General features: G+C 67.1%; 121 protein-coding genes (1 of these 121 running past the window's edge). 68 read left to right on the top strand and 53 right to left on the bottom strand.

The genetic code is table 11. From position 1 onward, the window contains the following. On the bottom strand, positions 1-385 hold the beginning of the coding sequence (locus tag Q9Q95_RS02285) for a class I SAM-dependent methyltransferase (protein WP_306093636.1). It extends 605 nt beyond the left edge of the window; 385 of the gene's 990 nt are visible here — the first part of the coding sequence; it begins with the start codon at positions 383-385; the stop codon falls past the left edge of the window. Positions 386-573: 188 nt separating this feature from the next. On the opposite strand from Q9Q95_RS02285, the gene Q9Q95_RS02280 reads away from it, so the two are divergent. Further along, complete coding sequence (locus Q9Q95_RS02280) at positions 574-798, top strand: hypothetical protein (RefSeq protein ID WP_306093439.1); 225 nt, start codon at positions 574-576, stop codon at positions 796-798. Positions 799-805: 7 nt separating this feature from the next. On the opposite strand, the gene lgt is transcribed toward Q9Q95_RS02280, so the two are convergent. Beyond that, positions 806-1,690: a prolipoprotein diacylglyceryl transferase gene (lgt, locus tag Q9Q95_RS02275; protein ID WP_306093438.1), complete on the bottom strand. Its 885-nt coding sequence runs from the start codon at positions 1,688-1,690 to the stop codon at positions 806-808. 110 nt (positions 1,691-1,800) lie between these two features. Here lgt and Q9Q95_RS02270 point away from each other — a divergent pair, with 110 nt between their 5' ends. The 4 genes from Q9Q95_RS02270 to Q9Q95_RS02255 all read left to right on the top strand — a co-directional run bounded on the left by Q9Q95_RS02270 (position 1,801) and on the right by Q9Q95_RS02255 (position 7,011). Continuing rightward, positions 1,801-4,041 (top strand): xanthine dehydrogenase family protein molybdopterin-binding subunit, encoded by a 2,241-nt coding sequence (locus Q9Q95_RS02270; protein WP_306093437.1) that lies wholly within the window; start codon positions 1,801-1,803, stop codon positions 4,039-4,041. Further along, entirely contained in the window at positions 4,038-5,045 is a 1,008-nt protein-coding gene (gene hemH / locus Q9Q95_RS02265) for a ferrochelatase (RefSeq protein ID WP_306093436.1), read from the top strand. The genes Q9Q95_RS02270 and hemH overlap by 4 nt, the downstream gene beginning before the upstream one ends. Before the next feature lie 34 nt (positions 5,046-5,079). Beyond that, on the top strand, positions 5,080-5,802 hold the full coding sequence (gene phbB, locus Q9Q95_RS02260; RefSeq protein WP_306093435.1) for an acetoacetyl-CoA reductase: 723 nt from the start codon (positions 5,080-5,082) through the stop codon (positions 5,800-5,802). A 186-nt stretch (positions 5,803-5,988) separates the two neighbouring features. Beyond that, positions 5,989-7,011 carry an esterase-like activity of phytase family protein gene (locus Q9Q95_RS02255; protein ID WP_306093434.1) on the top strand — a complete coding sequence of 341 codons (1,023 nt, stop codon included), beginning with the start codon at positions 5,989-5,991 and terminating at the stop codon, positions 7,009-7,011. A 19-nt stretch (positions 7,012-7,030) separates the two neighbouring features. On the opposite strand, the gene rpmB is transcribed toward Q9Q95_RS02255, so the two are convergent. Continuing rightward, positions 7,031-7,330, bottom strand: coding sequence for a 50S ribosomal protein L28 (rpmB, locus tag Q9Q95_RS02250; RefSeq protein ID WP_306093433.1), 300 nt, complete (start codon positions 7,328-7,330; stop codon positions 7,031-7,033). A gap of 54 nt (positions 7,331-7,384) precedes the next feature. Here rpmB and Q9Q95_RS02245 point away from each other — a divergent pair, with 54 nt between their 5' ends. The 3 genes from Q9Q95_RS02245 (at position 7,385) to Q9Q95_RS02235 (ending at position 8,567) form a co-directional block, all read left to right on the top strand. Then, on the top strand, positions 7,385-7,780 hold the full coding sequence (locus Q9Q95_RS02245; protein WP_306093432.1) for a hypothetical protein: 396 nt from the start codon (positions 7,385-7,387) through the stop codon (positions 7,778-7,780). Next, complete coding sequence (locus tag Q9Q95_RS02240) at positions 7,780-7,971, top strand: YqaE/Pmp3 family membrane protein (RefSeq protein WP_306093431.1); 192 nt, start codon at positions 7,780-7,782, stop codon at positions 7,969-7,971. Before Q9Q95_RS02245 ends, Q9Q95_RS02240 begins: the two co-directional genes overlap by 1 nt. Before the next feature lie 143 nt (positions 7,972-8,114). Continuing rightward, on the top strand, positions 8,115-8,567 hold the full coding sequence (locus Q9Q95_RS02235) for a nucleoside deaminase (RefSeq protein ID WP_306093430.1): 453 nt from the start codon (positions 8,115-8,117) through the stop codon (positions 8,565-8,567). A gap of 94 nt (positions 8,568-8,661) precedes the next feature. On the opposite strand, the gene Q9Q95_RS02230 is transcribed toward Q9Q95_RS02235, so the two are convergent. Further along, on the bottom strand, positions 8,662-9,339 hold the full coding sequence (locus Q9Q95_RS02230; protein ID WP_306093429.1) for an OmpA family protein: 678 nt from the start codon (positions 9,337-9,339) through the stop codon (positions 8,662-8,664). Positions 9,340-9,467: 128 nt separating this feature from the next. Here Q9Q95_RS02230 and Q9Q95_RS02225 point away from each other — a divergent pair, with 128 nt between their 5' ends. Continuing rightward, positions 9,468-10,763 carry a hemolysin family protein gene (locus Q9Q95_RS02225; RefSeq protein WP_306093428.1) on the top strand — a complete coding sequence of 432 codons (1,296 nt, stop codon included), beginning with the start codon at positions 9,468-9,470 and terminating at the stop codon, positions 10,761-10,763. A 49-nt stretch (positions 10,764-10,812) separates the two neighbouring features. On the opposite strand, the gene Q9Q95_RS02220 is transcribed toward Q9Q95_RS02225, so the two are convergent. From Q9Q95_RS02220 to hisB, 11 genes are all read right to left on the bottom strand, one after another. After that, complete coding sequence (locus Q9Q95_RS02220) at positions 10,813-11,451, bottom strand: hypothetical protein (RefSeq protein ID WP_306093427.1); 639 nt, start codon at positions 11,449-11,451, stop codon at positions 10,813-10,815. Positions 11,452-11,524: 73 nt separating this feature from the next. Continuing rightward, positions 11,525-13,285 carry a VWA domain-containing protein gene (locus Q9Q95_RS02215; RefSeq protein ID WP_306093426.1) on the bottom strand — a complete coding sequence of 587 codons (1,761 nt, stop codon included), beginning with the start codon at positions 13,283-13,285 and terminating at the stop codon, positions 11,525-11,527. A 282-nt stretch (positions 13,286-13,567) separates the two neighbouring features. Then, entirely contained in the window at positions 13,568-15,106 is a 1,539-nt protein-coding gene (locus Q9Q95_RS02210) for an amino acid permease (protein WP_306093425.1), read from the bottom strand. A 98-nt stretch (positions 15,107-15,204) separates the two neighbouring features. Then, a complete protein-coding gene (locus Q9Q95_RS02205; RefSeq protein ID WP_306093424.1) occupies positions 15,205-15,582 on the bottom strand; it encodes a histidine triad nucleotide-binding protein in 378 nt (125 codons plus the stop codon). A gap of 116 nt (positions 15,583-15,698) precedes the next feature. Next, the gene (locus Q9Q95_RS02200; protein WP_306093423.1) at positions 15,699-16,016 is read right to left on the bottom strand and encodes a phosphoribosyl-ATP diphosphatase; all 318 of its coding nucleotides are present in this window, start codon (positions 16,014-16,016) and stop codon (positions 15,699-15,701) included. Between the two features lie 32 nt (positions 16,017-16,048). Then, positions 16,049-16,237: a hypothetical protein gene (locus Q9Q95_RS02195; RefSeq protein ID WP_306093422.1), complete on the bottom strand. Its 189-nt coding sequence runs from the start codon at positions 16,235-16,237 to the stop codon at positions 16,049-16,051. Between the two features lie 155 nt (positions 16,238-16,392). Continuing rightward, positions 16,393-17,160: an imidazole glycerol phosphate synthase subunit HisF gene (gene hisF, locus Q9Q95_RS02190; RefSeq protein ID WP_306093421.1), complete on the bottom strand. Its 768-nt coding sequence runs from the start codon at positions 17,158-17,160 to the stop codon at positions 16,393-16,395. 106 nt (positions 17,161-17,266) lie between these two features. After that, positions 17,267-17,998, bottom strand: coding sequence for a 1-(5-phosphoribosyl)-5-[(5-phosphoribosylamino)methylideneamino]imidazole-4-carboxamide isomerase (gene hisA / locus Q9Q95_RS02185; RefSeq protein ID WP_306093420.1), 732 nt, complete (start codon positions 17,996-17,998; stop codon positions 17,267-17,269). A 154-nt stretch (positions 17,999-18,152) separates the two neighbouring features. Then, entirely contained in the window at positions 18,153-18,755 is a 603-nt protein-coding gene (gene hisH / locus Q9Q95_RS02180) for an imidazole glycerol phosphate synthase subunit HisH (RefSeq protein WP_306093419.1), read from the bottom strand. After that, on the bottom strand, positions 18,752-19,036 hold the full coding sequence (locus Q9Q95_RS02175) for a YciI family protein (RefSeq protein ID WP_306093418.1): 285 nt from the start codon (positions 19,034-19,036) through the stop codon (positions 18,752-18,754). The genes hisH and Q9Q95_RS02175 overlap by 4 nt, the downstream gene beginning before the upstream one ends. Beyond that, positions 19,036-19,623: an imidazoleglycerol-phosphate dehydratase HisB gene (hisB, locus tag Q9Q95_RS02170; protein ID WP_306093417.1), complete on the bottom strand. Its 588-nt coding sequence runs from the start codon at positions 19,621-19,623 to the stop codon at positions 19,036-19,038. Before hisB ends, Q9Q95_RS02175 begins: the two co-directional genes overlap by 1 nt. A 100-nt stretch (positions 19,624-19,723) precedes the next feature. Here hisB and Q9Q95_RS02165 point away from each other — a divergent pair, with 100 nt between their 5' ends. The 5 genes from Q9Q95_RS02165 (at position 19,724) to gmk (ending at position 23,050) form a co-directional block, all read left to right on the top strand. Continuing rightward, entirely contained in the window at positions 19,724-20,206 is a 483-nt protein-coding gene (locus tag Q9Q95_RS02165; RefSeq protein ID WP_306093416.1) for an SspB family protein, read from the top strand. A gap of 173 nt (positions 20,207-20,379) precedes the next feature. Beyond that, on the top strand, positions 20,380-21,774 hold the full coding sequence (gene fumC, locus Q9Q95_RS02160; protein ID WP_306093415.1) for a class II fumarate hydratase: 1,395 nt from the start codon (positions 20,380-20,382) through the stop codon (positions 21,772-21,774). 197 nt (positions 21,775-21,971) lie between these two features. After that, positions 21,972-22,163: a hypothetical protein gene (locus Q9Q95_RS02155; protein ID WP_306093414.1), complete on the top strand. Its 192-nt coding sequence runs from the start codon at positions 21,972-21,974 to the stop codon at positions 22,161-22,163. Beyond that, positions 22,160-22,363, top strand: coding sequence for a hypothetical protein (locus Q9Q95_RS02150; RefSeq protein ID WP_306093413.1), 204 nt, complete (start codon positions 22,160-22,162; stop codon positions 22,361-22,363). Before Q9Q95_RS02155 ends, Q9Q95_RS02150 begins: the two co-directional genes overlap by 4 nt. 36 nt (positions 22,364-22,399) lie before the next feature. Continuing rightward, a complete protein-coding gene (gmk, locus tag Q9Q95_RS02145) occupies positions 22,400-23,050 on the top strand; it encodes a guanylate kinase (RefSeq protein ID WP_306093412.1) in 651 nt (216 codons plus the stop codon). 200 nt (positions 23,051-23,250) lie between these two features. Here the strand turns inward: gmk and Q9Q95_RS02140 are convergent, their stop codons facing one another. From Q9Q95_RS02140 to Q9Q95_RS02105, 8 genes are all read right to left on the bottom strand, one after another. Beyond that, positions 23,251-23,661 carry a hypothetical protein gene (locus Q9Q95_RS02140; protein WP_306093411.1) on the bottom strand — a complete coding sequence of 137 codons (411 nt, stop codon included), beginning with the start codon at positions 23,659-23,661 and terminating at the stop codon, positions 23,251-23,253. Further along, a complete protein-coding gene (locus Q9Q95_RS02135) occupies positions 23,651-24,688 on the bottom strand; it encodes a DNA/RNA non-specific endonuclease (protein WP_306093410.1) in 1,038 nt (345 codons plus the stop codon). Before Q9Q95_RS02135 ends, Q9Q95_RS02140 begins: the two co-directional genes overlap by 11 nt. Positions 24,689-24,815: 127 nt before the next feature. Further along, on the bottom strand, positions 24,816-25,496 hold the full coding sequence (locus Q9Q95_RS02130; protein WP_306093409.1) for an ATP12 family chaperone protein: 681 nt from the start codon (positions 25,494-25,496) through the stop codon (positions 24,816-24,818). Next, the gene (locus Q9Q95_RS02125; RefSeq protein WP_306093408.1) at positions 25,493-25,711 is read right to left on the bottom strand and encodes a hypothetical protein; all 219 of its coding nucleotides are present in this window, start codon (positions 25,709-25,711) and stop codon (positions 25,493-25,495) included. Before Q9Q95_RS02125 ends, Q9Q95_RS02130 begins: the two co-directional genes overlap by 4 nt. Further along, complete coding sequence (locus Q9Q95_RS02120) at positions 25,708-26,367, bottom strand: HAD-IA family hydrolase (RefSeq protein ID WP_306093407.1); 660 nt, start codon at positions 26,365-26,367, stop codon at positions 25,708-25,710. Before Q9Q95_RS02120 ends, Q9Q95_RS02125 begins: the two co-directional genes overlap by 4 nt. Before the next feature lie 184 nt (positions 26,368-26,551). Then, positions 26,552-27,661 (bottom strand): RluA family pseudouridine synthase, encoded by a 1,110-nt coding sequence (locus Q9Q95_RS02115; RefSeq protein ID WP_306093406.1) that lies wholly within the window; start codon positions 27,659-27,661, stop codon positions 26,552-26,554. Further along, a complete protein-coding gene (gene crcB, locus Q9Q95_RS02110) occupies positions 27,658-28,035 on the bottom strand; it encodes a fluoride efflux transporter CrcB (RefSeq protein WP_306093405.1) in 378 nt (125 codons plus the stop codon). The genes Q9Q95_RS02115 and crcB overlap by 4 nt, the downstream gene beginning before the upstream one ends. Before the next feature lie 58 nt (positions 28,036-28,093). Continuing rightward, the gene (locus tag Q9Q95_RS02105; protein WP_306093404.1) at positions 28,094-28,834 is read right to left on the bottom strand and encodes a hypothetical protein; all 741 of its coding nucleotides are present in this window, start codon (positions 28,832-28,834) and stop codon (positions 28,094-28,096) included. Positions 28,835-28,951: 117 nt separating this feature from the next. On the opposite strand from Q9Q95_RS02105, the gene Q9Q95_RS02100 reads away from it, so the two are divergent. Beyond that, a complete protein-coding gene (locus Q9Q95_RS02100) occupies positions 28,952-29,179 on the top strand; it encodes a hypothetical protein (protein WP_306093403.1) in 228 nt (75 codons plus the stop codon). Here Q9Q95_RS02100 and Q9Q95_RS02095 read toward each other — a convergent pair. The 3 genes from Q9Q95_RS02095 to Q9Q95_RS02085 all read right to left on the bottom strand — a co-directional run bounded on the left by Q9Q95_RS02095 (position 29,176) and on the right by Q9Q95_RS02085 (position 31,526). After that, on the bottom strand, positions 29,176-29,922 hold the full coding sequence (locus Q9Q95_RS02095) for a hypothetical protein (RefSeq protein ID WP_306093402.1): 747 nt from the start codon (positions 29,920-29,922) through the stop codon (positions 29,176-29,178). The two genes, Q9Q95_RS02100 and Q9Q95_RS02095, sit on opposite strands and share 4 nt — an antisense overlap. Before the next feature lie 108 nt (positions 29,923-30,030). Beyond that, complete coding sequence (locus tag Q9Q95_RS02090) at positions 30,031-30,582, bottom strand: glycine zipper 2TM domain-containing protein (protein ID WP_306093401.1); 552 nt, start codon at positions 30,580-30,582, stop codon at positions 30,031-30,033. Positions 30,583-30,701: 119 nt separating this feature from the next. Continuing rightward, on the bottom strand, positions 30,702-31,526 hold the full coding sequence (locus Q9Q95_RS02085; RefSeq protein ID WP_306093400.1) for a class I mannose-6-phosphate isomerase: 825 nt from the start codon (positions 31,524-31,526) through the stop codon (positions 30,702-30,704). Positions 31,527-31,686: 160 nt separating this feature from the next. On the opposite strand from Q9Q95_RS02085, the gene Q9Q95_RS02080 reads away from it, so the two are divergent. Together Q9Q95_RS02080 and recN are read left to right on the top strand one after the other, a co-directional pair. Next, positions 31,687-32,493, top strand: coding sequence for an outer membrane protein assembly factor BamD (locus Q9Q95_RS02080; protein ID WP_306093399.1), 807 nt, complete (start codon positions 31,687-31,689; stop codon positions 32,491-32,493). Between the two features lie 50 nt (positions 32,494-32,543). Continuing rightward, positions 32,544-34,205 carry a DNA repair protein RecN gene (gene recN / locus Q9Q95_RS02075; RefSeq protein WP_306093398.1) on the top strand — a complete coding sequence of 554 codons (1,662 nt, stop codon included), beginning with the start codon at positions 32,544-32,546 and terminating at the stop codon, positions 34,203-34,205. 12 nt (positions 34,206-34,217) lie between these two features. On the opposite strand, the gene Q9Q95_RS02070 is transcribed toward recN, so the two are convergent. Next, on the bottom strand, positions 34,218-34,679 hold the full coding sequence (locus Q9Q95_RS02070; protein ID WP_306093397.1) for a hypothetical protein: 462 nt from the start codon (positions 34,677-34,679) through the stop codon (positions 34,218-34,220). Positions 34,680-34,882: 203 nt separating this feature from the next. Between Q9Q95_RS02070 and Q9Q95_RS02065 the strand changes: the two genes are divergently transcribed. From Q9Q95_RS02065 to Q9Q95_RS02030, 8 genes are all read left to right on the top strand, one after another. Further along, positions 34,883-35,248 (top strand): hypothetical protein, encoded by a 366-nt coding sequence (locus tag Q9Q95_RS02065; protein WP_306093396.1) that lies wholly within the window; start codon positions 34,883-34,885, stop codon positions 35,246-35,248. Positions 35,249-35,387: 139 nt separating this feature from the next. Next, positions 35,388-36,113: a response regulator gene (locus Q9Q95_RS02060; RefSeq protein WP_306093395.1), complete on the top strand. Its 726-nt coding sequence runs from the start codon at positions 35,388-35,390 to the stop codon at positions 36,111-36,113. Continuing rightward, positions 36,110-37,444, top strand: coding sequence for an ATP-binding protein (locus tag Q9Q95_RS02055; protein WP_306093394.1), 1,335 nt, complete (start codon positions 36,110-36,112; stop codon positions 37,442-37,444). Before Q9Q95_RS02060 ends, Q9Q95_RS02055 begins: the two co-directional genes overlap by 4 nt. An 89-nt stretch (positions 37,445-37,533) precedes the next feature. Further along, positions 37,534-38,649: a Gfo/Idh/MocA family protein gene (locus Q9Q95_RS02050; RefSeq protein ID WP_306093393.1), complete on the top strand. Its 1,116-nt coding sequence runs from the start codon at positions 37,534-37,536 to the stop codon at positions 38,647-38,649. Continuing rightward, on the top strand, positions 38,649-39,992 hold the full coding sequence (locus Q9Q95_RS02045; protein WP_306093392.1) for a gluconate:H+ symporter: 1,344 nt from the start codon (positions 38,649-38,651) through the stop codon (positions 39,990-39,992). The genes Q9Q95_RS02050 and Q9Q95_RS02045 overlap by 1 nt, the downstream gene beginning before the upstream one ends. 7 nt (positions 39,993-39,999) lie before the next feature. After that, positions 40,000-41,037: an SMP-30/gluconolactonase/LRE family protein gene (locus Q9Q95_RS02040; RefSeq protein WP_306093391.1), complete on the top strand. Its 1,038-nt coding sequence runs from the start codon at positions 40,000-40,002 to the stop codon at positions 41,035-41,037. 9 nt (positions 41,038-41,046) lie between these two features. After that, a complete protein-coding gene (locus Q9Q95_RS02035; RefSeq protein WP_306093390.1) occupies positions 41,047-41,793 on the top strand; it encodes an NUDIX domain-containing protein in 747 nt (248 codons plus the stop codon). After that, the gene (locus Q9Q95_RS02030) at positions 41,790-42,521 is read left to right on the top strand and encodes an extensin family protein (RefSeq protein WP_306093389.1); all 732 of its coding nucleotides are present in this window, start codon (positions 41,790-41,792) and stop codon (positions 42,519-42,521) included. The genes Q9Q95_RS02035 and Q9Q95_RS02030 overlap by 4 nt, the downstream gene beginning before the upstream one ends. Positions 42,522-42,539: 18 nt before the next feature. Here Q9Q95_RS02030 and Q9Q95_RS02025 read toward each other — a convergent pair whose 3' ends face one another. After that, positions 42,540-43,091: a hypothetical protein gene (locus Q9Q95_RS02025; RefSeq protein WP_306093388.1), complete on the bottom strand. Its 552-nt coding sequence runs from the start codon at positions 43,089-43,091 to the stop codon at positions 42,540-42,542. A 446-nt stretch (positions 43,092-43,537) separates the two neighbouring features. On the opposite strand from Q9Q95_RS02025, the gene Q9Q95_RS02020 reads away from it, so the two are divergent. Continuing rightward, complete coding sequence (locus Q9Q95_RS02020) at positions 43,538-44,107, top strand: CHAP domain-containing protein (RefSeq protein ID WP_371876663.1); 570 nt, start codon at positions 43,538-43,540, stop codon at positions 44,105-44,107. A 122-nt stretch (positions 44,108-44,229) separates the two neighbouring features. Here the strand turns inward: Q9Q95_RS02020 and msrB are convergent, their stop codons facing one another. From msrB to Q9Q95_RS02000, 4 genes are all read right to left on the bottom strand, one after another. Then, positions 44,230-44,712 (bottom strand): peptide-methionine (R)-S-oxide reductase MsrB, encoded by a 483-nt coding sequence (msrB, locus tag Q9Q95_RS02015; RefSeq protein ID WP_306093386.1) that lies wholly within the window; start codon positions 44,710-44,712, stop codon positions 44,230-44,232. 65 nt (positions 44,713-44,777) lie between these two features. Beyond that, positions 44,778-46,013, bottom strand: a complete 1,236-nt coding sequence (locus tag Q9Q95_RS02010) for a cytochrome P450 (RefSeq protein ID WP_306093385.1) — start codon at positions 46,011-46,013, stop codon at positions 44,778-44,780. A 32-nt stretch (positions 46,014-46,045) separates the two neighbouring features. Then, positions 46,046-47,284 carry an ABC transporter permease gene (locus tag Q9Q95_RS02005; RefSeq protein WP_306093384.1) on the bottom strand — a complete coding sequence of 413 codons (1,239 nt, stop codon included), beginning with the start codon at positions 47,282-47,284 and terminating at the stop codon, positions 46,046-46,048. Continuing rightward, entirely contained in the window at positions 47,281-48,213 is a 933-nt protein-coding gene (locus Q9Q95_RS02000) for an ABC transporter ATP-binding protein (protein WP_306093383.1), read from the bottom strand. Before Q9Q95_RS02000 ends, Q9Q95_RS02005 begins: the two co-directional genes overlap by 4 nt. 24 nt (positions 48,214-48,237) lie before the next feature. On the opposite strand from Q9Q95_RS02000, the gene queG reads away from it, so the two are divergent. Together queG and Q9Q95_RS01990 are read left to right on the top strand one after the other, a co-directional pair. Continuing rightward, a complete protein-coding gene (queG, locus tag Q9Q95_RS01995) occupies positions 48,238-49,422 on the top strand; it encodes a tRNA epoxyqueuosine(34) reductase QueG (protein ID WP_306093382.1) in 1,185 nt (394 codons plus the stop codon). Continuing rightward, a complete protein-coding gene (locus Q9Q95_RS01990; RefSeq protein ID WP_306093381.1) occupies positions 49,419-49,751 on the top strand; it encodes a hypothetical protein in 333 nt (110 codons plus the stop codon). The genes queG and Q9Q95_RS01990 overlap by 4 nt, the downstream gene beginning before the upstream one ends. Positions 49,752-49,787: 36 nt before the next feature. Here the strand turns inward: Q9Q95_RS01990 and Q9Q95_RS01985 are convergent, their stop codons facing one another. Together Q9Q95_RS01985 and Q9Q95_RS01980 are read right to left on the bottom strand one after the other, a co-directional pair. Further along, a complete protein-coding gene (locus Q9Q95_RS01985) occupies positions 49,788-50,174 on the bottom strand; it encodes a hypothetical protein (RefSeq protein WP_306093380.1) in 387 nt (128 codons plus the stop codon). Beyond that, complete coding sequence (locus Q9Q95_RS01980; RefSeq protein WP_306093379.1) at positions 50,171-50,863, bottom strand: EI24 domain-containing protein; 693 nt, start codon at positions 50,861-50,863, stop codon at positions 50,171-50,173. Before Q9Q95_RS01980 ends, Q9Q95_RS01985 begins: the two co-directional genes overlap by 4 nt. 55 nt (positions 50,864-50,918) lie before the next feature. On the opposite strand from Q9Q95_RS01980, the gene Q9Q95_RS01975 reads away from it, so the two are divergent. After that, positions 50,919-51,929, top strand: a complete 1,011-nt coding sequence (locus tag Q9Q95_RS01975) for an adenosine kinase (RefSeq protein WP_306093378.1) — start codon at positions 50,919-50,921, stop codon at positions 51,927-51,929. 117 nt (positions 51,930-52,046) lie between these two features. Beyond that, positions 52,047-53,285: an HD-GYP domain-containing protein gene (locus tag Q9Q95_RS01970; protein ID WP_371876661.1), complete on the top strand. Its 1,239-nt coding sequence runs from the start codon at positions 52,047-52,049 to the stop codon at positions 53,283-53,285. Positions 53,286-53,289: 4 nt separating this feature from the next. Here Q9Q95_RS01970 and Q9Q95_RS01965 read toward each other — a convergent pair whose 3' ends face one another. From Q9Q95_RS01965 to purD, 3 genes are read right to left on the bottom strand one after another with little or no spacing between them, the layout of a single operon-like run. Beyond that, entirely contained in the window at positions 53,290-54,444 is a 1,155-nt protein-coding gene (locus Q9Q95_RS01965; RefSeq protein WP_306093376.1) for a hypothetical protein, read from the bottom strand. 10 nt (positions 54,445-54,454) lie between these two features. Then, on the bottom strand, positions 54,455-55,135 hold the full coding sequence (locus Q9Q95_RS01960; RefSeq protein WP_306093375.1) for an AraC family transcriptional regulator: 681 nt from the start codon (positions 55,133-55,135) through the stop codon (positions 54,455-54,457). Between the two features lie 17 nt (positions 55,136-55,152). Next, positions 55,153-56,421, bottom strand: a complete 1,269-nt coding sequence (gene purD / locus Q9Q95_RS01955; RefSeq protein ID WP_306093374.1) for a phosphoribosylamine--glycine ligase — start codon at positions 56,419-56,421, stop codon at positions 55,153-55,155. On the opposite strand from purD, the gene xseA reads away from it, so the two are divergent. From xseA to Q9Q95_RS01925, 6 genes are all read left to right on the top strand, one after another. Further along, a complete protein-coding gene (gene xseA, locus Q9Q95_RS01950; protein WP_306093373.1) occupies positions 56,420-57,796 on the top strand; it encodes an exodeoxyribonuclease VII large subunit in 1,377 nt (458 codons plus the stop codon). The two genes, purD and xseA, sit on opposite strands and share 2 nt — an antisense overlap. Before the next feature lie 24 nt (positions 57,797-57,820). Next, positions 57,821-58,021: a DUF2093 domain-containing protein gene (locus Q9Q95_RS01945; RefSeq protein ID WP_306093372.1), complete on the top strand. Its 201-nt coding sequence runs from the start codon at positions 57,821-57,823 to the stop codon at positions 58,019-58,021. Further along, positions 58,018-58,878, top strand: coding sequence for a M23 family metallopeptidase (locus Q9Q95_RS01940; protein WP_306093371.1), 861 nt, complete (start codon positions 58,018-58,020; stop codon positions 58,876-58,878). The genes Q9Q95_RS01945 and Q9Q95_RS01940 overlap by 4 nt, the downstream gene beginning before the upstream one ends. Before the next feature lie 264 nt (positions 58,879-59,142). Beyond that, positions 59,143-62,316 (top strand): TonB-dependent receptor domain-containing protein, encoded by a 3,174-nt coding sequence (locus Q9Q95_RS01935; protein ID WP_306093370.1) that lies wholly within the window; start codon positions 59,143-59,145, stop codon positions 62,314-62,316. Positions 62,317-62,413: 97 nt separating this feature from the next. After that, on the top strand, positions 62,414-64,426 hold the full coding sequence (locus tag Q9Q95_RS01930; RefSeq protein ID WP_306093369.1) for a tetratricopeptide repeat-containing sulfotransferase family protein: 2,013 nt from the start codon (positions 62,414-62,416) through the stop codon (positions 64,424-64,426). An 80-nt stretch (positions 64,427-64,506) separates the two neighbouring features. Then, the gene (locus tag Q9Q95_RS01925) at positions 64,507-64,773 is read left to right on the top strand and encodes a hypothetical protein (protein ID WP_306093368.1); all 267 of its coding nucleotides are present in this window, start codon (positions 64,507-64,509) and stop codon (positions 64,771-64,773) included. A 119-nt stretch (positions 64,774-64,892) separates the two neighbouring features. Here the strand turns inward: Q9Q95_RS01925 and clpB are convergent, their stop codons facing one another. Both clpB and Q9Q95_RS01915 read right to left on the bottom strand, forming a co-directional pair. Then, positions 64,893-67,472, bottom strand: coding sequence for an ATP-dependent chaperone ClpB (gene clpB, locus Q9Q95_RS01920; protein ID WP_306093367.1), 2,580 nt, complete (start codon positions 67,470-67,472; stop codon positions 64,893-64,895). Between the two features lie 60 nt (positions 67,473-67,532). Further along, a complete protein-coding gene (locus Q9Q95_RS01915) occupies positions 67,533-69,176 on the bottom strand; it encodes a M20/M25/M40 family metallo-hydrolase (protein WP_306093366.1) in 1,644 nt (547 codons plus the stop codon). 147 nt (positions 69,177-69,323) lie between these two features. Here Q9Q95_RS01915 and Q9Q95_RS01910 point away from each other — a divergent pair, with 147 nt between their 5' ends. The 3 genes from Q9Q95_RS01910 (at position 69,324) to Q9Q95_RS01900 (ending at position 73,437) form a co-directional block, all read left to right on the top strand. Next, entirely contained in the window at positions 69,324-72,182 is a 2,859-nt protein-coding gene (locus Q9Q95_RS01910) for a pitrilysin family protein (RefSeq protein WP_306093365.1), read from the top strand. A 23-nt stretch (positions 72,183-72,205) separates the two neighbouring features. Continuing rightward, positions 72,206-72,505: a hypothetical protein gene (locus tag Q9Q95_RS01905; RefSeq protein ID WP_306093364.1), complete on the top strand. Its 300-nt coding sequence runs from the start codon at positions 72,206-72,208 to the stop codon at positions 72,503-72,505. 86 nt (positions 72,506-72,591) lie between these two features. Continuing rightward, positions 72,592-73,437 carry a DUF1206 domain-containing protein gene (locus Q9Q95_RS01900; protein ID WP_306093363.1) on the top strand — a complete coding sequence of 282 codons (846 nt, stop codon included), beginning with the start codon at positions 72,592-72,594 and terminating at the stop codon, positions 73,435-73,437. Positions 73,438-73,482: 45 nt separating this feature from the next. Here the strand turns inward: Q9Q95_RS01900 and Q9Q95_RS01895 are convergent, their stop codons facing one another. The 3 genes from Q9Q95_RS01895 to gpmA form a co-directional block, all read right to left on the bottom strand. Then, positions 73,483-74,553, bottom strand: a complete 1,071-nt coding sequence (locus Q9Q95_RS01895; RefSeq protein ID WP_306093362.1) for a 5-(carboxyamino)imidazole ribonucleotide synthase — start codon at positions 74,551-74,553, stop codon at positions 73,483-73,485. Then, entirely contained in the window at positions 74,550-75,035 is a 486-nt protein-coding gene (gene purE, locus Q9Q95_RS01890) for a 5-(carboxyamino)imidazole ribonucleotide mutase (RefSeq protein ID WP_306093361.1), read from the bottom strand. Before purE ends, Q9Q95_RS01895 begins: the two co-directional genes overlap by 4 nt. A gap of 246 nt (positions 75,036-75,281) precedes the next feature. Beyond that, positions 75,282-75,968, bottom strand: coding sequence for a 2,3-diphosphoglycerate-dependent phosphoglycerate mutase (gene gpmA / locus Q9Q95_RS01885; protein WP_306093360.1), 687 nt, complete (start codon positions 75,966-75,968; stop codon positions 75,282-75,284). A 73-nt stretch (positions 75,969-76,041) separates the two neighbouring features. On the opposite strand from gpmA, the gene Q9Q95_RS01880 reads away from it, so the two are divergent. After that, positions 76,042-76,761, top strand: coding sequence for a dienelactone hydrolase family protein (locus Q9Q95_RS01880; RefSeq protein ID WP_306093359.1), 720 nt, complete (start codon positions 76,042-76,044; stop codon positions 76,759-76,761). A gap of 28 nt (positions 76,762-76,789) precedes the next feature. Continuing rightward, positions 76,790-78,328: a sodium:proton antiporter gene (locus tag Q9Q95_RS01875; RefSeq protein WP_306093358.1), complete on the top strand. Its 1,539-nt coding sequence runs from the start codon at positions 76,790-76,792 to the stop codon at positions 78,326-78,328. Here the strand turns inward: Q9Q95_RS01875 and Q9Q95_RS01870 are convergent. The 3 genes from Q9Q95_RS01870 to Q9Q95_RS01860 are packed head-to-tail and all read right to left on the bottom strand — an operon-like array spanning position 78,325 to position 80,500. Then, entirely contained in the window at positions 78,325-78,780 is a 456-nt protein-coding gene (locus tag Q9Q95_RS01870) for a GNAT family N-acetyltransferase (protein WP_306093357.1), read from the bottom strand. The genes Q9Q95_RS01875 and Q9Q95_RS01870 overlap by 4 nt on opposite strands. Next, on the bottom strand, positions 78,780-79,898 hold the full coding sequence (locus Q9Q95_RS01865) for a M14-type cytosolic carboxypeptidase (RefSeq protein ID WP_306093356.1): 1,119 nt from the start codon (positions 79,896-79,898) through the stop codon (positions 78,780-78,782). The genes Q9Q95_RS01870 and Q9Q95_RS01865 overlap by 1 nt, the downstream gene beginning before the upstream one ends. Continuing rightward, positions 79,895-80,500, bottom strand: a complete 606-nt coding sequence (locus Q9Q95_RS01860; RefSeq protein ID WP_306093355.1) for a DUF4136 domain-containing protein — start codon at positions 80,498-80,500, stop codon at positions 79,895-79,897. Before Q9Q95_RS01860 ends, Q9Q95_RS01865 begins: the two co-directional genes overlap by 4 nt. 161 nt (positions 80,501-80,661) lie before the next feature. Here Q9Q95_RS01860 and ykgO point away from each other — a divergent pair, with 161 nt between their 5' ends. Both ykgO and Q9Q95_RS01850 read left to right on the top strand, forming a co-directional pair. After that, positions 80,662-80,787 carry a type B 50S ribosomal protein L36 gene (ykgO, locus tag Q9Q95_RS01855; RefSeq protein ID WP_066482602.1) on the top strand — a complete coding sequence of 42 codons (126 nt, stop codon included), beginning with the start codon at positions 80,662-80,664 and terminating at the stop codon, positions 80,785-80,787. An 8-nt stretch (positions 80,788-80,795) separates the two neighbouring features. Then, the gene (locus Q9Q95_RS01850; RefSeq protein ID WP_306093354.1) at positions 80,796-81,407 is read left to right on the top strand and encodes an HAD family phosphatase; all 612 of its coding nucleotides are present in this window, start codon (positions 80,796-80,798) and stop codon (positions 81,405-81,407) included. Positions 81,408-81,541: 134 nt separating this feature from the next. Here the strand turns inward: Q9Q95_RS01850 and pyk are convergent, their stop codons facing one another. Next, positions 81,542-83,011 (bottom strand): pyruvate kinase, encoded by a 1,470-nt coding sequence (gene pyk, locus Q9Q95_RS01845; protein WP_306093353.1) that lies wholly within the window; start codon positions 83,009-83,011, stop codon positions 81,542-81,544. 66 nt (positions 83,012-83,077) lie between these two features. Between pyk and Q9Q95_RS01840 the strand changes: the two genes are divergently transcribed. The 18 genes from Q9Q95_RS01840 to Q9Q95_RS01755 all read left to right on the top strand — a co-directional run bounded on the left by Q9Q95_RS01840 (position 83,078) and on the right by Q9Q95_RS01755 (position 94,465). Next, positions 83,078-83,449 (top strand): DUF1244 domain-containing protein, encoded by a 372-nt coding sequence (locus tag Q9Q95_RS01840; RefSeq protein ID WP_306093352.1) that lies wholly within the window; start codon positions 83,078-83,080, stop codon positions 83,447-83,449. 113 nt (positions 83,450-83,562) lie between these two features. Next, the gene (locus tag Q9Q95_RS01835) at positions 83,563-83,802 is read left to right on the top strand and encodes a DUF2312 domain-containing protein (protein WP_306093351.1); all 240 of its coding nucleotides are present in this window, start codon (positions 83,563-83,565) and stop codon (positions 83,800-83,802) included. A 236-nt stretch (positions 83,803-84,038) separates the two neighbouring features. Then, positions 84,039-84,782 carry a YebC/PmpR family DNA-binding transcriptional regulator gene (locus tag Q9Q95_RS01830; RefSeq protein WP_306093350.1) on the top strand — a complete coding sequence of 248 codons (744 nt, stop codon included), beginning with the start codon at positions 84,039-84,041 and terminating at the stop codon, positions 84,780-84,782. 142 nt (positions 84,783-84,924) lie between these two features. Then, a complete protein-coding gene (gene ruvC / locus Q9Q95_RS01825; protein WP_306093633.1) occupies positions 84,925-85,419 on the top strand; it encodes a crossover junction endodeoxyribonuclease RuvC in 495 nt (164 codons plus the stop codon). A 72-nt stretch (positions 85,420-85,491) separates the two neighbouring features. Next, entirely contained in the window at positions 85,492-86,085 is a 594-nt protein-coding gene (gene ruvA, locus Q9Q95_RS01820; RefSeq protein ID WP_306093349.1) for a Holliday junction branch migration protein RuvA, read from the top strand. Further along, positions 86,082-86,480 carry a GFA family protein gene (locus tag Q9Q95_RS01815; RefSeq protein WP_306093348.1) on the top strand — a complete coding sequence of 133 codons (399 nt, stop codon included), beginning with the start codon at positions 86,082-86,084 and terminating at the stop codon, positions 86,478-86,480. Before ruvA ends, Q9Q95_RS01815 begins: the two co-directional genes overlap by 4 nt. Then, the gene (locus Q9Q95_RS01810) at positions 86,473-86,916 is read left to right on the top strand and encodes a hypothetical protein (protein ID WP_306093347.1); all 444 of its coding nucleotides are present in this window, start codon (positions 86,473-86,475) and stop codon (positions 86,914-86,916) included. The genes Q9Q95_RS01815 and Q9Q95_RS01810 overlap by 8 nt, the downstream gene beginning before the upstream one ends. Then, positions 86,913-87,935 (top strand): Holliday junction branch migration DNA helicase RuvB, encoded by a 1,023-nt coding sequence (ruvB, locus tag Q9Q95_RS01805; RefSeq protein ID WP_306093346.1) that lies wholly within the window; start codon positions 86,913-86,915, stop codon positions 87,933-87,935. Before Q9Q95_RS01810 ends, ruvB begins: the two co-directional genes overlap by 4 nt. A gap of 44 nt (positions 87,936-87,979) precedes the next feature. After that, a complete protein-coding gene (locus Q9Q95_RS01800) occupies positions 87,980-88,426 on the top strand; it encodes a YbgC/FadM family acyl-CoA thioesterase (RefSeq protein WP_306093345.1) in 447 nt (148 codons plus the stop codon). Between the two features lie 7 nt (positions 88,427-88,433). Then, positions 88,434-89,123, top strand: coding sequence for a protein TolQ (gene tolQ / locus Q9Q95_RS01795; protein ID WP_306093344.1), 690 nt, complete (start codon positions 88,434-88,436; stop codon positions 89,121-89,123). 164 nt (positions 89,124-89,287) lie between these two features. Then, entirely contained in the window at positions 89,288-89,725 is a 438-nt protein-coding gene (gene tolR, locus Q9Q95_RS01790) for a protein TolR (protein ID WP_306093343.1), read from the top strand. A gap of 4 nt (positions 89,726-89,729) precedes the next feature. After that, positions 89,730-90,548 (top strand): cell envelope biogenesis protein TolA, encoded by an 819-nt coding sequence (locus tag Q9Q95_RS01785; protein WP_371876660.1) that lies wholly within the window; start codon positions 89,730-89,732, stop codon positions 90,546-90,548. Between the two features lie 11 nt (positions 90,549-90,559). Then, a complete protein-coding gene (gene tolB / locus Q9Q95_RS01780; RefSeq protein ID WP_306093628.1) occupies positions 90,560-91,930 on the top strand; it encodes a Tol-Pal system beta propeller repeat protein TolB in 1,371 nt (456 codons plus the stop codon). A 51-nt stretch (positions 91,931-91,981) separates the two neighbouring features. Then, the gene (pal, locus tag Q9Q95_RS01775) at positions 91,982-92,491 is read left to right on the top strand and encodes a peptidoglycan-associated lipoprotein Pal (RefSeq protein ID WP_306093342.1); all 510 of its coding nucleotides are present in this window, start codon (positions 91,982-91,984) and stop codon (positions 92,489-92,491) included. A 225-nt stretch (positions 92,492-92,716) separates the two neighbouring features. Then, on the top strand, positions 92,717-93,622 hold the full coding sequence (locus tag Q9Q95_RS01770; RefSeq protein ID WP_306093341.1) for an SPFH domain-containing protein: 906 nt from the start codon (positions 92,717-92,719) through the stop codon (positions 93,620-93,622). Between the two features lie 9 nt (positions 93,623-93,631). Then, complete coding sequence (locus Q9Q95_RS01765; protein WP_306093340.1) at positions 93,632-93,856, top strand: toxin-antitoxin system HicB family antitoxin; 225 nt, start codon at positions 93,632-93,634, stop codon at positions 93,854-93,856. A gap of 1 nt (position 93,857) precedes the next feature. Continuing rightward, positions 93,858-94,070: a PF20097 family protein gene (locus Q9Q95_RS01760; protein ID WP_306093339.1), complete on the top strand. Its 213-nt coding sequence runs from the start codon at positions 93,858-93,860 to the stop codon at positions 94,068-94,070. Positions 94,071-94,195: 125 nt separating this feature from the next. Beyond that, on the top strand, positions 94,196-94,465 hold the full coding sequence (locus tag Q9Q95_RS01755) for a hypothetical protein (protein WP_306093338.1): 270 nt from the start codon (positions 94,196-94,198) through the stop codon (positions 94,463-94,465). Between the two features lie 68 nt (positions 94,466-94,533). On the opposite strand, the gene Q9Q95_RS01750 is transcribed toward Q9Q95_RS01755, so the two are convergent. The 3 genes from Q9Q95_RS01750 to Q9Q95_RS01740 form a co-directional block, all read right to left on the bottom strand. Then, positions 94,534-95,379: a S1/P1 nuclease gene (locus Q9Q95_RS01750; RefSeq protein WP_306093337.1), complete on the bottom strand. Its 846-nt coding sequence runs from the start codon at positions 95,377-95,379 to the stop codon at positions 94,534-94,536. Between the two features lie 144 nt (positions 95,380-95,523). Further along, positions 95,524-96,561 (bottom strand): isoaspartyl peptidase/L-asparaginase family protein, encoded by a 1,038-nt coding sequence (locus tag Q9Q95_RS01745; protein WP_306093336.1) that lies wholly within the window; start codon positions 96,559-96,561, stop codon positions 95,524-95,526. A gap of 35 nt (positions 96,562-96,596) precedes the next feature. Then, entirely contained in the window at positions 96,597-97,811 is a 1,215-nt protein-coding gene (locus Q9Q95_RS01740; protein WP_306093335.1) for an acyltransferase family protein, read from the bottom strand. 90 nt (positions 97,812-97,901) lie between these two features. Here Q9Q95_RS01740 and ispG point away from each other — a divergent pair, with 90 nt between their 5' ends. The 6 genes from ispG to Q9Q95_RS01710 all read left to right on the top strand — a co-directional run bounded on the left by ispG (position 97,902) and on the right by Q9Q95_RS01710 (position 101,693). Next, positions 97,902-99,026, top strand: coding sequence for a flavodoxin-dependent (E)-4-hydroxy-3-methylbut-2-enyl-diphosphate synthase (ispG, locus tag Q9Q95_RS01735; RefSeq protein WP_306093334.1), 1,125 nt, complete (start codon positions 97,902-97,904; stop codon positions 99,024-99,026). 93 nt (positions 99,027-99,119) lie between these two features. Continuing rightward, on the top strand, positions 99,120-99,599 hold the full coding sequence (locus Q9Q95_RS01730) for a TIGR02281 family clan AA aspartic protease (protein WP_306093333.1): 480 nt from the start codon (positions 99,120-99,122) through the stop codon (positions 99,597-99,599). 42 nt (positions 99,600-99,641) lie between these two features. Next, positions 99,642-100,541 carry a DMT family transporter gene (locus tag Q9Q95_RS01725; RefSeq protein WP_306093332.1) on the top strand — a complete coding sequence of 300 codons (900 nt, stop codon included), beginning with the start codon at positions 99,642-99,644 and terminating at the stop codon, positions 100,539-100,541. Next, a complete protein-coding gene (locus tag Q9Q95_RS01720) occupies positions 100,538-101,014 on the top strand; it encodes a GNAT family N-acetyltransferase (RefSeq protein ID WP_306093331.1) in 477 nt (158 codons plus the stop codon). Before Q9Q95_RS01725 ends, Q9Q95_RS01720 begins: the two co-directional genes overlap by 4 nt. Positions 101,015-101,016: 2 nt before the next feature. After that, positions 101,017-101,340: a multidrug efflux SMR transporter gene (locus tag Q9Q95_RS01715; RefSeq protein WP_306093330.1), complete on the top strand. Its 324-nt coding sequence runs from the start codon at positions 101,017-101,019 to the stop codon at positions 101,338-101,340. Next, positions 101,340-101,693, top strand: coding sequence for a TfoX/Sxy family protein (locus Q9Q95_RS01710; protein WP_306093329.1), 354 nt, complete (start codon positions 101,340-101,342; stop codon positions 101,691-101,693). The genes Q9Q95_RS01715 and Q9Q95_RS01710 overlap by 1 nt, the downstream gene beginning before the upstream one ends. Positions 101,694-102,031: 338 nt before the next feature. On the opposite strand, the gene Q9Q95_RS01705 is transcribed toward Q9Q95_RS01710, so the two are convergent. From Q9Q95_RS01705 to Q9Q95_RS01695, 3 genes are all read right to left on the bottom strand, one after another. Next, the gene (locus Q9Q95_RS01705; RefSeq protein ID WP_306093328.1) at positions 102,032-102,676 is read right to left on the bottom strand and encodes a DUF1345 domain-containing protein; all 645 of its coding nucleotides are present in this window, start codon (positions 102,674-102,676) and stop codon (positions 102,032-102,034) included. Between the two features lie 283 nt (positions 102,677-102,959). Beyond that, complete coding sequence (ppa, locus tag Q9Q95_RS01700; protein WP_306093327.1) at positions 102,960-103,544, bottom strand: inorganic diphosphatase; 585 nt, start codon at positions 103,542-103,544, stop codon at positions 102,960-102,962. A gap of 36 nt (positions 103,545-103,580) precedes the next feature. Beyond that, the gene (locus Q9Q95_RS01695) at positions 103,581-105,470 is read right to left on the bottom strand and encodes a M61 family metallopeptidase (RefSeq protein WP_306093326.1); all 1,890 of its coding nucleotides are present in this window, start codon (positions 105,468-105,470) and stop codon (positions 103,581-103,583) included. Between the two features lie 118 nt (positions 105,471-105,588). On the opposite strand from Q9Q95_RS01695, the gene Q9Q95_RS01690 reads away from it, so the two are divergent. Then, on the top strand, positions 105,589-106,923 hold the full coding sequence (locus tag Q9Q95_RS01690; protein ID WP_306093325.1) for an isoprenylcysteine carboxylmethyltransferase family protein: 1,335 nt from the start codon (positions 105,589-105,591) through the stop codon (positions 106,921-106,923). A 65-nt stretch (positions 106,924-106,988) separates the two neighbouring features. On the opposite strand, the gene Q9Q95_RS01685 is transcribed toward Q9Q95_RS01690, so the two are convergent. Then, positions 106,989-108,362 carry a glutamate--cysteine ligase gene (locus Q9Q95_RS01685; RefSeq protein ID WP_306093324.1) on the bottom strand — a complete coding sequence of 458 codons (1,374 nt, stop codon included), beginning with the start codon at positions 108,360-108,362 and terminating at the stop codon, positions 106,989-106,991. Positions 108,363-108,419: the final 57 nt, after the last annotated feature.

The following is a 108,419-nucleotide window of genomic DNA, read 5'->3' as shown; positions in this document are numbered from 1 at the left end:
AGAATTCGTTGGCGATGACGAGCAGCGGCGCATCCTCGGGCAGGCCGACCAGATCGAGGTGCCATTCGGCATGGGGGACGCGGTCGGCCTGCGCCGCGCGCAGCGTCGGGCTGGTCTCGACGAAGTCGACGCCGGGTTCGAGGCCGGCTTTGGCCATGGCGCGGAGCGCATCGGCGGCGAGCGTACCCCGCCCCGGCCCTAGCTCGACATAGCGGGCTTCGGGACGCCCGACGCGGTCCCACAGATCGGCGAGCCACAGCCCGATCAGCTCGCCGAACATCTGGCTGATCTCGGGCGCGGTGGTGAAATCGCCGCGGCTGCCGAGCGGATCGCGAGTCGCATAATAATGCGCGTTGGCGGCGCCCATGAATTGCGAGAGCGGCATCGGCCCGGCGAGCGTGATCGCGCGGGCGAGCCGTTCGGCGAGCGCCGGCCCGGCCGCATTGCCGCTGCGCTGCGCCTGCGAGGCGGCGAGGGGATGATGGGGATCGGTCACGCGGCTTCCCTAACCTGTCGCACGCGCCCCGTCATCCCGGCGAGGAGCCGCAGCACGCGGCCGCGCGTTGACGGAGAATGGAAGAGGGCAAGCGGTTGGCGGAAGAGGTGCGCGCGGCAGCGGCGCGCCATCGCGGTGCGTGGAGCGCGCTGGTCCCCACACCGCATGCGGTCAATCAGGACGCCGAACCCGCCGAGGAAGCGGCCTATGCCGAGATGGAAGCCGCGAAGCAGCGGCTGCGCGACCATATTTGCGGCCTGTACGGGATCAGCGCTGCGGAGCTGATCAGCCTGGTGCGATAGGCCGCGTTCAGGCGACGCTTTCGGATCCCGCGATCGGCTCGACGCGCTGGCGGCGGCCTTTGGCGGTGGCGATCAGCCAGGCGCCGCCGACGATCATCGGAATGCACAGCCATTGGCCCATGTGCAGGCCGGTGGCGTCGACCAGCCAGACCAGTTGTGCGTCGGGCTCGCGGAAGAATTCGACGACGAAGCGGCACAGGCCGTAGCCGAGCACGAAGATGCCGACGAGCTTGCCCGGCTGGTAACGCGAATCGGTGCGCCAGAAGAAGAACCACAGGATGACGAAGAGCAGCACGCCCTCGAGCCCGGCCTCGTAGAGCTGGCTGGGATGGCGGGCGGGTTCGGGCAGGCCGCTCTGCACGGTGTTGCGGAAGACGATCGCCCAGGGGAGGTCGGCGGGCTTGCCCCACAATTCGCCGTTCACGAAATTGGCGAGGCGGCCGAAGAACAGCCCGAACGGCGCGACGCAGGCGACATAATCGTGGATGCGCAGCCAGTTGAGGCCGTGGCGTCGGGCGAGCAGGATGATCGCGATCGTCGTGCCGATCACCCCGCCATGGAACGACATGCCGCCGTCCCACAGGCGCACGATCTGCAGCGGCGATTCGACGATCATGTTGGGCGCATAGAACAGGACATAGCCGAGCCGGCCGCCGAGGATGATGCCGAGGGTCGCGTAGAAGACGAGGTCGTCGGCGTGGCGCCGCGCCATCGGCGCGCCGGGCTGGGCGAGCAATTTGAGCAGGTACCACCAGCCGATCAGGATGCCGGCGATATAGGCCAGCGAATACCATTTGATCTGGAAGAAGCCGAGATCGACCGCGACCGGGCTGAGCCCGAGATCCTTGAACTGGATATGATCGCCGGCAGCGGCGAGGAGTTGGAGCAGCACTTCTTGTCGTTCCCCGGCAATCGGTCTCGGGCCTGCGATAGAGCAGCCGCGCGGCAAACCCAAGGCCGCAATGGCTGGCGCAGGCGCAAGCCGCGCGATAGAGCGTTGCGATGGCCCGGGACCCAAGCGCGCGCATCAGGCTCGATCGGCGGACGCTGCTGATCGGCGGCGGCACCGGAATCGGGCTGGTCGTCGCCTGGGCGGCGTGGCCGCGCACCTGGCTTCCCAACCTCACCGCGGCCCCCGGCGAGAGCCTGTTCGGTGCGTGGCTCAAGATCGGCACCGACGGGCATGTCTCGGTCGCGGTGCCGCAATGCGAGGAAGGGCAGGGAGTCTATACCGCCTTCCCGCAGATCATCGCCGACGAACTCGGTGCGGACTGGAAGATGGTCGGAGTCGAGCCGGCACCACTCAATCCGCTCTATGCCAACCAGCTCGCGGCGGAGGAATTGTTCGAGGCGGCGCTCGGCGCGCTCCCCGACACGCTTCGCACGCGCTACGTCCGGCGGAGCGGGCTGACGCTCACCGGCGGCTCGACCTCGATCCGCAATTTCGAAGGCGAATTGCGGCGTGCGGGCGCCGCGGCGCGGGCATTGCTGTGCAAGGCGGCGGCGGCGCGCTGGGGCGTCGACTGGAAGGCGTGCGGGACGTTCAACCATCTCGTGTTCGAGGGAAATCGCAAGCTTGGCTTCGGCGCGCTGGCAGCGGAGGCGGCGGAGCAGAGCCCGCCCGACGAAGTGCCGCCGCGCGCGGGCGACGAGGCCCGGCTCTACGGCCAGCCGTTGCCGCGGCTCGACGCGCCGCCCAAGGTCGACGGCAGCGCGTTGTTCGCGGCGGACATCAGGCTGGCCGACATGGTCTATGCCTCGATCCGGCAGGGGCCGGTCGGCGATACCGGACTGGTGCGGGTCGATCGCGCCGCGGCAGACAAGATTCCGGGCATGCTCGCGGTGGTCACCACCGAGGATTGGGTCGCTACGGTCGCCAATAATTGGTGGGCGGCCGATCGCGCCCTCGATGCGATGCGGCCCCGCTTCCGCACCCCCGAAGCGGTGGTCAACAGCGATTCGATCGAGCAGGCGCTGAGCGCGGCGTTCGACGGCGCGGGGTCGCGGATCGCGAGCGCCGGCGATCTTGCGGCGCAGTTCCGCGGCGCGCAATTGGTCGCGGCCGAATATCGGGTGGGGCTCGCGCTCCACGCGCCGCTCGAGCCGATGACGGCGACCGCCGCGTATCGCGACGGCCGGCTGACCTTGTGGCTGCCCACCCAGGCGCCGGGGCTCGCGCGTGCCGCGGCGGCGCGCGCGGCGGGCGTCGCCGAGACCGACGTGATCCTTCATCCGACCATGGCGGGGGGCGCGTTCGGCGCGAAGCTCGAAAGCGAGGTCGCGGCGCAGGCGGCGCTGCTGACGATGCGGATCGGCCGGCCGGTGCAGCTGACCTGGCCGCGCGGCGAGGATTTCCGCCGCGATCGTTTCCGTCCTGCCGCGGCGGGGCGGATGAGCGCGCGGATCGATCCGCAGCGCCGGCTGAGCGGCTGGCTCGCCAAGATCGCCGCGCCGGCGAGCGGGCGCGAACTCGCGGCGCGGCTGCTCCACGGCGATGCGCTGCCGGCGGCGGGGCTGGCGCTCGGCGGCGGCGATGCCAGCGCCGTGGCGGGCGCAGTGCCGCCTTATGCGATTCCCAATCTGGCGGTCGATCATCATCCCGCAGCGATCGGGGTGCCGACCGGCTATTGGCGCTCGGGGGCGCACAGCTACACCTGCTTCTTCACCGAGAGCTTTCTCGACGAGCTCGCGCATGTCGCCGAGCAGGATGCGCTGTCGTTCCGCATGGCGATGCTGGGCCAGCAGCCGCGGCTCGCGCGCTGCCTGCAGACCGTGACGCAGCTGGGTGGCTGGCAGGGCGGCCAGCCGGGGAGCGGGCAGGGGATCGCCTGCCACAGCTTCCGCGGTTCGCACATCGCGGTGCTCGCCGAGGCGCAGCTGACCAGCGACCGGCGCGTCAAGGTCGAGCGGCTGGTGGCGGCGGTCGATTGCGGGCGGGTCGTCAATCCCGATCTGGTGATGCAGCAAGTCGAGGGCGGATTGCTGTTCGGGCTGGCGGGGGCGGTCGGCTGTTCGACCGGCTTCACCGAGAATGTCGCCGATGTCCGCGACATTTCCGAACTGCTGCTGCCGACGCTCGCCGATTGTCCGGACATCACCGTCGAACTGATCCGCAGCAATGCCGAGCCCGGCGGGGCGAGCGAGCTCGCGGTGCCGCCGGTCGCGCCGGCGATCGCCAATGCGCTGCAGGCCGCCACGGGCGTGCGTTTCCGCCGCTTGCCTTTGCTATCGGATATCGAATGACGCTCCCTCCAGGCCATCCGACGATCCCGACCCGCAAGGTCGGGCTGCTCCTCGTCAACCTCGGCACCCCCGATGCTGCCGAAGCCAGGGCGGTGCGGCGCTATCTCGCCGAGTTCCTGTCCGACCCGCGGGTGATCGAGATCCCGCGGCTGGTGTGGAAGCCGATCCTGCACGGGATCATCCTGCGCACCCGGCCGGCCAAATCGGCGCATGCCTATGCCCAGGTCTGGCGTGAGGACGGATCGCCGCTCGCCGCGATCACCCGCGAGCAGGCGGCGGCGCTGCAGGGCGCGTTCGGGCCGGACGTGATCGTCGATCATGCGATGCGTTATGGCCGGCCGGCGCTGGGCGAGCGGCTGCGCGCGCTCAAGGAGATGGGGTGCGAGCGCATCCTGATCGCGCCGCTCTACCCGCAATATTGCGCGGCGACGACCGCGACCGCCAACGACGCCGCCTTTGCCGAGCTGGCGCGGATGCGCTGGCAACCGGCACTCAGGACGCTGCCGCCCTATCATGACGATCCGGCTTATATCGATGCGCTCAAGATGTCGGTCGAAGCGTCGCTCGCCGCGCTCGATTTCGCGCCGCAGGCGATCCTCGCCAGCTTTCACGGCATGCCCGAGCGGACCTTGCACCTCGGCGATCCCTATCATTGCCATTGCCAGAAGACCGCGCGGCTGCTGGGCGCGGCGCTGGGGCGCGCATTGACGATCACCTTCCAGTCGCGCTTCGGCCGCGCCAAATGGCTCGAGCCCGCGACCGATACGGTGCTTGCAGGGCTGCCGGGAAAGGGCGTTACCCGGATCGCGATCGTCGCGCCGGGCTTCTCGGCCGATTGCGTCGAGACGCTCGAAGAACTGGCGATCCGCGGCCGCGAGACCTTCATGGCCGCGGGCGGAAAGAATTTCGCCGTGCTGCCGTGCCTCAATGCCAGCGAGGCCGGCGTGGAAATGCTTCGTAAGATATTGTGGCGGGAACTTGCGGGCTGGGCAGACGCTCCCTAGCGTTACGTAACGACAACGGAGAGGATGGCGACACATGGCACGCGTAGCGATCGTGACGGGCGGAACGCGCGGGATTGGCGAGGCGATCAGCCTTGCTCTCAAGGACGCGGGCATGACGGTCGCCGCCAATTATGCCGGCAACGACGAGAAGGCGCAGGCCTTTACCGAGCGGACGGGCATCAAGGCGTATAAATGGGACGTCGGCGATTTCGACGCGTGTGCGGCAGGCGTCGCGCAGGTCGAGGCCGAGCTCGGCCCGGTCGACGTAGTCGTCAACAATGCCGGGGTCACCCGCGACGGCACGATCCTCAAGATGAGCCGCGACATGTGGGAAGACGTGATCCGGATCAATCTGGGCGGCTGCTTCAACATGGCGCACGCCACCTTCCCGGGCATGCGCAGCCGCAAATGGGGGCGGATCGTCAATATCGGCTCGATCAACGGGCAGGCCGGGCAATATGGCCAGGTCAATTATGCCGCTGCCAAATCGGGCATCCACGGCTTCACCAAGGCACTGGCGCAGGAAGGCGCGCGCGCCGGGGTGACGGTCAATGCGATCGCGCCGGGCTATATCGATACCGACATGGTCGCCGCGGTGCCGGCGGACGTGCTCGAGAAGATCGTCGCCAAGATCCCCGTAGGACGCCTCGGCCAGGCGAGCGAGATCGCCCGCGGCGTGGCCTTCCTGTGCTCGGAGGAAGCGGGCTTCGTCACGGGATCGACTCTGTCGATCAACGGCGGGCAGCACATGTATTGAATGAAAACGGGCCGGCTCCCCGAAAGGAGCCGGCCCCCGGTCCTCGATACGCTACGCGAGGACCTCGATACGCACACTACCGTGCCGCCTATAACCGCTGCGCCTTGGCGTTTGCTGAACGGGCTGGTTATCTGAGGTTCATCTTTGCCGCTGGCTCGCCCGGGCCGAACGGCTATGACCGCGCAGATGCGTTTCGCCCTTCCGCTATCCACGTTCCTGATGCTGTCCGTCACTGCCTCCGGGATCGAGCCGCGTGCGGTGCTCGGCGATCGCCCCGAGATGGCCGCGACGCCGGTACGGCTGGATAGCGCCGATCCGGCGCGGACGAAGCTCGGGGCACTCACTTATCTGGGCGGGCTGGCGCTCACGAGCAGCGATCCCGCATTTGGCGGCTTTTCGGCGATGCGAGTGGTGGACGACAGATTCACGTTGCTCAGCGACGGCGGCAATCTCGTCGCGTTCCGGATGGGGGCGGACCTGCACCCGCGCGAGGTCCGCTTCGCCGATCTGCCCGGCCCGGGCACCGGCGCGATCAAGCGGCACCGCGATTCCGAATCGATGACGTGGGACCCGGCGAGCGGGCGCGTCTGGGTCGGTTTCGAGAATCGCAATGCGATCTGGCGCTACGATCCGGGCCTGACCCGTGCCGAACGGCATATTCGGCCGGCGGCGATGGCCGACTGGTCGATCGCAGGCGGCGCGGAGGCAATGGTGCGGCTGCGCGGCGGCCAGTTCCTCGTGATCAGCGAGACGGCGCGACCCAAGGGCATGCCCGGTGCGCGAATCGTGTTGCGCTTCGCCGGCGATCCGGCCGAAGGGGTGCGTCCGGAGCGCCTCGCTTACGTGCCGCCCACGAATTACGACCCGACCGACATGGCCGAATTGCCCGACGGCCGGCTGCTGGTGCTCAATCGCCGGCTGTCGCTGTCAGGCTTGTTCACCGCCAAATTGGTGCTGGTCGATTTACGCGGCCTGCGTGCGGGGGCGGCGGCACGCGGAGTCGAACTGGCCAGTTTCGAGCGCCCGGTGCAGCACGACAATTTCGAGGCGCTGGCAGTCACCCGCGAGGGCGCCGACACGATCGTGTGGATCGCCTCGGACGACAATGGGGAGTTCTGGGAGCAGTCGCTGCTGCTCAAATTCCGGCTCGAACTGCCGCTCGACGCCGGGCAAGCGAAAAGCCCGCCCCCCGCGAAGGGAACGGGCTGACGCCAATCCGCAAAAGCCGTTAGGCCGCGGTCTTCTCGGCGGTCGACGCCTTGCGCACTTCGCGCTTCAGGCGACGCGCGCGCAGCGACAGATCGTCGTCGCTGGCCTTGAGCAGCCAATTGTCGAGGCCGCCATTATGCTCGACCGAGCGCAGGCCGTGCGTCGAGACGCGCAGGCGGATGCTGCGGCCCAGCGTGTCCGACATCAGCGTGACGTTCTGCAGATTGGGCAGGAACGTGCGCTTGGTCTTGTTGTTGGCGTGGGAGACGTTGTGTCCCACCTGCCGGCCCTTGCCGGTCAGCTCGCAAATGCGCGACATCGCTTTAAATCCTGGTTTTTGGCATAAGCCGGAAAGGCCGCGCCGATAGCGGGTATGGCCGGGTGCGTCAACCGATTCGCCGATCAAAGCGCCAGCCCGACGCAACCTCCATGGCGTTTGTGGCGTTATTACGCAAACGATTCGATCCGGGAGACAAAGGCGATGCGTGCAATCCTCGTGTTGATCGGGCTGATCGCCCTCGGCGTTGTCGCGGCGATGGCGACCGGCATGCTGTCATTCAATCAGCAACGCGGCGGCAGCCTGCCGACAGTGAGCGTCCAGGGCGGCGAACTGCCCAAGATCAGCGCCGAGACGGGCAGCGTCGGGATCGGCAATACCGCCAGAACCGTCGAGGTGCCGACGGTGGAAATGAAGAAAGCGACCGTGGTGTTGCCGACGATCGACGTGAAGCAGGCGCCGGGCGCATCGCCGACGCCCGCGGCGAAATAATGCGGGCCGGGCGAATCGTCGCCGCAGTGTTGCTGCCGCCGCTCGGCGTCTATCTGACGCGCGGACCGGGGCGCGATTTCCTGATCGCGTGCGGGCTCACGGTGCTGGGCTTCCTGCCGGGCGTGGCGTTCGCATTGTGGACGGTGATGCGGGAGGGGCGCGGCGCGAAGAGCACGCCTGTGGCCGCATAGTCGCCGTGACCCCGGCCCCAGTGCCGGGGTCCACTGCGCCGCGAACGAGCCCTTTTCGCCTCCTGCTTCTGTCCCGACCTCTCGGTGGACCCCGGCACTGCTGCCGGGGTGACGAAGGGGGATAGGGGCGGTAGATCACCGCGATGTTCCCGCTCCCCGAACCGATGCGCCTTGCGCTCGATGCCGCGCGTTCCGCTGCGCAGGCGGGCGAAGTGCCGGTCGGCGCGGTGATCGTCCGCGAGGGCAAGGTCATCGCCAGCGCGGCGAATGCGCCGCGCGCGCTCCACGATCCCACCGCGCATGCCGAGATGCTCGCAATTCGCGCGGCAGCGCGGATCCTAGGTCAGGAACGGCTCGAGGGTTGCGATCTGTGGGTGACGCTCGAGCCCTGCGCGATGTGCGCGGGTGCGATCGCGCACGCCCGGCTCGCGCGGCTCTATTACGGCGCGAGCGATCCCAAGGGCGGTGCGGTCGAGCACGGTGCGCGCTTCTTCGCCCAGCCGACATGCCATCACCGGCCCGAAATCTATTCGGGGATCGGCGAAAGCGAGGCGGGGGCACTGTTGCGGGATTTCTTCAGGGCGCGGCGGGGATGAAGCGCTTCAGGGCTCCTGCGAAAGCAGGGGCCCGGAGTCACGGGCGGCCGTTTGCGGCCCTGGGCTCCTGCTTTCGCAGGAGCACCAGGCCGGGTCAGCCGACATCCTGCTGGGTGATCGGGACCAGCTTGATCTCGACCCGGCGATTGGCGGCCTTGCCTTGCTCGGTTTCGTTGTCGGCGACCGGCTGGGTCTCGCCGAAGCCGCGGGTGCCGAGCCGGGCGCTCTGCACGCCGCGCGCCGACAGATAATCGGCGACCGAGGCGGCGCGGCGCTGCGACAGGGCGAGATTATAGCTGTCGCTGCCGGTAGAATCGGTGTGGCCGTACACGTCGATATAGGTCTGGTTGTACTGCTTGAGCACATCGGCCACCTGATCGAGCGTGGCGCGAAATTGCGGCTGGACGCTCGATTCATTGGTCGCGAAGGTGACGTTCGAAGGCATGTTGAGCACCAGATCGTCGCCCTGGCGGATCACCCGGATGTCGGTGCCCGCGGTGCGGCGACGCAGTTCCTGCTCCTGGCGGTCCATATATGCGCCGATTCCGGCACCGGCGAGGCCGCCGATGCCCGCGCCGATGATCTTCTCGGTGCGATCGTTGCGGCCGCCGACGAGATCGCCGAGCAGATAGCCGCCGAGCACCCCGACGCCGCCGCCGATCGCCGCTTTCGAGACGCGGCGTTCGCCGGTGACCGGATCGGTGACGCAGGCGGCAGTGAGCGTGGTGGCGGCGAGCGCTGCGGCGACGAGCGCCTTGCGAGTGAAGGTCATGACGGCTCCTTTTGGTCCCTGCGGCGCAAAACCCGTTACCGCGGGGCATTGTTCCGCCTGCGCATCGAAGCTTCGCAAATAGCGCGGTTGTGAAGCGCGGCCCAGTGCGGATATGGAGGCGCTACATCATGCCAGCTCCCTTTCCCTGGATCGACGTCGCGATCATCCTCGTGCTGATCGCCATCAACGGCGTCTTCTCGATGTCCGAACTCGCGATCGTCTCCGCGCGCACCGCGCGGCTCGAGGCTTTGGCGCGGACCCATCGCGGCGCCGCGACGGCGATTCGGCTCGCCGCCGATCCGGGCAAGTTCCTCTCGACCGTGCAGATCGGCATCACCCTGATCGGGATCATCGCCGGCGCCTATTCGGGCGCGAGCCTCGGCACGCCGGTCGCCCAGCGCATCGAAGGGCTCGGGCTCGATGCCGAAACTGCTCGGACGGTGGGGATCACGCTGGTGATCGCGATCACCACCTATGCCTCGCTGGTGATCGGCGAGCTGGTGCCCAAGCAGTTCGCCTTGCGCTCGCCCGAGCCGATTGCCGCGGTGATGGCGATCCCGATGCTGTGGCTCAGCCGGATCACTGCGCCGGTGGTGTGGCTGCTCGACAAATCGAGCGCTCTGATCTTCCGGCTGATCGGGCTCAACCGCGAATCGGAGAACCGCGTCACTGCCGAGGAGCTCCATCTGATCGTCGCCGAGGCGTCGCGGTCGGGCGTGATCGAGGAGCATGAGCGCTCGATCATCTCGGGCGTGGTCCGGCTCGCCGATCGGCCGGTGCGCGAAGTGATGACCCCGCGCACCGACGTGGACTGGCTCGACGTCGATCTCGATGCGGCCGGCATCCGCGACGCGTTGCTCGCGACGCCGCACACGCGGCTGCCGGTGGCGGAAGGCTCGGTCGATTCGGTGATCGGCGTGGTCCAGGCGCGCGATATCGCCGCAGCGCTGTTCCGCGGCGAGACGCTCGACCTGCGCCGGCTGATGCGGGTGGCGCCGGTATTGCCCGATCAGGTCGATGCGATGGACGCGCTGGGCGCGCTGCGTCGCGCCGAGGTGCCGATGGGGCTGGTCCATGACGAATATGGCCATTTCGAAGGGATCGTGACGCCTGCCAATCTGCTCGCGGCGATCGCCGGCGATTTCGCGTCGGATGCGGTGCCGGGCGACACGCCGAGCCTCGTGGTGCGCGAGGACGGATCCTTATTGGTGTCGGGCCAGATGCCTGCCGATGCGCTCGCCGAACGGCTCGGCCTCGATCTGCCCGAGGACCGCGACTATGCCACCGTCGCCGGACTGGCGCTCGCGGTGCTCAAGCATCTGCCCGAGGAAGGCGAAGTGTTCGCCGAGCAGGGCTGGCGCTTCGAGATCGTCGACATGGACGGGCGCAAGATCGACAAATTGCTCGTGCGCCAGGCGGACTGATCCCGAGGGGGGAGGTCCGCAAGGAGCGTGATGACGCTACTCCCGTAAGTTACAGCTTGCCGAATACCGCTTCATAGCCCGCCTGATCGCCGCGGGCGAGGAAGCCGGCTTGCTCGATCCAGCGGTCGCGGTGGATGCGGCCCTGGAAACTGCCGAGCTGGGCGTCGAGCGCCTCGGCTTCGGCGGGGCCGAACGCAGCGAGCTGGGCGAAGCTGGTGACGCCGAGCGCGTTCAGCCGTTCGGCGAGCTTCGGGCCGACGCCTTTCATCCGGGTGAGATCGTCGGCGCCGGATGCGCTCGGGGCCGGATCGGACGCGGCGAGCGTCGCGGGCGAAGCGTCGAGCGGCGCGGCGGCGGCGATCGGCTCGTCGGCGAGCGGTGCAGGTTCGGGATCCGGTTCCGGGGCGGCGGCGATGGTCGGGGTATCGGCAATCGGCGGCGGCGGAGGCGCTACCGGAGGAACTGCAATCGGGCGAACCGGCGGGGCGGGCTCGACCGAACCGCCGAGCTCGCCGCGCGCTTCGAGTTCCTGCCGCGCCTGCTGCCGCCGCTTCGCCAGCCGGGTGCCCCAGGCGAGGACGAACAGGGCAAGGAGAATGCCGAGGCCGATCAGCACGAAGGACAGAGTGAGCCAGACCGGTCCACCCTCGATCAGCGGGCCACCCGTCTGCCAGGCCGTATCGTTCATTCACTTGCTCCCGACGCCATGCAGTCACGCAATCTCAACTGCATAGCGCCGGATTCCGCAGCGTCCAGCCGGCTCAGTCGACCGAGGCGACCGAACCTTGTCCCGCGCCGGCGAGGCGGACCAGCCGGGCGAACTCGCTGCGCCAGTAATTGTCGGAAGCCCCGGCGAGCGCGCCGATGTCGCGATAGCCATAGCCATTCAGATATTTGTCGCCGCGCAGCCGCTGGCCGAATGCCGCGACCGACGTGACGAAGGCCATGTCGCCGCGGGGCGCCTGTGCGGTACGCAAAAGGCCGGCCGACACCGGGCGCTCGATCAGCCGCGAATTTGCCTCGCCGGGCAGCTTGTAGCGCAATTTCACGTTCGCGAACTCATTGGCGGTAGTGGGGGCAACGGCAGGGCGATTGCCCTCGTAACGCCGCTCGGGCGTCCAGCCGGCGGCGCCTGCCGGGACGACCTCGTACAATGCCGTCACCTGATGCCCCGCGCCGATATCGCCGGCGTCGACGGTGTCGTTGGCGAAATCCTCCTCGGCGAGCGCGCGATTCTCATAGCCGATCAGGCGGTACTGGCTGACTTGTACCGGGTTGAACTCGACCTGGACCTTGACGTCTTTCGCGATGGTGAAAAGCGTCGCGCTGAGCTCGTCGTCGAGCACCTTCTGCGCCTCCATCGCGCTGTCGATATAGGCATAGTTGCCGTTGCCGACATCGGCGATGCGCTCCATCATCGCTTCGTTGTAATTGCCCGTGCCGAAGCCCAGCGTGGTCAGCGTGATGCCGTCGTCGCGGTTCTTCCTGACCAGTTCCTCCAGCACCTTGTTGTCGCTGATTCCGACGTTGAAATCGCCGTCGGTGGCGAGGAAGATGCGGTTGATCCCGCCTTCGAGATAGTTCGCCCGCGCGACCGAATAGGCCAATTTGATGCCGTCGCCGCCCGCGGTCGACCCGCCCGCGTCGAGGCATTCGAGCGCGGCCTTCACATATTCCTTCTTGTGGGTGGGCTCGAGCACCACGCCCGCCGCGCCGGCATAGACGACGATCGACACCCGGTCCTTCGCGGTCAGCCGATCGGCGAGCATGGTCAGCGCGCGCTTGACGAGGGGCAATTTGTCTTCGCTCGACATCGATCCCGAAACATCGACGAGGAAGACGAGATTGGCCGGCGGGCGGCCTGCCGCGTTCACGTCATAGCCGCGCAGCCCGATGCGGAGCAGCCGGGTGTCGGGGTTCCACGGCGTGGCGGCGACATCGGTGGTGATGCTGAACGGCGCCTCGCGCGAATCGGGGCGCGGATAATCGTAGCGGAAATAGTTGATCATCTCCTCGGTGCGCAGAGCCGCGGCGGGCACGTCCTGTCCCTGGGTCAGGAAGCGGCGGACATTCGCATAGGCGCCGGTGTCGACATCGACCGAGAAGGTCGAGACCGGGTTGGCGAGCACTTGCTGGATCGCGGCGACTTCCTTGCCGTCATAGCGCTCGGTGTTGCCGGGCGCGCCATAGGGGGCAGGGGCGATCGCGACGCCGGGCAGGCGGCGCAGCGCCTGCGCCTTCACTTCGGCGACAGGCGGCGCGTAAGCGGGCGCGGGCATCGGCTCGGACGGTGGCGGCGGCGCCATCATCGGTGGCGGCGGCGCGATCGGCATGGGCGGCGGGGCATAGCGCGTTGCGGCACTGTGGCGGATTCCACTCACCACGACCGACGATTCGCGCACGCAGCGCACCGGCGAGTGCCGATCCTGCCCGACGGCGGGCGGGATTGCCTTGGGCGGCGGCGGGGCGGCGGACGTGAGCAGGACGGCGGAACAACCGAGCATCAACGCGGAACGCGACATGTCTTTCTCCCCATGGTTGCCGACCGCTGGCGGGCCGTTGCGACGATAATTGCGCCGGCTGGATGACCGGCGGATGAACGGTGATGATATTCTATATCATTAAGGTTGCAAGGGTTCAGTGGGACCGACCGCACGGTCATTCCCACTGAACCCTCACCCATCGCCAGACCTTCGGTCCGTCTCCCCCTCTCCCGCAAGCGGGAGAGGGGACGGCGCACGCGGGAGAGGGAAAGAAAAAGGGCCGGAGGATCGCTCCGGCCCTTTCCTGTTCTGCCTAAAGCCTCAGTGCGTACCGGGCACCGGAGGATCGAGTTCCTCATAGGCTTCGTGCTCGGGCACATCGATGATCCCGCGGCCGACATGGCTGCGGCTGCGGCTGTAACCGAAATAGACGAGCAGCCCGATCGCCGCCCAGATCAGGAAGAGGATGATGCTCTTGTGATCGAGGCTGATGAACAGATAGACGCAGCCGAGGATCGCGAGCGGCGCAGTGACAAACACCGCCGGGGTGCGGAATGGCCGCTTGCGGTTGGGTTCGGTGCGGCGGATCACCATCACCGCGATCGAGACCGCGGCAAAGGCGAACAAGGTGCCCGAGTTCGAGATGTTGGCGAGCTGACCGACCGGGAAGAAGGCCGCGAACAGCGCCACCGCGACGCCCGTGATGATCGTGATCACGTGCGGCGTGTTGAACTTCGGGTGGATCTTCGAAAAGGCCTGCGGGAGCAGACCGTCGCGGCTCATCACGAAGAAGATGCGGGTCTGGCCGAACATCATCATCAGGATGACCGACGGCAGCGCCAGCCCGGCGGCGAGGCCGAGCAGGTTGCCGATCTGCGGCCAGCCGATCTCGCGCAGGGTGAACGCCAGCGCTTCCTTCGAGCAGACCACGTCCTTGAGGCCCTCCGCAGCGCGCGCGGCGCACTGTGCGGCGAGTTCGCGGCTGCCTGGCTCGAGTGCGATGCCGCCGGCGGTCACCGGCTGGGTGGAAAGGCCCGGCGCGCCGATCACGCCGGCGGCGACGAGGATGTAGAAGATCGTGCAGATGCCGAGCGAACCGATCAGGCCGATCGGCATGTTGCGCTGCGGGTTCTTGGTCTCCTCGGCCGCAGTCGAGACCGCGTCGAAGCCGACATAAGCGAAGAAGATGGAAGCCGCCGCCATCGAGATGCCGATGAAGCCGGTGGGGGCGAAGGGCGAGAATTGTTCGCTGTTCATCACCGGGATCGCCAGCACGATGAACACGGTGAGCGCAGTCACCTTGATCGTGACGAGGATCGCGTTGATCGTCGCGCTCTCCTTGGTGCCGATCACCAGCAGCCAGGTGACGAGGCCGGCGATGAACATTGCGGGCAAGTTGATCAGCCCGCCGTCGAGCGGCCCGAGCACCAAGGTATCGGGTATGTCGATACTGAACGTATGTTCGATCAGACCCACGACATAGCCCGACCAGCCGACCGACACCGCGCCGGCGGCGACGGCATATTCGAGGATCAGCGCCCAGCCGACCATCCACGCGATCAGCTCGCCCATCACCGCGTAGCTATAGGTGTAGGCCGAGCCCGAGACCGGGACCATCGACGCCATCTCGGCATAGCAGAGCGCTGCGAAGGCGCAGACCACGCCGGCGATGATGAACGAGACCATCATGCCGGGGCCGGCCTTTTGCGCAGCCTCGGCGGTGAGAACGAAGATGCCGGTGCCGATCACTGCGCCGATGCCGAGCATCGTCAACTGGAAGGCGCCGAGCGAGCGATGAAGCGATTTCTTCTCGGCGGTCGCGAGGATCGCGTCGAGAGGTTTTACGCGCCCGAATATCATTGAGTGGTCCCCTTCGCGGCGCCGGTTCGCGCCGCCCGTATTTGAAAGGCGCGAGCCTAGCCGCAAAAGCCGTGCGCGCAATCCCTTAGTGCGGCAGCTCAGCGCGCGAGCATCGGCCCCAATGGGCGGCCGGCGAAGATGTGCACATGGAGGTGCGGTACCTCCTGATGGGCATCCGGTCCGACATTGGCGAGCAGCCGGTAGCCGGGCTCGACCATCCCCGCCGCGCGCGCGACCTGCCCGACCGCGCGGACGAAGCCGGCGATCTCGGCGTCCGAGCCCTTGGCGGCGAAATCGTCCCAGCTGACATAGGCGCCTTTGGGGATCACGAGGATGTGCTGCGGCGCCTGCGGATTGATGTCGTGAAAGGCGAGGGCGTGATCGTCCTCATAGACCCTGTTCGACGGGATCTCGCCGCGCAGGATCCTGGCGAAGATGTTCTGGTCGTCATAGGGCCGGGTGGCGTCGATGGGCATGCAATTCCCCTCCCGCTTGCGGGAGGGATTAGGGGGAGGGGTAGCCTCCGGTCCCGCATCGCTGGTGCGAGGCAATGCCTTCCCCCGGCCTCTCCCGCAAGCGGGAGGGGAGCGCATTATCGCGCGCGGCTCGCCTTTTCGTCGATTCCCGACACGCCTTCGCGGCGGGCGAGCTCGGCGCGGACATGGTCGAGGCTGAGCCCCGCGTCGGCGAGCAGCACCGCGAGGTGGAAGATCAGGTCGGCGGCTTCCCCGGTCAGCGCAGCCTTGTCGTCCTCGATCGCGGCGATCACCGTCTCGACGGCTTCCTCGCCGAGCTTCTGGGCGATCTTGGCGCGACCCTTGGCGGTCAGCCGGGCGACATAGGAGCTGTCCGGATCGCCGCCCCGGCGTTCGCGGATCACAGCTTCGAGCGCGTCGAGAATATCTGCCATGCCGTTCCGGCTGCGGGAGCGGGACGCGGCTGTCAATCCTTGGGGGCGTTGCGGCGGAAACGCGCACGCAGCCGGCTGCGCACGAACCATATTCCGAACGCGGCGCACGCGAACAATGCGAGGTCGGAGAGCTCGGGCATCGAACGCGATCCTGCGACGCCGCTATGCGCGGTGGCGAGGGCCGGCGTCGCGATCAGCAGAACAAGGGCGATGCGGAACATATGGGAGGTGTAGCCCGGCCGAGTTGGCGAACGGTTAAGCTCTATTTCGTCACCCCGGCCTTTTGCCGGGGGCCACGCATCCGCGAAAGCTGGACAAGAGCTTCGAGGACATCTCCAGCCGCACCGTGGGCCCCGGAACAAGGCCGGGGTGACGACTAGTTTTGGCTGCGTACCGAAATCCCCGCAGCCGCCAGCGCGGCATGCGCGTCGGCGATGCTGGCCTCGCCGAAATGGAAGATCGATGCCGCGAGCACTGCGCTGGCATGGCCATCGCGGATTCCCGCGACCAGATGCCCGAGATTGCCGACTCCGCCCGATGCCACCACCGGGACGGTCACCCGATCGGCGATCGTGCGGATCAGTTCGAGGTCATAGCCGTCGCGGGTGCCGTCGCGGTCCATCGATGTGACGAGCAATTCGCCTGCGCCCAGTTCGGCGAGGCGGAGCGCATGGGCGACGGCGTCGATCCCGGTCTCGCGGCGGCCGCCATGGGTGAAGACTTCCCAGCGGCCCTCTGCGACCCTGCGGGCATCGACCGAGGCGACGACGCATTGGCTGCCCATCCGCTCGGCGATCTCGCCGACGATCTCGGGACGCAACACCGCCGCCGAGTTGACGGCGACCTTGTCGGCCCCGGCGAGCAGCAATGCGCGGGCATCCTCGACCCCGCGCACGCCGCCGCCGACGGTCAATGGCATGAAGCAGACCTCGGCGGTGCGGCGAACGACGTCGAGGATCGTCCCGCGCGCCTCGTGGCTGGCGGTGATGTCGAGGAAGCAGAGCTCGTCGGCGCCGGCGGCGTCATAGGCGCGCGCCTGCTCGACCGGATCGCCGGCGTCGATCAGGTCGACGAAATTGACGCCTTTGACGACGCGGCCGTTGGCGACGTCGAGGCAGGGGATGATTCGGGCCCGGACGGTCATCCTGGGAAAGCTCCAAATCCGTTCGTTTCGAGCGAAGTCGAGAAACCGGGACTGGGCGTGGCTTGGCCGTTTCTCGACTTCGCTCGAAACGAACGGAGAGAGAGGATCACGCCGCCACCTCGATCGCCTCGGCCAGATCGAGCCGGCCGTCGTACAGCGCCCGTCCGGTGATCACGCCTTCGACGCCATCTGCGACATGGGGTCGCAATGCATGGATGTCGCCGATATCGGTCACGCCGCCGCTGGCGATCACCGGGATCCTCACTGCGCGGGCGAGCGCCACCGTCGCCTCGACATTGCAGCCCTTGAGCAATCCGTCGCGGCCGACATCGGTGAACAACAGGGCCGCAACCCCGGCATCCTCGAACCGCCGGGCGAGATCGACCACCGACACGTCCGAGACATCGGCCCAGCCATGCGTCGCGACCATGCCGTCGCGGGCGTCGACCGCCACCACGATCCGGCCGGGATATTCGCGCGCGGCTTCGCGGACGAGGTCGGGATTCTCCAAAGCCGCGGTGCCGATCACCACGCGCGCGACGCCGAGATCGAGCCAGCGCGCGATCGATTCGCGGTTGCGGATACCGCCGCCCAGCTGGACCTTGCCGCCGAAGCGCGCGAGGATTCCCGCCACCGCTGCGCCGTTGATCGACTCACCCGCGAACGCACCGTCTAGATCGACGACGTGGAGCCATTCGGCGCCGGCGGTCGCGAAGATCTCGGCCTGCGCGGCGGGATCGTCGCCATAGATCGTAGCGCGGTCCATATCGCCCTCGGCGAGGCGGACGACCTGCCCGGCCTTGAGGTCGATGGCGGGGAAGAGGATGAGGGGCGACATCAAAATTCCTCCCACAGCTTGCTGGGGGAGGGGGGCCAGCCGCAGGCTGGTGGAGAGGCGGCGGGCGAAGCCCGCCGGCTACGCCGGCCGCCCCTCCACCATCGCTGCGCGATGGTCCCCCTCCCCGAGACGAGCTCGGGGAGGATTTGATCGATCACGGCCGCCATGTGAGGAACCTCTCCAGCAGCGCGATGCCGTAGCGCTGGCTCTTTTCGGGGTGGAACTGGACGCCGGCCAGATTGTCGCGGCCGATCGCGGCGGTGACCGGGACGCCATGTTCGGTGGTGGCGAGGACGTGGTCGCCCTCGAAGGCGAAGCTGTGGAGGAAATAGGCCTCGCCGGGCTCGATCAGCGGATGTTCGCCGACCGGGATCACGTCGTTCCAGCCCATGTGCGGAACGCGTACATCGGGGGAAGGCGGCAAGTGCCGGACCACGCCGGGAATCCAGCCGAGCCCTTCATGCGTGCCGAGCTCCTCGCCGCGGCTCGCCATCAGCTGCATGCCGACGCAGACGCCGAGGAACGGTACGCCTGCGTCCAGCACGCGCTGCTCGAGCGCGGCGATCATCCCGTCGACTTCGCGCAAGCCCCGGGCGCAGGCGCCGAATGCGCCGACGCCGGGCAAGACGATCCGGTCGGCCTTCGTCACTACGTCCGGATCGGCGGTGATGACGAGCCCCTCGGCGCCCGCTGCCTTGAGCGCGTTATGGACCGAATGGAGATTGCCCGCGCCGTAATCGATCAGCGCGACGCTCATCCGGTCAGCGCTTCCAGCCCGGGCGCGGTCATCGTCGGGGTGAATTCGGTGAGCGCGTAATCGGCGACCTGGTGCACTGCGAACGGATCCGCAGCGAGCAAAGCCTCGGCCGCTGCGCGCGTTCCGCGCAGCAGCAGCACTCCGCCGGTCGGCGGCGTCTGGCGGCCCGAGGCGAGCATCGTCCCGTCGGCATAGCGTTCGCGCAGCCATTCGATATGCGCGGCGCGGTGCAGGTCGACCGTCTCGATCGGCACCTTGTAGCTCAGGATCGCGACGATCATCACAGTATTCCCTTGGTGCTCGGGATCGCGTCCGCCTTGCGCGGATCGATCTCGACAGCCTCGCGCAGCGCCCGGGCGAGGCCCTTGAACGCAGCCTCGGCGATATGGTGGTTGTTGCTGCCGTAAAGCGTTTCGACATGGAGCGTCACGCCCGCAGTCTGGGCGAAGCTGTGGAACCAATGCTCGAACATCTCGGTGTCCATCTCGCCGAGGCGCTTCTGGCTGAATTCGGTCTTCCAGACGAGGAAGGGGCGCCCCGAAATGTCGATTGCCACCCGGGTGAGCGTCTCGTCCATCGGCGACAATGCGTCGGCGTAGCGGCGGATGCCCTTCTTGTCGCCGAGCGCCTTCGCCACTGCCTCGCCGATCGCGAGCCCGGTATCCTCGACGGTGTGGTGCTGGTCGATATGGAGGTCGCCCACCGTCTTCACCTCGAGATCGATCAGCGAATGGCGGCTGAGCTGCTCGAGCATATGGTCGAAAAAGCCGATGCCGGTCGAAACCGCATAGGCGCCGGTGCCGTCGAGATTGACGGTTACGTCGACCGAGGTCTCGCTCGTCTTGCGGCTGATCGTGGCGGTGCGCATCGCGCCCCCATAGCGTCCATGCGGTCCCAAGCAAAATAGGCTTGCTTGGGGGCAAGCAGCATACGCTTGACCCGTGGGCACGAGACGCTACCCAAGGCCTATGACCGGTACCGTGCCCGACAGCCTGATTCCCTATGACGAGATCGTCCAGGAGGCGTTGCGTGCCGTGGTCGGCCGCGTGCTCGGCTCGGTCGCCGCGACGCAGGCGCTGCCCGGCGCGCATCATTTCTACATCACCTTCAAGACGCACGCGCCCGGAGTCGACATTCCCCAGCGGCTGATCGAGCGCTTTCCCGACGAGATGACGATCGTCCTCCAGCATCGCTTCTGGGATCTGAAGGTCGACGACGAGAAATTCTCGGTCGGGCTGAGCTTCAACCAGGTCCCTGCGATGCTCAACATCCCGTTCTCGGCGATCACCGGCTTCCACGATCCCGCGGTCAATTTCGAGCTGCGCTTCCAGGCGCAGGACGTGCCCGAGGGGCCCGAGCCGCACGAAGAGGCCGAGAATGACGGCCCGACGATCACGCCGGCGGACGACGGCTCGAACGTCGTCTCGGTGGACTTCAAGCGGAAGAAATAGGCTTCGTCATCCCGGCGCACGCCGGGATCTCGTGCCGCAAAGGCTGCGTCAGCGGCCTGAGGTCCCGACTGTCGCCGGGTGACGGGTGGGGTTGGCGAAAGGGCGTACTTCCTTCTAGAGCGCCTGCAACAGAAGAATCGCCCTTCGACAAGCGCAGGGCGAACGGAGGTTGTGTGACTCAGGAAACCCGCACCGAAACCGATTCGATCGGCGCCATCGAAGTCCCCGCCAACGCCTATTGGGGTGCGCAGACCCAGCGCTCGATCGAGAATTTCCCGTTCGGCGGACAAGAACGGATGCCGCTCGGCATCGTCCACGCCCAGGCGATCGTGAAGCAGGCCGCGGCGCGGGTGAACCGCAAGCACGGGCTCGACGCCAAGCTGGTCGACGCGATCGAGGCCGCGGCGCAGGAGATCGTCGCGGGCAAGCTCGACGATCAGTTCCCGTTGGTGATCTGGCAGACCGGATCGGGCACCCAGACCAACATGAACGTCAACGAAGTGATCGCCGGCCGCGCCAACGAGGTGCTGGGCGGCGCGCGCGGCGGCAAGTCGCCGGTGCATCCCAACGATCACGTCAATATGAGCCAGTCGTCGAACGACAGCTTCCCGACCGCGCTCCACGTCGCCACTGCGATCGCGACGCGCGACGTGCTGCTGCCGGCGCTCGCGCAACTCACCGCCTCGCTGACCGCCAAGGCCGAAGCCTGGGATCACATCGTCAAGATCGGCCGCACCCATACCCAGGACGCGACGCCGCTGACCCTCGGCCAGGAATTCTCCGGCTATGCCGCACAGCTGGTGAGCTGCAAGGCGCGGATCGAGGGCGCGCTGAACGGCAATATCCGCAAGCTCGCGATCGGCGGCACCGCGGTCGGCACCGGGCTCAACGCGCCCGAGGGCTGGGCCGAGGACATGGCCGCGGCGATCAGCGACATCGCCGGCACGGAGTTCGAGCCCGCGCCCAACAAGTTCGAACAGCTTGCCGCCAAGGACGGACTCGTCTTCTTCTCGGGCGCGCTCAACACGCTGGCGGTGGCGCTCAACAAGATCGCCAACGACATCCGTTTCCTCGGCTCTGGCCCGCGCTCGGGCCTTGGCGAGCTGTCGCTGCCGGCCAACGAGCCGGGCAGCTCGATCATGCCGGGCAAGGTCAACCCGACTCAGTGCGAATCGCTGACGATGGTCGCGGCGCAGGTGATCGGCAATCATCAGGCGGTGACCGTTGGCGGAATGCAGGGCCATTTCGAATTGAACGTGTTCATGCCGCTGATCGGCGCCAATGTGCTGCGCTCGATCAGCCTGCTGGCGATCGGCATGACCAGCTTCGCCGAGCGCTGCGTCGACGGCACCGAGGCCAACGAGAAGCAGATCGCCGATCTGGTCGGGCGTTCGCTGATGCTGGTGACGGCGCTGGCGCCGGTGATCGGCTACGACAATTCGGCCAAGATCGCGAAGTACGCGCACGAGAAGGGGCTGACGCTCAAACAGGCCGGGCTCGAGCTGGGCCTGGTCGACGAGGCGACGTTCGACCAATATGTCCGGCCAGAGACGATGGTCGGGCGGTAATCTTATCATTCCTCCCCCAGCTTTGCTGGGGGAGGGGGACCGCCGCGCAGCGGTGGTGGAGGGGGCGTCGGCATAGCCGGTGGACTGCGCCCGCCGCCCCTCCACCAGCTTCGCTGGTCCCCCTCCCCGAGCAAGCTCGGGGAGGAACTTGCTGGCGCTTCAGCCGCTTAGCTCCCGAACATCATCGGGAGCATTCCATGATCGGCAAGGCAATCGCAGGCTGGCTCGGCAACAGGATCGACCGCCGCGACGGCGAGGGCGGCACGCTCGGCGCGCTGGCGGGCGTGGCGGTCTGGGAAGTCGGCAAGCGCGTGGTTCCCGCCGCGCTCGTCCTTGGCGGGATCGCTTATGCGGTGCACCGCTTCTCCCGCGAGGAGGTGCAGGCATGATCCGCAACCTCATCGGCGCGCTGGTCGGCAGCCAGATCGACCGGCGCGACGGCCGCGGCGGATTGAAGGGTGCGGCGCTCGGCTATGTCGCGCAGCGCGCGATTACCCGGATGGGCGCGCCGGGGCTGCTGCTCGCCGGCGGTTATGGGTTGTACCGGCTCGCGAAGGACCGGCGCCGGAAGCGGGACGCGCGCGTCTGACTTGACGGGACCCGAGTCCCCACGCCAGTAGCGCCCATGCCCCATCGCACCGAGAACGATCCGCACAAATTCCGCCGCCGCGGCGTCCTCTTCGTGCTGTCCTCGCCTTCGGGGGCGGGCAAATCGACGATCGCGCGCAAATTGCTCGCAGCGGATCCGTTTCTCGAAATGTCGGTGTCGTACACCACCCGGCCGATGCGCCCGGGCGAAGTCGACGGCGTCGACTATCATTTCGTCGACCTCGAGAAATTCCGCGAGATGGTCGCGAACAACGAATTCCTCGAATGGGCGCACGTCTTCGATCAGCGCTACGGCACCCCGCGCGAGGGCGTGAACAAGATCCTCGCCGCGGGCCGCGACGTCTTGTTCGACATCGACTGGCAGGGCGCGCAGCAGCTCTTCCAGCTCGCAGGCGGCGACGTGGTCCGCGCCTTCATCCTGCCGCCCTCGCTCAAGGAATTGCACGAGCGGCTGCTCCGCCGCGCGACCGATTCGATCGAAGTGATCGACGCCCGCATGGCCCGCGCCACCGCCGAGGTCAGCCACTGGGACGGTTACGACTATGTGCTGGTCAACGACGAAGTCGAGAAATGCTTCGAATCGGTGCACACGATCGTCAAGGCGGAACGGCTGCGGCGCTCGCGGCAGACGGGGCTGATCGGGTTCATCCGGGGGCTGAACAAGTAGCGCGACGGCGCTGCCGGGGCCGGCGCGGGAGGTCCGGTTGACACGGTTGACACGCTGGAGGTTTTGCCGGCGTCGGTTGACACGCTTCAATGCATTGATTGCAAGGAATAGAGCTGAGATGCGGTCGGCACATTAGCACGTGATGCTCCGTCGCGTGCTCCCCTCTACTTTGCCCGCCAGCGCCCCGAGGGACATGTGCTTCAAAGCCCGAAACTGTCGTCCTCCTCGAAGGGAGGATAGACAATTGGTTTATCCCCGAAATATTGCGCTACGATCCGCGTTCTGCGGTCGAGCGGCTCTTCGTCCAGATCAATTTCCTCGGGATAGATGAAGGTTGCCTCGAACCGGCCGTTGCGGACGATATATTCGAGTTCGGCCCAACGCTTCTCGTCTTGCTGCGCTTCCCATAGATCGAGCAGCGCATCGCCCAGCCGATCGAGATCGGGATCGCGATAGAGTATGTGGTTCCCCCTATCCTTGAAGATGGAGGGGCCGACGAAGGCACGCCCTACCTCAGCGTGCAACAGAGTGTTGTCTAGCGGATATTCCGTGTCTTCGGCGAGTAGTTGCCCGATCAGGTTGAGTAATTCCTCAGTCCTATTATTTTCCATTATTTCCTCCCTGCGGCTCGTTCGGGAATTTTTTACTATGCCGTATACCGTCTATCCAAAACCATACGTTGATTGCCGACGGGCGCTGGGACGAGCCTTCATAAACAGGAACAATCTTGACCCGCACATTTTTGCCGAGGCGCTTGGCCCTCGCCCATTGTTCCTCCAGTTTGGCATAGTCACTCTTATTGAAATTCCCATCCTGGGCGAAATGATTGAAAGCTTCGGTCGGCCCGTTGAACCGACGCGCTATATAATGCCCGCCTTGATCACCCGCGCGCCTGTCGGGGCCGCCTGCGGCGCGTTGCGCGGATCGTGAACGTCCCTGAGCGGGATTGAGGCTGATCTCGCCCGACACTCGCCGCGTGCGATTCTGCTCGTCGATCTCATAGAGATACCCATTGCGTGCAACGTGGCGCCATCGATCTTCTGGACTGGTCGGACGTTGGCGGCCGCTGAACCTTCCTTCACGCGACGAACGGCCGTCCTGCACCTCTGGCGGCACTGGCGCTGACCACTCTCCGGCTGCACCGCCGCCGCCAACGCTACCGCCTCCTCCAAGGAAGCCCGCTTCTCTCCTTGGGCTGGATTCCTGGCCTGAAGGGGAGGGCGTGGGACGATCGGACAAGCCGGCGTTGGTTGCATTGGCAGGTACCGGATGGGCGAGCTGGTGCAGATAACGGCGATACTGTTCTTCGATGGCGCGCCGGTATTCGGGAAGGTGGCCGCGTTCGGCCAGTTCCTTGGTCCTCCAAGCCTCCACCTCCTCGCGAGTCGAAATGGAGGGCAGGCGGGGATCATTGACATATTCGATATCTGGAGTGGCCTGGTTCCGCTGATCGCTCCGTCTCGAACTGCCCGGGCCATAATATCGGCCTGCGCCGCTGAACGTAAACTGGCCGTCTTTTGGATCGTGCCACGGATTGAATTTGAACTCGCGCTTTCGCAAGTCCTCACGTAATGGCCAGCGGCCCGTACGCATCCAGACGCTAAAGTCGCGTCGGCGCTGCTCTACTGACATGTTCATAGGTCACCCCGCTCTCAGAGAGGGCGAGAACATTTGAGCAACATTTTCCTACAAGTCAACGGCCGGAGGGCCGGTGGCCAGCGAGGCCATGGAAGATACGTCCAGAATGGAGCGGTTTGGTTTTGGCCTAAACCAGCCCCAGAAACCTTACCGCTGCATCGAACTCCGCCCGCCGCGCCGCGCGGGCCTGCGTCGCGAGCGTGTCCTCGCCCCATTGCTCGGCCTGCCAATCCTCGTCGACATGCGCGGCGTGCCACACCGCTTCGGGCGTCGCGGCGTCCTCGATCAGCGCGAGCGCGGCGACCAGCGATCCGCCGATCGTCACCACCGGCGACAGGCCGGCGAGGCGGTACGGGTCGAGCGCGGCGACGGCCTCGGCCAGCCGCGCGATCGTCGCTTCGGGCTGGGCGCGGTGCATCACGCCGGTCACCGGCTCGAAGTGGATGTCATAGCGGCCGCGCGCCCAGTCGAGCAAAGGGTCCCATGAAGCGGCCTGGCGGTCGACCAGGGCCGCGGGCTCGTCGGCGCGGTAATAGAGCAGGTCGCTCCCGCCATATTTGGCCAGCCCCGCGGCGAAGGCGGCGGGATCGGGGGCGATCCGGTCGATCGCGGCGTTGGCGAGCCCGGTCAGCGGCATCGCGCGCGGATCGAGCGTGTCGCCGACGGCGCGCCATTCCTCGGCGATCGCCTCGGCGAGCGCGCCCGTCGGCACGGCCAGCGCGGCGCGGCCGGGGGTGCGCACCGGCCGGCCGTCGAGCGCGATGCCGTTGCCCGGCTCGACCGTCACGTCTCTCCAGAAACGCTTCACGGCTGTGGGGTCTTCCAGCGTCGCGCCATCGCGCGCGGCACCACCGCCATGACGTACAAAGCCGAGAGAAGGATCGCGCCTCCCAGCACGCTGGTTTCCCAGACGTTCGATCGCCCGGCGACGAGCAGCCCGAGCACTGCGCCCGCGGTCGCGATCAAATTGACTGCCATGATCAGGAAGTAGCGCTTCCGCGCCAGACGGTCGGCGTCGGTCATAGGGCCTCCAGCTGCGCGGGCAGCGCCGCCGCATGCTCGACGACATGGTGCGCGCCCGACTCGCGCAATTCATGCATGGTGTGGTAGCCCCATGCAACACCTACCGCATGCGCCCCGGCCGCGCGCGCCATCAATATGTCGAAGCTGGTGTCGCCGATCATCGCGGTGGTCTCGGGCGCGGCGCCGGCCTCGGCCATCGCGGCGTGGATCATCGAGGGGTGCGGCTTGGAGGGGTGGCGATCGGCGGTCTGCAGCGTGACGAAGCGGCGGGCGAGACCGTGATGCTCGAGGATGTGCCTGAGTCCGCGATCGGACTTGCCGGTGGCGACGCCGAGCAGCCAGCCCTTGGCGTCGAGCGTCTCGATCGCGTCGGCGACGCCGGGGAACAGCGGCTCGGGGTCGAGCGCGCCGCTCGCGCGCATCGCGAAGAAGGCGCGCTTATAGTCCTCGGCCATCGCTTCGTGCTGCCCTGCCTCGGCCGAGGGGAGCAATTGCGCGATGGCGGGGACGAGGCTCAGCCCGACGATCCGGCGGATCGCCGCGCGCGGCGGCGGATCGAGCCGTGAGACGGCGAAGCATTCTTCCATCGCGCGGCAGATATTGACCTGGCTGTCGACGAGGGTCCCGTCGCAATCGAAGAGGGCGAGGCGGTTCATCACAATTCCTCCCCGAGCTTGCTCGGGGAGGGGGACCGCGCGCAACGCGCGTGGTGGAGGGGCCGCCGCGCAGACGGCGGAACCGCTATCGGCGCGCGAGACCCGCGCCTGCGGCGCGGCCCCTCCACCAGCTTCGCTGGTCCCCCTCCCCGAGACGAGCTCGGGGAGGAATTTTGCGTGTGCATCACTTCTTCGGCTTCGTGGGCTTCGTCTCGCCGCGGCCGCGCCGCTCGCCGCGCCGCTCCTTGCGCATGGATTTGGCGTGGGCGCGCCCCTGCGCCTTTTTCTGCTCGCGCGTCATCGGCGGGCGATCGTCGAGCGCATTGGTGTTGCCCAGCGCCATGTCGAAGCCGAGCGTCTTCATCGATTCGGCGAAATGCGCGGGCAATTCGGCGGTGACGTCGATCTTGCCTTCGTCGGGATGATCGATCCGAATTCGCCGCGCGTGAAGGTGCATCTTCCGCGAAATGCCCCCGGTCAGGAACGCCTCTTGCAGCCCGTATTTGCCGTCGCCGACGATCGGGTGGCCGATCGCCGCCATATGGACGCGGAGCTGGTGGGTGCGGCCGGTGAGCGGCTGGAGCTCCACCCAGGCGGTGCGGTTGCCGGCCTGCTCGATCACGCGATAGCGGGTGCGGCTCGGCTGGCCTTCCTTCATGTCGACATGCATCTTCTCGCCGCCGGTGCCGGGCTGCTTGGCGATCGGCAGCTCGATCAGCCCGTCCTCGATGTCGGGCACGCCGACGACGAGCGCCCAATAGAGCTTGCGCGCGCTGCGGCCGGAGAAATGCTTGGAGAAGAAGGCGGCGGCGCGCGCGGTGCGCGCCAGCAGCAGCGCGCCGCTGGTGTCCTTGTCGAGTCGGTGGACCAGCTTGGGACGCCCTTCGGCCTCGAACTGGAGCGCGTCGAGCAGACCGTCGACATGCTCGGTCGTCCTGGTGCCGCCCTGCGTGGCGAGGCCGGGGGGCTTGTTGAGCACGATCGCCTGCGCGTCCTGATGGATCACCATTTCGCGAGCGAAGGCGATCTGGTCGTCGCTGAGCGGCGGCCGATCGGGCCTCGGCCTGGCGGCGCCGGCCTTGGCCGGCTCGGCCGGGGGGACGCGGATCGTCTGACCGGCGGCGATGCGGTCGCCGGGATCGGCGCGCGCACCGTCGACGCGGAGCTGGCCGGTGCGCGCCCAGCGCGAGACGAGGTTGAAGCTGGTGTCGGGAAGATGCCGCTTGAACCAGCGATCGAGCCGGATGCCGTCATCATCCATACCGACGATGAACTGGCGGACGTCGCCGCTCATGCCGCTGCCCTCGCCACGCCGAGCCCCAAAGCGAGCGCCGCGATCGAGCCGACCACCGAGGCGAGGACATAGCCGAGCGCCGTGCCCCAGTCGCCGCGCTCGAGCATCAGCATCGCGTCGAGCGAGAAAGCCGAGAAAGTGGTGAAGCCGCCGAGCACGCCGACGCCGAGCAGCAGCCGCCATTGCTCGCCCGCCGCGCCGAACCGGACCAGGCCGCCGGCAAGCAGGCCCATAAGGAGCCCGCCGATCAGGTTCACGGCGAGCGTGCCCCAGGGATAGTTCGGGCCGAACGCGGCGAGCGTCGCGCGTCCGACGAGATGTCGGCCGCCGGCGCCGAACGCGCCGCCGAGCATGACGAGAAGAAGTGAAGGCATTAGCGGCCGGTAGCGCGGATTGCCTCTCAGGGGAACCGCGCTGTTGATGCGGGTGGCGTCAGCTGCCGTTGTTGGCGACCAGATCCACGTCGGTGCCGCCGTCCTTGCGCGCGGTCAGGAACAGCACATAGGCGCCGTCGTCGCGGTTCCGGGTGCCGCCGAGGATGTGCTGCGCGCCGTCGAGCTGATGCTCCGAACTATATCCGGCGCGCGTCGCTTTGGTGTAATACCAGTCGAGCAGCGCATCGATCGGCTGGGCGGCCGAGAAGCTGACCACGCGCAATGCGCAATTGCCGCCCTGCGCGCCCGCCGCCTCGGTCACCCGCGCCTGCGGATAGAGCGGCAGATCGGCGGGAAGCCGCTGCGCCCAGCGTGCCGAATATTGCAGCGCGCCGGCGCAGCCCCTGATCCGGGCGTTCTTCTGTCGCGCGGCGATTCCGCCGAGCGTGGCTGCCTCGCGCGCCGCCTTGCATTGCGGGCAATCCTTGCCGGCGGCGACCGGCGCCGGAGCCTTCAGCAACCCCGCGGTGTCGACCTTGCTGCCGTTGGCGGCGACCGCGTCGTTCGGGATCCCGCCCGAATAAGGCTGATTCGGCGGCCGGATCGCGTCGGCATTGGCCTGGCGCCCGAGCTGGGGATCGACCATGATCTGGTCCTGCAGCGCGGCGGTCACGGCGGGGTCGGCCGCATTGCCGAGCTCGGCATCGCTCATCATGTTGTTGGCATTGCCCGGCCCGCCACAGCCGGCGAGCGCCAGCGGCAGGAAGACGAACAGGATGAAACCGACGGTGCGGACCATGCGAAAGACGCTCCTTTGACGTCTGCGTCATGCGCCAGCAGGGTTAAGGAAGCGTTGGGGACGAGGCGAAGCGCGCTTTAGCTTGCCAACACACCTCGGGGTCCCCATGTTGCCGGCATGCTGAACATCGTCTCCATCCTGATCGGTTTGCTCGCCGGATTGTTCGCGCTGGTCGGGATCATCCCGTTCCCGCTGGTGCCCTTGCTCAACTGGATCGCGTTTCCGCTCGCTTTGGTCGGCACGGTGATCGGCATGCTGTCGAGCAGCAATGCCGGGCGCAACCTCAATTTGCTGATCCTGCTGGTCAGCGGGCTGCGGCTTTTCCTCACCGGTGGGCTGATCTAGGGCACCGTATAGGCCGAGCAATCGGGCAGCGGCGCATCGGGCGCATAGCCGCCCGCGGCGGCATCGAAGCGAAATCGTCGTGAGAAGCTGCATTCGGGATCGCGCTCCCGAACGAGGTCCGATTTCTTCAGCCGCGGTTTGGCGTTGGAATCCTCCATCCGCGAAACCCCACGCGGGAAAGCGTTCGCCTCGCTGCGATAGGCGAGCGTCGGCAGGCCTTCCGCCGCTTCACCGGCCAGACCGAGGTCGCCTGAATAGCTGTATTCGTCGTGGCAGGCACCGCGCCGATTCTTCATGTCGCGTTCGCCGAAACAGGCGCGGATCAACAACGACGCGGCGACAGGAACCCGCAGCACGGGCGTCGCTGCAGCTTGCCCGTCCGTGGAAATGCGGAACAGCCGCAGCTCGGTGGCGCTGCCGCCGCCTCCCGAATAGGCAGTGCTCGTTCGCGCCTCGACCCCGGCCAGAAAGCCGCCGTCCTTCAGCAGGACCAGGTTGGGCCACACCGTATGTGTTTCGTTCGAGAATTCCTCGGCGGGCGGCGGCATGGGCGTAGAGACGGCGCCGGCGTGGACGCGCGGCAAGACCTGATCGTCCTCCGGCTCGGCCAGCGCGACGCACCAGCGCCCGTTCGGCGTGCAAGACCGCCCCTGCGCCGACACCAAAGGCACGAGCCGATCCCCCGCGGCATCGACCGAATTTTGCGGAAGCAGCATCATGGCGAGGAAGAAACTGACGGACATCGGTGCTCCGGGTCGAACCTTGAACCTCGTATTCGAGCATTGCGGCCGACAAAAGAAAAGGCCCGACGCCGAAGCGCCGGGCCTCTCTCGCCTGCGTGGCAGAGACGTTTAGCGGCAGCGCACGTTGCCGCGGTCGACCGACGAACCCAGCGCCGCACCTGCGGCTGCACCGAGCAACGTGCCGAGCGTCGCGTTGCGGCCGTTCGACAGGGTGTTGCCGAGAAGGCCACCGGCGACGCCGCCGACGATCAGACCGGTCGTGCCGTCCGAACGACGGCAATAATAGCGCCCGTCATTGCCGCGATAGATGCGGTCGTTCCGGCTCAGGCGGCGCTCGCGATAGTAACGCCCGTCGCGATAATATTGGTCCGCATAATAGGCGTTCTGTCCGCGGGGCAGGCGGTTGTAGTCATAGTTGCGATACTGGCGCCAATCGCGGCTGTCGCGGCGATATTCGCGCTGGGCCTGCTGCATCTCGCGGCGGCATTCGCGCATTTCGCGCTCGCGTTCGCGGCGGCTGTCGGCGCGGCGCAGCTCGCGGTTACAGTCGCGCTGGGCCTCGCGCACATTTTCGCGATATTCCTGGCGGGGGGTCTGCGCCATGGCGGGGAGGGCCGGAATGGCCACGGCGGCGATTGCCGCTGCAAAAAGCATACGCATGGGATCTGCTCCTGATTATTATTTGGTTGCAGGTACCGATCCAAACGTATCGACGCGCTCCCCGGTTGCGTGAATGCGAAACTACCCGTCGTTCATGTCAGGGACATATGGCCCGCCGCTCAAAAACGGCGGTCGCCCGGATAAGCGAGGAGCAGGTCGCTTCCCGTTTCCGCATGCAGATCGCATGCCCCCTCCAGCGTCACGCACTCGCCGGCACGAAAGGCCACGCCGTCGACCACGCCGGCGCCGGCGAGCGGAACGAGCCAGCCGCTCGCGCCTTCGGGCAATGCGAATTTATGATGGCCGCCTTCGAGGCGTTCGAGCACGAATTTGGGCCCTTCGACGAGGATGTTGCGATCCTCGGCCACTTTGCCCGGCATCGGATGCGGCACGTACGGGACCGGATCGGAGACGGCGACGCCGTCGTCCAGATGCAATTCGCGCGGGCGACCATAATCGTAGAGCCGATAGGTCGTCTCGCTGTTCTGCTGGACCTCGACCAGCGTGATGCCGGCGCCGATCGCATGGACCGTGCCCGACGCCGAATAGAAGAAGTCCCCGGCCTTGACCGGCTTCCAGTCGAGCAAATCCTCGATCGATCCGTCGAGCGCGGCGGCGCGCAGCGTCTCGCGATCGACCGGCCGCCTGGTGCCGAGCGCGATCGTCGAATCGGGCTCGGCGTCGAGGATCACCCAGCATTCGTCCTTGCCGCGGGGCAGCCCCTTGGCCTGCGCCTGTTCGTCGTTCGGATGGACCTGCACCGACAATTTCTCGCTGGTGAACAGATATTTGATCAACAGGTCGGGCGTGGCATTGCCCGGGGTCTTGAACCAGATCTCGCCCACCGGCTCCTGATCGGGCGCGGGATCGGCGAACCCCGGCCACAGGGTGTGGCGCCCCCAAGGTTTTTCGACACGATGGGTGGCGAGAAGCGTCGCGGTCACTCAAATTCTCCGGTTCGGATGCGCAATGAATTGTGCAACGCACCAATGCCGCCAACCGATCCGCTGCGCCAGCCCAATTGCGGGCGCGTGTCTGCCCGCCACAAAGACGCCGCGAAAAGGATTGTTTGACGCCACCCCGCTCGGCTAAGACCCCCTGCATATGCGTACTCCCTTTGCTCGCGCGCTCGCGCTCGCCCTTGTCCCGGTGCTTGCCTTCTCGGTCGCCGGTTGCGCCAAGCGCGGCCCGCGCTCGGATCTTCCTTATGTCGCGCGCGACGTCGGCACGCTCTACAGCGCCGGCAAGGAACGGCTCGACCAGCGCCAGTACAAGCTCGCCGCGGCGCTGTTCGACGAAGTCGAGCGCCAGCATCCCTATTCGGTATGGGCGCGCCGCGCGCAGCTGATGGGCGCGTTCAGCTACTATCTGAACCAGGATTATTCGCAGTCGATCGCTTCGGCGCAGCGCTTCCTCGCGGTCCATCCGGGCAATCGCGACGCGCCTTATGCCTATTATCTGATCGCGCTCAGCTATTACGAGCAGGTCGCCGACGTGACCCGCGACCAGAAGATCACCCAGCAGGCGCTCGATTCGCTCGGCGAACTGACCCGCCGCTATCCGAACACCCGCTATGCCGCCGATGCGCGGCTCAAGATCGATCTGGTCCGCGATCATCTCGCCGGCAAGGAAATGGAGATCGGCCGCTTCTACGAGGGCCGCGGCCAGTGGCTCGCCGCGACGATGCGCTTCCGCAACGTCGTCGAGAATTACCAGATGACCACGCATGTGCCCGAGGCGCTGTTGCGGCTGACCGAGAGCTACCTGTCGCTGGGCATGCCGAGCGAGGCGCAGAAGGCGGCGGCAGTGCTCGGCGCCAATTATCCGGGCACCGACTGGTACAAGCGCGCGTACGACCTGATGCAGGACAATCAGGACAAGCTCGCCAAGGCGCAGACCGCCGCGAGCTGATGCTCGCTAGCGCTTCCGTTCTCTCTCCGTTCCTGCGATAGGGGCGGCGCATGCTGACCGCGCTTTCCATCCGCGACGTGGTGCTGATCGAGACGCTCGACCTCGAGTTCGGCGAGGGGCTGGGCGTACTGACCGGCGAGACCGGCGCGGGCAAGTCGATCCTGCTCGATGCTTTGGGGCTGGCGCTGGGCGCGCGCGGCGAGAGCGGACTGGTGCGCCAGGGATCTGGCCAGGCCGTCGTCACCGCCAGCTTCGAGGCTCCGGAGCGCGACGGCGCGATCGCCAATCTGATGGCGCAGAACGGGCTCGACCTCGAACCCGGCGAGCCCTTGCTCGTCCGCCGCATCGTCAAGTCCGACGGTGGCAGCCGTGCCTTCGTCAACGATCAGCCGGCATCGGCAGGCCTCCTGCGCGAGCTCGCCCCGCATCTCGTCGAGATCCATGGCCAGCATGATGATCGCGGCCTGCTCAATCCGCGCGGGCATCGCAGCTTGCTCGACAGTTTCGGCCGGCTCGATGCCGGGCCCGTCGCCGTGGCGCATCGCATCTGGCGCGACGCCGAGAATGCGCTCGCAGTGGCGCGCGCCGAGCAGGACGTCGCCGAGCGCGACCGCGAATGGCTCGGCCACGCCGTGACCGAGCTGCGCGCGCTCGCCCCCGAGCCGGGCGAGGAGGAGCGTCTCGCGATACGCCGGGCGACGATGCAGCGCGGCGAAAAGGTCGCCGGCGAACTCCAGTCGGTCGCGCAATTGCTCGAAGGATCGGAGGGCGGACTGAGCCAGCTTCGTCAGGCCGCGCGCATCCTCGAACGGATTGCCGACAGCCATGATGCGCTCGCCGAGGCGCTAGCGGCGATCGACCGCGCGATCAACGAAGGCGCCGAGGCGCAGGACCGGATCGACGCGGCGGCGGAAGCGCTCGCTTTCGATCCCGGCGCGCTCGAAGCCGACGAGTCCCGGCTGTTCGAGCTGCGGGGGCTGGCGCGCAAGCACCGGGTCCAGCCCGACGACCTGCCGGCCTTGCTCGAGGAACTGGCCGCCCGGCTCGACCGGGTGGAGAGCGGCGGCGCGGGGATCGCGCGGCTCGAACTCGCAACGGCGGAAGCGCATCGCGTCTATCGCGAGGCGGCGCGAACGCTGTCGGAAGCGCGCAGCCTCGCCGCCACGCGGCTCGATGTCGCGGTAGAGACCGAGCTCAAGCCCTTGAAGCTCGACGCCGCACGCTTCCGGACGATCGTCGAGCCGCTCGACGAGAATGCCTGGTCGCCCGCGGGGATGGACCGGGTCGAGTTTGCGGTCTCGACCAATCCGGGCGCGCCGTTCGCGCCGCTGATCAAGATCGCCAGCGGCGGCGAACTGTCGCGCTTCATCCTCGCATTGAAGGTTGCGCTGGCCGAGGAAGGCGGCGCCGGCACGCTGATCTTCGACGAGATCGATCGCGGCGTCGGCGGCGCGGTGGCGAGCGCGATCGGCGACCGCCTCGCCCGGCTCGCCTCGACCGCGCAGGTCCTCGTGGTGACGCACAGTCCGCAGGTCGCGGCGCGCGGCGCACAGCATCTGCTCATCGCCAAGAGCCATGACGGCGTGGTCACCCGCACCGGCGTGACCCCGCTCGACGCCGGACAGCGCCGCGAGGAGATCGCGCGGATGCTGTCGGGTGCGGAGATCACGCCCGAAGCGCGGGCGCAGGCGGAGCGGCTGCTCGCCGCATGAGGCGAAGCTGTTCTAGGTTATCCAGTCAGGATGGCATTGCGCGGACCACGCGCCTCGCCCGCCGCGAAGGACGCAGAAAGAACCGTAACCGAAGCCCGGTTCCTGGAACGACACCTCCACCACTGCCAGCCGCATATCACCGGAGAAGATCGGACTGCTGAACGACACCTTCATCTGGTGGCCTTCATAATCCTTCGCAGGCATGGGCCTGGCCTGCCAAAGGCACAGGGCGCGAAATCCTTTTTCCCGATGCATCCCCTGATGCGCCACGAGATCCGCAACTTCGCCTTTCGAAAGCGTGGTGCGGGCGATGAAATCCGGGACGAACTTCTCGAGCGCAAGCTCCCGCCACGAAGGTTGAACGTCCACCGGGCTGGCCGGCACCCTGCTCTCGATCGCGGCCGCATAGGCGACTTCCAACACGCCGCAAATGTCCGGTGCGGGCGAAGCCGAAAGGAGGAAAGGTGCGATCATGCTGCGAGCTTGTCGTGATTATAGCGCGATTCATGGCGACAATATGAGTCCCAAATCGACGATTTCTGAACCCCGGTTCAGCCTGATCCCGCTTTTGCGACAAAATGCGACACAAAAGCCCGGACGATGGGACACTTGCGTGACGCGCGCGTTTGATAACGCCCTTCGACCGCAGCCGCGGTCCCGTTCAAAAGGAGAGTAACATGCAGAAGTTCACGCTCATGCTCGCCGGCCTCGGCATCGCCGCCGCGGCTGTCCCCGCCACCGCCATCGCCGCCCCGGCGCCGCACGCCGCGAGCTATCAGGCCGGCTGGCAGAACATCAACGCACGCCAGGCGCGGCTCGACGCCCGCATCAATCAGGGCATCCGCTCGGGTGCGCTGTCGCGGGCCGAGGCGACCCGGCTGCGCGGCGAGTTCCGTGCGCTGTCCCGGCTCGAAGCGCGCTATCGGGCAACCCGCCCGGGGCTGACTCTCGCCGAACGCCGCGACCTCGACCGCCGCTTCGATGCGCTCTCGGCGCGGATCCGCATCGAGAAGCACGACCGCAACGGCCGCCGCGGCCGCTAATCGACCGACATAGATCGATCGGGACGGGCTCCGCCAGCGACGGCGGGGCCCGTCTCCGCGTGGACCGTACGGACAAGCCATTGTTGCCAAAAGAAAAATTAGGGCAGCAATCCAGACGCATCGTTCCTATTATGGAAACATGGCCAGTACCGCCCAGCTTCATGCCGATTCGGCGACCCTGCTCGTCGTCGACGACGACAACGACATTCGCCACCTGCTCGCCAACAGCCTCGGCGCGCGCGGCTTCCATGTCGAGACCGCCGCCGACACGCGCGGCATGGACGAAGTTCTCGCGCGCACCCATGTCGATTGCGTGATCCTCGACGTGATGATGCCGGGCGAGGACGGCATCGCCGCCTGCCGCCGCATCGCGCGCCGCGACGGACCCGAAGTGATCCTGCTGAGCGCGCTCGGCGAGGAGCAGGACCGCATCCTCGGGCTCGAGGTCGGCGCGGGCCATTATCTGCCCAAACCGTGCAGTCCGCGCGAGATCCTCGCCACCGTGCGCGCGGCCCTGCGCAAGCGCGGCGGCGCCGGCCCGGCGCCGGCGAGCGAGGTCTTTGGCTTCGACGGCTGGCGAATCGATCTCGGCAGCCACGAACTGTTCGATCCGAACGGCGTGTTGGTCGGCCTCACCGACGGCGAGTTCGCCGTGCTGCGCGTGTTCATCGAGCGGCCGCGACGGGTGCTCTCCCGCGAGGCATTGCTCCAGGCTGCACGCGGACCCGATTCGGATGCCTATGACCGCGCGATCGACGTACAGGTCAGCCGGCTGCGGCGGAAGCTGCGCGCCGGCGGCGACGAGATCATCCGCACCGTCCGCAACGAAGGCTATCTGTTCGTCCCGCGAGTCGTGCGCGCATGATCCCAGCCGGGAGCGCGGCGCGCTCGCCGCTCTTCCTGCGCATCTTCCTGCTGATGCTGGTCTGCGTCGCCGTGGTCCAGCTGATGAACCTGACGCTGCTGATCGCGGTCCAGACCCCGTCGGCCAAGCTCTATACCATCGGCCAGATCGTCCATGCGATCGGGCAGGGGGCCGATCCCACCGGCGAACTCGAGGTCGAACGCGTGCCCGAGGTACAACCGGCGCTGTGGAATCCGCGCAGCGAGCGTATCGAGCTGGCGCTCGCCACGGCGCTCGGCACCGGCACGGATTCGGTGCGGATCAGCTTTCCTACGCCGTTTCTCCAGCGCGAACGCACCTATGAACGCTCGGCGGTGCCGCGTCCGCGTGCGCCGGCCAGCGCCGCAGCGGCGCGCGAAGTGATCGTGATCGGCGGGTTCGTGGCGTCGTGGCGCCGGCCCGACGGGCAATGGGTGCGGGTTGAGCCGATCGAGGGCTTCGAGCCGTGGCGCTGGTTCGTGCTGGCGTGGCTGTTCGTCTCGGCGGTCGCGGTTGCGCCGTTCGCCTGGGCGCTCGCGCATCGCTTCGCCAAGCCGATCCGCGCCTTCGCGGCCGCTGCCGAGCGGCTGGGGCGCGATCCGCGCGCGCCGCCGCTCGAACTCGAAGGCCCTGGCGAGATCGCCGAGGCGGCGGCGGCGTTCAACACGATGCAGTCGCGGCTCAATCGCTATGTCGACGATCGCACCACCGTGATGAGCGCAGTGGCGCACGACCTGCGCACGCCGTTGATGCGGCTGGGATTGCGGCTCGAGGCGGCACCCGACGATCTGCGCCGTGCCTGCGAAGCCGATATTCGCGATATGCAGGGGCTGGTGTCGACGGCGCTCGCTTATGTCCGCGAGACCAGCCAGCCGCCGGTGCGCCGGCCGCTCGACCTGCGCTCGCTCGCCGAGACCGTGGTCGACGATCTCGCCGATCGCGGCGAGGCAGTGACGCTCGCGCCCGGCGAACCCGTGGTGCTCAATGCCAATCCGGCGGGGATCAAGGCGATGGTGACCAATCTCGTGACCAACGCGGTCAAATATGCCGGGGGAGCCGAGGTTTCGCTCGCGCCGGTCGACGATCATGCCGTGCTCGAAGTGCGCGACCGCGGGCCCGGCATCCCGGCGGAGGATCTCGACCACGTCTTCGAGCCCTTCTTCCGCGGCGAGCGCTCGCGCAACCGCGACACCGGCGGAGTCGGGCTGGGGCTGCCGAGCGCGCGGGCGGTGGCGCGGGCGCACGGCGGCGAGGTCGATCTGGCCAACCGGGCGGGCGGCGGGCTCGTCGCCACCGTGCGCCTGCCGATCTGAGCCGTCCGACCTACGACTACGAAGGCCTTTCGCGGCCCTTTGCCATCATGATAGCGCTCCCTCTGTCTGCGGGCACAGAGGAGAGGGTGATGGGCAACGGGCAAAGCCGCCGCGAGATCCTGGCCGGTTCGGGCGCTGCATTGCTGGCGGCGGCGCTGCCGGCGTGCGGCCGGGCGCAGGAGCCGCCGAAGCGCAAGCTCGGCTATGCGATCGTCGGGCTGGGCAGCTACGCCACCCGCCAGATCATGCCGCGGCTGAAGGATTGCGAGTTCGCGAAGCTGGCGGCTCTGGTCAGCGGGACGCCCGAAAAGCTCGAACGCTACGGCACCGAATACGGCGTCCCCAGGACGCATCGCTACAGCTACGCCAATTACGACAGCATCCGCGACAATCCCGACATCGACCTTGTCTATGTCGTGCTGCCCAATTCGCTCCATGCCGAATATTCGATCCGCGCCAGCCAGGCAGGCAAGCATGTGCTGTGCGAAAAGCCGATGGCGGTGTCCTCGGCCGAATGCGAGGCGATGATCGCCGCGGCGAGGAAGGCCGGCAAGAAATTGATGATCGGCTATCGCAGCCATTTCGAGCCGTACAACCGTCATGGCATCGAGCTCATCAAGACCGGCTTTATCGGCCGGCCGCGGCTGATCGCCTCCGAGCACGGCTTCAATGCCCAGCCCAATCAGTGGCGGCTCGACCGGCCCTTGTCGGGCGGCGGATCGATGATGGACATCGGCATCTACAGCCTCAACGCCGCGCGCTATCTCGCGGGCGAGGAGCCGATCGAAGTCAGCGCGATGGAATCGACCGACAGGAGCGACCCGCGCTTCCGCAACGTCGAGGATCGGATCGACTGGCAGATGCGCTATCCCTCGGGCGCGCTCGCCATGTGCGTGTCGAGCTACAGCTCGAACCACAATGCGTGGCGCGCGACCGGGACAGAGGGCTGGGTCGGTATGGAGCCGGCGACGCCCTATGACGGCCATACGATGTGGACCCGCAAGAAGGGCAAGACCGAGCAGGTGACCTTGCCCGCGCCCGCGAAGAACCAGTTCGTGGCGCAGCTCGATCATCTCGCCGAATGCGCGATCAGCGGCCGCGAGCCGATCGTCGCGGGCGAGGAAGGGCTGAGGGACATGCGGCTGATCGAGGCGATCTATCGCTCGGCGCGCGAAGGCAAGGCGATCCGGATGGCCAAAGCCTGATGCCCGAACCCTGGTACACGCTGGCGATCGTCGCCGCGAGCATCGTCGCGGTGATCGTTCTCGTCCTTCGCTTCAAGCTCCAGCCGTTCCTCGTGCTGCTGCTCGTCGCGCTGATCACGGGGCTCGCTTTTGGCGGCGAGCCGCAATCGGTGATCGCGGCGATCCGCAAAGGCACCGGTGAGGCGCTCGGCTTCGTCGCGGTGGTCATCGGGCTCGGCGCGGTATTGGGCGGGTTGCTCGAGGCAAGCGGCGGCGTCAACGCGATCGCGCACCGGCTGCTCGATCTGTTCGGCGAGAAGCGGGTGCCGTGGGCGCTCACTGCGGTCGGCATCGTGGTCGGCGTGCCCTTGTTCTTCGACGTGGCGTTCATCATCCTCGCGCCCTTGCTCGCCACGCTGTCGATCCGCGCGGGGCGCCGGGTCACCTATTTCGCGCTGCCTCTGCTCGCCGGGCTGATGACGATGCACGCCTTGCTGCCGCCGCATCCCGGCCCGGTCGCGGTCGCCGAGCTGATCCACACCGATTACGGGCTGCTCGCATTCTACGGGCTGATCTGCGGCATTCCTTCGGCGATCCTCGCGGGGCCGGTGTTCGCCAAGATGTTCCACGGCGCCCCCGGCTTCGGCGACCAGACGCCACCGCCGATGCTCGACGAGGGCGCGCCGCAGACCAGCCCGATCGGCTTCCTGCCCGCCTTGCTCGCGATGCTGTTTCCGCTCGCCTTGATCCTGATCGCGGCAGTGGCGGGGCAGGCGATGGCGCCGGGGCCGGCCAAGACCTTCTTGCTGTTCCTCGGCCATCCCTTCACTGCGCTGATGCTGGCCGCGCTGTCGGTGACCGGCTGGCTGCGGGTGCGCGAGAACGCCCCTTGGGCGACGCTGTCGAGCATCATGACCCGCGCGCTCGAGCCTGCCGGGCTGATGGTGCTGATCATCGGCGCGGGCGCGGCGTACAAGGAAGTGCTGATCGAATCGGGGGCAGGGCAGCAGATCACCGCTTTGGTCACCGCGGCGCAGGTCTCCGTCCCGGTCTTCGCCTTCCTGCTCGCGGCGTTCGTCCGCATCGCGCAGGGTTCGGCGACCGTCGCGATGGTGACCGCCGCCGGCCTTGCCGGACCGCTGATCACTGCGGCGGCGCTCAGCCCGAGCCGCATCGCCTTGGTGACGATCGCGATCGGCGGCGGGGCGACGATCGCATCCCATGTCAACGACACCGGCTTCTGGCTGGTGAAGCAATATCTCGGGCTGACCGAGGCCCAGACCTTCCGCAGCTGGACGATCGGTGCGACGATCGCCGGGCTGACCAGTTTCGGCATAGCGCTGCTGATCTGGCCGTTCGTATAGGAGAGCCATGACCCACTCGATCACGCGCCGCGCCGCGCTCGCCGGCATGGCGGCGCTTCCTCTCGTTCCCGGGCTCGCCCGCGCCGCGACCGTCGGCGGGATCACCCGCTTCGATCCGGCGCTCGATGCGGTGGTCGATGTCGGCACGCCGATCGAAGTGCTGTCCACCGGCTATCGCTGGGCGGAAGGCCCGGTATGGGTGAAGCAGGGCGGATTTCTGCTTTTCTCCGATGTCCCCGCCAATATTGCGTATCGCTGGAAGCAGGGGGAGCCGGTCGCGCCGTTCCTCAGCCCGTCGGGGCTGGCCGGACCGATCCCGGCCGGCATTCGCGAGGCGGGGTCGAACGGCCTCGCGATCGACGCGCAGGGCCGGTTGATCGTCGCCGATTCGGGGACGCGGGTGATCGCAGCGGTCGATCTCAAGACCAAACGCCGCACAATCCTCGCCGATCGCTACGAGGGCAAGCGCTTCAACAGCTGCAACGACATTGCGTTCGGGCGGAACGGCGCGATCTACTTCACCGATCCGCCTTATGGGCTCACCGACGGTGATAGCTCGCCGCTGAAGGAATTGCCCTTCAACGGCGTGTTCCTGCGCACTGCCGACGGCACGATCCGGGTGATCGACGATACCCTCAAGCGTCCCAACGGCATCGGCCTCTGCCCGAGAAAGACCACGCTCTACGTCGCGATGTCGGACGAGGCGCGGCCGCAGATCCTCGCTTATCCGCTGGGCGCCGACGGCATGCCGCGCGCCGCCGCGACGGTCTTCCATGATTTCAGCGAGCCGCTGTCGCGCAAGCTTCCCGGGCTTCCCGACGGGCTCAAGGTCGACAAATCCGGCCGGCTGTTCGCCAGCGGGCCCGGCGGCATCTATGTCCTGTCGCCGGAGGGCAAGGCGCTCGGCCTGATCGCCACCGGCAAGGCCGCCGCCAATTGCGCATTCGGCGAGGACGGCCGGACCTTGTTCATCACCTCGAGCGACATGCTCGCCCGCGTCCGGCTGAAAACCCCGGGGCTGGTGAAGCCGGGAATCGCCGCCTAGACCGGGATCATGTCCGAATCCGAGGCGATTCCCGCGGCCACCTTGATCGTGATGCGCGAAGCCGCCGAAGGCCCGCCCGAATTGCTGATCGTCGAGCGCGCGCGGGCGATGTCCTTTGCGGGTGGCGCCCTGGTGTTCCCCGGCGGCCGCGTCGATCCCGGCGACCATGCGCTCGCGGCGACGCTCGAAGGCGATCCCGACGATCTCGCCGCACGCATCGCCGCGGTGCGCGAGACGATCGAGGAAGCCGGCGTCGCGGTCGGCGTGCGCGTTCCTCCGTCCGCCAGTCCCGATCTTCAGCGCCGCCTCTATGCCGGCGAACCGATGGCGGCATTGCTCGACGAAGCCGGCGGCGCGCTCGATCTCGATTCGCTGGTGCCGTTCGCGCGCTGGCTGCCCGCCGGAGTCCATCACAAGGTGTTCGACACGCGCTTCTATCTCGCCCGCGCGCCCGAGGGCGCCGAGCCGGTGGTCGACGGCAACGAGAATGTCCGCGTCTTCTGGGCGTCGGCGCGCGCGGTGATCGAGGCTGCCGATCGCGGCGATGCGACGATCATCTTCCCGACGCGGCGCAACCTCGAGCGGCTCGCCTTGTCCGCCAGCTTCGTCGACGCTGCCGCCGACGCCCGCGCGCATCCGGTGCGCACGGTCACGCCGTGGATCGAGACGCGCGAAGACGGCAAGCACCTCTGCATCCCCGACGACCTCGGTTATCCGGTGACCTCCGAGCCGCTCGACCGGGCGATCCGCGCATGAGGACGGTCCGTCACGCGATTTTGGCCGTGGTGATCTTCGCGCTGGTGCTGCTGGCCTTCTTCATCGTCTATGCTCTGGTCCGCAATCGCCCGCAGGATCTGCCCTGGACCCGGCTCGATCTCGGCCAGCCGATCGGTGCGTTTACCGGACGCAAGCTCGCCGGGCTCACCGACAATTTCGCCGAATGCCGCGCTTTGCTCCAGTCGGCGGGGGTGCGCTACACCATCCTGCCCCCGGTCAGATCGGGCGAGCGATGCGGTTATGCCGACGCGCTGCGCTTTGCGCCCGGCGGCTCGCAGCGGATCGAATTCAGCCCCGCGCGGCTCGGCGTGTCGTGCCCGATCGCTGCCGGACTGGCAATGTGGGAATGGAACGTCCTCCAGCCCGCCGCGCAGAAGCATTTCGGCGCGCGAGTCGAGCGGATCGAGCATCTCGGCAGCTATTCTTGCCGCCGCATGTACGGTCGCAGCGCCGGCGACTGGAGCGAGCACGCCACCGCCGACGCGATCGACGTCGCCGGCTTCCGGCTCTCGGACGGCACCCATGTCAGCGTGCTCGGCGATTGGGGAAAAGGCGACGCGAAAGCGGCGTTCCTGCGCGAAGTGCGCACCGGCGGGTGCAAGCTCTTCTCGACGGTGCTGTCGCCCGATTACAACGCGGCGCACCGCGATCACCTGCACCTCGATCAGGCGACCCGCGGCGAAATGGGGTGGCGGGCCTGCCGGTGACAGCAGGCCCGTTCGAACTCAGTTCGGCAGTGCCGCCGCGTCGACCTTTTCCACCCATTGCGGGAAGAAGGCAGGCTGGCGGTTCGACCAGCCCGAGGCGGTCGCCGCGGCTTCGCTGATCGACTGGAGCAATTTCCGGCGCAGATCGGGATGCAGATGCGGCAGCGCCGCGGCCGCACAGAAGGCGGCAGGCAGCCAGGGCCGCACTTCGGCGCCGACCAGCCGCTCATAGAGAAAGCGATAGGCCGAGAAGCTGGTAAGCCGGCCTTGGCCGAGATCGAAAGCCGAGACGGTGACGAGCGGCGCCATGAACGGCTCGATCGCCGCGAGATCGCTGTCGTCGGGCATCAGGGCACGCAGTTCGGGGATGCGCTCGTACATGCGCGCCTGGGCGCGGATGCTGGCGGCCTCGACCACGTCGCGCGACCAGCGCTCCATCGCGTCCTCGCGCTCGAAGCCGATGTCGAGCGCGCGGCGCACATAACGCTGCGTCGCTGCGCTGAACCCCGCAAATTCCTTCATTTCGGCCAGCGTCATGGCGCCCTCGGCCGGCTTCATTCTCGATGCCATCACCTTAACTCCCACCCCACTCAATCCCCAGCGGCGATCATGCGGCAGAATGGTTAACGCGCCGCTTAATCAGCCGTTGGCTCCCATTCATTATAGGAGTGGAAAAGGTGTTGCGGCGCAACATCGGTTGCGATGAATCGAGTCAGAGCATTGTGGAAAACACCTAGGCTGGCACCCTGACGCAACAATGATGCGTGGCATCATGCTCGGGGTGCTCGCGGCGAGGCGCGGCCTTCGCCCGCATTTCGAAGCTTTGCCAGCGTCCGAAATTAACGAATCCTATACCTTTGCGGCACGCGAAAGCCGCTGTTTTCCGCCACTTTTCGGTCCGTTCCTTCAACCCATCGGTTCGCCGCAACGGTTCATCGGATCGGCGAGCCGAGGGGGTGTACCCCCGTCCTATGATCAGGTTAGCAACTCTCAACAGCTTCCTGACCGGGGGGTCTATGAATTTCCGTGTTCTCGCAGCGCGTTTTGCGCTGATGGCGGTTTGCGCCCTGATGACTTCCGTGCCCGCCCAGGCGAAGAGCGCGTATCTGCAGTGCGTCCCCTATGCCCGCCAGGTCTCCGGCGTGAAGATCCATGGCAATGCCTGGACCTGGTGGGGCCAGGCCGCCGGCCGTTACGAGCGCGGCAACACCCCCAGGATCGGCGCGGTGATGTCGTTCAAGAAGACCGCGAAGAACCCCTTCGGCCATGTCGCGATGGTTTCGGAAATCGTCAGCGACCGCGAAGTGCTGCTCAGCCATGCCAATTGGTCGCGTCGCGGCGGCATCGAGCGTAACGTCCGTGCGGTCGACGTCTCGGCAGCCGGCGACTGGAGCGAGGTGCGCGTATGGTTCGCCCCGCTCGGCGGGCTCGGCACGTCGAGCTATCCGGTCAACGGCTTCATCTATGCCGACGGCGCCGAGGACGACGCCTTCGAAGCGCCGCAGATGGCGAAGGCCGACAAGGTCCTCGTCGCCGCGCTCGAGCTCGACCTCAGCGATCTCAAGCTCGAGACCGCCGTCAACTGACCGGCGCGCATCGGCGCTCTTCTATGCCCCGTCTTCCCGGCGAAACGCCGGGATCTCATTCGATCAGGGAGGTCGCTCGCGGCCTGCGATTCCGGCTTTCGCCGGGATGACGATGGCGGAACTCACCCCTTCGGAACGAAGGCCAGCGCCACCCCGTTCATGCAATAGCGCTTGCCGGTCGGCCGCGGCCCGTCGTCGAAGACGTGGCCGAGATGCCCGCCGCAGCGCCGGCACAAAATCTCGGTGCGCGCCATCCCCAGCGAGCGGTCGCTTTTGCTGATCACTGCCTTGGGCAGCGCCCGGTAGAAGCTCGGCCAGCCGGTCCGGCTGTCGAACTTGGTCGACGAGGCGAACAAAGGCAGCGCGCACCCCGCACAGACGAACGTCCCCGCGCGATGCTCCTTGTTGAGCGGGCTGGTCCCGGGAAACTCGGTCGCGCCCTGCCGCAGCGTGCGATATGCCGCCGGGCTCAGTCGCTTCTTCCACTCGGCATCGGTGAGGGTGAATTCGAAGCGCTGCGCCGCCTTGGCGGGCGCGCCCCCGCAAGCCGCAGTGACGGCGCCGAATCCGGCAATGGCGAGAAAGGTGCGGCGATCGGTTTGCATATAAGGGATGTGGGGTCGAGGCGGGCCAGTGCCAATCCTCCCTCTCCCACAAGGGGAGAGGGAAATTAGTACCGGCTCAGCTCGACCGGCATCTTCTTGTACCCGTGTACGAAGCACGCCGCGACGCGCTCGGGCTCGCGCAGCACGTTCACGCGCAGTCGGCGCTTGGCCATTTCCTCGAGCAGGATCCCGATCTGCAGCTCGGCCAGCCGCGCGCCGACGCAGCGATGGATGCCATGCCCGAACGCCAGATGCCGCCGGGCATTCTCGCGATCGACGATGATCCTGTCGGCATCGGGAAACACGCTCTCGTCCCGGTTGGCCGAAAGATACCAGAGCGCCAGTTTGTCGCCCGCGCGAATCTGCTGGCCGGCGAGCTCGGTATCCTGCGTCGCCGTCCGCCGCATGTGCGCGAGCGGAGTCTGCCAGCGGATGATCTCTTGCACCGCATTGGGGATCAGCTCCGGATTGGCCTCCAGCTTCGCCCGCTCGTCGGGGAATTGATCGAGCCCCCAGGCATAGGCGCTCATCGAATTGCGCGTGGTGTCGTTGCCGCCGACGATCAGCAGGATCAGGTTCCCGAGAAACTCCATCTGATCCATGTGGCTCATCGCGTCCGAATGGATCATCATCGAGATCAGGTCGGGGGTCGGTTCCTTGCCCAGCTTGCCCTGCCACAGATTGCCGAAATAGGCGGCGCATTCGAACAGGATGTTGCGGCGCTCTTCCTTGCGCACCGGATCCTTGGCGATCTCGATATCGCCGGCCCAGTCGGACCAATAGGTCAGCAGCCGGCGTTCTTCCCATGGGAAGTCGAACAGGATCGCCAGCATCTGGGTGGTCAGCTCGATCGAGACGGTGTCGACCCAGTCGAATTCCTTGCCCACCGGCAGCGAATCGAGGATCTCGGCGCTGCGCGCGCGGATATTGGTGTTCATCCGCACCATCTCCGACGGGGTGAACGCCGGTGCGACCGTGCGCCGCTGGCCGGTGTGTTTGGGCCGGTCCATCGCAATGAACATCGGCATCTTGATGTCGCCTTCCTGCAGGTCGGCGATGGTGATCCCGCCCGCTTCGGACGAATAGAGATCGGGCAGCGATTCGACCTCGACGATCGGCTTGTACGACGAGACCGACCAGAACGACCCGAAGGCGCTGTTCTCGGTATAATAGACCGGCGCCTTACCGCGCAGCTCGCGGAACGGCGCCTGCCAGACATCGTCGCGATAGAGCTCGGCCCGGCTCATATCGAGCGGGTCGACAGCGTTCTCCGATACCGAATCGGTCGCCAGCGTCGCCATATTGCCTCTCCTGCTTTGCGGCGAGGAGAACCTTAACTGACAGCTGTGTCAATAGCGCGGCGTTCGCTGCGCTTGCTCCGCTTCGGGCTGCCCGAATTGAGCACCCCGCGGCGAAACAGCCGCGCCGCCACCGTCACCGTGATCGCCACCCACAATATCTGCCACGCCAGCGCCAGCGCGTGCGGCCACAAAGCGGAGGAGTTCGCCGCGTGCGCCGCCATCGCCAGCGGCGAGCTGAACGGGAAGATTTCCGCAGCAAGCGCCAGCCAGTCGCCGGGATGGCTGGCCGCATAGGAAGCGAAGCCGAACATGGCGAACTGGAAGATGGTGATCGGCAGCGAGAGCATCTGGATCTCGCGCTGGGTGCCCGCCAGCGAGCCGATGCCGAGGAACACGGCGCTCTGCAGCATGTACGCCATGGTGAAATAGACGACGAACAGCAACGGGAAGATCGGGCCGACCGCGGCGCTCAGATTGCCGAGCTCGGCGGCGACGCCCGCCGGCACGAAGCGCGGCAATTGCGCCAGCAGGGTCCCCCAGAAGCACACGAACAGCAAAGCCGATCCGAACGCCCCGATCAATTTGCCGAAGAATACGCTCTCCAGCGGGATCGCCGCGGCGAGCACTTCGATCACCTTGTTCGATCGTTCCTCGGCCATCGCACCGACGGCCTGGCCCGACAGCATCAGCGTCAGGAAGAACACGCCCAGCGTGGCGAAGAACGCGGCCTGGCTGCGCCCGCCGCCGGTCGCCTGCCCGGAACTGACGACCTCGATCTTTGCGCGGCTCCGCTCGGCACCGCCGCTCGCGCCGGCGCGCAATGTGTGCTCGGCCAGTTGGGCGAGATAATTGCCGTCCGAATAATTCGATGGTCTCCGCAGGATCGTCGGGCGTTCGAGCGGGCCATAGAGCACCGCTGTCACGTCATATTGGCTGCTGGCGAGCAGCGCCTTTGCCTGTGCCGCGACATCGTCGCCCGCGCCCTCGATCTGCAGCGTCGCCCATGCTCGGGGCCCGGCGACGAGCTTGCGCAATTGCTTGTCGGTGGCGGCGATCGTGGCAGCCTTGTCGGGGGCGGCGATCACGACGATCCGTTCGCGCGCCTCGCCGCCGCCCGCGGCGCTCGACGCGGTCATGCTGCCGACCAGCCCGAAGCCGATCATCAGCAACGGGCTCAGCAGGAAGAGCAGGAAGGTCGGCGTCATCACCGTCGCGGTGAAGTCGCGGCGCGCGACGGTCAGCGCCTGGCGGAGCATGCGTCCGAAGCTCATGCCGCCTGCTCCAATGCTTCGGGGCCGACGATCTTGACGAAGGCATCGTGCAATCCCGGCCGCTCGATCGACAGTCCCGAAATGCCGTAACCCGCGTCGATCAGCCGGACGAGCAATGCCTCGATCCCCTCGGGCGGCACGGTAAAGCGCCAGCTGCCATTCTCGCGCTCGGCATCGGCGGGCAACAGCGCACCCGCGGTCTCGACATGGTGGTGCGGGGTGTAGTGCGCCTTGAGCGGCAGCAATGCGCGGGCCTGATTCACCGTGCCCTCGAACTTCACCACGCCGCCGGCGATGATCGAGAGATGGTCGCACAGCCGTTCGGCATGCGCCATGACATGAGTCGAGAACAGGATCGTCGCGCCGCGGTCGCGCTGGGCGCGGATCAATTTCTCGAGCCGTTCCTGATTGACCGGATCGAGCCCCGAGAAGGGCTCGTCGAGCACCAGCAATTCGGGCTCATGCACCACCGAGCCGAGCAACTGGACCAATTGGGCCATGCCCTTGGAGAGCTTGCGGATCTTGTCGTCGGCGGCGTGGCCGAGCCCGGCGGCCTCGAGCAATTCGCCCGCGCGCTTGCGCCCGACGCTCCACGGCAGGCCGCGCAGCGCCCCCATGAATGCGATTGCCTCGCGGCACTTCATGTTGGGATAGAGTCCGCGCTCCTCGGGCAGATAGCCGACCCGGTCGCTCGCGTCGCGCGGTGCGTCGTGCCCCAGCAGCATGCGTTCGCCCTGATCGGGTTCGATGATGCCGAGCAGCATGCGCAAGGTGGTGGTCTTGCCCGCGCCATTGGGGCCGAGCACGCCATAGATCAGCCCCTTGGGCACCGCGATGCTGACACCGTCCACTGCGCGTCGATTGCCGAAGCGCTTGACGAGCCCGTTGGCGCTCACCGCCAGATCGCTGCTCAAATTAATGCCCTCCATCACGCTTCGTGGTAGCGGGTGCGCGTGCGCCAAGACAAGTCACTCGAAGAACGGATCAAGGAGAAAGCCCGGGAAGTGGGTTTCGCCGATTGCGGAATCGCGCGCGCCGACGCCGCGCCTGCAGCCGGCGAGCGCCTGCGCCAATGGCTGGCCGAGGGCGCGCACGGCTCGATGATATGGATGGAGGAGCGCGCGCATCATCGCGAGAGCCCCGCCGCTCTATGGCCCGAAGTGCGCTCGGTGATCGCGCTCGGCATGAGCTACGCGCCCGCCGCCGACCCGATGGGGCTGGCCGCGGAGGGGGAGACCGGCCGCATCTCGGTCTATGCCCAGGGGGGCGACTATCACGATCTGATCAAGCGCAAGTTGAAGGAACTGGCGCGCTGGCTGGTCGGCGCCGCGCCGGGGGCGGACGTCAAGGTGTTCGTCGATACCGCGCCGGTGATGGAGAAGCCGCTGTCCGAAGCCGCCGGGCTCGGCTGGCAGGGCAAGCACACCAATCTGGTCAGCCGCAGCCATGGCAGCTGGCTGTTCCTCGGCGCGATCTACACCACGCTCGATCTGGCGCCGGACCGGCGCGGCATTTCGACCTGCGGCAGTTGCGATGCCTGCCAGACCGCATGCCCGACCCAGGCGTTCCCCGCGCCCTATCGGCTCGATGCGCGGCGCTGCATCTCCTATCTGACGATCGAGCACAAAGGTCCGATCCCGCATGAGTTCCGCGCTGCGATCGGCAACCATATCTATGGCTGCGACGATTGCCTCGCGGTGTGCCCGTGGAACAAGTTCGCGGCCGCGGCGCAGGCCAATCTCGCCTTCGCCCCGCGCGCCGAGCTGACGGCACCCGCGCTCGCGGATCTGCTCGCGCTCGACGACGCCGCCTTTCGCGAGGTCTTCGCCGGCTCGCCGATCAAGCGCATCGGGCGCGATCGCATGGTCCGCAACTGCCTGATCGCCGCTGGCAATAGCGGCAGCGCGGCTTTGGTCGAGCCGGTGCGGGCGTTGCTCGACGATCCGGCCCCGGAGATTCGCGGCGCCGCGATATGGGCACTGGTGCGGCTCGATTCTGTGCGCTTCGCGATCGAGCGCGATGCGCGTCTATCAGCGGAGGAGGATGCGGAGGTCCGGGAGGAATGGCGCGCGTCTCTCGCCATGCCCGCAAGTTCTGCTAACCGATTTGCATCTGCAATTGAGGGAGACCGGACATGAAAGTGAGAGTTGCGCTGGCACTTGCGCTCGCCGGCCTTGCCACGCCGCACTTTTCGGCTTTCGCGGCGACGACGCATACCGCCAAGCGAGTCGAAGGGATTCTCGCGGACAGCCGGCCTTGCGTATTTTTCACGCTCGATGGCGTCAGCCTTGCGGATGCCCTGGTCCCCGACAGCCCGTATTTCGCGCTCTCGAAGTCGCATGCCAGCTATGCGGAGCTGAATGCGCTGTTGCTCACCGCGAAGGCGACCGGCAGACCGGTGACTATCACCACCAGCGGATCGACGGTCTGCGGACACGCCGCCGTCGAATTCGTCTTGATGACCTAGCGCTTCACACCCTCGGGACGGCGGCGATAGCGACCGCTACCGTCCCGCCGGCTGCCGCGCCGCCAGTGCAGCGAGGCAGCTGGCCTGGTCGATTGGTCCGCCGTCGCGCTGGCGCGTGTCCAGATAGGTCACCACCGGCTCGCCACGACCCTTGGCGGGCGGATAGAGATAGGTGTCGAGCACGCAGATCGGCCCGGCGAACTGGAGCTTGCGCGCGACACCCTCGCTCGAATCCATCGCGGGCTGGCCGAATTGCGCGATCAGTCGCGGCGCGGTCTGCCCCTTTACTGCGACCACGCTGGCTGGCGCCGCTGTCGGCGCGGCGCTGGGCACCGCGACATAGGGTGCCGGTCGCGCGGCGGGGATCATCTCGCCGCCGCATCCCGACAGCGCCACCGCGCCTGCCACTATCCAGAATCTCATGCGCGTCTCCTGCGGTGGAATGCATGCGTCGCCAGCGCTGCCCCGAGCACCGGCGCCACCAGATTGATCAGCGGCACGAGGAACAGTCCCGTGCCGATCGTCCCCAGTGCGAAGCGGCGCAGCCGGGTGCCCCGCCGCCACGCGGCCAGCTGCGCATAGGGCATATGCCGCGCCGCGACCATGTCGCCGAGATCGCGCCCGAGCAGCCATGCATTGACTGCGAAGAAAGCGAGCGCGGTGCCGACCCCGGTGATCAGCAGCATCAGATAGAGCGGCGCGAGCAACAGATTGAACCCGATCGCCCGCACCGCCGATCCGATGCCCATCGCGATCGATCGCCCCAGCGGCACGTCGCGCGCGGCGGCATGGGCCTGCGGATAATGCTTCGCCTCGACTGCGGCGACCACCTCGTCGGCAAAGATCCCGACCACCGCCACCGCGACCGCGCGGAACAGCAGCCACCAGCCGAACACGAACAGCAGCAAAGTCGCGACGTCGGCCAATGCGCCGGCCTGGCTGCCCAGCCCCATCCATTCGTTCGCATATCCCGCCAGCCACGCCATCGCATGCCACAGCCCGAAGCCCAGCCCGACGAAGAGCAGAATCGTGAGCGCGAGCGACTTCAGCAAGACCAGCAATATCGGCCGGTCGAACAATTGCCCGAGCGCGAGGAGGAAACCATGGATCATTGCGCTATGCTTTGCCGCTCTCTAGGGCGTCGGCGCAACCCATCGGAGCCATAACTTGACCAGCCCTACCCATCACGTCGTCGCGATCGGCAATGCGATCGTCGACATCCTCGCCCAGGCCGAAGACAGCTTCATCGAGGAGATCGGCGTCGCCAAGGGCTCGATGCAGCTGATGTTCTCGCCCGAAGAGGCCGATTCGCTCTATGCCAGGATGGGCCCCGGCCGCGAGGTTTCGGGCGGCTCGGCGGCGAACACCGTCGCCGGCATCGCCGCGCTCGGCGGTAAATGCGCGTTCATCGGCCAGGTCGCCGACGATCAGCTCGGCACGGTCTTCGCGCACGACATCCGCGCCGCGGGCGTCGACTTCGCCACTGCGGTGCGTCCCGGCCAGCCGACCACGGCGCGCTGCCTGATCTTCGTCACGCCCGACGGCCAGCGCACGATGAACACCTTTCTCGGCGCCTCGCAATTCCTCCCCGCCGCGGCGCTCGACGAGGAACTGATCGCCGGCGGCGCGATCCTCTATCTCGAAGGCTATCTCTGGGATCCCGAAGAGCCGCGCGCCGCGATGCGCAAGGCGATCGACATCGCCCGCGCCAATGGCCGCAAGGTCGCCTTCACGCTCTCCGACGTCTTCTGCATCTCGCGCCACGGCCAGGATTTCCGCAAGCTGATCGAGGACGGGCTGATCGACATATTGTTCGCCAATGAGAGCGAGTTGCTCGCGCTTTGCGAACATGCGGATTTCGAATCGGCGGTCGCGCACATCCACGGCAAGGTGCCTTTGCTCGTCGTCACGCGCAGCGAGCAGGGCGCGATGGCGCTCCAGGGTTCGGAGCGCGTCGAGGTCCCCGCCGAGCCGATCGCGAAATTGGTCGACACCACCGGCGCGGGCGACATGTTCGCCGCCGGCTTCCTGTTCGGCCAGGCGCAGGGCCGCGGGCTCGAGGAATCGCTGCGGCTCGGCGCGATCTGCGCCGCGGAGATCATCCAGCATTATGGCGCGCGCGCCGAAGCCGATCTCAAGAAGCTCGCGGCGGAATCGACGAATCGTTCCGCCGGCTGACGGCGGCCGGCACCTGTCGAGCCGCGCGAAAATGGCGCAGCCATGCGATCATCATATGAATCGCGCGCCTTAAGTACTGGGTAACTTAGGTTATGTTAGCCCGGCCTCGGGGAAGATTTGTGCCGAGGCCGGAACTTGCTGCGACGGATACCGCCCAGTCAGGTGAAGATGGGGATGTATATCCACGGGTTCGAAGGCTCGTGGTTCAGCCATCCCTTCTGGCGCACGCGGTTTCTGCTCGAACGGCCCGAAGATCTCGCCGCTGTGCTCGCCAGCGAAGTACAGGCAGTGGTGATCGACATCGAGCGCGGCCTCGCGCCTGCCGGATCCGCACCTGCGCCGCACGCCGCAATTCCGCGCAGCGCCAGCGTCTCCGCCATCGTTCCGGTCACCCCGCGCGACACGGCGAAGACCGATCGGGAACTCGCCAAAAAGACGATCGCCCGCAGCAAGCGCGCCGTTAAGGGCGTGTTCGACGATGCCCGGCTGGGCAAGACGATCGATGCCGACGCGGTGGCGCCCGTCGTAGCGGACATATCGGACGCGGTCGATCGCAACCCCGCAATGTTCATCGACATGACCAGGCTCAAGTCGAAGGACGAATATACCTATCTCCATTCGGTCTCGGTCTGCGCGCTGATGGTCAATCTCGCGCGGCAGCTCGGTCTCGCCGAGCCGATCGTGCGGTCGATGGGCCTAGCCGGCCTGCTCCACGATGTCGGCAAGATGACCGTCCCCGATGCGATCCTCAACAAGCCGGGCCGCCTCGACGATGCCGAGTTCGCACTGATCCGCGCGCATCCCGAACAGGGCCACGCAATGCTCGAAAAGGGCGAGGGCGTGACGCAGGAAGTGCTCGACGTCAGCCTGCTCCACCACGAGAAGATCGACGGTTCGGGCTACCCCTTCGGGCTGAAGGGCGAGGCGATCAGCCTCGCGGCGCGGATGGGCGCGATCTGCGACGTCTATGACGCACTCACTTCGGACCGCGCCTATAAGGAGAGCTGGACTCCGCTCAAGGCCGCGACGGAGATGTATGGCTGGGAAGGGCATTTCGATCGCGATCTGCTGTTCAAATTCTTCCGCAGCATCGGCGTCGTGCCGCCCGGCCTGCTGGTGCGGATGCGCTCGAACCGCCTCGGCATCGTGCTTCCCGACGGCACCAAAGAGACTCGCAGCAAGGTCCGCATCTTCCATTGCGCGCTCGAACGCGCCCCGCTCACGCTCGAGGACGTCTTCCTGTCCAGCTCGGGCGGTGGCGATCATATCGTGAGCGCCGAGGATCCCGTCCGCTGGGGCTTCGACTGGCAGCCCTTGTCGGAGCGACTCACCGCCGGCCGCGCCGCGCGCGCCTGACCGGTCAGGCCAGCGGCCAGAGACGGGTGACGGGTCGCTCCAGAACCCGCGCCGCAACGGCGTGGAAGTTCGTGGGATCGAGCCGCCCGGTCGTCGCCGCCTTGAGCAGCCAGTCCTCGATCGATCCGCCGCGATCGATCCAGCGATCCTCGCGCAGCAGCCCATAGAGACCGCCCGCGATCACGTGCATGCCGTCATCGGCCTTGCGCCAGCGGTCCGCAGGGTTGCGCGCGACGCCGAGCGCTTCGGAGATTAATTGGTCGAGCGCCTCGACAAGATCCTCGTTCAGCATTCCTTCCAGCGTAGTGTAACCCCATTGCGGATCATGGTCGCGGACGATCGCCGCGATCAGCGGATCGCGCCGCAGCACGCCGAGCGCCGCCTGCGCCGCAGGGCCCTTCTCGTCGTACGGCGGGTGGAGCATCTCGTGCGCGGCGATCCGCACCGTGGTCGCGGTGTCGTAATCGCTCGCCTGGAGAAAGGTCTGGCCCTGCACCTTGATGCCATGGGGTTTCGCAAATTGCAGCAGCACCACGTCGATCACCGGATCGAACGTCCGGCCGGTCAGCTTCGTCTGCCACGAAATCACGTCGAAGGCATCTAGCGCGCGCTGGACCTCGGCGACGCGCGCGTCGAGGCCGGGTGTTCGCGCAGCCCGGAACGCCGCGAAGCCAGCCGCGCGCATCGCGCCGAAGATCGCCTCCAGCCGAGGCGCAGCCTTGCTGAACCACGCCCAGTCGGCCTCGCTCCAATACGGACTGGCGCGGTAGCCGGGCAAGATACGCGTCTCCTTCGCGCGCAATGCGGCGAGAAGCGCGTCCAGCGAGGCATGGTTGCCGCCGCTCGAGAACAGCACCTGGAGGTTGGGGCCGAGCAGGCCGAAGCCCTCAGCATTCGCAGCCTGCCACAGCGCGGGAATATCGCGGCGGATCGCCTCGGGCAGTTGCGGCGCGAATGCATCGGCGTCGGCCGCGTAATATTTCCGATAGAGATCCACACCCGAAAGCGGGCCGAGAAAGGCGATCGCGTCGAAGCCTTCGGACGCGCGGACCTTCCAGCGCGTGGCCGATTCTTTGGGAAGCGCGGCGTGGGCGCGATGCGGCTGGAGCGCCAGCACAAGCATGGCGGCGCTGGTGGCGAGCAAGGTTCGACGGTCCATGCACCAGCGGCTAGCGCAAGTGCCGGCGCGGTTCTTGAACCTGTTTCACCCGGAGCTGCGAAGGACAGCGCCCGGTCAGCGCGCCGACCGATCGGGTCATATGTGCCTGATCGGCGAAACCGAGTTCGACAGCCAGCGCGGCGCCGGTGCCGCGCCAGCCCGGCAGCGCGCGCAGTGCGCCGAGCGTCCGCTGGTCGGCGCGAAAACGCTTCGGCGTGACTCCGAAAGCCTTGCGGAAACCGCGGCTGAGCGATTGCGGCGCAAGCCCGTGTCGCGCGGCCCATTCGCCGAGATCCACATCGGGATCCGCGATCAGGCAACGGCCGAGCCGATCGGGCCAGTCGTCGAGGTCGGCCGCTTCCTCGATCAGGCTGGTGCGCAACAATTCGCACGCGGCGCGCAGGTCGCGCTCGGCGAGCCGGACGATAGCGTCGGGATCGGCGGCCCTGGCCAGCGATCGGCCTTCGCAATGTACCGGCAGGTTCAGGACGCGCGCACCGCGTGCGAAGAAGGCGTCCTGATGCGATTCGTACGGGCCGTGCAGGACGACCTGACCGGCTTTCACTGCAAACCGCCCACGATCACCGGCTTCGATATAGCCGCCCTCGAGCACCAAAGCGGCATAGGCACCCGCGTGGCGGTGCCGGTCGAGCCGTTCGCCGGCGCCGTGTCGCGTCAGCAATCCGTCCACGCTGCCTGCCGATCCTCCTATGCCGCGTCTTCGCGCGCCACTTCGCGCCAGCCGATGTCGCGCCGGCAAAAGCCGGTGGCGAAGTCGATAGCGTCCACGGCGCTATAGGCCGCCGCCTGCGCCGCGCGCACCGAATCCCCCTTTGCGGTGACCGTCAGCACCCGTCCGCCGCTCGCGACCAGAGTATCGCCGTCCAGCCGGGTGCCGGCATGGAATATCTTGGCGCCGGTCGCTTCCGCCGCCGCGATGCCGTGGATCGCGCCGCCGGACTCGGGCGTGCCGGGATAGCCGTTCGCCGCCATCACCACGGTCAGCGCGGTATCCGCCGAGAAAGCGGGGTCTGCCCGGCCGGCAAGCGCGCCTTTCGCAGTGGCGACCATCAGTTCGAGCAAATCGCCTTCGAAGCGCAGCATCAGCACCTGGCACTCGGGGTCGCCGAAGCGGGCGTTGTACTCGATCAGCTTGGGACCGGCCGCGGTCAGCATCAGCCCGGCATAGAGCACGCCCGAATAAGGCGACCCCATCCGCGCGAGCGCCTCCACGGTGGGGCGCACGATCGTCTCGATCGCCTGCCGCTCCAGCTCCGGAGTGAGCACCCGGGCCGGGCTGTACGCGCCCATGCCGCCGGTATTGGATCCGGTGTCGCCATCGCCGACGCGCTTGTGATCCTGCGCCGATCCGAACGGGAGCAAATTGGTGCCGTCGGTCAGTACGAACAGGCTGGCTTCTTCGCCCTCGAGGAATTCCTCAATCACCGCGCTGCCGCCGGGCACCGCGAAGATGCCGCGGATCGCCTCTTCGGCCTCTTCGCGGGTCATCGCCACGGTCACGCCCTTGCCCGCGGCGAGCCCGTCGGCCTTGACCACCACCGGCAGCGTGAAATCGCCGAGCGCGGCCAGTCCGCCGTCGCGGCTCTCGACCTTCACATAGCCCGCGGTCGGGATGTTCTCGCGCGCGCACAGATCCTTGGTGAAGCCCTTCGATCCCTCGAGCTGGGCGGCCGCCTTGCTCGGGCCGAACACGCCGATTCCCATGGTGCGCAGATTGTCGCCGAGCCCGGCGACCAAGGGGGCTTCCGGCCCGATCACCACGAAGCCGATCGAATGGCGCAGGCAGAAATCGATCACCGCGCGATGGTCCGAAAGCGCGATCTCGGCGAGTTCGGCATGCTCGGCTATTCCCGGATTGCCCGGGGCGGCGTAGAGCTTCGTCAGCAGCGGCGATTGTGCGAGCTTCCACGCAAGCGCATGTTCACGCCCCCCCGAACCCAGCAACAGGACGTTCATGCCCGACCCCTTTATCGATACGCCAGCCCGGCTCGTAGCCGAGCAAATGCCGGGGGACAACGCGCCTGCCATGAGCGTCAGCGAGCTTTCGTCGGCGCTCAAGCGGATGGTCGAGGGCGAGTTCGGCCATGTCCGGCTGCGCGGCGAGATTTCGGGGTGGAAGCGCGCCGCCTCGGGCCATGCCTATCTCTGCCTCAAGGATTCGGACGCAGTGATCGACGGGGTGATCTGGCGCGGCGCGGCGGCGGCTCTGCCGTTCGCGGCGCAGGATGGGATCGAAGTGATCGCCACGGGCAAGCTCACCACTTATCCCGGCCGCTCCAAATACCAGATCGTCATCGAGCGGATGGAGCTTGCCGGCGAAGGCGCGTTGATGGCGCTGTTCGAGAAATTGAAGGCGAAGCTGGCGGGCGAGGGGCTGTTCGATCCCGGCCGGAAGAAGCAGCTCCCGCACATGCCGCGCACGATCGGCGTGGTGACGTCGCCTACCGGCGCTGTGATCCGCGACATCCTCCACCGGCTCGGCGATCGTTTCCCGAGCCATGTCCTCGTCTGGCCGGTCAAGGTGCAGGGGGAGGGGTCTGCCGCCGAGGTCGCCGCCGCGGTGCGCGGGTTCGACGCGTTGCCCGCCGACGGTCCGGTCCGCCGTCCCGACCTGCTGATCGTCGCGCGCGGCGGCGGCTCGATCGAGGATTTGTGGGCGTTCAACGAGGAGATCGTCGTCCGTGCGGTGGCGGACTGCAGCATCCCGGTGATTTCCGCCGTCGGCCATGAGACCGATACCAGCCTGTGCGATTTCGCCGCCGATCTGCGCGCGCCGACGCCCACCGCCGCCGCCGAGATCGCGGTCCCGGTGCTCGCCGATGTCCGCCACACCGTGGCGACGCTCGCCCATCGCACCGAACGTTGCGTCCGCCGCTATCACGAACGCGCAGGCGAGCGCCTCGCGGCACTGGTCCGCGTGCTGCCGCGGCGCGACGCTCTGCTCGGCCCCCAGCGCCAGAAGATGGACGACCTCGCCGGCCGGCTCGACCGCGCGCTCGAGCGGCGCGTCACCTCGGCGCGGGCGCAGCTCGATCGCGATGCGGGCGCGCTCCGTCCCGCCGTGCTCGATCAATTGGTGGCGACCGCGCGGCACCGTTTCGACGGTGCGTCGCGGCTGCTCGACAGCGTCAACCCCGACAATTTGCTCCAGCGCGGCTATGTCCGGGTCGGCGCCAAGGCGAGCGGAAAGGTCGTCACCACGGTCGCCGAAGCGCAGGCGGCAGGCGCGATCACGCTCCAGTTCAGGGACGGCCCGGTAGACGCCCGGGTTGAGCGCGCCGCCGGCAAATCCTACACTGCCGCCAAGCCCGAGCAGCCGAGCCTGCTGTGAACCAGACACCGAGTTGAGAATATTATGCTGATGTCCAACACCGCCCGCGCCGCCAAGCTCCATTATATGGCCAATGGTTTCCGCGTCCTCGCGCCCGGCGATCACGTCGTCTGCGCGGTCAGCGGCGAGCGCATTCCGCTCGAGATATTGCGCTACTGGAGCGTCGAGCGCCAGGAACCCTATGCCGCCGCCGAGCATGCGGCCAGGGCGCTGCACGGCCAATGAAGCCGGGGCGGCTCGCGGCTGCCGCGCTGGCGATCGGCCTGCCCGGCAATGCGGCGGCCGGTCAGCAGAGCCGGCCGGTCGCGGCGCAGGTGGACCGCTTCGGCCTCACCGGCCTTCTCGTGCAAGGCGGGATCGCGACCGGGACCGCGCCGCGCGGCACGACCCTGCTGAGCCTGAACGGCATGCCGGTTTCCTTCGCCGCGGATCGCCGCTTCCTGATCGCGTTCGATCGTGACGCCGCGCCGACGGCGACGCTCGTCGCCCGGCTGGCCGATGGCGGAGAAATCCGCCGGACGCTCGCGATCGCCCCGCGCGCGTGGGATATTTCGCGGCTCAACACCTTGCCCAAATATCCCGTGCCGCGCCCCGAATTCGATCGGGTGCGCCCCGGCGAACTCGCCCAGATCAATGCCGCCCGGGCGATGCGGAGCGATTCCCAGGGCTGGCGCCAGACCTTTCTCTGGCCGGTGACCGGGCGCATCTCCACTCTGTTCGGGTCGCAGCGCATCTATCGCGGCGAGCCGGGCGCCTATCATTCGGGGATCGACATCGCGCGGCCGACCGGGACGATCGTGCTCGCGCCGGCCGACGGCGTGGTCATCCTCGCTGCGGCCACGCCGTTCACGCTCGAAGGCAATCTGCTGATGATCGATCACGGCATGGGGCTCAACACCGCCTTCATGCATCTCTCGCGGATCGATGTGCGCCCCGGCCAGCAGGTGCGGCGCGGCCAGCCCGTCGGTGCGGTGGGGCGTAGCGGCCGGGCGACCGGCCCGCATCTGCACTGGAGCCTGAAATGGCGCGATGCGCGGATCGATCCGCTGCTGATCGCCGGGCCGATGCCCGCGGCGGACTGATCGCAACCCTTGATCGCACCGCAGCATTATTTTTGTGCAAAGCGGGATAATACTGCGCAACAATAATACACGTTCTGTGGCTTTTGGGTTACACGCGCCCGGAACGCGCGCGCAAAGGCCAATGCCTGCTTTACACCGACAAAGCGCCGCTTCATCCCACGCTCCAAGCTTCGTCTTTTGCACGTGCACAGCGCGGCGAGCGGAGCGGGGAGACACGCCGGCCGCCGGTCCAGGGACCCGGTCGGAAGTAAGCGAGGATACGGCATGAAGAAAACCAATATCGCACGCGGTTTGCGCGGCGGCACGGCGCTGTCGGCGCTGATGCTGGCGGGGACGTTGTTTGCCGCGCCGGCCATGGCGCAGACCGAAGCACCGGTTGCCGGGCCCGTCGAAGGCCAGGCCACCGAAGATGCAGCGTCGCCGCAGGGCGACATCGTCGTCACCGGCTCGCGCATTCCGCAGGCCAATATCAGCTCGACCGCGCCCGTCACCGTCGTCGGTGCCGAGGACGTCAAGCTCCAGGGCACGACCCGCGTCGAAGATCTGCTCAACTCGCTGCCGGCAGTGTTCGCCAGCCAGACCTCGGGCATGGCGAACGGCGCGGACGGTACCGCCACGGTCGATCTTCGCGGTCTCGGCTCCGCCCGTACCCTCAGCATGGTCAACGGCCGGCGCCTTTTGCCGGGCGATCCGAGCCCGAGCAGCGGTTCGGCTGCCGACATCAACATCATCCCCGCCTCGATGCTCAAGCGCGTCGAAGTGCTGACCGGCGGCGCGTCGTCGACCTACGGTGCCGACGCCGTCGCGGGCGTCGTCAACTTCATCATCGACACCGATTTCGAGGGCTTCCGGCTCGACGCGCAATACGGCCTCTTCCAGCATAGCAACCGCAACACGCTGACGCCGCCGCTGCTCGATGCGCAGGCGGCCCTCGGCCGGGCGGGCTACGGCTATCCCGATTCGAGCGTGGTCGACGGCGCGTCGTTCGATGCCACCTTCTCGATCGGCACCAGCTTCGGCGGCGACGATCGGGGCCATGCCATGGCCTATTTCGGCTACCGCAAGGTCAATCCCGTCACCCAGTCGCGCCGCGACTATAGCGCGTGCACCATCCAGAACACCGGCGCCGGCGCGCCGACCTGCGGTGGTTCGGCGACGTCGGCCGAAGGCAACGTTCTCGTCTTCGAAGGCGGCACGTCGACCTTTTACAACTTCCTGCCGGGCGGCGGCATCGCGCCGGGCTCGACTCGCTTCAATTTCGCCCCGACCAACTATTTCCAGCGTCCGGACGAGCGCTACACCGCGGGCGTCTTCGCGAACTATGAAGTCGACGAGGCGTTCAAGCCCTATCTCGAATTCATGTTCATGGACGACCGCACCGTCGCCCAGATCGCCCCGTCGGGCAATTTCGGCAACACGCTGACCGTCAACTGCGACAACCCGCTGATCTCGGCCGCCCAGTTCGCGGTGATCTGCGGCAATCCCGAGAATCTGATCAACGGCTTCCTCGGTAATTTCCCGCTCGCAGCCGGTGCGCCCTACAATCCGAATCCGGGTGCGGCGCCGCTCACTTTCTTCGATCCGATCACCGGCACGCCGTATAACCGCGGTTATCTCCAGGTGCTCCGCCGCAACGTCGAAGGCGGTCCGCGTCAGTCGGATCTCCAGCACACCAATTATCGCGGTGTGATCGGCGCGAAGGGCGACCTGGGCGAGACCTGGTCGTACGACGCTTACTATCAGTTCGGTCGGGTCAAATACTCGCAGGTCTATTCGAACGAGTTCTCGGCGGCCCGCCTGACGCGTGCCCTCGACGTGATCGACGATCCGCGGGTCGCCGGCGTCAATCCGATCTGCCGCTCGGCGCTCGACGGCACCGACACCAACTGCGTGCCGTACAACATCTTCGGCGGCCTCGGCGCAGCGAGCCCGGCATCGGTCGCCTATCTCTCGGCGACCGGCTTCCAGAGCGGTCAGACCACCGAGCAGGTGGCGAACATCTCGTTCACCGGTCAGCTGGGCCGTTACGGCCTGCAGACCCCGTGGGCCAGCGAAGGCGTCGGCATCAACGTCGGTGTCGAGTGGCGCAAGACCGAGCTCGAGCTCAAGACCGACAACGCCTTCCAGACCAACGATCTGACCGGTCAGGGCGGCGCGACCTTGCCGATCTCGGGCAACTTCCGCGTGTTCGAGGTCTTCGCCGAGACGCAGGTCCCGCTGGTGCAGGACAATTTCATCGACCTGCTGTCGCTCAACGCGGGCTATCGTCATTCGGCCTACAAGACGAGCGCGAACCGCAAGTACGACACCGACACCTACAAGGTCGGCGTCGATTTCGCCCCGATCAGCGACATCCGCTTCCGCGCCACCTACAACCGCGCGGTGCGCGCGCCGAACATCCAGGAGCTGTTCTCGACCGCGACGGTCGGCCTGAACGGTTCGGAGGATCCGTGCGCGGGCATCGGTCCGATCACTGCGACCAATTATGGCTGTCTCGCACAGGGCTTCGTGGTCGGTCAGGGCACCGCGGCGAACCCGGCCGGCCAGTATAACGGTCTGATCGGCGGCAATGCCGACCTGCAGCCGGAAAAGGCGACCACCAAGACGCTCGGCGTGGTCTTCCAGCCCAGCTTCGTCCCGCGCTTCGCGCTGACGGTCGACTATTTCGACATCAAGGTCGAAGACGCGATCCGTTCGTTCGGTCAGGACTCGATCCTCGCGGACTGCACCGACAACGCGACCGCGACGTTCACGCCTGCGTCGTGCGACCTGATCAACCGCGATGCGGCGGGCTCGCTGTGGCTCACCCCGGGCGGTTTCGTGCGCGATCTGCCCAACAATGTCGGCCAGCTGCAGACCAAGGGTATCGAAGTGGGCGCGTCCTACTCGATGCAGCTCGGTGGCATCGGGCGGCTGTCGCTCAACATGAACGGCACCTATCTCGACAGCTACAAGGTCGATAACGGGCTGACTGCACCTTATGACTGCGCCGGCCTTTACGGTCCGACCTGCAGCGTGGGCGGCACCACGGAATCGGGCGCTCCGCTTCCTGAATGGCGCCACAAGCTGCGTGCGACGCTGCAGATGGACGGCGGCGTCGGCCTGTCGGTCCAGTGGCGTCACCTCGGCCCGGTCCGTGCCGAGACCACCACCGATCAGGCGAGCCTCGAGGGTGATTTCAACTATGATCCCGGCACGCGCCTGAAGGCGATGAACTATGTCGACCTCGCGGCGACCTTCTCGATCACCGACGCGTACACCTTCCGTCTCGGCGTCAACAATCTGTTCGATCTCGAGCCGCCGCTGGTGACCTCGGGCAATGCCGGCCGCGGAGGTTCGAACCTCTGCCCGACCGGTCCGTGCAACGGCAACACCTATCCGGGCACCTATGATGCGCTGGGCCGCTACCTGTTCGCAGGCGTGACCCTGAACTTCTAAGCTCTGGAAGACGCAAATCGGGGCGGTCGGCGCGAGCTGGCCGCCCCTTTTTCGTGGCAGCTTGCGCCGGCCGCGCCTGCCGGTTCATAGCAAAGCGATGGCAACCGCACCCACGCTCGACCCAAATACCGCAGAGGCGCTCCGCGAAGCGGTGCGCGCCGCGCAGGCGGGAGACCTTGTCCGCGCCCGGACGCTTGCCGAAGGCGCCGTTCCCGGCAGCGCCGATCCCGCCCCGCTCCACGCCTTTCTCGGAATGCTGTCGGCGCGCGCGGGCGACCTCGCGGGCGCGGGCGGTCAGCTTCGCCTCGCGCATCGCGCCCGTCCGGGCGACATGACGATCGCCTGCAATCTGATCGCCGTGCTGATCGATGTGGGCGATCGCGAAGCTGCGCTCGACGTGGCGACGCAGGAACTGGCCTCTGCCGATCCGACGTTGCGGGTCGCACGCTATCGCGGTTTTCTCGCGCTGTCGCTCGATCGGTTCGCCGAGGCCGCGCAAGCCTATGAATTCGTCCTCGCGCGCGCCCCTCAGGATTTCGAGAGCTGGAACAATCTCGGCAATGCCCGCTCGGCGCTGGGGGATTTTCCCGGCAGCATCGCCGCGCTGGAACAGGCAGTCGCGCTCGATCCCCGCGCGGCGCCGACACGCGTCAACCTCGCCGTGGCCTTGCGGACTGCCGGACGATCAAGCGATGCCGAAGCGATCCTGCGCACCGCGGCCACGGATTTTCCCGAGGACCCGCACGTCCTGCACGAACTCTACGCCCTGCTGAAGGCCGAGGGTCGCAATGCGGAGGCGTTGCCGGTGATCGAGGCGGCGGTGCACCGCGATCCGGCGAATGCCGGCATGCAGTTCGAGCTCGCGGTGGAATATGGCGTGGCGCTGGAGACGGCGAAGGCCGAAACCGCCTATCTCCGCGTGCTCGATCTCGATCCGTCGTGGCGCGACGCGTGGCTCGGGCTGGCGATCCAGTACGAGCACACCAATCGCGAGGAGGAGTTCGCGCCGCTGATCGCGCGGGCGGAGGGCAATCACCTCGATGTCGGCACGCTGAGCTTCCTGCGTGCGCTCGAGCATCGTCGCGCCAAACGGTTCGGGGAAGGCCTTGCGTCGTTGGCGCTCGTGCCTCCCGACATCGAACCCGAACGCACCGCGCATCTGAAGGCGACCTTGCTCGACCGCCTCGGCCGCACCGACGAAGCCTTCGAATGGTTCGACGAGACTGCGCGGCGACATGCGGCGGACCCTTCAGAGCCGCTCAAACACGCTGCCACGCTGCGCGATGAATTGCGTGCCGAACTGGCGACGATGACTCCCGAATGGGTCGCCGGCTGGACCCGCGACGTGCCGTCGCCGGAGCATCCCGCGCCGGTGTTCCTCGTCGGTTTTCCCCGTTCGGGCACCACGTTGCTCGACACCATCCTGATGGGGCATCCGGACACGGTGGTTCTCGAGGAGAAGCCGGCGCTCAATTTGGTCGACGAGGCGATCGGCGGCTTCGCGAAGCTGGCGACAATGAATGCAGGCGAAATCGCCGCGGCGCGGGCGCGCTATTTCGACGAGGTCGCCAGGATCGCGCCGCTCGCGCCCGGCCGCATGCTGATCGACAAGTCGCCGCTGTTCCTCAACAAGGTGCCGCTGATCAAGCGGCTGTTCCCCGACGCGCGGTTCATCCTCGCGCTCCGCCATCCGTGCGACGTGCTGCTCAGCTGTTTCATGAGCAATTTCAAGCTCAACCGCGCGATGTCGAACTTTCTGCGGCTGGAGGACGCCGCCGCACTCTACGATCTGAGTTTCAGCCATTGGGAACGCGCGAACGCGCTGTTCCCGGTCGCGGCACACGCGATCGTCTACGAGCGCCTGATCGAGAACATGGAAGCCGAGGTGTGCCCGCTGTTCGACTGGCTGGGTCTCGAATGGCACGCCGGGGCGCTCGACCATAGTCGCACCGCCCGATCGCGCGGGCTGATCACCACCGCCAGCTATTCGCAAGTGACCGAGCCGATCTACAAGCGCGCCGCCGGCCGCTGGCATCGCTATCGTGCGCATCTCGAGCCGGTGCTCCCCGTGTTGGCCCCGTGGGCCGAGAAGTTCGGCTATAGGCTCTGAGTACTGGACTCGGCGCGCGATCGGGCACAAAATCCGCGCACGTTGCCGCTGTCGGGCGGCTTTCTTGTGGAAAGCGTGTCATGATCCGTACCTCTGCAGCCGCAATCGTCGCGGTATCTCTTTTCTCACTGGCCGGCGCCTCGTTGGCGGCGGCGCAGGAAGGCGCCAAGCCCAAGACACGCGACCCCAATGAGGTCATCTGCAAGAAGGAGGAGGTTCTCGGCAGCCGCCTTCAGTCGCGCAAGGTCTGCATGACCCGCGCGCAATGGGCCGAGCAGCGCGCGCTCGACCGCCAGAATGTCGAGCGTTCGCAGACCAACACCTGCCAGCGCCAGGCCGGCTGCTGAGACGAGATTAGCATCCATCGTCCCTCGTCCCGTCAAGGGGGAGGGTTGCGCAGACTTGGGCTCAAAGAGCCTTGATCGGAGCTGGGCCCTCTCCCCTATCAAGGGGAGAGGAGTTGGCACTAGGCGACACGCAGCTGGAGCGCGCCGTCGCCTTCGTCGATGCGCACCGTCGATCCGTCCTTGACGTCGCCGCGCAGGATCAGGTCCGCGAGCGGGTCCTGCAGATAGCGCTGTACCGCGCGCTTGAGCGGGCGGGCGCCGTAGACCGGATCATAGCCGACCCGCCCGAGCCAGCCACGCGCGGCGTCGGTGAGCTCGATCCGGATCTTGCGGTCGGCGAGCAACTTGCCGACACGCCCGACCTGGATGTCGACGATCGGCGCCATATGCTCCGCCGCCAGACGGTGGAACAGGATGATCTCGTCGAGCCGGTTGAGAAATTCGGGCCGGAAATGCGCGCGCACGACGTCCATCACCTGCGGCTCGACATCCTCGACCTTCTGGCCGTCGGCCAGATTGGTGAGGAATTGCGACCCGAGGTTCGAGGTCAGGATGACGATCGTGTTCGCGAAATCGACCGTGCGGCCCTGGCCGTCGGTCAGCCGGCCGTCGTCGAGCACCTGGAGCAGCACATTGAACACATCGCCATGCGCCTTCTCGACTTCGTCGAACAACACCACCTGATACGGCCGACGACGAACTGCCTCGGTTAGAACGCCGCCTTCCTCATAACCAACATAGCCGGGAGGCGCGCCGAGCAGCCGCGCCACCGAATGTTTCTCCATGAACTCGCTCATGTCGATCCGGACCATCGCGTTCGGATCGTCGAAAAGGAATTCGGCGAGCGCCTTGGTCAGCTCGGTCTTGCCGACGCCGGTCGGCCCGAGGAACAGGAACGAGCCGAGCGGCCGGTTGGGATCCTGCAGACCCGCGCGCGAACGCCGCACCGCGGTCGCCACCGCCTTGACCGCGTCGGCCTGGCCGATGACGCGCTTGCCGAGCGCCGCCTCCATGTTGAGCAATTTCTCACGCTCGCCCTCCATCATCCGGTCGACCGGAATCCCGGTCCAGCGCGCGACCACGCTGGCAATGTCCTCGGCAGTGACTTCCTCGCGCAGCATCGCGTTGCCGGTCTGCGCCTCGGCCTCGGCCAATTGCTTGGTCAGCGCGGGGATCGTGCCGTAATTGAGTTCGGCCATCTTGCCGAGATCGCCGGCGCGCTGCGCCTGATCGAGCTCGAGCTTCGCGGCATCGAGCTGCTCCTTGAGTCGCGATTCGGCGTTGATCTTGTCCTTCTCGGCCTGCCAGCGCGCGGTCAGTTCGCCAGACTGTTGCTCGAGATTGGCGAGTTCGGCCTCGAGTGTGGCGAGCCGGTCCTTCGATGCGGCGTCGGTCTCCTTCTTGAGCGCCTCGCGCTCGATCTTGAGCTGGATGATCCGCCGGTCGAGGGTCTCTATCTCCTCGGGCTTGGACTCGACCTCCATGCGGATCCGCGAGGCGGCCTCGTCCATCAGATCGATCGCCTTGTCGGGCAGGAAGCGGTCGGTGATGTAGCGATTGGACAAAGTCGCGGCGCCGACGATCGCGGCGTCGGTGATCCGCACGCCGTGATGCAGCTCGTATTTCTCCTTCAGCCCGCGCAGGATCGAGATCGTGTCCTCGACCGTCGGCTCGCCGACGAACACCGGCTGGAAGCGCCGCTGCAGCGCAGGGTCCTTCTCGACATATTTGCGATACTCGTCGAGCGTCGTCGCGCCGATGCAATGCAGTTCGCCGCGGGCGAGCGCGGGCTTGAGCAGATTGCCCGCGTCCATCGCGCCCTCGGTCTTCCCCGCGCCGATCAACTGATGCATCTCGTCGATGAACAGGATGATGTCGCCTTCGCCGGCCTTGACCTCGTCGAGCACGCCTTTCAGCCGCTCCTCGAATTCGCCGCGATATTTCGCGCCGGCGATCAGGCTGCCCATGTCGAGCGACATCAGGGTGCGGTTCTTGAGCCCGTCGGGCACGTCGCCATTGACGATGCGCAGCGCGAGGCCCTCGGCGATCGCGGTCTTGCCGACGCCGGGCTCGCCGATGAGAACGGGGTTGTTCTTGGTCCGCCGCGCGAGGATCTGGATCGTGCGGCGGATCTCCTCGTCGCGGCCGATCACCGGATCGAGCTTGCCGTCGCGCGCCGCCTGGGTGAGGTCGCGCGCGAACTTCTTGAGCGCGTCGTAACGATCCTCGGCGCCGGCGGTGTCGGCGGTCTTGCCTTTGCGCAGATGGTTGATCGCGCCGTTGAGCGCCTCGGGCTTCACCCCCGCCGTGGCGAGCGCCTTGCCTGCCGCCGTGGTGCTCGCCAGCGTCAGCGCGAGCAGCAGCCGCTCGACCGTGACGAAGCTGTCGCCCGCCTTGGCCGCGACCTGCTCGGCCGAATCGAGCACCCGCACCGCATCATTGTCGAGCCCCGGAGTCTGCTGCGCGCCGCCGCCCGATACTGCGGGGATCTTGGCGAGTGCCGCGTCGGTCTCGGCGAGCGCGCGCTTCGCATCGCCGCCCGCCGCGCCGATCAGCCCGCTCGCCATGCCCTGCTCGTCCTCGAGCAGCGCCTTGAGCAGATGCTCGGGCGAAATCCGCTGATGGTTCATGCGGATCGCGACGGTCTGCGCCGACTGGAGGAAACCCTTGGCGCGATCGGTGAATTTCTCGAGGTTCATGCTGGCCCCTGTTGATTACGCAGGCGATGTAGTGTTGCCATTGTGCAACACAAGGCCCGCTCAGCCTCCCGTCTTCGCCGGCCGCGGCGCCCGCGGCGCACCGGGAGCGTAACGGTTGCCGAAGGCGTTGCCCTCGTACCAGCGCGGCGCCTCGGGCGCATCGGCCACTTCGCGAGCGATCCAGTAGTTGAGCCGCGCGAACTTCGCGCCCGCCTCCCAGTCGAACGGCAGGTCGATCTGATCAGACGGCTGGTGGTAGTTGTTCGCGAGAAAATCGCGGAACGCCTTCTCGCCGCCATTCGCGAAGCCGGTCATCAGGAAGATCGAGGGCACCCCCGCCTTGACGAAGTTGAAATGGTCCGAGCGCTCGAAGAACTGCTCCTCGGGCATCGGATCGGGCGAGACGCGCACGCCCATCCGCGCACCGGCGCGCGCGACCACCTCGCCCATCGTCGAATGCTCGCCGCCGAACGCGATCACGTCCTGAAAGTCGTAGAGCAGGATCGGCATGTCGAGATTGACGTCGGCGACCAGGCGACCCGTGCCGGTCACCGGATGGCGGGCGAGATAGCTCGAGCCGAGCAGCCCGTCCTCCTCTGCGGTCAGCGCGACGAACAGGATCGAGCGCCTGGGGCGAGTCCTCGCCTTCGCGAACGCCCGCGCCGCCTCGAGCATCGTCGCGACCCCGGCGGCGTTGTCCATCGCGCCATTGTGGACCTTGTCCCCGGGCAGATGCGGATCGCGGCCGACATGGTCGAGATGCGCGCTCAGCACGACATATTGATCTGCCAGCGCCGGGTCCGATCCCGGCACCACGCCGATCACGTTCGGGCTGCGATACGCCTTCACCTTGCTGGTCCGCGCCAGCGTCGCGCGTTGCTCGAGCGCGAAGCCTTTGATCCGGGCTTCGGGCAGAGCGGCGGCGGCGAACACTTCCTCCACCCGTTTTTGCGCACCGGCGAACAGCGCCCCCGCCGCGGTCTCGTCGAGATAGGCGCCGATCTGCACGCCGGGATCCTGTCCGTCGGGAAACCCTTCGTCGCTCAGCCATTTGGTGGTGTTGTCGGGAACGGTGTTCGCGGCGGCGCGCCACAGCATTTCGTCGTCCGGCCCGACAAGGTACAGCACGCCGATCGCGCCGTGTTTCGCGGCGCTGCGTGCGCGTTCGCCGTTGATCCGCGCGGCCGCTGCGCGCGGCAGCCCCCTGGGCGTGCCCACCAGCATCACTGCGAACTTGCCGCGCAGGTCGAGCCCGGCATAATCCTGATAGCCGAGATCGGGCGCCTCGATCCCATAGCCGACGAACACCGCGTCGCCGGTCACCGTCTGGGTGGCGGTGCCGAAGCGCGGCGAGGGAGCGATCAGCACGTTGGCGCCGTTGACGAAGGCGTGCTTTCCGATCCGCAGCGCGGCGGGATGGCGGTCGTCGAGGCCATATTCGGCGAGCGATACTTGCTGGAACCAGCCATCGGTGCCGCCGGGCTTGAGTCCCAGCGCGGCGAATTGCTCGGCGACGTAGCGCGCGGCGATCTCGTGCCCCGGCGTGCCCGCATCGCGGCCCTCGAGCCGGTCGTCGGCGAGGAAGGTGACGTGCTTGCGGACCTCCGCGGCGCTGAACTGCGGTTCTTCGGGCGTCGCCTGCGGATGCGCGGCGAGCGGCGCGGCGGCGAGCAACAGCCCGGCGAGGAGCATCGGAACGCGCATCTGCGGAGGGTCTTTCGAAAGGCGTCGGCCGGTGCACGCTAGCCGAAAAGCGATCGGCTGCAAGCGCCTACGGATTCGGTTGCAGCGGTTACTGTCCTCGCTATGTTCGGCGCCGACATCGATGCTCCCCGGGGGAAGATCACCAACATGAAGTCGTTCCTGATGTATTGCAGCGCGGCCACGATCGCGCTGGCCACCGCTTCCTCGCCCGCCGCCGCCCAGCAGGTCGCCGCCGCGTCGACGGCGAAGCCGGTGCCGGTCGCCGAGCTCGTGAAGCGCGTCGACATCCCCTATGAGGAATTCACCCTCCCGAACGGCCTTCGCGTCATCGTACACACCGATCGCAAGGCGCCGATCGTCGCGGTCTCGACCTGGTACGACGTCGGCTCGAAGCACGAGCCGAAGGGCAAGACCGGCTTCGCGCATCTGTTCGAACATCTGATGTTCAACGGCTCGGAGAATGCGCCCGGCGATTTCTTCGAGCCTCTCAAGCAGGTCGGCGCGACCGATTTCAACGGCACCACCAGCTTCGATCGCACCAATTATTTCGAGACCGTGCCGCGCCCGGCGCTCGACCGCGCGCTGTTCCTCGAGAGCGACCGGATGGGCTATCTGCTCGGCGCGATCACGCAAGGCGTGCTCGACGAGCAGCGCGGCGTCGTCCAGAACGAGAAGCGCCAGGGCGACAACCGGCCCTATGGCCTCGTCTATTACAAATTGCTCGAGGAGCTGCTCGCGGGCAGTCCTTATGGTCATAACGTGATCGGCTCGATGGCCGATCTCGACGCGGCCAGCCTCGACGACGTCAAGAACTGGTTCCGCGCGCATTACGGCCCGAACAACGCGGTGCTGGTGCTCGCCGGCGACGTCGACGCGAAGGAAGCGCGGCCGCTGGTCGAGAAATATTTCGCCGCGATCCCCGCCGGGCCGAAAAGCGTGCTTCCCAAGGTCGAGGTGCCGACGCTGCCCCAGGCCAAGACCGTGGTGATGAAGGACCGCGTCGCCGCGACGATGGTGTTGCGCACCTGGGCGGTGCCCGGTCTCAACGATCCCGATTCGGTGCCGCTCGACGTATTCGGCGACGTGCTCGGCGGCCTCGCCAGCTCGCGGCTCGACAATGCCCTGGTCCGCAAGGAAAAGCTCGCGGTGCAGGTCTCGGCCGGCATCCAGTCGATGGCGCAGCTCGGCATGTTTCAGGTCCAGGCGATCGTGAAGCCCGGCGTCGACGCCAATCTGGTGGCGAAGCGGCTCGACGAGATCGTCGCCGATCTGATCCGGAACGGCCCGACCGCGGACGAAGTCCAGCGCGTCGCCACCACGGCGGTGTCGGGACGCATTTCGGGGCTCGAATCGGTCGGCGGCTTCGGCGGCAAGGCCGTCGCGCTGGCGTCGGGCGAACTCTATTCGAACAACCCCGGCTTCTTCAAGAAGCAGCTCGAAGAGACCGCGCGGGTAACTCCGGCGCAGGTCCAGGCCGCGGGCAAGAAATGGCTGAGCCGGCCGGCACTGACGATCATGGTCGAGCCCGGCCAGCGCGAAGCCTATCAGGAAGCGGCTGCGGTTGCGCCTGCGAAGCCCGTCGAAGGCGCCCAGGCCGAGCCGTTCAAGGGCACCCGCGGCGCATTGCCCGACGTGGCGCAGATCGGCGATCTCGATTTCCCCGACGTCTCGCGGAGCAAGCTCTCGAACGGCGTCGAGATCGTCTACGCCAATCGCACCGCAGTGCCGGTCACCCAGGTGGTAATGAGCTTCGATGCCGGCGTCGTCGCCGATCCCGCGAACAAGCTGGGCACCCAGAATCTCGTATTGTCGCTGCTCGACGAAGGCACCACCAGCAAGGATTCGATCGCGATCGCCGAGGCGCGCGAGCGGCTGGGCGCCAGCATCAGCACGGGCAGCTCGTCGGATCGCACCTATTTGTCGGTGTCGGCACCGAGCCCGAACCTGCCCGGGGCGCTCGATCTGTTCGCCGATGTCGTCCGCAACCCGGCCTTCGCGCCCGACGAGGTCGAGCGGCTTCGCGCCACCCAGCTCACCGGCATCGCCGCCGAGCTGACCGATCCGCAGGGGCTCGCCAATCGCGCGCTGCCGCCGCTGATCTACGGCGCGGGCAATCCCTATGTGAAGCTGGCTGCGGGCGGCGGCGATCCGGAGGCAGTCAAGGCGCTGACCCGCGACGATCTGCTGGCTTTCTATCGCGCGTGGATCCGGCCCGACAAGGCCAAGATCTTCGTGGTCAGCGATCGTCCGCTCGCCGACGTCAAGGCAGCGCTCGAGGCACGCTTCGGCAATTGGAAGGGCATCGGCGCCGCCGGGGTCAAGGCGTTCACGGTCGCGCCGAAGCAGGTCGCGCCGAAGATCGTGCTCGTCGACCGGCCCGATTCGCCGCAGTCGCTGATCCTCGCCGCGCAGATGACGCAGCTCGATCCCGCCAGCGAATTGCTCACCCCGCTCACCGCCAATCAGGTGCTCGGCGCGGGCTTCCTGTCGCGAATCAACATGGAGCTGCGCGAGAACAAGCATTGGTCGTACGGCGCGCGGGGCGGCTATGACTGGCTCGAAAAGGCGGTGCCCTACACGATCGCCGCGCCGGTCCAGGCCGATCGCACCGGGGACTCGATCAAGGCGATCCAGCAGCAGGTCGGCGACTTCCTGACCAGCAAGGGCGTCACCGAGGCCGAGCTGACCCGCGAGATCAACGGCACTACCCGCGAGCTCGCCGGCCGATTCGAAACTTCGGGGGCGGTGCTCTCGGCGATGCAGCAGAACGATCTGCGCAAGCGCCCGGACAATTTCTACGACACCGTCACGCAAAAATATCGCAGCATGACCGTCGCCCAGCTTGACGCTGCGGCACGCGCGGCTTTGGACCCGAAGAAGTTCGTCTGGGTGGTCGTGGGCGATGCCGCGAAGGTCAAGCCGCAGCTTGACAGCCTCGGCCTGCCTGTCGAGGTGGTCCCCGCAGCGTCGGTGGCGGGTTCGGCCGCGACCGCCGCGTCGAAGTAGTTTCCGAGATCAGGAGAGACGAGATGGCGAATGTCGATGGCAGCTGGAACACAGTCACCAAGTCGCCGATGGGCGACCAGCAGGCGGTGCTGACCGTGCAGAGCGCGGGCGACAGCTTCACCGGCAATTTTTCGGGCGGACTCGGCACCACCGACATCAAGGACGGCAAGGTCGATGGCGACACGCTGACCTTCTCGCTCGACATCACCGTGCCGATGCCGATGACGCTCACCGTCGAGGCGACGGTCGACGGCGACAATCTCAACGGCACCGTCACCGCGGGCGCATTCGGCAGCTTCCCGATCGTCGGTACGCGCGGCTGAAATCAGCTTCCGGTTGAATCGAAAGGCCCGCTTCTCACAGGAGGCGGGCCTTTTTTCGTTGCGCCGTCCGGCTTCAGGAACGTCCTGTGTTTCGAGCGGTTTGGCACCCGTTCGACGAAAAGGGGCCGCGCATGTTGTCGGAGACCAGGGCGACTTTGCTCGCGCGATTGGGTTTCGCCGCGCGGGGACTGGTATACCTGCTGATCGGCTGGTTTGCCGTCGACGCCGCGTTGCGCGGCGGCGAGACCGCGGACAATCAGGGTGCGATCGCGTCGCTGGCCGACAAGTCCTTCGGCCCCCTATTGCTGGCACTGATCGCCGCCGGGCTCGCGGGCTATGCGCTGTGGCGTCTCGCCGAGGCGGCGGCCAACCCTGCGCGCAGCAAGCCCGATGCGAAGAACCTCTTCGAACGCGGCGGGCTGGCGCTGAGCGGCCTCGCGCATATCGTTCTCGCCTGGGTCGCAGCCGGGTTTGCGCTCCATCCCCGGTCCGGAAGCGATACCTCGCCCAATGACGAGCGCGCGCGCGACTGGACTGCGTGGCTGCTCGATCAACCATTCGGGCCGGCATTGGTCGGCGCCGTCGCGTTCGGCTTTTTCTGCGGGGCGGTGCTCCAGGCGCGAAAGGCGTGGAAGGGCGATTTCGTCGCGGAATTGCACGGCGATACGCCCACGCCCGGCTATGTCTGCACCGCGGGCCGGATCGGCTACGGCGCCCGGGCGCTGGTATTCGCCGTCACCGGCCTGTTCTTCGCGGCCGCGGCGTGGCGCGCGCGCGCGAGCGAGGCGGGCGGCATGGCAGACGCGCTCGCGGCGCTGCAGGACCAGCCCGGCGGCACCTGGCTGCTCGCGGCCACCGGCATCGGGCTGGGCCTGTTCGGTGTCTTCAGCCTGATCGAGGCGCGCTACCGGCGCATTCGGGTGAAGGTATAGACTCCCTCTCCCACGTCGGCAGCGGGAAGAGTGAGGGGGTAAGGCCTAGCGCCTGACCCGCGTCACATGCCCCATCTTGCGGCCCGGCCGGGCATTGCCCTTGCCATAGAGGTGCAGATGCGTCCCCGGCTCGGCGAGCAGTTCGGCCCAATTGTCCGCGTCGCTGCCGATCAGATTGATCATCTCGACATGGCTGCCGGTCAGCGCGGTGCTCCCAAGCGGCAGCCCGCAGATTGCGCGGATATGGTTCTCGAACTGCGAGGTCTCGGCGCCCTCGATCGTCCAATGCCCCGAATTGTGTACCCGCGGCGCCATTTCGTTGAACACCGGACCGTCCGCGGTCGCGAAGAACTCCAGCGTCAGCACGCCGACATGGCCGAGCGCCTCCGCCACGCGCCCCGCCAGCGTCGCCGCCTCGGCCCAGTGCCGCGCGATCTCGGGGGGGGCGGGGAGCGTCGAGCGGGCGAGGATGCCGTCGACATGCTCGTTCCATGGCGGCGGATAGCTGGTCAGCTCACCGTCGAGCCCGCGCACCGTGATGATCGAGAATTCGTGGCTGAAGGTGACGAAGCCTTCGAGGATCGCCGGCCGCTCGCCGATATCGGTCCAGGCCGCCTCGGCGTCGGCGGCGTCGCGGATCCGCACTTGCCCCTTGCCGTCATAGCCCAGCCGCAAGGTCTTGAGGATCGCCGGCGTACCGATCTGGTCGATCGCCGCCTTGAGCTCATCGAGCGTCGAGATTGGCGCCCAAGGCGCGGTCCGCCCGCCGAGCGCGCCGACGAACGCCTTTTCGCGCGCACGGTCCTGCGCGATCGACAGGCTCTGCGGGCCCGGCCGCACCGGCACCTTGTCCGAGAGATATTCGACCGGCCCGATCGCGATATTCTCGAATTCGTAGGTCACCACGTCGGTCTGCCCGGCGACTTCGTCGAGCACGATGCGGCTATGATAATCGGCGCGGGTGTAGCTCGAGGCGGTCTGCGCGGCGACGCTCTCCGCGTCGGGAGCGAGGACGTGGGTGCGATAGCCGAGCTGCGCCGCGGCGACCGCGAGCATCCGCCCGAGCTGGCCGCCGCCGAGAATGCCGATGATCGATCCGGGGGGCAAAGCGGTCATTCGGGGTCGGTCGCCACATTGTCGGTCTGGGCGGCGCGCCATGCCCTGAGCCGGCCGGCGAGCGCGTCGTCCGAAGTGGCGAGGATCGCCGCGGCGAGCAGCCCTGCATTGATCGCGCCGGGCTTGCCGATCGCCAGCGTGCCCACCGGAATGCCGCCGGGCATCTGGACGATCGAATAGAGGCTGTCGACGCCCTTGAGCGCCTTGCTCTCGACCGGCACGCCGAGCACCGGCAGATGCGTCATCGCCGCCGCCATACCCGGCAGATGCGCCGCGCCGCCCGCCCCGGCGATGATCGTCTTGAGCCCCCGATCCGCGGCGGAATGGGCGTAATCGTAGAGCCGCTGCGGGGTACGATGCGCCGACACGACCTTGGTCTCGTGCGGCACTTCGAGTTCGTCGAGCACTCGCGCGGCATGGCGCATCGTCTCCCAGTCGGAAGTGCTGCCCATGATGATGCCGACTTTAGCTGCGTCCGACATGCCTGCCCCGTGTTGCGGAAGCGGGGTTGTTAGTAGGGGAGGGGAGAGAGGGCAACTTCGATTCACGTCGAGGCGCGAAGGAAGTAAAGAGGTTCGCGCAGAGGCGCAGAGGACGCAGAGGTGGATGGTCCGCCGCGCCAGCGGGCCCTATCTCGACGCTTGCTAGTCTCTCGTGGGAACCGTGAGCTAAACTTCTCTGCGTCCTCTGCGCCTCTGCGCGAACAAAATCTCGAGCCTGCGAGCCGCTTACCGCTCGCTCAGATAGTACCGATCCGTCGCCACCAGCGCCTCGTCCAGCTCGTAGACGATCGGCTGCCCGGTCGGGATCTCGAGGTTGACGATCTCGGCATCGGGGATGCCAGAGAGATGCTTGACCAGCGCGCGCAGCGAATTGCCGTGCGCCGAGACCAGCACGCGCTTGCCCTCTTTCAGGTCGGGCGCGATCTTCTTCTCCCAATAAGGCTGGACGCGCGCGATCGTGTCCTTGAGGCTCTCGGTCTGCGGGATCTTGATCCCGGCGTAGCGGCGGTCCTTCGACAGGTCGAACTCGCTGTCCGCCGCGCCCAAAGGCGGCGAGATGTCGAACGCGCGGCGCCAGATCTGGACCTGCTCGTCACCATGAATCTTCGCGGTCTCGGCCTTGTTGAGCCCGGTCAGCCCGCCATAATGCCGTTCGTTGAGCGCCCAGTCCTTCTCGACCGGAAGCCAGAGCCGGCCCATTTCCTCGAGCGCGAGGTTGAGCGTCTTGATCGCCCGGGTCTGCAGGCTGGTATAGCATTGGTCGAAGTCATGGCCCTTGTCGGCGAGCAGCTTGCCCGCGGCCTTGGCTTCCTCGATTCCCTGATCGGTCAGGTTGACGTCCCACCAGCCGGTGAAGCGATTCTCCAGATTCCACGCCGACTGGCCGTGGCGGATGAGGACGAGCGTGGGCATGACGGCTCCTTCGGCTTGAACGTTCGCCGCGGCTGATAGAGAGATGGCGCGGCTTCGCAAAGGGAGATGCGCCATGGCGATCGTTCGGCAGGCTCTGGTTCATGGCGGTCCCGGCGGCCCGTTCGAGGGAGTCGCGGCGTGGGACGATGCCGTCGAAGGCCCGCGTCCGTGCCTGCTCGTCCTCCCCAATGTGCTCGGCCAGAAGGAAGCGGACAATTGCAAGGCCGAGGCTCTCGCCGGGCTCGGCTATGTTGCGTTTGCCGCCGATCTGTTCGGGCAGGGCAAGCGTACTACGCTCGGATCCGAGAACCGCAGCCATTACATGGACGCACTCAATGCCGATCGCGCCTTGCTCCGCGACCGCCTCGCCGCGTCGCTTGCCGCACTCACCGGCTTGCCGCAGGCCGACCCCGAAAAGGCCGCGGCGATCGGCTTCTGCTTCGGCGGAAAATGCGTGCTCGACATGGCCCGCGCCGGGCTCGCCATCCGCGGCGGCGTGTCGTTTCACGGCGTCTATGACCGCCCCGATTACGCGAGCGTGTCGCCGATCGCTGCGAAGCTGCTGATCTGCCACGGCTGGGACGACCCGATCTCGCCGCCCGAGACGACGGTCGCGCTCGCCAACGAACTGACCGAAAGCGGCGCCGACTGGCAGCTTCACGCGTACGGTCATGCCGGCCACGCCTTCACCGATGCGGGCAGGGCCGGGCCCGGGCCGATCGCCTATGAACCGCGTGCCGATAGGCGCAGCTGGCGCGCGATGACCGACTTCCTCGAACGATTGTTCGCCTGAAACGCCTTCGGTGCGTTAGCATGGGTTAATGACCTTCTTCGAAAGCCTCGTCGCGCTGCTGCTCCTCGCGGTCGTGCTGCTGCAAGTCGCACGGCGAAGCTGGATTCCGTATCCGACGATGCTCGCGACCGCGGGCGTGGTCGTCGCGCTGGTTCCGGGAAGCCCGGCGATCGCACTCGAAGGCCATACCGCGCTCGCTCTGTTCATCGCGCCGGTATTGCTCGATGCGGCTTTCGATTTCCCGCTCGCCGCAGTCCGCAAGCTCTGGCGACCTTTGGTCGCGCTCGCGGTGGTTGCGGTCCTGCTCACTACTGCGGTTGTCGCGTGGATCGGCTGGACCTTTGCCGGACTGCCGCTCGCTGCGGCGATCACCCTCGGCGCGATCGTCGCCCCGCCCGATGCCGCCGCGGCGACGACGGTGCTGCGCTCGGCCAGATTGCCGCGCCGGGCCGTTCAGGAGCTCACCGGCGAGAGCCTGCTCAACGACGCCACTGCGCTGTTGCTGTTCAGCGCCGCGGTGGCGATCCAGAGCCATGGCGGGATCGACGGCAAGGTCGCGCTCCAGCTCGGCTTCGCAGTACCCGGCGGGATCGCGCTCGGGCTCTTCTTCGCCTGGGCGTTCCGCTACATCATCCCCTATACGCGCAGCTCGTTCGGCGGGAATCTGCTCGAATTCGTCAACACCTTCATCGCGTGGCTGGTCGCCGAGCGGCTCGGGCTGTCGGCAGTGCTCTGCGTGGTGACGATGGCGATGTTCATCGCCAACGATCCGCGGATGAAGATCGACGCGCGCAACCGCATCCAGTCGTTCGCGGTGTGGGGCGTCGCGGTGTTCGTGCTCAACGTCGTCGCCTTCCTGCTGATGGGGATGCAGGCACGGGCGATCGTCGGCGGGATGGATCCCGCACGGCTGCGCGAGGCCGCCGGCGTCGCGGCGATGGTCGTGGCGGCCGTGATCGTCACCCGCATCGTCTGGGTGCTGGTCTATAACCGTCTCGCCGCGCGATTCGCGGTGCTGCGCGGCGAGGCCGAGCCGGCCAGCTTCGCGCAAGGCATTGTGGTCGGCTGGTGCGGGATGCGCGGGCTGGTCACGCTCGCCACCGCCTTCGCATTGCCCAATGATTTCCCCCAGCGCGACCTGATCGTGCTCGCCGCCTTCGCAGTGGTGCTGACCACACTCGTGCTGCAGGGGCTGACGCTCACGCCGTTGATCCGCCTGCTCGGGCTCGGCGAGGGCAACGATCATCGCGAGAAAGTCGATGCACAGCGCGCGCTCGCCGAGGCCGGAATCGCCGCGCTCGAAGGAAAAAGCGGGCACGTCGCCGAAGACATGCGGCGCCATTTCGAGATCGATCGCGCGGCGCTCGATGGCGGCGAGGCGTGCGACGATTTCCTCGCGCGGCAGCGGCTCAAGCTCAAGGCGATCGCGGCGCAGCGCGAACGCCTGCACGCGCTGCGCGACACGGACGCGATCGGCGCGGAGGAATTCGAGCGCCTGCAGGAAGCGCTCGACTGGCACGAACTCGCCATCGGCCCGGCGGAGCAGCGCACGATCGAGGAGGGTTAGAGCACCCGCGACATGAACCGGCTGAACGGGTCTTCCTTGTAATCGGCGAACGGCGCGCAATCGGTAAAGCCGAACTGGCGGTACAGCGCGATCGCCGGCTCGAATGCCGGTCCCGAACCCGTTTCGAGGCTCAGCCGCTTATAGCCCCGCCCACGCGCGACGCCGAGGATGTGCGACACCAGAGCCGCGCCGGTGCCGCGGCGCAGATGCTCGGCTGCGGTACGCATCGACTTGATCTCGCCATGCTGCGGGTCGAGCTGCTTGAGCGCTCCGCAGCCGAGCAGATCCGCCCCGTCCCAGGCGCTCCAGAAGGTGACGCCGGGCGCACGCAGCCCGGAGAGATCGAGAAAGTGGCAGCTGTCCTTGGGCGAATTCGCGAGCATCCCCGCGAAATGCACGTTCAGCAGCGCGACGACCTGCGGGTCGTCGAGTCCTCCCTCGCGTATCTCCATCAGATTTCGTCGATCATGCCGGCGAGCGTGTCGAGGCAGGCATGCGCGAGGACTTTGCAGCGCGCCGGCGACCAGCCGAATTCGGCATCGGCATTGGCGTCGTGATCCTTGAACGGCATTTCGAGCGTCATCGATACCGCGCCGAACCGCTCGGCCAGCTGGTTGGTCGACATCGCCAGATTGGCCTGTCCGGGCGCGGCTTTCTCATAGCCGAGATCGAGCTGGAATTCGGGCGTGGAATCGGCGAGCCGGCGGGCGAAATTGTAGAATTTCTCGCCGAGTTCGTCGGTCCAGCTCGGAATGCCCTCGAAGCCGGCGAGGAAATTGGCGGGGATCGCCTCGTCGCCATGTACGTCCATCGCGAAGGCTACGCCGGTCTCGTCCATCCGGTTGCGCACCGCGAGGACCTCGGGGCTCTTCTCCGCGCTCGGCGAGTGCCATTCACGGTTGAGGTTGATTCCTGCGGCATTGGTGCGCAGATGCCCGCGGCGCGACCCGTCGGGGTTCATGTTGGGGACGATGTGGAAGGTCGCCTTTTCGCGCAGCGCATGCGTGGTGCGATCGTCGAGGTCGGTCAATTTCTCCAGCGCGCCTTCGATCCACCATTCGGCCATGGTCTCGCCGGGATGCTGGCGGGCATAGAGCCAGACCTGCTTCGGACCCTCGCCGAGGCTCAGGCAGTCGATCGGCTGGCCGTCGAGCGTCACGCCCAGCTCGCGATGGGTGACGCCGGGCTGTGCGGCGATGCGCGTCACCAGATCGTGATGCCGCTCCATCGAATAGGGCGCGAAATAGGCGAACCAGACGATCTCCGAATCGATCGGCCGGGTGAAGCTGAGCACGCCATCGGCATAGTCGGCGTCGGTCGTCCGCCAATGCTCGCGGTCGGTGCTCCAGCGCGCCTTGTAACCCGGCCAACCGAACGGATAGGCCGCGCCGCCGGCATTGAGGATTCGGAAGGTGAGGGTGCGCCCCTTCGCGCCGGACAGGCGAAAGTGGAACCATTGATAGAAGTCGGACAGATGATCGGTGACGATCTCGAGGTCGACCCGGTCGCCGTCCACGGCCACCACGCGGATGTTGCCGCCGTCGAAGGCGGCGTTGATCTGGATGCTCATTTGACCGTGGTAGTCACCCCGGACTCGCCTGGGAAGTCCCTGAACAGCGCCCGGGCGAGCCGTGTCGCCGCCTCGCGCGGATCGCTGCCGGGCTTGCCGCTCACCGATTCGGTGACGGCGCGGCCTTCCCAGACGGTGGTGTTGTCGCTGCGCCGGCGCAACTGCACCGCCAGCTCGGAGCCGATCACCTGCCGGGTCTTTCCGCCAATTCCGAAGGAGAGACCCCCGCCGAGCCCGACGCCGCCGCGCCGCCCGCCGCTGATCCCGCCGCCGCCGAGACCGATCGAAACCGGCGGCTGCTCGCGATAGCTGCCGAGCTGGGAGCGCGTGAACGAGACCGCGGCGATATAGCCCGAAGCCATGTCGCTGCGCGACTGGACATAAGCGAGGCGTTCGAGCTCGGCTGCCACCGCATCGGCATAAAGCTGATATTCGGGGCTGATCTGCGCCGCGCCGCTCATCGGCTCGACCGCGACGGTGGTCCGCTCCATCGGCTGGCCGAGATGATAGCGCGTGACTTCCACCGGCGCGGTGCGCGTCGTGGTGCAGCCGCCCGCGAAGAGCGCCGCGCCCGCTACTGCGATGCTGAGGACCTTGTTCACGGGGCACGCCTCCTGTCTCGCGGGGAGAACGCCCCGCCGCAGCTCAACCCTGCCGCGATGGAGTCGGTTCCGCAAGGGCGCCAGCGCCTTGACTTGGAGGCGCTCCCCCATTAGGCGGGCGCCTCTTTTCCAGCATCAGATATTTGAGAAGCGAATCGGTCATGAAGATCGTGAATTCATTGAAGTCGCTCAAGGGGCGCCACCGCGACAACCGCGTGATTCGTCGCCGCGGCCGGATCTACGTGATCAACAAGACGAATCGCCGGTTCAAGGCCCGCCAGGGCTAATTCCGCGCGTGGGGACGCCGAAGGCCGTCATCTTCGATGTCGGCAGGGTCCTCGTCGAATGGGATCCGCGTTACCTCTACGAGCGCCTGATCGAGGACGATCAGGCGCTCGAAGCGTTTCTGGCGAACGTCGTCACCAAGGAATGGCATTTCCAGCATGATGCCGGACGCCCGTTCGCCGAAACCTCGGCCGAGCTGAGCGCGCAATTTCCCGAGCATGCGGCGCTGATCCAGGCTTGGGGCCCGCGCTTCGGCGAGACGATTCCGCATGCCGTGCCGGGCATGTTCGAGCTCGTGCGCGAACTCGACGCCGCAGGTGTTCCTCTGTTCGCGATCACCAATTTCTCGGGCGAGTTCTGGCGCGAATGGGTGCCGGACTATGCCGAACTGTTCGATCGCTTCCGCGATATCGTCGTGTCCGGCGACGAAAAGCTCGTGAAGCCCGATCCCGCGATCTATGCGCTGGCACTGAGGCGATTCGGGCTTGAGGGGCCCGACGCGCTGTTCGTCGACGACAGCCCCGCCAATGTCGAAGGCGCCAATGCCGCCGGGATTCACGGCGTGCTGTTCACCGCCGCCGCCGCGTTCCGCGCCGAACTGGTGCGATTCGGATTGCTCTAAAAGCTGCCGTCACCCCGACCTTGTGCCGGGGTCCACTGCGCGGCACTCGTTGCCCTCGCCGTTCGTGACCGTCGTTTGCCTCCCGGTGGGCCCCGGCACAAGGCCGGGGTGACGGACGAGAACGAGCTTGATCCTCAGCCGCCCTCGGGCCCCTGATAATTCTTCAGCTCGTCGCCGAGAATCGTGACGACATGCAGCACGTTGGTCGACCCGGGCGTTCCGAACGGCACGCCCGCGCACACCACGATGCGGTCGCCCGCGCCGGCCAGCGCCTGGCGCAGCGCCATGCGCTTCGCCTTGCCGACCATCTCCTCGAACGATTCGACGTCGCGGGTGTGGACCGCGTGGCTGCCCCAGAGCAGCCCCGAGCGCCGCGCGGTCTCGATCTTCGGAGTCAGCACCATGATCGGCACGGTCGGCCGTTCGCGGGCGATTCGCCGCGCGGTCGAGCCCGAGCTGGTGAAGCACACGATCGCCGATGCCGAAACCGTCCGCGCGATGTTCTTCGCCGCCTCGGCAAGCGCGTCGGCGGTGGTCGGATCGGGGCGGGTGACGGTGAAGTGGACGCGGTCGCCATGCGCGGGGTCGCGCTCGACCGCGTCGGCGATCGAATTCATCATCGCCACCGATTCGCACGGCCATTTGCCCGCGGCGCTCTCGGCCGAGAGCATGATCGCGTCGGCGCCGTCATAGACCGCGGTGGCGACGTCGGAGACTTCGGCGCGGGTAGGCGACGGCGATTCGATCATCGATTCGAGCATCTGCGTCGCGACGATCACCGGGCGGCCCATCCGCCGCGCGGTCTCGACGATGCGCTTCTGCAGCGGCGGAACGCTCTGCGGCGGCAGCTCGACGCCCAGATCGCCGCGCGCGACCATCACGCCGTCGCATTGCTCGACGATTTCCTCGAGCCGGGTGATCGCGCTCGGCTTCTCGATCTTGGCGAGCAGCGCTGCCTTGCCGCCGATCAGCCGGCGCGCCTCCATCAGATCCTCGGGGCGCTGGACGAAGCTGAGTGCGATCCAGTCGACCCCCTGCTCGACCGCGAAGCCAAGGTCGCTGCGGTCCTTCTCGGTCAGCGCGGCAAGCGGCAGCACCATGTCGGGAACGTTGAGTCCCTTGGAGTTGGACAAGGTCCCGCCGACCTCGACCCGCGTGACCAACCGGTCCTTCTCGACCGAGGTCACCCGCAGGACCATCTTGCCGTCGTCGAGCAGCAGCCGGGCATCGGCGTGCGCCGCCTCGAAGATCTCGCGGTGCGGCAGCTCGACGCGGCTGGCGTCGCCGGGCGTCGAGTCGCGATCGAGGACGAAGGTGTCGCCCGTCGCCAGCACCACCTTGCCTTCCGCGAATTTGCCGACGCGCAATTTCGGTCCCTGCAGATCGGCGAGGATCGTCGTCGGCCGGCCATATTTCTTCTCGAGCGCGCGGATCGCCTCGATCACCGGCACCTTCGATGCCTGATCGCCATGGCTCATGTTGACGCGGAAGGCATCGGCGCCCGCCTCGAACAGCTTCTCGATCATCTCGAAGCTGTTGCTGGCGGGCCCCAGCGTCGCGAGGACGCGGACTTTACGGCTTCGCGGGCTTATCGTCTTTGTCATCGCTGTCATCCTTGTGCGCGCCTGCCTCTAGCCGTTAATCTGAATCGATCAACCACGGAGGTCACGGTGCCGACACTCGAGACTATAGACGACGCAGTGGCGGCACGGGCGTTCCGGCGGCTCGTCCGGCATCTGCGGCATCGCAGCGATGCCGAGAATATCGACCTGATGGGACTCGCCGGCTTCTGCCGCAATTGCCTCGCCGAATGGGTGCAGGAGGCCGACGGCGGCCTGTCGAAGGACGAAGCGCGCGAACTGATCTACGGCATGCCCTTCGCCGAATGGAAAGCGCGGCACCAGAGCGAGGCGAGTCCCGAACAGCTTGCCCGCATGGACGCGAGCCTCGCCAAAAATCACCGCGAGGAATTGCTCGACGATGCGCTCGACGACAGTTTCCCCGCCAGCGATCCGCCTTCGATGAGCGAGCCCGGTCGCTAGGGCTTGAGCGCGGCGCGCACCTCCTTTAAGCGCGCCGCTCCATCTTATCGCCGATCCCCGGACCGCAGGTGCGGATCTGTGCGGGCGCGGCATCCGAACCGCAGGAGTCCCCGATGTCCGATACCGTTTCCGCCGAACAGCTGCGCCTCTTCATCGAGCGCATCGAGCGTCTCGAGGAAGAGAAGAAGGGCATCGCCGACGACATCAAGGACGTCTATGCCGAGTCCAAGTCGACCGGCTTCGACGTCAAGACGATGCGCCACATCGTCCGCCTGCGGAAGATGGAGAAGCATCACCGCGACGAGGCCGACGCCCTGCTCGAAACCTATCGCAACGCGCTCGGCCTGCACTGAGGCAAAAATAGTTTTCGCGCAGAGGCGCAGAGGACGCAGAGATCGGGAACGGCGCACAGCGCCCTGATCATATCTGGAGGCGTCGCCGAGGCGATGCGGCTGTCCAAAAATGCCTCTGCGCTCTCTGCGCCTCTGCGCGAATATTCTCTTCGCGTCTTCGCGCCTTCGCGCGAACCTGATTGCACCCGGACCAGCCGCTGCACTAGAGACGCCCAACCCTTTTCGAAGAGAGCGCCATGGCAGGCCATTCCAAGTTCAAGAACATCATGCACCGCAAGGGCGCGCAGGATAAGAAGCGCTCGGGCATGTTCTCCAAGCTCAGCCGCGAAATCACCGTCGCGGCCAAGATGGGCTTGCCCGATCCCGACATGAATCCGCGTCTGCGCGCGGCGGTCAACGCCGCCAAGGCGCAGTCGATGCCCAAGGACAATATCCAGCGCTCGATCGACAAAGCGAGCAAGGGCGATGCCGAGAATTACGAGGAAATCCGCTACGAGGCGTTCGGCCCCGGCGGGGTGAGCCTGATCGTCGAGACGCTGACCGACAATCGCAACCGCACCGTGACCAACGTCCGCACTGCGATCAGCAAGAATGGCGGTAATCTCGGCGCGCCGGGGTCGGTCAGCCATGCCTTCGACCGGATGGGGCTGATCAACTATCCCGCCAGGGCCGGCGACGCCGACAAGGTGTTCGAAGCCGCGCTCGAAGCCGGCGCCGAGGACGTGACGAGCTCCGAGGACGGCCACGAGATCTGGACTGCGCAGGGCGATCTCCACGAAGTCGCCAAGGCGTTGGAGCCGGTGCTCGGCGAGGCTGAAGGCGCCAAGCTCGCCTGGCGTCCGCAGACCATGGTCGCGGTCGAAGAAGGCGACGCGGCGACTCTGTTCAAGCTGATCGACGCGCTCGACGACGACGACGACGTCCAGACCGTCTGGGGCAATTACGAAGTCTCCGACGAAGTGATGGAGAAATTGGGTTGATCCAGCCTCCCTCTCCCGTCGGGAGAGGGAAGGGGCCCGCTGCCGAAGGCAGTGGGAAGGGTGAGGGCGACGGCCTTCACCACGTCATCCTCACCCTTCCGCCGCTTCGCGGCTCCCTCCCTCTCCCGATGGGAGAGGGAAACTGATCATCCTCGGCCTCGATCCCGGGCTCGGCACCACCGGCTGGGGGATCGTCCGCGCTGAGGGCAATCGGCTCAGCCACGTCGCCAACGGCAAGCTCAGGACCGACCCGCAGGCGCCGCTCGCGCGCCGGCTCGCGCATCTCGACAGCATGCTCGCGGCGATCATCGCCGATCATGCCCCGCAAGCCGCGGCCTGCGAGGAAGTCTTCGTCAATTCGAACGCGCAATCGACGCTCAAGCTCGGCCAGGCGCGCGGGGTGGTGCTCTGCGCGGCGGCGCGCGCGGGGCTCGATGTCGGCGAATATTCGCCCGGCGTGGTCAAGAAGGCCGTGGTCGGCACCGGCGGCGCCGAAAAGGCGCAGGTCCATGCCATGATCGCGCGGCTGCTGCCCGGCGTGAAGATTGACGGTCCCGATGCCGGCGACGCGCTCGCGGTGGCGATCTGCCACGCGCATCATCTGGCGAGCGCACGGACCCTCTCCCGTTCGCGTTGAGCTTGTCGAAGCGCGGTTCTTTCGCCAGAAGAACAAAAGCAGCCCTAATACCGGGCGAACGGAGTGTCGGGCGTGATCGCGCATCTGAAGGGCAGGCTGGCGGCGACCGGCGCCGATCACGCGGTGATCGACGTGAACGGTGTCGGCTATCTGGTCGGGGCGTCGGCCAAGACGCTCGAGAAGCTCGGCATGGTCGGCGATCCGGTTACGATCCACACCGAGATGCTCGTCGCCGAGGATTTCATCCGGCTGATGGGGTTCGCCTCGGCCGACGAGCGCGACTGGTTCAAGCTGCTCACCCATGTCCAGGGCGTCGGCGCCAAGGTCGCGCTGGCGATCCTGTCGATCCTCGCGCCCGACGAGCTTCGCACTGCGGTCGCCCGCGCCGATTCGGCGATGATCGCGCGCGCCAACGGCGTCGGCCCCAAGCTCGCCCAGCGCATCGTCAACGAGCTCAAGGACAAGGCCGGCATCGTGCTGGGCGGAGGCGCCGGCGCTCCGGCCCCGGCGGGCAGCGCCGCAGGGGACGCGGTTTCGGCGCTGCTCAACCTCGGCTTCAAGCCTGCCGAGGCGAGCAACGCGGTCAGCGCCGCCAATGACGAGCTCGGTGCCGGCGCGACGCTCGACGCTTTGGTCCGGCTCGCGCTGCGCAAGGCGGCGAAGTGACGTCGCGCGTTGCCACCTGCCGCTGCGGGCAGCTCCGGGTCGAATGTCATGGCGAGCCGGTACGGATCTCGGTGTGCCATTGCCTCGATTGCCAGCGGCGCAGCGGCTCGGCCTTCGCCGCGCAGGCCCGCTTCCCGACCGAGCAGGTACGGTTCGAAGGCGAGGCGAAGGAATGGGTGCACCTCTCCGACAGCGGCCATCTCACCCACTTCCATTTTTGCCCCGTCTGCGGCGGGACCGTCTGGTATCAGGGCGGCGGACTGCCCGATCTGATCGCGATTGCAATCGGCGGCTTCGCCGATCCGGATTTCCCGCGGCCGAATTTTTCGGTCTGGGAAGTGCGCAAGCACGCTTGGATCGAGATCGTCGGGGAGGGGGTAGAGCATTGTGATTGAGCTACGGATCCTCGCCGCCGCCGCTGCGCTTATATTGAGCGCGGGCCCGGCGCGTGCCTGTCTTGGGCCGGAATTCGAGAGCTACGCCTTCACCCTCACGATGCCGTCGCGTGACGCTGATACGATGGTAGTCAGGCTGAGGATCGAGCGGGTGAGAGGGCCGACGGCCGAGGGTGTTCTGATAGAACCCTTCGAACGGATCGCGGGGGCGGATCGCGTCATCGTGACGACCGATCTCGGTAGCTCCTGCGCACGATGGGGGATCATGAATGGCGAGGCGTATGCCGTCGGCACCGCGTCCCGCATCGAGAACGGCATTTTGTACTTCCACGCGCTGCAACGGCACGATCCGCTTGGTCCGCCGCGACGCAAACGCAGCACGAAGGAACTCGACGCCTATATCACCGATCCCGCCTATCGGTCCGCAGCCCAATGACCGACGCAGATCGTATCCTCGCCCCCATGCGCAAGCCCGAGGACATCGACGCCGCATTGCGCCCGAAGCATCTCGACGAGTTCGTCGGCCAGAAGGGCGCGCGCGAAAATCTGCGTATCTTCATCCAGGCGGCGAAGCAGCGTGGCGAGGCGCTCGATCACGTCCTGTTCTTCGGCCCGCCCGGGCTCGGCAAGACCACGCTCGCGCAGATCGTCGCGCGCGAGATGGGGGTGGGCTTCCGCGCGACTTCGGGTCCGGTGATCGCCAAGTCGGGCGATCTCGCGGCCCTGCTCACCAATCTCGAGGACGGCGACGTGCTGTTCATCGACGAGATCCACCGGCTGAATCCCGCTGTCGAGGAGGTCCTCTATCCTGCGATGGAGGATCGCGCGCTCGACCTGATGATCGGCGAGGGACCCTCGGCGCGCTCGGTGCGGATCGATTTGCCGCGCTTCACCCTCGTCGGCGCGACCACCCGGCAGGGGCTGCTCACCACCCCGTTGCGCGATCGTTTCGGAATCCCGGTCCGCCTCCAATTCTACTCCGTCGACGAGCTCGAGCGCGTCGTCACCCGCGCGGCGACTCTGCTCGACTTGCATGTCGCTCCGGACGGCGCGCACGAGATCGCCAAGCGTTCGCGCGGCACCCCGCGCATCGCCGGGCGGCTGCTCCGCCGGGTGCGCGATTTCGCCAATGTCGCCGGCGAGGAGACCGTCCACGCCAAGGTCGCCGACGCCGCGCTGACCCGGCTCGAGGTCGATGGGCTCGGGCTCGACAATATGGACCGGCGCTATCTGATGATGATCGCCGACATCTATCGCGGCGGTCCGGTGGGCGTGGAGACGCTCGCGGCGGGGCTCAGCGAGCCGCGTGACACGATCGAGGAAGTGATCGAGCCCTATCTCATCCAGATCGGCATGATCGCGCGGACGGCGCGGGGGCGCTGCCTCAATGCCGCGGGCTGGAAGCATCTCGGGCTCAACCCTCCGCCCACCGCGCAGGAAGGGCTGTTCGACTGAGGGCAGGGGTTCCCCCGAGTCTTAAGCTTGGTTAAGGCCGCGGCATGCACGCGCTCTCCGCCTTGGGCCGCTTCGAGGGCCTCGAGCATCATTTCGCGCTACGCGTCTATTTCGAGGATACTGACCTCACCGGTGTCGTCTACCACGCCAATTATCTGCGCTACATGGAGCGCGGCCGCTCGGACATGCTGCTCGCCGCAGGGGTCGACCAGCGCGCCGTTCTCGAAGCCGGCCAAGGCGCTTATGCGCTGCGCAGCGTCCGGCTCGACTATCGCAGTCCGGCGCGGCTCGGCGAGGAACTGATCGTCGTCAGCCGGCTTGTGACGTTGCGCGCTGCCGCCGTGGTCATTCAGCAACGAGTCATGCGCGGCGAAACAATCGTGGCCCAAGGTGAAGTCGAGGCGGCGTTCGTCTCCCCGGCAGGTCGGCCGCGGCGCCAGCCGGCAGAATGGATGGCGGCGTTCGAACCGTTGCTATGGAAGGGAAACTGAGCTCGACATGTTGTTCCTGAATACCGCCGCCGCGACCATGTCGCCCGTCGCTTTGTTCCTTCAGGCGGACTGGGTCGTCCGCGGCGTGATGATCGGCCTGCTGCTCGCCAGCCTGTGGACCTGGGCGATCATCCTCAGCTTCGGCTTCCGCGTCGGCGCGGTGAAGCGCGACATCGCCGGCTTCGAGACCGAATATCGCGAGGCCGACGATATCGACGAGTTCCACCGCCGCGTCGCCAGCCGCGATCAGCCGATCGCGCGGGTCTTCTCGGCCGGCGTCACCGAATGGCGCCGCTCGACCACCGGCAAGTCGATCGACCGCGGCGGTACGCGCGATCGGCTCGCCACCGCGATGGGCGCGGCAGTCGCGCAGGAGATCGATCGTCTCGCCGATCGGCTCAATTTCCTCGCCACGGTCGGCGCGGTCGCGCCGTTCGTCGGGTTGTTCGGCACGGTCTGGGGAATCATGCGCAGCTTCACCAGCATCGCCGCCGAGCAGAATTCGTCGCTCGCGGTGGTTGCGCCGGGCATCGCCGAGGCCTTGTTCGCCACGGCGATCGGCCTGTTCGCGGCGATCCCCGCGGTGATCGCGTACAATCGCTACAGCCACGCGATCAACCGCGTCGAGCAACGCCTCAACCGCTTCGCCGACGGCTTCCACGCGACGCTGAGCCGCCGCCTGGAGATGGAGGCGTGAGGCTGGCCCCAAAATTCCTCCCCGGAACGGGGAGGGGGACCGCGTCGCGAAGCGGCGTGGTGGAGGGGCCCCCGCCCTCCTCCAGCGATTTCGTCCGCGGAGAGCGGACCCCCTCCACCAGCCTGCGGCTGGTCCCCCTCCCCGTGCCGGGGAGGAATTGAGGCATGGCCATGCATCTCCCCTCGAACCGGGGCCGCGGGCGCCGCGCGCCGATGGCCGACATCAACGTCACGCCGTTGGTCGACGTCATGCTGGTGCTGCTGATCATCTTCATGGTCACTGCGCCGCTGCTCACCGCCGGCGTGCCGGTGGACCTGCCCGAGAGCCGCGCCAAGGCGCTCGATCAGGAGCAGAAGCCGGTCCAGATCGCGATCGACGACAAGGGTCAGGTATTCGTCGACGACGAGCCGGTCGACGATGCCGGCCTTGCCGGCATGCTCGGTCAGGTCGCGACGCGAAAGGGCGCCGACGGCAAGCCGCCGCAAATCTATCTGCGTGCCGATCAGGGTCTCGGCTATGGCAAGGTCATGCGGGTGATGGGCGAGCTCAACCGCGCCGGGCTCAACCGCGTCTCGCTGCTGACCAACGCCGCGAGCAAGTGACGCGATGGCACTGACTCGCGCCGAAATGGGCGGACTCGCCGTCGCGGTGGCGTTGCACGCGGCGCTGTTCAAGCTGCTCTCGATCGGTTTTCTAGAATCCCCCAACCCCGACATGCTGGTCAGCACGCCGATCGCGGTGTCCTTCGCCGAGGATGTCGGGCTCGAAAGCACCGCACCGGTGATCAGCAGCGAACCCGAAGCGGCGAAGAAGTCGCCGGTCGAAGCCCCGGTCGAGCCCGACAGCGCGCCGCCCGAACCGGTGTCCGAGCCCGAGCCCGAGCCGGCGGCGAAGCCGCAACCGAGCCCGCCCAAGCCGGCGCCCGCGCCCAAAGCCAGGCCGGCGCCGCCTTCGAAGCCGGTCACCGCCGCGCCGGCATCCACCCCGCAGCCGACCCGCCGTGCGGTGCGCCCGACCGGCAATCTCGACGGGCTCGATCTTGGCCGCTCGAACAACCGCCAGGGCAGCGCGACCACGCCGCCCGCCGCGAAGATGTCGGCAAAGGCCGCCGCCGATATCGGCTCGGCGATCCAGCGCCAGGTCCAGCCCTGCGCCAATCGCCAGGTCAATCCCGGCCCAGGCGCGGACCAGATCCGCGTCACGGTCAATCTGCGGATCAACAAGGACGGCTCGCTGGCCGGACCGCCGCGCATCATGGGCCATACCGGGGTCGACGATGGCAACCAGCGTTATGTCGAGCGCGTCGACGATGCGGTGCGCGCGATCTTCGCGGCCTGCTCGCCGCTGCGCGGGCTGCCGGCCGAGCTCTACGACGTGCCCAATGGCTGGAAGAGCTTCACCCTTCGATATCGATTGACGAGCTGAGGAACGAGATGATGCGAACAATCCCGATCGCGCTGGCCGCACTGGCGGCGACCTCCGCAGGTGTCGCGAACGCACAGGTGGTGACGCCCCCGCCGATCGGCGCGAGCAACCAGGACGATCAGTCCGGCGGCCTCGTCGTCGATGTCGAGGGCGGCATGTCCGCCCCGCTGCCGATCCTGATCCCGGCGATGCCGACTTCGTCGGTCGCCTCGACCCCGGCGGGTTCCACCGACGAGCTCGGGCGCAAGCTCGCCCAGATCGTCGACGACGATCTCCGCAACACCGGCCTGTTCAAGACCGTCGGCCCCAATGCGGCGCGCGGCATCGCCTATTCGGAAGTCACCCAGCCCAATTATGCGGGGTGGAGCGGCGGGCAGGCGCTGGTCCAGGGCTATGTCCGCGCCAATGGCAACGGCACGCTGACGATCGGCTGCTACCTCTACGATCTCGCCGCGCAGACCGAACTGGTCCGCCAGGGTTTCGTCGTCTCGCCCGGCGACTGGCGCCGCGCCGCGCACAAATGCGCCGATTCGATCTATACCCGGCTCACCGGCGAGGGCCCCTATTTCGACAGCCAGATCGTCTATGTCGCCGAGCAGGGTCCCAAGGGGAAACGCCGCAAGCAGATCGCGATCATGGATCAGGACGGCGCCAATCATCGTTTCCTGACCAACGGCCAGAACATCGTGCTCACCCCGCGCATGTCGCCGAAGCAGAACGCGATCGTCTATATGAGCTACGAGAATCGGCGCCCGTCGATCTGGATCTACAATATGTCCGCGCGGACCAACCGCCGGCTGGTCGAGAATGTCAGCCAGAATTTCGCGCCGCATTTCTCGCCTGACGGACGCTCGATCCTGTTCTCGATGTCGGTGGCGGGCAATACCGACATCTATCGCATCTCGGTGAACGGCGGCCAGCCGCAGCGGCTGACCAACGTGCCCGGCATCGACACCGGCGGCAGCTATTCGCCCGACGGCAGCCGCATCGTCTTCGAAAGCGATCGCGGCGGCACCCAGCAGCTTTACGTGATGAACGCCGACGGTTCGAACCAGAAGCGGATCAGCTTCGGCGGCGGGCGCTATGCCACCCCGGTATGGAGCCCGCGCGGCGATCTGATCGCCTTCACCCGCACCGGCGGCGGCGCGTTCCGCATCGGGGTGATGAACGCCAGCGGCGGCGGCGAGAAATTGCTCACCAATGCATGGGGCGACGAAGGCCCGACCTGGTCGCCCAACGGCCGCGTGCTGATGTTCTTCCGGGCGTCACAGGGCTCGGGCAAGCCCGATTTGTGGTCGGTCGATCTCACCGGGGTCAACGCGCGCAAGATCCCGACGCCGCTCGACGGCTCGGATCCGAGCTGGGGACCGATTCGCCCCTGAAACGTTACGCAAGCGGGTTGCTGCAGAAATCACGACTAGAGGAGGAATAAGATGGCCAAGATGACGACCGGCCTGGTTCTGGGCCTGGCGCTTGTCGCCACCGCGGGCTGCGCCAAGAAGCGACCGCCCGAGCTGCCGCCGGCCCCCACCGAGACGCCGGTTGCCACCGATGGCGGCGAGAGCAGCGATACGCTCGCCGGGCGCCTCAACGAGCAGTTCAAGCGCGAGGTCACCAGCGACACCGTGCATTTCGCGCTCGACCAATATGATATCGATTCCGAAGCGCGTTCGATCCTCGACAGCCAGGCCAGCTGGCTCGTCGCGCATCCCGAGGCGCGGATCACGCTCGAGGGCCATGCCGACGAGCGCGGCACCCGCGAATATAATCTCGGCCTCGGCGATCGCCGCGCCAATGCCGCGAAGAATTATCTCGCGGCGCGCGGCGTCTCGGCGACCCGCATCACCACGATCAGCTATGGCAAGGAGCGCCCGATCGCCCTGGGCTCGGACGAAGCCAGCTGGGCGCAGAACCGCCGCGCGGTGACCGTCGTCATCAATTGAGGTCGATGCCCCCCTCCCTGCTCGCAGGGAGGGGCTGGGGTGGGTGCGCGCGTCTGCGCGCCCAAGAGACTCTCCGGCTCGGTGGCAATCATCGGATCAAATCGACACCCGCAAGAAAACGCCGTCGATCCTCGCGGGATCGGCGGCGTTCGCATGTCCGCCGATTGCGCTTGCAAGCATGTCTATCCCGATATAAAAGTGATATCACAATAACGGGAGGCAGTGATGACGGATATTCGTGGCGCGGCGTCTGCCCTGCGACAGAGCAGCGAGCGCGGGGCGCACACCATGAGCGGTTATGGCATGCTGCTCATATTGCTGTTGCCGATTGCGGGCGTGGCGGCGGCGGTCGGCCAGATCGATCGGGTCGCCGACTGGGTCATCGTCCTGACGCTGTTCCTGTCGTGCACCCTGTTCCTGTTCGTCATCGCCGGCTTCTATCTTCTCCAGCCCAATCAGGCGGCGGTGGTGCTGCTGTTCGGCGACTATCGCGGCACCGATCGCACCACCGGACTGCGCTGGACATGGCCGTGGATGCTCAAGAAGAAGGTCTCGGTACGGGCCAACAACATCATTTCCGAGCGGATCAAGGTCAACGATCTGCGCGGCAATCCGATCGAGATGGCGGCGCAAGTGGTTTGGCGCGTGACGGATACCGCGCAGGCGCTGTTCGACGTCGACGATTACAAGGCGTTCGTGAACGTCCAGATCGAGGCTGCGGTGCGCACGATCGGCTCGCGTTATCCATATGACGATTTCGAGCATCAGGAGATCACGCTGCGCGGCAACCACGATCAGGTCGGCAACGAATTGCGCACCGAACTGATCGCGCGGCTCACCGTCGCGGGGATCACCGTCGACGAGTGCGGCTTCACCCACCTCGCTTACGCACAGGAGATCGCCGGGGCGATGCTGCGCCGCCAGCAGGCCCAGGCCGTGGTCGCGGCGCGCCAGACCCTGGTTGAGGGCGCGGTCGGCATGGTCGAGATGGCGCTCGACCAGCTCAGCGCCAAGAATGTCGTCGAGCTCGACGACGAGCGCCGTGCAGCGATGGTCTCGAACCTGATGGTGGTATTGTGCGGCGAGCGTGACACCCAGCCCGTCGTCAATGCAGGCTCGCTCTACCAATAGGAAGTGCGCGTGTCGGCACCCCCCAAAAAGGCGTTCCCGCTGCGTCTCGATCCCGCACTCTACGCGGCGATCGAGCGCGCGGCGGCGAGCGACCTGCGCAGCGTCAACGCGCAGGTCGAATGCCTGTTGCGCGAGGCGCTGGGACGTCGCGGCGTGAAATTGGCGGAGCCGGTACGCGCGAAGCGCGGGCGCCCGCCGCGACAGGATCTGTCCGAGACCGAAAAGGGAGAGTGAGATGCGTGCGCATACTTGCCCGAAATGCCAGGGGACGATGGAGCAAGGCTTCACCCTCACCGGACGCGACACGTATCGCCGCGCCACAAGCTGGGTGGCTGGGCCGCCGAGAAAGCTTCTGCTGCTCGGCCTGAAGCTGCCGCACAAGCCGATCGACATCCAGGCATGGCGCTGCGGCCGCTGCGGCTTTCTCGAAAATTACGCGAAGAACTGAGTCCTGCAAATCTGATCGAGGAGACACGCGATGATGATGGTGATTCACAGCAATGCGAAGCGGCTTCCCTGGCTCGTCGGCGCGGCATTGATGCTGCTCGCCGGCGGGATCGTGATCGCACTGGCATGATCCCGCACTGGATCCGCAACGGCTATCGCGTCCGTCCCGGCTATTGGTTCGCGCAGAAGCGCTACGGCTGGGGCGTGGTCCCCGCGACGTGGCAGGGATGGGCGCTGGTGCTCGCGACCATGCTGGTTGCCGGCGGGATCACCGGCCTTACCCAGCGCAGCGCACTCTATCAATTGCTGTTCATTCCGCTGTTCGCCGGCGCGCTCTGGCTGTGCTGGATCAAGACCGACGGTGGCTGGAGATGGCGCTGGGGCGACCGGGAGTAGCCATTCTTGAATCCCCCCTCCGTCAGGCTGTGCCTGACATTTCCCCCTTGCGGGGGAGGATGAGGGAATTACCCCAAAGCTTCATCCAGCAGCCGCGCCAGCCGCAGCCCGCCCTTGACCAATTGTTGCCGCGCCGGCTCGATCAGTTTCTCGATCATCGCCTCGTCGAGCTTCGCCCGCTCGGGCACCGGCCCGCACGGATCGCCATAGGCGCTGCCATAGACCACGTCGCGTGCGACCTGCCAGCTGTCGCGGCTCCAATCCTCGATGCTGCCGCCATTCACTGCCGCGCGCTCTTCGGCCGAATAGGCCCGGACCAGCGACGGCGGCGTCGAGATCGCCCGCTCGGCGAGCAGCCCGTCCCAGATCGAATGGAGGTTGAGCCTCTCGGTCGAATAGAGGCCATAGGTCGAACGCGCCCGGTTGCCGCCGAGGTCGCCGCGGTCTCCGGCATGGAGCGGCTGGTGGAGATCGCCGACGAAATGGACGAGGAAGGCGAGCGCCATCACCCGCTCGCGCACCGGCACCTTGCGATCCTTGAGCAATTTGGCGGCGCGCTCGATCTGCGCCGAGACGCAATTGCCGTCGGGACAATTGCCCTTGAGCGTGAAGTCCTTGCAGACGTTCACGTTCTGATAGTGCCAATTATAGGCATAGCTGAAGCGCGGCCCGAGCTCTTTGATGCAATCGGCCCAGACGCTCGCTTGCTCGATCGTCCGCGCCGGACAGGTCGGGGTCTCGAGCAACGCCTGATGCGCGAGCAATTTGCCGATCTCGGTGCGCACCGCCGGGGTGACGTTGCGGTACGCGATCGCCGCGACCGTCTCATGGCCATATTCCCAATAAGCATTGGCCTGGGCGGGGAGCAACGCGGCGAGCATAGCCAACAGCGGGAGCAGAAGCTTTCGAATCATGGTGCTGCCATAGCCAATCCTCCCCCGGAGGGGGAGGGGGACCGCGAAGCGGCGGAGGGGTATTCTCCACGAGCGATACGGTCTGTGGAGAATACCCCTCCGTCAGCCTGCGGCTGCCACCTCCCCCTCCGGGAGAGGATTGAATCAGTCCTCGCCGTAAAACGCCACCACCCGGTCGCCGCCGGAGGAGGCGCGGCCCCGATACATGCCCGGCGTGTTGAAGCTCCACACCATCTCGCCCTCGGTCCCGACCACGATGACGCCGCCGGTTCCGCCGAGTTGCTTGACCTCGGCCATCACGGCGTCGGCCACGTCCTGATAATCCACGCCGTACCCCGTCGCCGCGTGCGGCGCGGCGCCGGGGCTGGCGGCGCTGATGCCGCGATCTCCGAGCGCGAGCTGCTGCGCGAAGCGGACCCGCGCGCAAATCTCGTGCGCGACGCCGACCCGGATGAAGAATTCGCCGGCGCCGGTCGCCGAGACCGCGCAGGCGCGATCGTCGGCATAGGTGCCCGCGCCGATGATCGGGGCGTCGCCGATCCGGCCCCAGCGCTTGCCGGTGAGGCCTCCTGTCGAGGTCGCCGCGGCGACATGGCCGTCCTGGTCCATCGCGACCGCGCCGACCGTGCCGTATTTCAAATCCACGTCGAACCAGCCGAGCTTGTCATTGGCCTTCATCTTGTCGAGCTGCCGGCGGCGCTCGGGAGTCGCGAACCAGCTGTTGTCGACCTGTTCCAGCCCCTGCTCGCGCGCGAACTGGTCGGCGCCCGCGCCCGACAGCATCACGTGCGGGCTCTTCTCCATCACCGCGCGCGCCGCGGCGACCGGGTGGCGCGTCGTCGTCGTGCTCGCGACCGATCCCGCGGCGCGGTTGCGCCCGTCCATGATCGCGGCGTCGAGCTCGTTCTTCGCGTCCCAGGTGAACACCGCGCCGCGCCCGGCATTAAAATGCGGATCGTCCTCGAGCACCTGCACCGCCGCCTGCACGGCATCGAGCGACGAGCCACCCGCAGCCAACACCTTCGATCCCGCATCGAGCGCCGCGTCGAGCCCGGCGGTGGCGCCGGCCTCCTGCTCGGGGGTGAGCTTGCCCTTCTCGATGATTCCGGCGCCGCCATGGATCAGCAGGGTCCATTTGGGCTTTTGCGCCGATTGACTTTGGGCCTGGGCTGCCAGCGGCATGAAAAGGGCTCCGAGCAAGAGAGGCAAGAGGCGCATTACGGCACTCCGGGGATCGATGCCGCCTCCGTAGCAGATCGCGGTCGCCGCGCCACCGGCCGCAACCCGATCAGCGGCCGCAGCCAGCCGATCCGGCGTCCGACAGCCCAGACCGCGAGGCAGATCGCGATCGTTCCGCCGAGCAGCAACGCGAATTCGGCGAACGGATCGAGCTCGAGCGGCAGGCTGTACCACGCGATCAGCACGATCGCCGGATGATGGACGATGTAGAAGGGAAATACCGCCTCGGCGAGCGGCTTGCGCCATGGGTGATCGCGGTTCCACCAATTCTCCGCGACATGGAACAAGGCGAGGATCATGCCCCACGCCATCGTCACCCGCGCCGCCCGATCGAGCGCCATCAGCGCGTGCGGCGGGACCGCGGTGCCCGGAAAGGCGACTTCGATGGCGACCACCACCATGCCGGCGACCGCCGTCACGCCCAGCGCGGCTTTCCACATCCGGGCGATCGCGCGCCATAGTTGCGGCGCGCCGGCCAGCGCGAAACCGAACAGGAACAGCGGCAGATATTGGCTGTGGCCGCCCCAGTCGGACACCAGACCCTGCCGCTCGGGAACGACGAACAACAGCCCGAGCCGCAAGGTGACCAGGGCGGCGACCGGCACCCACAGCAAGCGCCACCCGCGGGTCAGCCAGTCGGCAATGCGGGCCAGCCCCGCCAGCACCGCCGGCCCGCGCCATGCGAGCGCCCCCGCGAGCAACAGGCTGTACGCAGCGAGATAGGCGACGAACCAGAGATGCTCCCAGCTCGGGAATTCGCGCCCGTAGAAACTGCCCGCGCGCCAATAATCCACCGCCCAGAAGCGCAGGTAACCGTGGGGATAGCCGGTCTCCAGCACGCGCACCCACATCTCGACCGGCACGACCGCAGCCATCCCGAACGCCAGCGGCACCAGCAGCCGCACCGCGCGCGAGTGCGCGAATGCCGGGGCATCGCCCGCACGGTCGAACAGTTTCCGAGAGGCATATCCCGAGACCGCGAACAGCAAGGGCAGCCGCCATGGCGTCAGCAAAGCCATCGGCGCGATCAGCTGCGGATAGCTATGGCTGGTCTTGATCACCCAGGCCCAGGGCGCGAACACCATCGCGACGTGATAGACGATCAGCAGGCCGAACGCGGCGATGCGCAGCCAGTCCATCCCGTAATGGCGCTGGCTCTGCGGAATGCCGATGGTCGCGCCGGGCGCTGTCAAAACCTTGTCCTTGGGCACGCGCGCCTTTCGCGGGCGGGCGCGGAGGGCTATATGCGCAGCCTCGTAAGCAAAGCGTTAGCAAGGAAGCCCATGTCCCTCCGCCCGTGGCGCGATATCGTGCGTCGACAAAGCCGCCGGATCATGGTGGGCAACGTCCCCGTCGGCGGCGACGCGCCGGTGACGGTGCAGACGATGACCAACACCGCGACCAGCGACCCGCGCGCGACGATCGACCAGATCCGCCGCTGCGAGGATGCCGGGGTCGACATCATCCGGGTCAGCTGCCCCGATGTCGAGAGCACCGCCGCGCTCAGGCAGATCGTCCGCGCCAGCCGCGTGCCGATCGTCGCCGACATCCATTTCCACTATAAACGCGCGCTCGAGGCCGCCGATGCCGGCGCCGCCTGCCTCCGCATCAATCCCGGCAATATCGGCTCGGCGGAGCGGGTCAACGAAGTGGTCAACGCCGCCAAGGCAAACGGCTGCGCGATCCGCATCGGCGTCAATGCCGGCAGCCTCGAAAAGGATCTGCTCGAAAAATATGGCGAGCCCTGTCCGGAGGCGCTGGTCGAATCGGCGCTCGACCACATCAAATTGCTCCAGGACCGCGACTTTCACGAGTTCAAGGTCGCGGTGAAGGCGAGCGACCTGTTCCTCGCGGTCGCCGCGTACCAGCAACTCGCCGATCAGGTCGATTGTCCCTTGCATCTCGGCATCACCGAAGCCGGCGGCTTCGTCGGCGGCACGGTCAAGTCGTCGATCGGGATCGGCAGCCTGCTCTGGTACGGCATCGGCGACACGATCCGCGTCTCGCTGTCGGCTGAGCCCGAGGAAGAGGTCCGGGTCGGCTTCGAGATTTTGAAGGCGCTCGGCATCCGCAACCGTGGCGTCCGCGTCGTCTCGTGCCCGAGCTGCGCCCGCCAGGGCTTCGACGTGATCCGCACCGTCCAGGCGCTCGAGGAGCGCCTCCAGCACATCCGCACGCCGATGAGCCTCTCGGTGCTCGGCTGCGTGGTCAACGGCCCGGGCGAGGCGCGCGAGACCGATATCGGCATCACCGGCGGCGGCAACGGCAAGCACATGGTCTATCTGTCGGGGGTGACCGATCACCATGTCCATGACGCGGACATGGTGTCGCACATCGTCAAATTGGTCGAGGCCAAGGCGGCCGAGATCGAGGCCGCGGAAAGCGCGGCGGCGCAAGCGGCGGAGTAGCTCCCTAAAGCCCCTCCCCTTCAGGGGAGGGGCTTGAAGCGGTAATCGCGCGTTAGTCCGCTGGTAAGCCTCTCGCGTTACTCTCGCCCCGCTATGCGCTGGGCCTTCCTCTCGGTAATCGCGATCGGCCTCGTCATCGGCCTGATGGCGCCGGTCAAGCGCCCCTCCGTGCCGGTGCCGGCCGCAGCCGCGGCCGAACCTGCCGACATTCCCGAAGAGACCGTGATCCGCCCCGACGGCCGTGGCCATTTCTTCGCCTTCGCGCAGGTCGATGGCGAGACGGTCCGCTTCGTCGTCGATACCGGTGCAGACATGGTCGCGCTCACCCTCGACGACGCCCGCCGCGCCGGGATCAAGTTCGATCCCGAAAAGTTCGACGTCGTCGCGCGCGGCGCTTCGGGCGATGTCTATGGCGAGCGGGTGGTGATCGACGACATCGTGCTCGACGGCAAGCGCGTCCGCGACGTCCACGCCGCGGTGGTCGAGGATCTCGACGTGTCGCTGCTCGGCCAGACCTATCTGCGCAAGCTGCGCTCGGTCCATCTGACCGGCGACGAGATGCGGCTGCGCTAGCCGGCGCGTGACGCGGCCGCGCGCGGCGGCTATGCGCGGCTGATGCGGGCTTCCCACACTGCTGCACTCGGCGCCGCCTCGGCCGGAATCGCGCTCTATGCGATCATGGACGCGGTGATGAAGGCGGTGTCGATCGAGATCGGCGCCTATAACACGCTCGTCTGGCGGCTCGGCGCCGCAGTGCTGCTGACCGGTGCGATCTATGCCTGCACCCGGCCGGCCTTGCCGACCCGCGCGACGATGAAGGTGCATTTCGGCCGCTCCATCCTCGTCGCGGTGATGGCGATAGCCTTCTTCTGGGGGATCGTGCGCGTGCCGCTGGCCGAGGCGATCGCGCTCTCGTTCATCGCCCCGCTGATCGCGCTCGGGCTCGCCGCTCTGTTCCTCAAGGAACGGATTGGCGCGCAATCGCTGTGGGGATCGCTGCTCGGGCTCGCCGGCGTGGCGGTGGTCGTTGCCGGCCGGGTCGGCGGCACCCATAGCCACGATACCGTGCTCGGCATGATCGCAGTCCTGTTCTCGGCGGTGGTCTATGCGATGAACCTCGTCGTCGCGCGGCACCAGGCCCAGCTCGCCAAACCGCTCGAGATCGCCTTCTTCCAGAATCTGTTCGTCCTCGGCCTGCTCGCGCTGGCGGCGCCGTGGTGGCTCGCGATTCCCGCCGCGCAGCATTGGCCGGGGATCGGCACCGCCGCGCTGGTCGGGATTGCCTCGCTGCTCCTGCTCTCCTGGGCCTATGCCCGCGCCGAGGCGCAGGTGCTGTTGCCGGTCGAATATACCGCCTTCATCTGGGCCTCGCTGATGGGCTGGTGGATGTTCGGCGAGAAGCTGACGCTCGCGACCGTCGCGGGCACCGTGTTGATCGTGGCGGGCTGCGTGCTCGCCGCGCGCAAGAGAGGCGGCCATGGTGCCGCGCCCGAAGCAGAGGCTGCCTTCCCATGACCCAGATCCGCCCCGCCACCCCCGCCGACGTCGCGCTGATCCTGCGCCTCGTCCGCGAGCTCGCCGAGTTCGAGCGCGAGCCCGACGCCGTCGAGGCGACCGAGGAGATGCTCGCCGCCGCCTTGTTCGGCGCGCGCCCGGCGGCCGAGGCGGTGATCGCCGAGATGGAAGGCGCGCCGGTCGGTTTCGCCTTGTTCTTCCAGAATTTCTCGACCTGGACCGGCCGGCCCGGCCTCTATCTCGAGGATCTCTACGTCACTCCGGCCGCGCGCGGCTCGGGAACCGGCACGGCGCTGCTGCGCCATCTCGCCGGGCTGGCGCTGGATCGCGGCTGCGGGCGGTTCGAATGGGCGGTGCTCGACTGGAACGAGCCGGCGATTCAATTCTATCGCGCGATGGGCGCGGTCGGCATGGACGAATGGCGGGTCCAGCGCGTCGCCGGCGACGCGCTGGCAGAGCTCGCGGGGAGATAGAAATGGCGTGGTTCTGGCTGATCCTCGGCGGCTGCTTCGAAGTCGGTTTCACCACCTGCCTGCGCTTCGTCGACGGCTTCCGCAACATTCCCTGGACGATCGGCTTCCTCGTCTCGGTCGGGCTGTCGATGGCTTTGCTCGAACTCGCCTCGCGGACCATTCCGATGGGCACGGCCTATGCGGTCTGGGGCGGCATCGGCGCGCTGGGCACCGTGCTCGTCGGCATCTGGTGGTTCGGCGAGCCCGCCGGCGCGGCGCGAATCGCCCTGATCTTCGGGCTGGTCGCGTGCATCGCCGGGCTGAAGCTGGTCGGCGGCGGCCACTAATGGCAGTCGACGAAGGTCTCATCGCCTGGGTGACCGAGGCGCTCGAGCCGGTCGGCACGGTGACGATGCGCCGGATGATGGGCGGCGCGACGCTCTATTGCGACGGCACGATCTTCGGGATCGTCCATGACGGCGAGCTCTGGTTCAAGGCCGACGAGGAGAGCAACGCGCTCTGGGACGAAGCCGGCCATCGCGAGCGCTTCACCGTGACGTTCTCTACGGGGATGAGCGACACGATGAACTATCGCCGCGCGCCCAGCGACGCCTATGACGACGCCGACGCGCTGCGCGAATGGGCGGCGCACGGCATCGCCGCAGGGCTGAGGGCGCCGAAGAAGCCGAAGCGGCGCTGATCGCGCGCTGTTCCCGAATCTTGCAATGTAGGATTTGCTCTGCTTGCCTCGCGCGGTCGGCTTTGCCGCTCGCTCTTTCTCATTGTCCGCTCGATCCGAATCCAGCCGTAGCCTCCGTGTGACCGGAGCGGAGCGCCACCGTCGCTCGGGCGTCGCGCGACGGGCGTGTCCGTGCGGCGAATCTGTCGCCTAGGTGGCGCGCACGTGTCGCGCCGATGTCGCCCCGCAGGCGCGTCGGCGGCGTGTGCGCACTGCCCGCCGAGAGAAGCGGGGGCGCAACCGTGTCAGACTGTCAACCTGACAACCACACGCGGCACCCGCGCCAGGTCGCTGACGACCTAGCCGCCGAGCACGTTGATCGTGAACGCGACGATGCCGAGGTTGAACACGAACGCCGCGAGGCAGTGCAGGGTCACCACCTTGCGGATTCCCCGGTCGGTGACGCTCACATCGCTGGTCTGGAAGGTCATGCCGAGGCAGAAGGCGAAATAGACGAAGTCCCAATAATCGGGCTCGGGCTCTTCGGGGAATTGCAGCCCGCCGGCGTCGCCGCCGTCGCCGGCGCGGTAATAGAGATGGGCATAATGCAGTGCGTAGATGGTGTTGCTGAACACCCAGCTCAGCATCAGAGTGCCGACGATCAAGGCGATCGATCGCGTGTCGGGCGCGGCACGCTGCATCAGCTCGCTGGCCACCGCGACCAGCACGACCAGGCTCACCGCCAGCGTCAGGAACAACAGCAACAGCCGGTTGGCGTCGTTGCGCGTCGCCGCGCGGCGCATGTCGTCCGATCGGTGCCCGAGCAAGGGCAGCACCGAGAGCAGGAACAGCGTGGCGCCGGCGTCGAAGCCGATCATCACCCCGGTGCGCAGATCGAAGGCGGGGATCGCGGCGAAGCAGGCCGCCGCGGTGGCGGCGAGGAACAGCAGGAAGCGCGGCGGCGCGAGGAAGTTGCCGATGCCGCGTGCGGGAGGGTTTGCCATGAGGGAAGCCTAGCGACATTCGCAGGCGAGGACGAGGATCCCGCAAACACTTCGTCACCCCGGCCTCGTGCCGGGGTCCACGGGGCGACAAGTGTCAGCCTGGAGGTCCTGGTTCAGCCAGGGCGGCACCGTAGACCCCGGCATAGGGCCGGGGTGACGGTGAAATTTGCGCAGCTGCCGGTCTGCCCCCCAAATGGCGATGCGTCCTGGTTGCGACGCGATGCGGCGCGCGCGATTCGGCAGGTAGACTTTTCCGGGCCGGCTCGCGCCGGCCCGGAAAGCCTCAGCCCTGCGGGGTATCCACGCCGGTCTGGTCGACCGATGCCGCCGCGGCAGCCTTGTCCTGATTGTAGCGCTCGATCGCCTCGAGCGTGATCCGGCGCGCATCCTCGGCGCCGCCCCACGTGCCGACGCGCACCCACTTCTTCTTCTCCAGGTCCTTGTAGTGGGTGAAGAAATGCTCGATCTGCTCCATCACGATGCTGGGCAGATCGTCCTTTTCCTCGATGTCCGAATAATAAGGGAAGGTCTTGTCGTCGGGGACGCAGACGAGCTTCTCGTCGCCGCCGGCCTCGTCCTCGAGGTTGAGCACTGCGATCGGGCGGGCGCGGACGACGCAGCCCGGCACGAACGGCGAGCGCGCGATCACCAGCGCGTCGAGCGGATCGCCGTCGGGCGAAAGCGTGTGCGGCACGAAGCCGTAATTGGCCGGATAGCGCATCGGGGTGTGCAGGATGCGGTCGACGAACAGCGCGCCGCTGGCCTTGTCGAACTCGTACTTCACCGGCTCGCCGCCGGTCGGAACTTCGATGATCACGTTGAGGTTGTTCGGCGGATCGTCGCCCACCGGAATCAAGTCGATACGCATTTCGGACCTTGCTTGGGTTGGCGTCTCCGCCCCGTCTCAGCGGGGCTGGAGCAGCTTGTCGAGGCCAGCCTCTCCCGGGGCCGTCTTCACGAGGTGCGGATAGCGAAGCCCGCCATGATAGTCGATGGCAACCTCGCGGAAACGATCGCCGCTCTTGAGCAGCAATTTGATCGGTTCCTTGCCGCTTTTGGCGTCCTTGACCGCCGCCTTGAGCCGGTCGCCCGAATAAGCCCGGCCGTTCACGGCGACGATCTCGTCGCCAAGGTCGATCCCCGCCTCGAAGGCGGGGCTGTCCCACGCGACGCTGGTGATTCCCTTGGCGCCGATGGTCAGCCCGAGCGAATAGGCCAGATCGACCGTCGTCTTGCCCGAAGCCTTGTTGGGCTCCTCGGTATAGACGAGCTTGTAGCCGTTGCGCTCGAACCCGGCGAGCGGCGCGCGCTGCGATACCTGGTTGACCCGCTGGTCGAGCAGCGCCCGCCAGTCATAGGGCTGGATCGCGTTCAGCGTGCGGACGACGTCGTCGAAGGTATAGGTCACTTCGCCATAATCGCCGTCGCGGCCCTGGAAAAAGGCGCGGGCGAAGTCGTCGATCGACTTCGTGCCCTTCGATTGCTCGCGGAGGATCGAATCGACCTCCATCCAGATCAGCAGACCTTCATTGTAATAATCCTCCGAACGCTGCCAGCTCACCCAGCCCTTGGGCGCGCGGGCGCTGATCACCGGATCGTTGGTGGTGTCGCCCATCGGCCGCCATTCGCGCGCCTTGCGATTGTCGAGGCTCGCCATGATGCCCGCATAGGATTCGAGCGTGTCGGCCTTGCTCACCAGCCCCGAGCGCGCCTGGAAGACATAGCCCCAGAACTGGGTCTGCCCCTCATAGACCCACAGCAGCGAGCCGCGGGTGGGAGTGCGGTAATCGGGCGCCCACAGGTCGGCGCCGCGGCGATATTTGCCGTCCCAGCTATGGGTGAATTCGTGCGGCAGCAAATTGCGGCCGGTCGGGTTCTCGTCCCATTTGAGGAAGTAGCCGGGCGAGACGCCGTTCTCGGAGCTGCGGTGATGCTCGAGGCCGATCCCGCCGAGCTCGTCGCTGATCGAGAGCAGGAAGTGATAATGGTCGTATTGCTGCGACCCCATCGCCTTGACCGCCTGATCGACCAGCCTTTTGTGCGCCTCGATCTGCTCGGGCTTGGCCTCGAGCTCCTCGGGGCTGTCGGCGAAGACGTCGAGCGTCACCCGCGGGCTCAATTCGAACGGCCGGTAATAGCGGCCCGCGAGCACCGGCGAATCGACCAGCACTTCGTAATTGGTCTTCTCGTAGGTGACGGTCGAGCCGACCGCCTTCGACGGCAGCCCGGAAGCCGCCGACCAGCCCTCGGGATATTTCACCTTCGCCTGCACGGGGATGCGGCGGACGAAATAGCCGGCCGGATAGAGGCTCATCGAATTGAACTGCAGGCTCATCATCGCCGGGGTCATCACCACGCGGCCCTGGTTCGAGACCGTGGCCGAAGCGAACTGAAATTCCAGATCCAGCTTCTTCGCGCCGTTCGGCACGTCGATATGGAAGGCGAAGACGTCGACCGGGTCGCGTTTCCACTGGATGCGCTTGCCGCCCGCGCTGATCTGGAGTCCGGTCAGCTTTTCGATCTCGCCGCGCGGGCCGTGCTTGCCCTGCAGCCATTTCGGATAGAGCAGCACCATGTGCCCGCTCTTCGCGACCGGGATGGTCTGCCTGACCCGGAAGATGCCGCGCTGGGTGTCGGTCGCGTCCACGTCGAGCAACATCGTGCCCGGATAGGCAATGTCGCGCGCCTCGGGGATCGTGTCGACGAACGGCGCCGGCTGCGGCGCCGAATTCTGGGCCGATACCGGTGCGGCGGTGGCGAGGAGCAAAGCGGCGACGGAAAGCGCACGGAGCATTCGGGAGACCTCGTTGGCCGGAGGAGATGGCGGCTCTTAGGCCGTTGAAATGCGGGAGGTAAAGGGGGCGGCACATCCTTCACCGCTCCCTAACCATTGCCGGCTAGATGTTTCGGCCATGTATCACGATCCCGCATTGGCCCGGAACGCCACGGCCGATCCGCGCCCGCGCTCGGCGGTCAGCGGCGCCGTCGGCCTGGTCGGGCTGGCGGGGATGACCGCCTGGGTGATCGTCGCGCATCTGTTCGGGATGAACGGGCCCTATGCGGCGCTGGTCAACGTGCTCGCCTGTGCGCTGCCGATGGTGGTCTGGTCGCTCGCAATCGACAAGGTCCACCGCAATCCTTCGACCGGCATCGACTGGAGCATTGTCCGACCGTGGCGCGACACGCTCGATGTGTCGGTGACCAAATTGACCGGCCTGTGGCTCACCTGGGGGGCGATCGCCGCGATCTATGCGCTCGGCCGCGTCTGGTGGGACACGCGCTACGCCAATTATCCCTTCGCCATGTCGTGCTTCATCGCGGCGGCGCCGGCGATGTTCGTACTGTCGATCCCCTATGTGCTGTGGCTCGATCGCAGGCTGGTGAGCCCGCGCGACGGCGCCTGGTCGCTGGGCGCATGGGCGATGGGCATGGAGGGCTGGGACCGCGAGGCGATCTTCAATCATCTGCGCAGCTGGGCAGTGAAAGCCTTCTTCCTGGCCTTCATGGTCGCGATCGTGCCGCCGGGCTTCGCCGAATTCGTCTCGATCGATCCGCGCGAGGCGCTCGGCGATCCGGTAAAGCTGGCGATGTATTGCGTCACCTTCATGTTCGTCATCGACGTCGCTTTCGCCACTGCGGGCTACATCCTCACTTTCCGCCCGCTCGATTCGCACATCCGCACCGCCAATCCCTACGCTGCCGGCTGGACCGCGGCGCTGATCTGCTACCCGCCCTTCCTGCTGATGGGGCAGGGCGGCCCGCTTGATTATCATCAGGGCAGCGCGGATTGGTCCTATTGGCTGGGCAACTACCCTTGGCTGCTGCCGGTGCTCGGCGCGGTGCTGGTCGGGCTCACCGCTATCTATGCCTGGGCGACGATCGCGTTCGGGCTGCGCTTCTCGAACCTCACCCATCGCGGGATCCTGACCCATGGGCCTTATGCCTGGTCGCGGCATCCGGCATACCTCTCGAAGAATATCTTCTGGTGGCTCTCGACCATGCCGTTCCTCGCCACCACCAACTGGCACGATGCGGTCCGCAACGCCGCGGTGATGGTCTGCGTGAGCGGAGTCTATTACTGGCGCGCCAGGACCGAGGAACGCCATCTCGGCAGCGATCTGGCCTATCGGGAATATTCGGCGTGGATGGCGCGCAACGGTTTCGTCCCGCGATTTTTTGCGCGGCTAAGGTCCTTTGTCACCCCGGCCGAAGTGCCGGGGTCCACCGGGAGGCAGGCGAGAAGCTAGAGGCGCTTGCTTCTCGATAGAGGCTTGGTGGACCCCGGCACTTCGGCCGGGGTGACGGTCAGAAACTAAAACTTCGCCTCTTCGTAGACTCGCGCAATATCGCCGCCCCAATCGCCGTTGAACCGGTCGAGCAGCACCTGCGCCGGCACTTTCCCGGTGCGGACGATCTCGCGCAGCGGATCGAGGAAGCCGCTTTCATTGTCGCCTGAGGCATTGAGCCGGGCGCGGGCGTTGAGCCCCGCGGCAGAGATGTCGAGCACCTCGCCGGCGACGTCGCGCAATTTGCCGCCGCCGGGGATCGGCGCGTCGAGCGCAAGCTTCGGGACGGCGCTACGCAACGCCTCGCGCTCGTCCATCGACCAATGCTTGACCAGCTCCCACGCTGCATCGAGCGCGCCCTCGTCGTAGAGCAGCCCGACCCAAAAGGCCGGCAGCGCGCAGATCCGCCCCCAGCGCCCGCCATCGGCGCCGCGCATCTCGAGAAACTGCTTCATCCGCACTTCGGGGAAGGCGGTCGACAGGTGATCCGCCCAATCGTCGATCGTCGGCTTGTGGCCCGGATAGGCGGGCAATTCGCCCTTCAAAAAGTCGCGGAAGCTCTGTCCGGCGGCGTCGATATATTCGCCGTCGCGGTAGACGAAGTACATCGGCACATCGAGCGCGTAATCGGTATAGCGCTCGTAACCGAAGCCCTGCTCGAACACGAAGGGCAGCATGCCGGTGCGCGCCGGATCGGTGTCCGACCAGATATTGCTGCGGAAGCTGAGAAAGCCGTTGGGCTTGCCTTCGGTGAAGGGCGAATTGGCGAACAAGGCAGTCGCCAGCGGCTGAAGCGCAAGCCCGACGCGGAACTTCTTCGCCATGTCGGCTTCGCTGGCATAATCGAGATTGACCTGGATCGTGCAGGTCCGCAGCATCATGTCGAGCCCGAGGCTGCCGACCCGCGGCATATGGCTGAGCATGATCTTGTAGCGGCCCTTGGGCATGATCGGCAGCTCGGCGCGGGTCTTGTCGTGCCACATGCCGAGCCCGAGAAAGCCGATGCCGAGCTTGTCGCCCGCGGCCTTGACCTGCTTGAGGTGGCGCCCGGCCTCGGCGCAGGTCTCGTGGAGATTGTCGAGCGGCGCGCCCGACAATTCGAACTGGCCGGCGGGCTCTAGGCTGACGGTGCCGTCGGGGCCGGCGAGCGCGATGACCTTGCCGCGCTCCTCGACCGGCTTCCAGCCGAAGCTGGTCAGCGCCATCAGCAGATCGCGGATGCCGCCGGGCTCGTCATAGCTGGGGGCGTGATGATCGGCAGTGGAGAAGACGAACTTCTCGTGCTCGGTGCCGATCCGCCAGCGGTCCTTCGGCTTCTCGCCCTGGGCGAAATAATCCACCAGCTGGGCACGATCCTCGATGACCGCTGCGTTGCTGTTCGAAACGGTCTTCGTGCTCATTCGCGGGCCTTTAGCTGCGCGTGACGAGACGCGCCAGTGGTGATTTCATACCGTTCG

The organism is Sphingomonas sp. DG1-23 (assembly GCF_030730875.1).
In the GTDB taxonomy this organism is placed as follows: Bacteria; Pseudomonadota; Alphaproteobacteria; order Sphingomonadales; family Sphingomonadaceae; genus Sphingomonas.
Note: the sequence above shows the minus strand (reverse complement) of the source record. Positions and strands in the feature narration are given on the sequence as shown.

Bases quoted from the DNA above. Each gene is read 5' to 3' on its own strand.
- Q9Q95_RS02280 (WP_306093439.1), top strand. From the start codon at position 574: ATGGAAGAGGGCAAGCGGTTGGCGGAAGAGGTGCGCGCGGCAGCGGCG.
- Q9Q95_RS02270 (WP_306093437.1), top strand. From the start codon at position 1,801: ATGGCCCGGGACCCAAGCGCGCGCATCAGGCTCGATCGGCGGACGCTG.
- hemH (WP_306093436.1), top strand. From the start codon at position 4,038: ATGACGCTCCCTCCAGGCCATCCGACGATCCCGACCCGCAAGGTCGGG.
- phbB (WP_306093435.1), top strand. From the start codon at position 5,080: ATGGCACGCGTAGCGATCGTGACGGGCGGAACGCGCGGGATTGGCGAG.
- Q9Q95_RS02255 (WP_306093434.1), top strand. From the start codon at position 5,989: ATGCGTTTCGCCCTTCCGCTATCCACGTTCCTGATGCTGTCCGTCACT.
- rpmB (WP_306093433.1), bottom strand. From the start codon at position 7,330: ATGTCGCGCATTTGCGAGCTGACCGGCAAGGGCCGGCAGGTGGGACAC.
- Q9Q95_RS02245 (WP_306093432.1), top strand. From the start codon at position 7,385: ATGGCCGGGTGCGTCAACCGATTCGCCGATCAAAGCGCCAGCCCGACG.
- Q9Q95_RS02240 (WP_306093431.1), top strand. From the start codon at position 7,780: ATGCGGGCCGGGCGAATCGTCGCCGCAGTGTTGCTGCCGCCGCTCGGC.
- Q9Q95_RS02235 (WP_306093430.1), top strand. From the start codon at position 8,115: ATGTTCCCGCTCCCCGAACCGATGCGCCTTGCGCTCGATGCCGCGCGT.
- Q9Q95_RS02230 (WP_306093429.1), bottom strand. From the start codon at position 9,339: ATGACCTTCACTCGCAAGGCGCTCGTCGCCGCAGCGCTCGCCGCCACC.
- Q9Q95_RS02225 (WP_306093428.1), top strand. From the start codon at position 9,468: ATGCCAGCTCCCTTTCCCTGGATCGACGTCGCGATCATCCTCGTGCTG.
- Q9Q95_RS02220 (WP_306093427.1), bottom strand. From the start codon at position 11,451: ATGAACGATACGGCCTGGCAGACGGGTGGCCCGCTGATCGAGGGTGGA.
- Q9Q95_RS02215 (WP_306093426.1), bottom strand. From the start codon at position 13,285: ATGTCGCGTTCCGCGTTGATGCTCGGTTGTTCCGCCGTCCTGCTCACG.
- Q9Q95_RS02210 (WP_306093425.1), bottom strand. From the start codon at position 15,106: ATGATATTCGGGCGCGTAAAACCTCTCGACGCGATCCTCGCGACCGCC.
- Q9Q95_RS02205 (WP_306093424.1), bottom strand. From the start codon at position 15,582: ATGCCCATCGACGCCACCCGGCCCTATGACGACCAGAACATCTTCGCC.
- Q9Q95_RS02200 (WP_306093423.1), bottom strand. From the start codon at position 16,016: ATGGCAGATATTCTCGACGCGCTCGAAGCTGTGATCCGCGAACGCCGG.
- Q9Q95_RS02195 (WP_306093422.1), bottom strand. From the start codon at position 16,237: ATGTTCCGCATCGCCCTTGTTCTGCTGATCGCGACGCCGGCCCTCGCC.
- hisF (WP_306093421.1), bottom strand. From the start codon at position 17,160: ATGACCGTCCGGGCCCGAATCATCCCCTGCCTCGACGTCGCCAACGGC.
- hisA (WP_306093420.1), bottom strand. From the start codon at position 17,998: ATGTCGCCCCTCATCCTCTTCCCCGCCATCGACCTCAAGGCCGGGCAG.
- hisH (WP_306093419.1), bottom strand. From the start codon at position 18,755: ATGAGCGTCGCGCTGATCGATTACGGCGCGGGCAATCTCCATTCGGTC.
- Q9Q95_RS02175 (WP_306093418.1), bottom strand. From the start codon at position 19,036: ATGATCGTCGCGATCCTGAGCTACAAGGTGCCGATCGAGACGGTCGAC.
- hisB (WP_306093417.1), bottom strand. From the start codon at position 19,623: ATGCGCACCGCCACGATCAGCCGCAAGACGAGCGAGACCTCGGTCGAC.
- Q9Q95_RS02165 (WP_306093416.1), top strand. From the start codon at position 19,724: ATGACCGGTACCGTGCCCGACAGCCTGATTCCCTATGACGAGATCGTC.
- Q9Q95_RS02155 (WP_306093414.1), top strand. From the start codon at position 21,972: ATGATCGGCAAGGCAATCGCAGGCTGGCTCGGCAACAGGATCGACCGC.
- Q9Q95_RS02150 (WP_306093413.1), top strand. From the start codon at position 22,160: ATGATCCGCAACCTCATCGGCGCGCTGGTCGGCAGCCAGATCGACCGG.
- gmk (WP_306093412.1), top strand. From the start codon at position 22,400: ATGCCCCATCGCACCGAGAACGATCCGCACAAATTCCGCCGCCGCGGC.
- Q9Q95_RS02140 (WP_306093411.1), bottom strand. From the start codon at position 23,661: ATGGAAAATAATAGGACTGAGGAATTACTCAACCTGATCGGGCAACTA.
- Q9Q95_RS02135 (WP_306093410.1), bottom strand. From the start codon at position 24,688: ATGAACATGTCAGTAGAGCAGCGCCGACGCGACTTTAGCGTCTGGATG.
- Q9Q95_RS02125 (WP_306093408.1), bottom strand. From the start codon at position 25,711: ATGACCGACGCCGACCGTCTGGCGCGGAAGCGCTACTTCCTGATCATG.
- Q9Q95_RS02120 (WP_306093407.1), bottom strand. From the start codon at position 26,367: ATGAACCGCCTCGCCCTCTTCGATTGCGACGGGACCCTCGTCGACAGC.
- Q9Q95_RS02115 (WP_306093406.1), bottom strand. From the start codon at position 27,661: ATGAGCGGCGACGTCCGCCAGTTCATCGTCGGTATGGATGATGACGGC.
- crcB (WP_306093405.1), bottom strand. From the start codon at position 28,035: ATGCCTTCACTTCTTCTCGTCATGCTCGGCGGCGCGTTCGGCGCCGGC.
- Q9Q95_RS02105 (WP_306093404.1), bottom strand. From the start codon at position 28,834: ATGGTCCGCACCGTCGGTTTCATCCTGTTCGTCTTCCTGCCGCTGGCG.
- Q9Q95_RS02100 (WP_306093403.1), top strand. From the start codon at position 28,952: ATGCTGAACATCGTCTCCATCCTGATCGGTTTGCTCGCCGGATTGTTC.
- Q9Q95_RS02095 (WP_306093402.1), bottom strand. From the start codon at position 29,922: ATGTCCGTCAGTTTCTTCCTCGCCATGATGCTGCTTCCGCAAAATTCG.
- Q9Q95_RS02090 (WP_306093401.1), bottom strand. From the start codon at position 30,582: ATGCGTATGCTTTTTGCAGCGGCAATCGCCGCCGTGGCCATTCCGGCC.
- Q9Q95_RS02080 (WP_306093399.1), top strand. From the start codon at position 31,687: ATGCGTACTCCCTTTGCTCGCGCGCTCGCGCTCGCCCTTGTCCCGGTG.
- recN (WP_306093398.1), top strand. From the start codon at position 32,544: ATGCTGACCGCGCTTTCCATCCGCGACGTGGTGCTGATCGAGACGCTC.
- Q9Q95_RS02070 (WP_306093397.1), bottom strand. From the start codon at position 34,679: ATGATCGCACCTTTCCTCCTTTCGGCTTCGCCCGCACCGGACATTTGC.
- Q9Q95_RS02065 (WP_306093396.1), top strand. From the start codon at position 34,883: ATGCAGAAGTTCACGCTCATGCTCGCCGGCCTCGGCATCGCCGCCGCG.
- Q9Q95_RS02060 (WP_306093395.1), top strand. From the start codon at position 35,388: ATGGCCAGTACCGCCCAGCTTCATGCCGATTCGGCGACCCTGCTCGTC.
- Q9Q95_RS02055 (WP_306093394.1), top strand. From the start codon at position 36,110: ATGATCCCAGCCGGGAGCGCGGCGCGCTCGCCGCTCTTCCTGCGCATC.
- Q9Q95_RS02050 (WP_306093393.1), top strand. From the start codon at position 37,534: ATGGGCAACGGGCAAAGCCGCCGCGAGATCCTGGCCGGTTCGGGCGCT.
- Q9Q95_RS02045 (WP_306093392.1), top strand. From the start codon at position 38,649: ATGCCCGAACCCTGGTACACGCTGGCGATCGTCGCCGCGAGCATCGTC.
- Q9Q95_RS02040 (WP_306093391.1), top strand. From the start codon at position 40,000: ATGACCCACTCGATCACGCGCCGCGCCGCGCTCGCCGGCATGGCGGCG.
- Q9Q95_RS02035 (WP_306093390.1), top strand. From the start codon at position 41,047: ATGTCCGAATCCGAGGCGATTCCCGCGGCCACCTTGATCGTGATGCGC.
- Q9Q95_RS02030 (WP_306093389.1), top strand. From the start codon at position 41,790: ATGAGGACGGTCCGTCACGCGATTTTGGCCGTGGTGATCTTCGCGCTG.
- Q9Q95_RS02025 (WP_306093388.1), bottom strand. From the start codon at position 43,091: ATGGCATCGAGAATGAAGCCGGCCGAGGGCGCCATGACGCTGGCCGAA.
- Q9Q95_RS02020 (WP_371876663.1), top strand. From the start codon at position 43,538: ATGAATTTCCGTGTTCTCGCAGCGCGTTTTGCGCTGATGGCGGTTTGC.
- msrB (WP_306093386.1), bottom strand. From the start codon at position 44,712: ATGCAAACCGATCGCCGCACCTTTCTCGCCATTGCCGGATTCGGCGCC.
- Q9Q95_RS02010 (WP_306093385.1), bottom strand. From the start codon at position 46,013: ATGGCGACGCTGGCGACCGATTCGGTATCGGAGAACGCTGTCGACCCG.
- Q9Q95_RS02005 (WP_306093384.1), bottom strand. From the start codon at position 47,284: ATGAGCTTCGGACGCATGCTCCGCCAGGCGCTGACCGTCGCGCGCCGC.
- Q9Q95_RS02000 (WP_306093383.1), bottom strand. From the start codon at position 48,213: ATGGAGGGCATTAATTTGAGCAGCGATCTGGCGGTGAGCGCCAACGGG.
- Q9Q95_RS01990 (WP_306093381.1), top strand. From the start codon at position 49,419: ATGAAAGTGAGAGTTGCGCTGGCACTTGCGCTCGCCGGCCTTGCCACG.
- Q9Q95_RS01985 (WP_306093380.1), bottom strand. From the start codon at position 50,174: ATGAGATTCTGGATAGTGGCAGGCGCGGTGGCGCTGTCGGGATGCGGC.
- Q9Q95_RS01980 (WP_306093379.1), bottom strand. From the start codon at position 50,863: ATGATCCATGGTTTCCTCCTCGCGCTCGGGCAATTGTTCGACCGGCCG.
- Q9Q95_RS01965 (WP_306093376.1), bottom strand. From the start codon at position 54,444: ATGGACCGTCGAACCTTGCTCGCCACCAGCGCCGCCATGCTTGTGCTG.
- xseA (WP_306093373.1), top strand. From the start codon at position 56,420: ATGCCCGACCCCTTTATCGATACGCCAGCCCGGCTCGTAGCCGAGCAA.
- purD (WP_306093374.1), bottom strand. From the start codon at position 56,421: ATGAACGTCCTGTTGCTGGGTTCGGGGGGGCGTGAACATGCGCTTGCG.
- Q9Q95_RS01945 (WP_306093372.1), top strand. From the start codon at position 57,821: ATGCTGATGTCCAACACCGCCCGCGCCGCCAAGCTCCATTATATGGCC.
- Q9Q95_RS01940 (WP_306093371.1), top strand. From the start codon at position 58,018: ATGAAGCCGGGGCGGCTCGCGGCTGCCGCGCTGGCGATCGGCCTGCCC.
- Q9Q95_RS01935 (WP_306093370.1), top strand. From the start codon at position 59,143: ATGAAGAAAACCAATATCGCACGCGGTTTGCGCGGCGGCACGGCGCTG.
- Q9Q95_RS01930 (WP_306093369.1), top strand. From the start codon at position 62,414: ATGGCAACCGCACCCACGCTCGACCCAAATACCGCAGAGGCGCTCCGC.
- Q9Q95_RS01925 (WP_306093368.1), top strand. From the start codon at position 64,507: ATGATCCGTACCTCTGCAGCCGCAATCGTCGCGGTATCTCTTTTCTCA.
- clpB (WP_306093367.1), bottom strand. From the start codon at position 67,472: ATGAACCTCGAGAAATTCACCGATCGCGCCAAGGGTTTCCTCCAGTCG.
- Q9Q95_RS01915 (WP_306093366.1), bottom strand. From the start codon at position 69,176: ATGCGCGTTCCGATGCTCCTCGCCGGGCTGTTGCTCGCCGCCGCGCCG.
- Q9Q95_RS01910 (WP_306093365.1), top strand. From the start codon at position 69,324: ATGAAGTCGTTCCTGATGTATTGCAGCGCGGCCACGATCGCGCTGGCC.
- Q9Q95_RS01905 (WP_306093364.1), top strand. From the start codon at position 72,206: ATGGCGAATGTCGATGGCAGCTGGAACACAGTCACCAAGTCGCCGATG.
- Q9Q95_RS01895 (WP_306093362.1), bottom strand. From the start codon at position 74,553: ATGACCGCTTTGCCCCCCGGATCGATCATCGGCATTCTCGGCGGCGGC.
- purE (WP_306093361.1), bottom strand. From the start codon at position 75,035: ATGTCGGACGCAGCTAAAGTCGGCATCATCATGGGCAGCACTTCCGAC.
- gpmA (WP_306093360.1), bottom strand. From the start codon at position 75,968: ATGCCCACGCTCGTCCTCATCCGCCACGGCCAGTCGGCGTGGAATCTG.
- Q9Q95_RS01880 (WP_306093359.1), top strand. From the start codon at position 76,042: ATGGCGATCGTTCGGCAGGCTCTGGTTCATGGCGGTCCCGGCGGCCCG.
- Q9Q95_RS01875 (WP_306093358.1), top strand. From the start codon at position 76,790: ATGACCTTCTTCGAAAGCCTCGTCGCGCTGCTGCTCCTCGCGGTCGTG.
- Q9Q95_RS01870 (WP_306093357.1), bottom strand. From the start codon at position 78,780: ATGGAGATACGCGAGGGAGGACTCGACGACCCGCAGGTCGTCGCGCTG.
- Q9Q95_RS01865 (WP_306093356.1), bottom strand. From the start codon at position 79,898: ATGAGCATCCAGATCAACGCCGCCTTCGACGGCGGCAACATCCGCGTG.
- ykgO (WP_066482602.1), top strand. From the start codon at position 80,662: ATGAAGATCGTGAATTCATTGAAGTCGCTCAAGGGGCGCCACCGCGAC.
- pyk (WP_306093353.1), bottom strand. From the start codon at position 83,011: ATGACAAAGACGATAAGCCCGCGAAGCCGTAAAGTCCGCGTCCTCGCG.
- Q9Q95_RS01835 (WP_306093351.1), top strand. From the start codon at position 83,563: ATGTCCGATACCGTTTCCGCCGAACAGCTGCGCCTCTTCATCGAGCGC.
- Q9Q95_RS01830 (WP_306093350.1), top strand. From the start codon at position 84,039: ATGGCAGGCCATTCCAAGTTCAAGAACATCATGCACCGCAAGGGCGCG.
- ruvB (WP_306093346.1), top strand. From the start codon at position 86,913: ATGACCGACGCAGATCGTATCCTCGCCCCCATGCGCAAGCCCGAGGAC.
- Q9Q95_RS01800 (WP_306093345.1), top strand. From the start codon at position 87,980: ATGCACGCGCTCTCCGCCTTGGGCCGCTTCGAGGGCCTCGAGCATCAT.
- tolQ (WP_306093344.1), top strand. From the start codon at position 88,434: ATGTTGTTCCTGAATACCGCCGCCGCGACCATGTCGCCCGTCGCTTTG.
- tolR (WP_306093343.1), top strand. From the start codon at position 89,288: ATGGCCATGCATCTCCCCTCGAACCGGGGCCGCGGGCGCCGCGCGCCG.
- Q9Q95_RS01785 (WP_371876660.1), top strand. From the start codon at position 89,730: ATGGCACTGACTCGCGCCGAAATGGGCGGACTCGCCGTCGCGGTGGCG.
- tolB (WP_306093628.1), top strand. From the start codon at position 90,560: ATGCGAACAATCCCGATCGCGCTGGCCGCACTGGCGGCGACCTCCGCA.
- pal (WP_306093342.1), top strand. From the start codon at position 91,982: ATGGCCAAGATGACGACCGGCCTGGTTCTGGGCCTGGCGCTTGTCGCC.
- Q9Q95_RS01770 (WP_306093341.1), top strand. From the start codon at position 92,717: ATGACGGATATTCGTGGCGCGGCGTCTGCCCTGCGACAGAGCAGCGAG.
- Q9Q95_RS01760 (WP_306093339.1), top strand. From the start codon at position 93,858: ATGCGTGCGCATACTTGCCCGAAATGCCAGGGGACGATGGAGCAAGGC.
- Q9Q95_RS01755 (WP_306093338.1), top strand. From the start codon at position 94,196: ATGATCCCGCACTGGATCCGCAACGGCTATCGCGTCCGTCCCGGCTAT.
- Q9Q95_RS01750 (WP_306093337.1), bottom strand. From the start codon at position 95,379: ATGATTCGAAAGCTTCTGCTCCCGCTGTTGGCTATGCTCGCCGCGTTG.
- Q9Q95_RS01745 (WP_306093336.1), bottom strand. From the start codon at position 96,561: ATGCCGCTGGCAGCCCAGGCCCAAAGTCAATCGGCGCAAAAGCCCAAA.
- ispG (WP_306093334.1), top strand. From the start codon at position 97,902: ATGTCCCTCCGCCCGTGGCGCGATATCGTGCGTCGACAAAGCCGCCGG.
- Q9Q95_RS01730 (WP_306093333.1), top strand. From the start codon at position 99,120: ATGCGCTGGGCCTTCCTCTCGGTAATCGCGATCGGCCTCGTCATCGGC.
- Q9Q95_RS01725 (WP_306093332.1), top strand. From the start codon at position 99,642: ATGCGGGCTTCCCACACTGCTGCACTCGGCGCCGCCTCGGCCGGAATC.
- Q9Q95_RS01720 (WP_306093331.1), top strand. From the start codon at position 100,538: ATGACCCAGATCCGCCCCGCCACCCCCGCCGACGTCGCGCTGATCCTG.
- Q9Q95_RS01715 (WP_306093330.1), top strand. From the start codon at position 101,017: ATGGCGTGGTTCTGGCTGATCCTCGGCGGCTGCTTCGAAGTCGGTTTC.
- Q9Q95_RS01710 (WP_306093329.1), top strand. From the start codon at position 101,340: ATGGCAGTCGACGAAGGTCTCATCGCCTGGGTGACCGAGGCGCTCGAG.
- Q9Q95_RS01705 (WP_306093328.1), bottom strand. From the start codon at position 102,676: ATGGCAAACCCTCCCGCACGCGGCATCGGCAACTTCCTCGCGCCGCCG.
- ppa (WP_306093327.1), bottom strand. From the start codon at position 103,544: ATGCGTATCGACTTGATTCCGGTGGGCGACGATCCGCCGAACAACCTC.
- Q9Q95_RS01695 (WP_306093326.1), bottom strand. From the start codon at position 105,470: ATGCTCCGTGCGCTTTCCGTCGCCGCTTTGCTCCTCGCCACCGCCGCA.
- Q9Q95_RS01690 (WP_306093325.1), top strand. From the start codon at position 105,589: ATGTATCACGATCCCGCATTGGCCCGGAACGCCACGGCCGATCCGCGC.
- Q9Q95_RS01685 (WP_306093324.1), bottom strand. From the start codon at position 108,362: ATGAGCACGAAGACCGTTTCGAACAGCAACGCAGCGGTCATCGAGGAT.